This is a genomic window from Acinetobacter haemolyticus (assembly GCF_003323815.1).
In the GTDB taxonomy this organism is placed as follows: domain Bacteria; phylum Pseudomonadota; class Gammaproteobacteria; order Pseudomonadales; family Moraxellaceae; genus Acinetobacter; species Acinetobacter haemolyticus.
The window spans coordinates 173,015-288,357 of record NZ_CP030880.1 but is presented as its reverse complement, the minus strand read 5'-3'; the positions used below and the strand labels follow the sequence as shown (position 1 = coordinate 288,357).

The following is a 115,343-nucleotide window of genomic DNA, read 5'->3' as shown; positions in this document are numbered from 1 at the left end:
TCTAATCCAGTGGTTGCTCTTTGAGCTAAATCACGAACCGAAGTTACACCTAAAATTTCTGATAGATAAGATGAACATAAACACATTGAAAAAAAAGTACAACACCATAAAATTAAATAACTATATTTTAAACGAGTAGGTACTTTTCTTTTTATAAACAACCAAATCAAAAGACATATGGCAAATACCCAAGCAGTTCTGGATTGAGTGAGAGCCACACCAAATAGAAGAAAAAGTGTGGTAAAACTTGCTGATACTTTATTTAAAATTTCTTTTTCAAAAAGGTAAAGAATTGACATTAGCCCCATAATCAACAATGTGGATAACTGATTGGGTTGAGCAATATTTGCAAAAGGGCGACCTTTGGGTGACATATCAACCACCCAAATACTTCCCTCAAATAATAACCATTGACGTAATTGAATCCAGACTGAGATAATACTTGCAATTAATATCGTTATTAAAAATCCGACTATAATGTTTTCTTTTTTTGATCTTTCCAATTGAGCAATATTAAAACCGACAATAAACACCGTAGCTAGAGCTAAAAGATAGAAAAAAAAAGTAATTGCTTCTCCAAAAAAATAAACAATACCTAAATAGTACTGAATTAGAGGAATAAGGCTTAAAAAGATAAAAAAAGTTAAAATATAAGGAATCTGTATACTCTTTTGTTTCAGAAAACTTGATGCAAGCAACAACACTGCGACAAACATACTTAAATCTTGATAAAAAGATAGCCATGGCTGATAATGATTAGGGAGTAACCATGCCAATAAACAAAAAAAAGCTACAAATATATAAATAGTTTTCATTATTATAAACTCTAATAATAAAAAAAGAGGGATATCCCTCTTTTTTTATTAACTAATTATTAACGGCAAGATGCTGGTAGATATTTAGGTTCAATGCCTGTTGTAGAATCGGCATCACATAACCAACCTCTTACAGGCTTAAGACTTGCACGGTTAAAGTCAGCCGCTACAGAAACAGCTGAACCAGCTTGCGCACCTACGTTTGCTGTCGAGTAAGGAGTGAAACGCACAGTTTTTCGGCTACCTAATTGACTGATATTACGAGCAGTTACCGTAATCACACCTGCTGTGCTTGTACCTACTGATTCAACATATTGAGAAAGAGGTGAGTTAGCACTACCACCTTCACCACAACCAAAGCTGTTAACAGCATTCGGAGTTGCAGAGAAACCCGTTTGTGACGCCTCAGAAATTGCTGTACGGCAGGTAGAAGCCGCCAACACAACTTCAGATACTTTTGCACGAGCCGTATAATCTTGATATGCAGGAAGTGCTACCGCAGCCAAAATACCGATGATCGCTACAACGATCATTAATTCAATAAGAGTAAAACCCTTTTGCATTGTGTTCATAACATTCTCCAATGTATAAATTTTTTATAAGCTTTATTCAGCTACTTGTATTCAGCATGTTTTATGCCAGCTCCTAGCTTAGCCAATTTTAACTCAAAAAAACAGTGACTTAAAACATTATTAGCACTGATCACAATTAATGCAATTCAGACATTCTATGAAAAAAAATGACAATTAACGTCATATTTATCTCTTTATCACGACAATAAAATGCAACTGATTTTGATGATTTTCTAATTGTTTTAAAATTAAGCGGAATAGATCACAGAAAAAAAATTGTAACCGTCACGACCATTCATCGTTAAAATTTAATTGTTCGTCTCTCGAATGGATATTCATAAGATCAATTTAAAATAATTGGCTCATTTGGTAATTCATTGGTTTGCTCAGGAATTGGTTGATCATAATATTGTGCCAGCACTTGACCAATTTTTTCAACGCCCACCAACACGCCCTGCTGATATTGTTTGTTTTTTAACTTTTCAATGATCAAAGCACAAATCTGTTGCCAAGTTTCCACATCCGTTGCATTTTTTAAGCCACGATCAATCACAATTTCAACTTTTCGCTCGCATAAATTTAGATACAACAACACCCCACTATTCAGTTCTGTATCCCACACCCCAAGTTCAGCAAAAAGTTGCTGAGCCCGTAAACGCGTATCTTGATAATAGGCCTGAGAACACGGAATATGCCCTTCAATTACGACTTGGATTTCGCCAACGTGTCCCTGCTCGGCTTGTTGTACACCTTTGGCAATCTCAACACGGTCCTGTTGATTAAAATAACGATGTGTCGCAGAGATATACAAAAAGTGTTTAAACCAACGTTTTAAACTGGGTGTGACACGCTCATCCAACTTCGGTTGAGTAATAATCTGTGTTGTGTCTGTTTTCGTTACCATGAGCCTGAAGCACCTCCTCCACCAAAACTACCACCACCGCCACGGTAGCCTCCACCACCAAAACCGCCACCTCTGCCGCCGCCACGTCCGCCACCAGAGAGAAAAGCCTGAAAGATGAGTTGTGCTAAGGAGGTAATCAATAAAAAGAATACACCGATACCCAAAATTAAACTCATCACAACACCAGCGCCATTGACCAACCCTGCAACAGCAGCAGCTACACCAGCAGTCGACGCACTTAGACGCTTTCCAACCACAAATGATCCAATCACGCCAGCAACCAGAATAAACAGTGCCATCGACATGGTGTTCTCTTTGGCTTGTTGTTGCTGTAATGCTCGTTCATGGCGTTCTTTTAGTTCTTGTGCAGACTGTTGTGCAATTTCAGGATCAAGATTCACAATACGGGTAATTTCATCCAATCCAGCAGAGATACCTTGTGCGTACTGCCCTTGTTTAAATGCAGGGGTGATTTGATTGCGAATAATTCGACTCAGTACTACATCAGGTAACACGCCTTCTAAACCATAACCCGTGAGGATTTGAATGTTCCGATCATTAATCGCAATGGCGATGAGCAAGCCGTTGTCTCGTTTCGCTGAACCAAGCTGCCATTTCTCCCCTGCTCTCAATGCAAAATCAAAAATCGCCTCTTGCCCTGTGGTGGGCACAATAATCACACCAATCTGAGCCTTACCTTGTTGGTATAGATTCAGAATCTTTTGATCTAATTGCTGTATTTCAGCAGGGCTCAGAATCTTCGCCTGATCTATCACAGGTTGATTGAGTGTTGGCAGCCCTCGAATCGACTCTCCATCTGCCATATCATTGGCAACTTCGATTGATGTTTGAGTATTTTGATTGTTGGCGGTCGAGGTCGAAGGTTGGGCTCTTTGTTGCTCTTGAATAATTTTGCCTGCAATCAACACATCACTTTGATCAGTGGCGGTTGCTTGCTCTGCCCATACCTTATGCTGAAAACAAATTGCGCTCAAAAGAAGCATACAAACGACGACCAATCGCTGTTTGTATGTTTGCTTCAATGTTTTCAGCATAAAATTACTCCCAAATATTCAAAGTTAATTAAATGAAACCGTAGGAGCTTGTTGAGCAGATTGTTCCGCCTTGAAGTTTTCTTTGGTTTTCATGCCAATCACTTTCGCAGTCATGACTTGTGGGAATTGGCGTGAATAAGCATTGTAATCTTGAACACTGGTAATATATCGATTACGAGCGACTGCAATACGGTTTTCCGTACCTTCAAGTTGCGCTTGTAAATCTCGGAAATTTTCATTGGCTTTAAGATCAGGATAATTCTCTGAAACTGCAATCAGGCGGGATAGTGCGCCAGTCAATTGACTTTGTGCTTGCTGGTAACGCTCAAATAACACAGGATCTTCTAGGACTTCTTTATCCACTTTTAAGCCTGCAACGTTAGAACGTGCCTGTGTGACTTCAGTCAATACTTGCTCTTCATGTTTGGCATAGCCTTTCACAACATTCACCAAGTTAGGTACAAGATCAGCCCGTCGTTGGTACTGGTTTTGCACTTCAGACCATGCAGCCGTCACCGCCTCATCTTTAACTTGCAATGTGTTATAGCCACAACCCGTGAATAGCAATGTACTTGCCAAAATTGTTGCAAGTGCAGTTTGTTTCATCAGTTTCATACCTATTTATCCTCAAGTTTTTCTTTATATTTTTAACAATAATTTATTGTAATGTGATTTTTTACGCGCTGTGTAAAGTTTATTAAATTTGGTTATTCAATATTTAAATAAAAAAGGCATCACTTCCATGTTTGAAGTAATGCCCCACTAAACACAATTTGCGTCGACTTAAATTAACTATAAATTTTGGATGCTGTTTCTTCTTGAAATGAAACCATGCCATATTCATCAGCCATACGTGCTTTCCAATAATTGACTAACTTCGTATAGTCATGCTTGGCAGGGTGAAAATCTGCTTGATAATAAGATAAATATTCAGGAATGAGCTGAATTAACATTTTTACAAGTAAATATGTACCAAATAAATTACCGCCGACTTTGGGCAAACTTTTCCATTTATCTTGCCATATTAAACGCGTCGTTCCATAAAAAACCAAACTCGCAAAACCTGTGGTGACACTGCGCATCAACAAACGACGAATACGATCATCCCCATATACTTCTTGGTAGACATCAAAGGCCACAGACCGATGCTCGATTTCTTCAATCGCGTGCCATACCCAAAGTTTCATTGCGTCATCGTCCAAGGTACTCAGAATCTCTGGATGTCTGAGGATATATCCCCCTAACATCGCAGTAAAATGTTCAAAAGCACAGGTTAAAGCCAATTGTAATTTCGGATGAATATTACGAAGTGCATCATCTCGTTTTGCCAGCCACGCTTGGAAACGATCTAAATTATAGTCATCGCGTCGCCATGCATCATTGAATTCAGTGTGTGCCTTGGAGTGCATCGCTTCTTGACCAATAAAAGCAGCAATCTGTGCTTGTAATTGAGGATCTTTGACTTTATCTCTCACATTGCGAACACTATTGACAAAGTATTGTTCCCCAATCGGAAAAGTAGAAGAAAGTGCCGTTAACAGATGAGACATCAGTGGAGAATTCGCGAAATAATGCCGCTTAATTTTTTGTGGATTAAATTGCAAACGTCGCACCGTAATTCCCAAGGCTTTAGGACGGTTTAAATAACTTTTTTCTTGATTTACATTTGCAAGTGCCATATCGAGTGCCTGCGCAATTTTTATACTGAGTTTGAGTATTACGCTGGGAAAACTCGATGCACAGGGCAAAAAAGCTTATAAAATTTGCCAAAACTACCAAACGGACCAGATGAAATAACAAAGCCTGCATTTCGCAGGCTTTGTTTAGAATAGGTTTCAGCGTTAAGTGTTTAGACACCAAGATAATCTAAAATACCTTCAGCAGCTTGACGACCTTCCCAGATTGCGGTTACGACAAGATCTGAACCACGCACCATATCTCCACCCGCAAAAATCTTTGGATTAGAGGTTTGGAACTTAAATTCTTGTTGCTCAGCAGCAACCACACGACCTGAACCATCAAGGCTGACTTTTGCATTCGCAAACCAGTCCGCTGGACTTGGACGGAAACCAAAAGCCAATAAGACCGCATCAGCTGGTAAGACTTCTTCAGAACCAGGAATTGGTTCAGGGCTACGACGACCACGGCTATCAGGCTCACCCATCTGTGTCGTCACGACTTTTACACCTGTGACTTTGCCATTCTCGCCTACAATTTCAATTGGCTGACGATTGAACAGGAATTTCACACCCTCTTCATAGGCATTCTTCACTTCGCGCGCAGAACCCGGCATGTTACTTTCGTCACGACGGTAAGCACAGGTGACTTCTTGTGCGCCTTGACGCAACGAAGTACGGTTACAGTCCATTGCGGTATCACCACCACCAAGCACAATCACCTTTTTACCATCCACACTGATATATTCGCTTGGATCTTTTTCCCAACCTTGGCAACGATTTACGTTTGCAATCAAGAAATCCAATGCGTCATAAACACCATCAAGATCTTCACCTGGGAAGCCACCTTTCATGTAGGTATAAGTCCCCATACCCATGAACACTGCATCGTATTCAGCAAGTAATTGTTCAATTGTAACGTCCACACCGATTTCAGTATTCAAACGAAATTCGATGCCCATCCCCGTGAAGATTTCACGACGACGCTTCATCACATCTTTTTCCATTTTAAATTCAGGAATACCGAATGTAAGTAGACCACCGATCTCAGGGCGTTTATCAAACACCACTGGCTTGACACCACCGCGCGCAAGAATGTCAGCACAACCTAAACCCGCAGGACCTGCGCCGATAATGGCAACTTTTTTATTGGTCCATTTTACGCCAGACATATCTGGACGCCAGCCTAAAGCAAAGGCAGTGTCATTGATATATTTTTCAGCATTGCCAATCGTCACTGCACCAAAACCATCATTTAAGGTACAAGCACCTTCACACAAACGATCTTGCGGACAAACACGACCACATACTTCTGGCAAGGTATTGGTTTGGTGGCACAGCTCGGCTGCTTGGAAAATTTGACCTTCTGCAATCAACTTTAACCAGTTAGGAATATAGTTATGTACAGGACATTTCCATTCGCAATACGGGTTACCACAACCTAAACAACGATGCGTCTGATTCGCAGCCACTTCAGCAGTAAAAGGTTTATAAATTTCCACAAATTCTGCTTTGCGGACAGTAATATCTTTTTTCTCTGGATCTTGGCGTGGTACGTCCAGAAATTGAAAGTCATTATTGAGGCGTTCTGCCATGTCTCTCTCCGTGGGTAGGCGCAGCGATTTTCTTCACCTCTGCACCTGCCTATGTCTTTGCAGTCGTGGAATTATTGTGGATCAGCTTGAGTTGTTTTCAAAAGCGTTTGCAAATTAGCAGCTTTTGGTTTTACAAGCCAGAACTTACGACTATAGAAGTCGAACTCATTACGGATTTTGTAAGCCCAAGCACTGCCTGTTTCTTGGATATGCTCATCAAGAATACGTAATAGATATTCTTTATGATCTTCCATCGCTTCTGTCGAGATACGGTTGAGGTCAATCAACTCATGGTTGTAGTAATCAACAAAGTCATTGTCGAGGTCAAGCACATAAGCAAAACCACCCGTCATACCTGCACCGAAGTTGTGACCAACCTTACCTAATACAGTCACCACACCACCCGTCATATATTCACAACAGTGGTCTCCTGCACCTTCAATTACCGCAAATGCCCCTGAGTTACGAACGGCAAAACGCTCACCTGCGGTACCCGCTGCAAACAACTTACCGCCTGTTGCACCATATAAACAGGTGTTACCAATGATCGCAGTATTTTGTGTTTGGAATGGTGAACCTTTGGGTGGGAAGATCGATACACGACCACCCGCCATGCCTTTACCAACATAGTCGTTAGCATCACCTTCAAGTTTGATATGCAAGCCACCTGCATTCCACACACCAAGTGATTGACCGGCAGTACCAACCAAATTCATCACAACAGGGCTGTTTTCCATACCCAAGTTGCCATAACGACGTGCAATCTCACCCGAGATACGCGCACCGATTGAACGATCACAGTTACCTACAGTAAAGTTAAATGAGCCGCCTGTTCCCGCTTCAATCGCTGGTAGCATTTCTTCAACCATACGTTCAGCCAAGACACCTTTGTCGAATGGTTCATTGCCTTGAACTTGGCAATATTGTGCCTTGCCTTCTGCTGCAGGATGAGAAGTTAATAATGCACTTAGGTCTAAGTGTGCATGCTTTTCAGTTTCACCCGGTAATACTTCAAGCAAATCAACACGACCAATCAAGTCTTTCAGTGATGAAACACCTAATGCAGCCAACCATTCACGTGTTTCTTCTGCAATAAACTTGAAGAAGTTAATCAACATTTGTGGCTCGCCAATATAATGCTCTTGGCGTAAATGGTCTTGTTGGGTTGCCACACCAGTTGCACAGTTATTTAAATGACAAATACGTAAGTATTTACAACCTAATGCGATCATTGGGGTAGAACCAAAACCGAAACTTTCAGCACCTAAAATAGCGGCTTTAATCACATCCAAACCTGTTTTTAAACCACCATCAGTTTGAACACGAACCTTACCACGCAAGTCGTTTACACGAAGAGCCTGATGCGCTTCACTTAAACCCAACTCCCATGGTGAACCCGCATGGTGAATCGACGAAAGCGGTGAGGCTGCTGTACCACCGTCATAACCTGAAATGGTGATGAAGTCTGCATAAGCTTTTGCAACACCAGCGGCAATTGTCCCTACACCCGGCTCAGATACTAATTTCACTGAAACCATCGCTTGAGGATTGACTTGCTTCAAGTCAAAGATCAATTGCGACAAATCTTCAATCGAATAAATATCGTGGTGTGGAGGTGGAGAAATCAAGGTCACGCCTGGCACCGAGTAACGTAAACGCGCAATCAAGCCATTTACTTTACCACCCGGTAGCTGACCACCCTCACCTGGTTTCGCACCTTGCGCCACTTTGATCTGTAGAACTTCAGCAGAAGTTAAGTACGCTGGTGTTACACCAAAACGACCTGATGCGATCTGTTTAATTTTTGAGTTACGAATCGTGCCATAACGTGCAGGATCTTCACCGCCCTCACCAGAGTTCGAACGACCACCGATAGTATTCATTGCGATCGCAATTGCTTCATGTGCTTCTGGAGACAATGCGCCTAAAGACATACCCGCAGAGTCAAAGCGAGGCAAGATCTCTTCAATGGTTTCAACTTGATCCAATGCAATTGAATTGGTGGTTTTTAACTTAAATAAATCACGAATCGTTGCAACAGGGCGATTATTTACCAACTCTGCATATTCTTTAAAGTCTTGGTATTGACCTGAGCGAACAGCCTTGTGAAGTGAGTTAATCACGTCTGGGTTGAACGCATGGTACTCTTTACCAAAAACAAATTTGAGCAAACCACCTTGATCAATCGGCTTACGGTTCTGCCAAGCAGTGGTCGCCAACTTCTTCTGGTCTTTCTCTAAGTCAGCAAAGGTTGCACCTTGAATACGACTTGGCACACCAAGGAAACATTGGTCCACAACCTCTGAAGATAAACCAACTGCTTCAAATAACTGACCACCACGATAAGAGGCAACCGTCGAGATGCCCATTTTAGAGAGTACTTTTAATAAGCCTTTCTCAATCCCTTTACGGAAATTCGCTTGTGCGTGAATTGGATCACCCAATAACTCACCTTTAGCAACCAAATCATTGATTACGTCATAAGCTAAGTACGGATACACCGCTGTTGCACCAAAGCCAAGCAATACAGCAAATTGATGTGGGTCACGAGCAAAACCCGTTTCAACTAAAATGTTTGCATCAGTACGCAAACCGGTTTTAATCAAATAATGGTGAACTGCACCTGTTGCCAATGCTGAATTTGCGGGTAAGAAACCTTCACGAATATTTTTATCCGTTAAAACGATCAAGGTCTTACCATCACGAATTGCTTGCGCGGCTTCTTCACAAATACGTGTAATTGCAGCTTGCAAACCCTCAGTCTCAGCGTAATTCAAATCAATATCAACTACGCCATAGCCTTCGCGCTCTTTTTCAACATCACGAAGCTGCTGCATTTTCGAATTAGACAATACAGGGCTTGAAATAATGATGCGATCCGCATGTTCTGGACCTTGTTCGAATACGTTTTGCTCACGACCTAAACAAGTTTCCAATGACATTACAATTGATTCACGTAATGGATCAATTGGTGGATTGGTGACTTGCGCAAATTGTTGACGGAAATAATCAGACACATGGCGTACTTGACGAGACAATACTGCCATTGGCGTATCATCACCCATCGAACCTACCGCCTCTTGACCACTTTCAGCAATCGGACGTAACAATTGATCACGCTCTTCAAATGTCACCATAAACATTTTTTGAGCTGCTTTTAATTGATCGCCTACTAAACCTTGATCAATCAATTGCTCTTCTAACTCAGGATTCGCTTTCAGGCGAATGGCATGATCACGCAACCATTCACGATACGGACGCATATTTTTAAGATGATTACTGACATCTTTAGTGTCTAGCACTTTACTGGTTAGGGTATCAACCACCAAGATTTGACCTGGGCCAACGCGACCTTTAGACACCACATCTTCTGGATGATAGTCCCATACGCCAATCTCAGAGGCCAACGTGATGTAATCATTCTTTGTGATCACCCAACGCGCAGGACGCAAACCATTACGGTCCAACATACAGATCGCATGACGACCATCTTGAATAACTAACCCAGCAGGACCATCCCACGCTTCCATATGCTTAGAGTTGAACTCATAGAAGGCACGTAAGTCCGCATCTAATGTTTCAACGTTTTGCCATGCTGGTGGAACAAGCATACGTAATGCACGGAATAGATCCATACCACCGCCTACAAGGATTTCAAGCATATTATCTAAGCTAGAAGAGTCCGAACCAGTACGGTTTACAATTGGATTTAACTCAGTTAAACCTGGCAATAATGGGTTTTCAAATTTTGGAGTACGCGCCAAAGCCCAATTACGGTTTGCAGTAATGGTATTAATCTCACCATTATGCGCAAGATAACGGAATGGCTGAGCCAACGGCCAACGCGGTAATGTGTTGGTTGAGAAACGCTGATGGAATACCACGATATGTGATTTTAAACGCTCGTCCGCCAAGTCAGTATAAAAGTCAGCAATTGCCGCAGGCATCATCAGACCTTTATAGCTGATTACCGTTGTTGCTAAAGTCGTCACATAGAATAAAGGATCATTGTGCAACTGTTGTTCAGCACGACGGCGCGCTAAAAACAACTTACGGTTGAATTCAACCTCAGTTAAGCCCATTGGGCAATTTACAAGAATTTGTTCGAACACAGGCAATGATTGCAATGCAATCTCGCCTAATGCGTCATTATTTGTTGGCACAACACGCCACGTTGCAACTGTTAAACCTTCCGCTGCAATTTCCTTATTCAGAATATTCTTTGCATTTTGAGCAAGTGCTGGATCAATATTTAGAAATACAGTACCCGCAGCAAAAATTTCTGTCAGGTTGACCCCTAATTTTAGTGCTTCATCACGGAAAAATTGTTTAGGCATAGCCAATAACAATCCGCACCCATCTCCTGTCTTACCATCTGCGGCAATACCACCACGGTGCGTCATGCAACTTAAACTGTGAATCGCGGTTTCAACTAAATGATGGCTTGATTCCCCTTTCATGTGGGCGATCAGACCAAAACCACAGTTATCCTTAAACTCATCAGGTTGATATAAACCTTGAGCGGGAGCTACAGTATTAGGCGATGGCATGTGCATAGCGTACCCTTCTTTTCAACATGGCTCTTTCGAGCAACAAACAATCAATTCATTTTCTGCGATATTGCCGATTAACTCATACAAAGTTCAATGCTTCGCGAAAACATTTTTCATGGCGAATTTGCAATATACGTCTTTCTCATCCAAGAATCAGCGTATTTACCATGTAATGTGTTTTCAGTTATTACACCTTAGCAAGGCTTTGTAAAGCAGAAAACTTTACATTTCACCAAATTAATGAGTCATTTAGCACCAAAAAGAACATTGAGCAGACAAATTAGCACCACAAAAAAGCAAAAAACATGCCAACAAGATATTAATTTACTAAATCATTAAAAAAATTAAAATAACTTTAATTTATAGTGATCTGAGACCAAGATTTACTGACCAAAAATGCACCACAAAAAAGCATAGCGCCACAATATTGCACTAATAAAGCACCATTTTAGTGCTCATTAATTAAAGGGGTCACTGATTTCGCGCTTAGAAGAATCTGAATTTTCTTTTATTTTCTCTGCATTTGTCGGTGTGTGGACAGCAGACTGATTTTGCTGGACATTCACGACATTGCCTTGTGCATCACGGCGAGTCACCGTTGTTCTCACGGTTGTCGATGCATCTGCTGAAGAAGTTGCTTTATTGGCTGAAGTCGCACTTCGAGTAGCCCCAATTAATAGCGTTTCATCAACCTTTGGTAAAGCAGCGGGTTTTAATTGAATCGCATAGAGCTGATTGGTGGCCAGCTTCATCTCATCTGCACCCAAATCATTCACTAAATCGACGTAAGTTTCGAGCCGCTGTGCTTTCGGTTGGATTGATTCTGGTAGACTCAACTCTAATTGTGCAAATTGACGATTCGCTTCATCTGGATTGGCAAACAGACCATATACCAAAACATATTGTTCAACTTGATCTTGGCCACTTAAACGAAAATAAGTAAATTTTTTACGATCTGAGCGATTTAATAAAAAGTTTTTAATAATTGCTTCGTTTGAACTACGAAAAATTTCCATCGTCCAACGACGCTGATTGTCTTTGACAAATTTCGTCCCACGAAATTCAGAAAGATGCTCGTTAGCAACCACCACACGCGCTTTTAAATCCAAAGGTCTTACACTATCTGATAAGGCACCCAAATGCGTCGTGGCAGCGACCTTTTCAGGTTGAATTTGCACAGAGGTTTCCGTTTTCGAAGGTTGCTCCACTTCAACCAAAGCATCACGATCCGTCACCGCCCAAAAAACCAATGCAGCAATTAAACAAGCGAGCGCTAAAACTAGCCAGCTATATTGTTGAATATTTTGCCAAATTGATCGTGACACAGCCATGCTTTCCTTCGTGATTTATGATGCAGATTGATTTGTAAGAATAGATTGTTTCATTAGCTCAATATCAAAGTCTTTAGTGATCACAGCTCGCCCTAACTTTTGGAGCAAAACTAAGCGCAATTGACCATTTAAAACTTTTTTATCATGTGCCATATAAGCAAGAAACTCATCTAATGGAATTTTTGGACATGATATCGGTAAATTAGCACGTTGAATGATTTTTTTTGTACGTTCTACATCTTCAACCGAGATCCACCCTAAACGCTGTGATAAATCTGCAGCCATGACCATACCCGTTGCAACAGCCTCTCCATGCAACCATACGCCATAACCCAAATAAGACTCTATCGCATGACCAAAAGTATGACCTAAATTCAATAATGCTCGCTCACCTTGTTCTTTTTCATCATTAGCAACAATACGTGCTTTATGGGCACATGAGCGATAAACCGCTTCTGCTAGTAAATTTGCATCACGAGCAACCAATGCATCCATATGTTGCTCTAACCATAACAAGAAGTCTTGATCACCTAATAGTGCATATTTAATGACTTCAGCCAAACCCGCTGATAGCTCGCGATCAGGCAGGGTATCTAGCTGGGCCATATCCGCAAGCACCACCTGCGGTTGCTGAAAAGCACCTAACATGTTTTTCCCTAAAGGATGATTAATCCCCGTTTTCCCCCCAACGCTCGAATCTACCTGAGATAAAAGCGTGGTCGGTACTTGTACAAAATTCACGCCACGCTGAAAACATGCCGATGCAAATCCAGCCATATCGCCAATTACACCACCACCCAAAGCCAGTACCGTGCAGTCACGATTAAAACCAGACTCTAATAAAGCATCAAAAATCAAGTTGAGATGTTGAATATCTTTGAATTGCTCACCATCAGGCAAGATGCACTGCGCAACCTGCTTATTCAGTTGAATGAGCGCATCTTTGTAGCTTTGCAAATATAAAGGAGCGACAGTGGTATTAGAAACCAACATGACTTGTCGCCCATGTAAATATGACTCAAGCAAAGTTTTAGGATCTAAATGACTCCCAATAAAAATCGGATAACGACGCTCACCTAACTCGACATATAATGTTTGCATAACTTAAACCAACGACAGATTACTTAACTTGTTTAGATAAAATTACTTGCAGAATTCGCTGAGCAAGATCACGTGCAGCACCTTGATTAGTTTCAATAATATGATGTGCGACCTCACGATACAAAGGATCACGTGTCTCCAATAAGTCACGTAACTTCTGTTCTGGGTTTTCGACTTGTAATAATGGGCGATTTTTATCGCGATAGGTTCGCTGTAGTTGTAGCTCTACAGGAGTATACAGATAAACAACAATGCCACGTTGTTTTAAAAGTTCTCGATTGGGTCGTTGGGTCACTGCCCCACCACCTGTAGCCAAAACAAGTGAAGAGCGGGCAGTTAAATCATTCAACACATTTGTTTCACGCAAACGAAATCCCACTTCGCCTTCTTTTTCAAAAATCCATGGAATCGTCGCCCCTGTTTTACGTTCAATTTCATGATCGCTATCCATGAAATCTCGTCCTAACAGTTCAGCTAAGTGTCGACCAACAGTTGTTTTTCCTGCCCCCATCGGCCCTACCAAATAGATATTTGGTAGGGATTCAAACGCTTTGCTTGGCAAAGGCGCCACCTATATTAATTGCAATTATTGAAAATATATTAATGATTTCTGGTCAAAGTGTCATTAACAATTCTCGGTGTCACAAAAATAAGCAGTTCACGTTTATTGTCTGTTTTCAGATCACGACGGAAAAGTCGTCCCACATACGGAAGATCACCTAAAAATGGCACTTTAATTTGTGAGCTGATATTTTCCTGCTCAAAAATACCACCAAGCACTACAGTTTCACCATTATCAACCAAAACATTGGTATCAATTGAGTTTTTGCTAATCGTTAGCTGACCTGTTGGTGTTGGCGCACCAGGCGCATCTTTTGCAATGTTAAGTTTCATCATGACTTTTCCATCGGGCGTGATACTTGGAGTCACATCTAGGCTTAAAGTTGCATCAATGAACTCCGTTTTAGGTACCGCATTTGCGCCCCCACCCGTCGAAGATGCATAAGGAATTTTGGTTCCTGACTCGATCTTTGCAGGTTGCTTATCAGCAGTCATCACTTTAGGCGTTGAAATAACCTCACCAAAACCATCCGCCTGTACTGCAGAAAGTTCTAAATCCAACATAAAATCAGAGAGGCTAATTAAGCCAAAAGCAATACGACTTGCACCTGGAGTAACTGCACCCAAATCTACATTTAAATTATCGGGACGTTCGATTTCATATTTCCACCCACCAGTTTCGCTATCTTTTTTCGGCTCTCTCAAATTCCATAGCGTAGTGTCACTTCCACCAACTAACAGGTCATTATTACGGGTAACACCTTGAGATAGGATTCCCCACTTCACTCCCATCTCTCGGGTAAAGTCGGTACTCGCTCGAACAATACGGGCTTCGATCATAACCTGTTTAACTGAAACATCTAACAGATCCACCATCTTACGGATCTTGTCAATATTTTGGGCCGTATCATTTACGATCAAAGTATTAGTACGCACATCTGCGACAGCACTACCTCGCGGACTCAATAAGCTTTCTAAAGCAAGTGAATCAGAGTTTGCTGTACGATTCACTCCGCCAGCTTTACCATCACGAGAATCTTCGATCAGTTTTAAAATATCTGCTGCTTTTGCATAGCTCAGCTTGATATATTCAGATTGAATTGGTGCAAGCTTTACACTTTGAGCAATGGCTTTTGCCTCTTCTTCCTCAGCCTTAATCAACTCTGAAACTGGCGCGATCCATATCACATTACCATTACGACGCTTATCTAGATTTTTGGTCTTTAAGACGATATCCAAAGCCTGATCCCAAGGTACATCTTTTAGGCGTAAAGTAATATTCCCTTGTACCGTATCAGCAGCCACCATATTGATATTGGTAAAATCAGCAAGTAACTGCAGCACACGACGCACTTCAATATCTTGGAAATCTAAAGAAATCTTATTGCCAGTATAAGTTTGAGATTTTGCTTTTAATGGTGATTTTTCTTCAGGTCGCTTTAAACTAATCGTCAGTTTATTTTCAGCTTGATAAGCCATGTATTCATAACTACCCGCAGACTGAATGGTAATCACACCATTACCTTTATCATTATAGGCATCAATACTTGCTACAGGAGTCGCGAAATCATTGGTATTTAAACGACGTGCTAAATGGGTCGGAATTTTATTCCCCATCGTCCGCACAACGATTTTACTACCTTGCTGCTGTACATCTACTGGCGTATTACTACCCAATAAATCAATCACAACTAGACCTTCACCTTGATTGCCACGTTGGAAACCAATATTTGAAACCCCTTGTTGTACTTGACGGGCAGTGGCAGATACAGGACTCGCAATAGCAGGACGCGCAGAATTAATTTTTAGAATAAAAGTATTACCTTCTACACGTGTGGTAAAAGCGCCTGCATCTTTCAAATTCACAATCACGCGAGAACGCTGGTCATCCGCAGCGACTTCTACTGAACTGGCTTCATTGGTTGCAACAGGTATAGAACTCTGCTTTAAGGTTTGTTTAGCTTTATCAAAATCCAAAATCAAACGAGAGGGTTGTTCAAGTTGATATGCCTGCGGCTGTGGTGGCAGACCATTAAACATGACACGAATTTCAGTCCCCTGATCAGCCAAACTCATTGGCACAATGTTGGTCATGTTCACTTGTGCTGATGCTACCTGCATCACTGCTATTGCGACAGCACCCATTGAAAATTGACGGAATGCACGATTCATGGTCTTCGCTTCCCCAAATAAAGAATCTTTAAACTGTTTTTTCATTGTTATTCCCTTAATCTTACGGCGCAGGTCCAATTAAAACGAGTGTTCTTGGTCTCTCAACATAACCCTCTCGCCCATCAGGAACGATTTCAACCAAATCGATTTGTGTTGGACTAATTTTAATAATCCGCCCCTGATTCATCCCCAGATAGCTTCCCACTTGCACCCGTTCAATCTGCCCATCTGGTGTTTGAATCAGTGCAATGGTTTCATTAGCACGGCCACGCATACTGCCTTTCATATTCAAAGACTCTAAGGCATAGCTTTCTAAAGGCTGAGGCTGGCGATTAAAATTAGGATAAACACGTTTACCTGCCATAATTTTTAATTCAGCCGCCAAAGAACTTGGCATAAATGGACTTTTCAGTTGGTGTGCTGCGTAATTAAATAGAGGAACTGGCGTAAAAATAGGCGCTGGTTCAATCGGTAACGGTGGCTGATTACGAATTTCAGCCATTTTTTGATTCACCGCATCAATGCGAGAGTCACACCCCACCATCCCAAGACCAACGAATAATGTAAGTAATAATTTATAATTATTCATTAGCGTTGCCCCCCTGAAACAGCAGTGCTATCAACCTGATCATCCGCCCCAACATAACGATAAGTTTTTGCTTTAACCGTATAATGGACAACAGGGATATCAGATTTTTTCTGAGTATCTTCTTTCGCTTCGACGATAAAATCATGCAAAGTTACGATTCGAGGCAAAGCGGCAATACCTGTCGCAAAAGCACCGAAGGCATGATAATCGCCTGTAGCTTCCAGACTAATTGGTTGCTCAATGAAGAACTCTTGTCTAACTTCTTTTTCTAAACGAATATTTTTAAATTTCAGACCCGAATTTACCCCAGTTAAGTTCATATCCTCAACCAAACTCGGAATTTCAGTTTCTTTTGGCAACTGCTCAAGCTGTTGATTAAAATTCGCTTCCATTTCTTGCAATTGAGTTTGGTATTGCTGCAAGTTGCGTAATTTAGATTCCTTTTCTCTAAACTCATTTAATAGACTTTGTTCACGCGCTTCAGCATTAGCTATCGTCTGTAGCTGCTTTTGGATCACAACGAAATAACCCAATGCCGCAACAGCGAGTAAAATAAAAATCCAACACGTCACTTTTACCGACCATGGCCAACTGCCATAGTTGTTCATATCTAAGGTATTAAATTGCTGAAAAAATTGCTCAACTGTCATTTTCTTTTTCTTTACAGCTGCGCCTTCTTGATTGAGATCATTTAGTTCATCTTGACTCATTGTGCGCCTCCCACTGTTACTGATGCAGCTGATTCTGAAGCAGGATCAGTTGTCACCGTGGTTCCAATTTCACCCAAGTCTACAGTAACAACGAAACTGCCATAATTTTCTTCGACACGAGGAACTAAAGAGCTAACGGCTTTATCTTTTTTCTCTTCTGATGCCAAAAACGAATTCATAAATGCGTTACGATACCAAGGTGAAGCTTCCAAATTTCGTAACAGCTCGGCAACGGTATTTGGACTCTCTGCTTTTCCTTCGATGGTAAATTTATCACCTGTACGCGTAAACTTAGTGATGTACATTGTTGGAGGGGTTACACGCACCAACTCATCAACCAAACGTACAATGACTGGTCGTTGTCCTTGCAGTCCTTGAATCAACTTCATGCGTTCAATAATCGCATTGCGACGCTCTTGCAATCCCTCTAATGACTTCAGTTGAACATCTAAGTTTTGATTGGTACTCACAATAAACTGGTTTGCTTGTTCTTGATCATTCAGCTTGTGATCAAAATACATCCATGCTGTAAATACAGATGCGATTCCTAAAGCAGCCACCCCAACACAAAATGCAATAAATTGTTTCTTTCTTTGTTCTCTTAGCTCATCACGCCAAGGGAGTAAGTTAATCTTTGCCATTAATCAAAACTCCTCAATGCCAAACCACATGCAACCATCAGTGAGGACGCATCATTTTCAATTTTTTTAATATCGATTTGTGGAGAAAACCCCATTTGTAAAAATGGATTGGCAATCGTTACTCGGTAACCTAATTTTTGTTGTAATAACTTCGCTAGACCGGGAATATTCGCATTTCCGCCTGCCAGCAAGATGTGATCAATTTCATTAAACTGAGATGATGAAAAGAAGAACTGTAGTGAACGTGCTGCTTGTTGTACCACTGCATCCAAGAATGGCTCTAACACTTCAATATCGTAATCATCAGGTAAGGTTCTTTCTTTTTTTGCACGACCGGCTTCTTCAAAAGATAAACCATAACGACTTTGAATATCTTGTGTCAGTTGACGTCCACCAAAAACCTGCTCACGCGTGTAGATAATTTTCCCTTTCTGCATAACAGATAAGGTGGTCATCGTATGGCCAATATCTAATATCCCAACGGTATTGGCACCCATCGGCAAGGTATCAGAAAAGACACAGAATGCACGTTCCATTGCATAGCTTTCAACATCTGCTTTCTTTGCTGTTAAGCCAGCCAGTTCCAACACTTCAACACGGGTATCTACATTTTCAGTACGTGTTGCAACCAGAAGTACATTCACCCGATTTGGATTATTTAATCGATCAGGCAGGACTTCAAAATCAAGACTCACTTCATCTAATGGGAACGGAATGTATTGCTCAGCATCCATACGAATTTGAACTTCACGTTCTTCATCCGTCATGTCAGCATCCATTTCTATAATCTTATTAATGACCATAGATGTCGGAATTGCCATCGCAACATTACTGGTGTGAGGATTCGCAAGGTTCACCACTCTTTCAAGTGCATCACCTACCGCCTCTGGGTTCAGAATGCTTTTTTCCACCACACTATTTTCAGGCAGCGGCATCACAGCATAACTTTCAACCCAATATCTACCGTTCTTTACAGAGAGCTCCAATAATTTAACAGTTGTCGAACTAATATCGACCCCTACTAACCCCTTATTTGGTTTACGATATAACCTGAGCACAGTACTTTCCTATTTATTTTTTTATCCCCAAAAAATACAACATACTAATTTGTTTTGGTCTTTAATTAATACGGATACAATATCTCATCTAACAATCCGCATGTCTAAAGGATATACTGACCACAATTAGTTTGCCATTCGCTCTTATTAAAACTTACTTATTATGAAAAAGCTATCCAGTTCTGGTATTGTTCGCCCATTTTTTTTGATCCTTATTATTATCTTAGTCTCACTTCCAATGGGATTCTATGGCATGTATCTCTATCTGGCACCATCTCTGCCAGATATGAGCTCATTAAAAAAGGCGCCACTTATAAAACCATTGCAGGTCTATACAGCAGATAATCAACTTATTGCTGAATATGGCGGTAACCTTTCCATTCCTGTTGAATACGAGCAAATTCCACCCACCTTTATCCATGCGTTTCTGGCTGCAGAAGATTCTTCCTTTTTTGAGCATAGTGGTATCAGTTTTAAAGGTCTCGGGCGAGCGATAACCGAGTCAATTACTGGATCTGATGTGCAAACGGGCGGCTCAACGATCACCATGCAGGTTGCAAAAAATTATTATTTAAGTCCAGAACGAACACTACGACGCAAACTAACAGAAGTCTTTCTTGCCAGAAAAATTGAACAAAATCTAAGTAAACAAGAAATTCTCAGTTCGTATGTAAACAAAATCTTTTTAGGTAAAAACGCCTACGGAATCGCAGCAGCAGCACGAATTTATTACAACAAAGAGATTGATGATCTAAGTATTGCCGAAATGGCGATGATCGCAGGCTTACCTAAAGCCCCATCTCGCTATAACCCTGTTGCCAATCCACAACGCGCACTGGAGCGCCGCAATTGGATTCTTGGGCGCATGTTACAACTCGGCTATATTAATCAAAATCAATACCAAAAAGCCGTCGCAGAGCCGATTAACTTAAATATGGTTGATCGCTCAGTGAGCAATGTATTTCCGTATGTGGGCGAAATGGTCCGTGCTGAATTAGTCAAACACTTTGGTGAACAAGCAACAGATTCTGGCTATAAAGTTTATACAACCATTGACAGTAAACGCCAACGCTATGCAGAACAAGCTCTCCAAGATGGTTTAGAAGCTTATGATCGACGTCATGGGTGGCGTGGTGCTGAAGCTCACGATCAACCATTGAATCAATTTATGGCTTTTGCCAATACATTTCCGGCTCAAGTGACCAAAGTCAATAACAATTCCTTTGAAGCCTTATTACAAGACGGCTCAACGGTTACTGTAAATTGGTCGGGCATGTCATGGGTTCGCCCATACCGCAATGTGAATAGCGTAGGCGGAGCACCTTCGAATGCCTCACAAATTGTTAAGGTTAAAGATATTGTTCGTTTACGTCCAAATAACGATAAAACAGCTTGGGCATTAACCCAAATTCCGCGGGTTCAAGGCCAATTGATTGCTCTAAATCCGAATGACGGCGCAATAGAAGCTGTTGTAGGGGGCTATAACTTTTATCATTCAAAATTTAACCGTGCCATCCAAGGCTGGCGTCAACCAGGTTCAACCATCAAGCCGTTCGTCTATGCCCTTGCATTAGAACGCGGCATGACGCCATATAGCATGGTCAATGATAGTCCAATTACCATTGGTAGATGGTCACCAAGAAACTCTGACGGCCGCTATCTCGGTATGATCCCGCTACGACGTGCTCTATATCTTTCTCGAAATACAGTTTCAGTACGTTTATTACAAAATGTTGGAATCGAGCGTACACGTCAGTTATTCATGGACTTTGGCTTACAAGAAGATCAAATTCCACGTAACTATACCATTGCCTTAGGAACGCCACAGGTACTGCCTGTACAAATGGCAACAGGGTATGCAACTTTTGCCAATGGTGGCTATCGTGTTCAACCGCATTTTATCCAACGTATCGAAGATGTCACTGGCAAAGTGATCTATACAGCCAAACCTGAATATGCATGTATTCCATGTATCAACAAGAATTCATCAGATGCCCAAGCTATAGCGCCAACAGATGAACAGCAAAGTAATGTTACTGAAATCACCAATCAAAGCCTAGAGCAAGACAATGCCGCTTCTGAAGTAATGGAAAATACAACTCAAACTGAACAAATGGTCAAAACCAACAGTGACTATCGTCAAGCACAACGCATCCTAAAATCCAGCTCTGCCTATGATATGGCTAACATATTACGTGATGTTATTCAGCATGGTACTGGTCGGGCTGCACTTCGAATCGGTCGTGATGATTTAGGGGGTAAAACAGGTACAACGAACGATGCCAAAGATGCATGGTTCGCTGGTTTCAATGGAAATCTTGTCGCGGTTGCTTGGGTTGGATTCGACCAACCACGAACACTGGGCCGCCGAGAATATGGTGGAGTCGCTGCATTGCCAATTTGGACGAACTTTATGGCAAATGCTTTAAAAGACACACCGTCTGCATGGGTAAAATTGGACAAAGATGCCAAAGACCCGATCTCACATGATCAAATGCAAGTTCAGCAAAATCAGGATCGTAAAGAATACCGAGCATCTCCACCTTTGGCTCGTCCACTTTATCGCCCTGCGCCGCCAGCGCCCACCACTTCAGCTCAAAGTGATTTTTCAGATTTATCTGAAACGACATCCAATACTGAACAGACGATCACCCCTGCGCGCAGACAGCCTCCAAACATGGGCTCTACCACCCAGAACCCACCACAACAAAGAGAGCGTGATGGTATCGAGAATTTAATTAATCAAATTCAATAGTTTCAAGTTTTAACAGAACCAACAGTCATCAATTTGGTGGCTGTTGGTTTTTTTCAAATACATAAATCTGAAAAGCAGCAATGACCGAAAATTGCTGTACTTGTTCTAGCTTCATACGTCGCTCAGGATTGGCTTTATAAGCATAAGGCGTCATTGCAATTAAGTTTTTTAATGCATATTGATCAAGCAACATTGGTGCTTCGACGCATTGTGATTGAACCAGCTTGAACTGCGCAGCTAACTGTTCCACAAATTTCTGAGGCTCATGCAAAGTTACTTGCTCGAACAAAGCTTCACGCAACTCATATAAATGTCTTGGTGCAGGTGTCACTACGATCAGATAAGCTTTCTCCCTTAATACGCGAACAATTTCACTTTGAGGAATTGGGCTAAACAAGCTGGTACACACATCAATAGTTCGGTCTTGTACAGGCAAAGTTGCTCCTGTACCGACAACCCAAGTGACGTTCGCATTGAGCTTGGCTGCACGCTGTATCGCTGTTTTGGCAATGTCTACCCCAACACATTGATCTGTGCACCCTTGCATTGCGCTCGTATAATACCCCTCACCACAACCGATATCTAAGACTGATTTAGGTTGTAGTTGCTGTAACAATGCAACCACCGTCTGTTGTAAAGGTTGATAAAATCCTGCCTGTAAAAATTCTCGACGCGCCAATACCGATTCAGGTGTATCTCCAGGTGTCTTACTGTGCTTATGCTGCACCACATGTAAATTGACATAGCCTTGTTTTGCCACATCATAACTATGACCATTCTCACATCGCCATGCATTTTCTGCCAAGTGTAGAGCTTGGCGACACACAGGGCACATCAATAAACTCATTCATTTTCTCCAAACATAAAAAAAGCTGGCATTTTCACCAGCTTCTTTCTTTGAATCGTGGCTTAACGTAATTTTAAGGTCATTAAACCTAAAACGACCAAGAAAATCGTAATAATCCAGAATCGAATGACCACCTGTGTTTCTTTCCATCCCTGCTTTTCATAGTGATGGTGCAAGGGTGCCATTAAGAACACACGCTTATTTCGCATACGCAATGAACCAATCTGCAAGAAAACAGAAATTGCTTCCATGACGAAAACACCACCCATAATCGCAAATACGATTTCCTGACGCACCATCACCGCAATCGTACCTAACATTGCACCCAATGCTAAAGCGCCAACATCACCCATGAAAATCTGCGCAGGGTGGGCATTGTACCAAAGGAAAGCTAAACCAGCACCCACCATTGCTGAACAGATCACCACCAATTCAGAGGTATATTTGATGTAAGGAATATGCAGATAAGTTGCAAAGCGAACATCACCAGACAAATAAGCAAATACACCTAAACCAGCAGCAACCATGACAATCGGCATAATCGCCAAACCATCTAAACCATCAGTTAAATTAACCGCATTCGAAGCACCATTGATCACCAAGTAAGTAAAAGCAATAAATGCTAAACCGAGTGGAATTGCAGAAAGTGGAATCGAAAGATTTTTAAAGAATGGTATCAACAAGTCCAACATGTTTGCCGTATGCACAGGACTATCTTGTTGTTTTGCAATCACATAAAGCGCAACACCCGCCCCAAGTGCAGCAAGTGAAGTCCAAAAGAATTTTTTTCGAGCAGGTAAACCAGCATTGTCTTTATAGCGAATTTTGATCCAGTCATCTGCCCAACCGACTGCACCGAACACCACCATCACCCCTAACACGATCCAAACATAAGGGTTAGATAGATCAGCCCACAACAAGGTACTGATCCCGATGGAGAGTAAGATTAAAATCCCCCCCATCGTAGGTGTCCCCATTTTTTTAGCATGGTTTTCTGGAGCAAAAGAGCTGACCGCTTGACCATATTTTAATGCTTGTAATTTACGAATCATCATCGGCCCAAGGAACAACCCGATCATCAACGCGGTCAATACACTCAATAAAGAACGTAGTGTTAAATAACGAACAACTTGGAACGAGCTGTTATACCCCGCCAATTGTTCAAATAACCATAGCAACATTTAAAGTTTCTCCATCAAATCAGCCATCAACGTTTCCATATGGGTATAACGAGACCCTTTAAAGAGGAAACTCATTGACTGGGGTTGATGTGTTTGGACTAAATTAATTAAAAACGGTAGAGCGTCTGCTTGTGTTGCAAATGCATGTAAATTTTCTGCACATCTAGAACCTTGTTGTGCTGCTTCAGCAAATTCACCAACCACCACCAAATGATCTAAGGGCAACTCAATCAAATCACGACCCAAATCATGATGTTCCTGCCAACTACTATCGCCTAATTCCCCAATATCCCCCATCACCATGACTTTTAAACCCTGCTGTTGTAGCAAGACCTTTGCTGCTGCGCGCATTGAGGTAGGATTCGCATTATAAGTATCATCAATGAACAGATAATTTTGATGTTGAATAAAGTTCAAACGGCCCTTGGCCCCTTGGGCTTGCTCTAAACCTTGAACAATATCATCTAAAGGTATACCTATCGCTAATGCAAAGGCAGTTGCTGCCGTCGCATTCTGCACATTATGTGCACCTGCAAATGGCAGATTGACTGTTCTCGAACCTTCTGGTGTATGGAGGTTAAATTGTGCAGACTGGGGATTCAGCTGAATCTCCGTTGCGTACACATCACCACCCTCACCAAAACTCAGGATTGGATGATTGCCTGCATTTTGACGGATAGTAGTGGTGAAATCATCATCTGAAGGAACAATGGCAGTCCCTTCAGGTAGGATATGTGCATAAATTTCGGACTTAGCACGACAAATTCCATCACGCCCACCAAACTCACCCAAATGAGCAGTTCCAATATTCAAAATCCCTGCAACATGTGGCTGGACTAAATTAGACGTATAATCTATCTCACCTTGGTGATTCGCACCCAATTCCATTACCGCAAATTGGTGCTCTGGGCGAAGCTCAAGCAACATCATCGGCACACCCAGATCATTATTCAGGTTGCCACGTGTGATTAAAGTCGGTGCTAAACGAGATAATATGCTGCCTAACATTTCCTTAGTGGTGGTTTTCCCACTGCTTCCTGTTAAAGCAATAACCTTTAACTGTTGATTTTGCTGACGACGATAAGTCCCTAAATGACCTAAAGCCAATCGAGTATCTTTGACAATCAACTGTGCAATATCTGAATCTATTGGGCGCTCTACAATCGCAATTTGACATCCTTGAGCGGCAACTTGCGAAACAAAATCATGTGCGTCAAAACGCTCGCCCTTTAAAGCCAGAAATGCATCGCCCATTTCCGCATGACGTGAATCCGTTAAAATACGCTTAATTTCACTCTTCGGAAGATTCTGCCGAAACCATTCCCCTTGAGTCGCTTGTTGTAATTGTTCTGCTGTCCACGCTTCTAATGGAACAGTACTGGTTGTTGAGGTATGCATGGTTTTTATTTACCTTTTAACGCTATTGTGCAGAATAAGCAGAATCTAAGGAATGTGGTTGGGCTGCTATCGCAGACTGCACCTCAACCACATCATCAAACCAATGACGCACGCCATCAATCTCCTGATAGTTTTCATGCCCTTTCCCTGCAATCACCACAATATCACCCGCTTGAGCTTGAGCAACGACAAATTTAATTGCTTCTCTACGATCATGAATTTCATGCATGAGATGCTCAGTAAAATTCATCCCTTGTTTCATGTCAGCAAAAATCTGTGCTGGATCCTCAGTTCTAGGATTATCCGAAGTCAAAATAACGGGATTAGCATGATCAAGTGCTGCTTGCGTCATCAACGGACGCTTGCCACGATCACGATCACCACCGCAACCAAATACCACCCACAGTTGACCTGTAACATGTCGCTTCAAAGTTGTTAGCACTTGAATTAAAGCATCTGGCGTATGTGCATAGTCCACCACGAACAGGCGATTTGAATCTTGAATCACTTGCATACGACCCGGCGCGCCTTGAAGTTGTGGCACAAATTCAACTAAATCCGCCAAGTCGAATCCTGCACACTCAGCAGCAATTAAACTTGCCAATAAATTTTCAACATTAAAATGCCCAAGCAATGGACTGTGAACTGCATATGAACCTGTTGGTGCCAACAGCCTAAAATTCGCGCCGCTCAAACGATACTCTAAAGCATCGATATGATAATCAGCCGCTGCTTGGGTTAAGGAGTACGTCAGAATTTTCGGTTGAGATGGATTGGCTTTAGCCGCATCTAACATGAGTTGGGCATATGCATCATCCAGATTAATCACCACTGCTTTTAAGGTCGTAAATTTGAAAAGCCGCGCTTTTGCTTCAGCATACGCTTCTAATGTACCGTGATAATCCAAATGGTCACGACTTAAATTACTGTAAACCGCTATTTCCAAATCGCAGCCATTCAGACGACCTTGCTCCAATCCATGTGAGCTTGCTTCCAATGCCACAAATCTTGCACCTTGTTTTGCATAATCATGCAAAGCATGTTGAAGTTGCAAAGCATCTAAGGTGGTATGGGTAGATGGTGTTAAATTGGGTAAAATACCATTGCCCGTGGTGCCCATCACCGCACAACCTTTACCTTGCGAGCTAATCAACTCAGCAATCAGGCGTGAAATCGTGGTTTTTCCATTAGTACCTGTGACTGCAACACCGCATATAGGCTGTACAGGATCAACTGCCTGTAAATATTGCTTTTGCCACTCTCCCATTTGATAGCGAACATCAGGACAAACCCACTCGTTTGTCACCCCCAATGTCGCTTCACTGATTACGGCGAGTGCTCCAGCATCCAAAGCATTTTGAGCAAACTGGCGTGTTTTTTCAGGTTGGCTATAACTGTTCAGGGCAATAAAAATTTGCCCCTTCTGAACCTTACGACTATCTAAACTAAAGCCTTGAAAAGGTTGTGTATACCAAACCGCATCTATGCTGATCGGATGTATCTGTTGAAAACTAATCGACATAATTTACCTACGGATTGGTTTTTATAGAAGTATCTAATGGTTTATCTAATGGTACATTTAGCAAACGTAATGACTCTTGCATGATCTTGGCAAATACAGGCGCTGCAACTAAACCACCATAATAACGACCTTGTGGATTCTCGACGACAACAATCATTGCCAAACGAGGATCACTTACAGGTGCAACACCTGCAAACAAGGCACGATATTCACTGTTCGAATAACCTTTTCGGTCAGCACGAAGTTTGTGTGCTGTTCCTGTTTTACCGCCGACGCGATAACCCGGAATAACAGCTTGTTTAGCCGTCCCACCAGGTAAGGTCACTTGTTCCAACATCATCAAGACTTGATCTGCAATCTTAGGGTCGAGCACCTGTCGCCCTTCAGGCACCTGATCGAGCTTATGAAGACTCAAAGGCATTTCCACGCCATGGTTTGCCAACATGGCATAACCTTGTGCAAGCTGTAAGATCGTCGCATTCAAACCATAACCATAGGCCATCGTACCTAATTGTGATGAGTTTAATTTATCGGCAGAATAGAGTAAGCCTGCACTTTCACCGGGGAATTTTACATCTGAGCGTTGACCAAACCCAGCTCGACGGAAGAAAGAAGGCAATGCCTCCTTCGGTAAAGATAATGCCAACTTGGCAGATCCAACATTTGATGACTTGACAATGATTCCCGTCAGCGTCAATGCGCCATAGTTATGTGTATCACGAATAGTATGCCAACCTAAACGCATTGTGCCCGGAGCGGTATTCACAATCGAGTTCGGGGTGTATTGACCACTTTCCAATGCCGCAGCAACGGTAAACGGCTTCATGGTTGAGCCTGGTTCAAACATATCAATTGCACCGCGGTTACGCATGGCATCTTTATTGCTCAAACCACCTTTGTCATTTGGGTTGTAAGAAGGCCAACTGGTCATCGCCAAAATCTCACCCGTTTTGACATCCACCGCAATCGCAGTGGCAGAACGTGCATTATTTGCCACGCCCGCCGCAGTCAGCTCCCGATACATGATGTATTGCAAACGCGAATCGATACTAAGGGTAATATTTTCACCAGATTCGACTTCTTTAATCACTTCTGAAACTTTTAAGCGATTGCCCTTTTTATCACGAATAATTTTTTGTTCGCCATCCACACCAGCAAGTCGAGTATTCAACTGCATTTCTAAACCTTCAATCCCCCGACCTTCACTATTGGTCAAGCCAATAATCTGGGCATTCGGTTGCGGTTGAGGGTAATAGCGCTTATAACTTTTCTCCGTATAAACACCCTGAAAATTATGTTGAAGAATCAAATCTGCTTGCTGTGGTGGTACTTCACGCTGTAAGACTAAATAACGAGATCGAGCTCGATCCGTCATGTGTTTTTTCAGCGTTTTACGATCCATACCGACAACGTCAGCCAACTCATCTAAATTCAGATTTTTATTGGGTAATTGGCGTCTTAATCGACGATTATTCGGATCCTTTTTCAGTTCAGCAGTAATCTCATCAAATTGGGTCTTGGCATCCCAATAATCTCTTGGGTCAATCACAATTTTCATGATCGGTGTACTAATCGCCAAAGGAACGCCATGTCGATCACTGATCACACCGCGCATCGCCTCTAAACGTTCAGTACGCAAAATATTGGCATTGGCCTTATTCTGAAGAAAGTCCTTATTAATAACCTGTACATAGAAAGCACGTGCAACAATCACGATAAAACAAAGTAATACCGTTCCCCAAAGCAAATAAAACCGCCACATATCCAAAGCCAGTGTCGGTTTAGCAGAAATGGATTGCTGTTTTTTTCGTGTTGGTTTATTTCGCTTGTCTACCATACAGCGTGCCTTATTTATCTTGCTTTGAAGTCGTTGGTAAAGAAATCACAACCGTTTGGGATGCAGGTGGTGAAAACATACGGAGCTGAGTCACAGCACGAGAGCCGATTTGTGCAGTTGCGCCAAAAGTTTGCTGTTCAATCAGCAAACGTCCCCACTCTGCATTCAAGTCATCTCTTTCTCTCATTTGCGCACTCAAGTCACGATAGTCATGTCGGTATTCAAACACTTGAAATACCACCATCAATGCACTTGTGAACACCAGTGCAACGAGTACAGCATAAACAACGACTTTTTTAAGTCCAGTTTTGCTGCTTGTTATTACCTCGTCATCATTTTTGTTGTCCATTATTTGCCTTTTTTCTCTAAACGTTCTGCCACGCGCAACCATGCACTGCGTGAGCGAGGATTTGCTTTTACTTCTGCTTCACTCGCACGAATACGAGAGACTTTCTTTAAACGGCGGGTATCAATTTGCGCTTGAGGCATTCCCCAACCATGATCTTCAGCCAAAGTTGACTCTTTTTGAATAAATTGTTTGATCAAACGATCTTCCAAAGAATGGAAGCTAATCACTGCCAATTGCCCTGTTGGTTTTAATAATTCTACAGCTTGCGGCAAAAATATCTCAATATCATCTAGTTCTTTGTTAATTGCGATACGAATCGCTTGGAAAGTGCGCGTTGCAGGATGTTTATGCTTCTCCCATTTAGGGTGAGCCACTTTAACAATCTCAGCGAGTTGAGCTGTAGTTGTAATTTCACCGGCCAACTTAATCGCCTTGGCAATACGTCGGCTATAACGCTCTTCACCATATTGGTAAATAATATTGGCTAATTTTTCTTCTTCAATTTCGAGTAACCACTCTGCGGCAGTCAAACCTTGAGAGTTATCCATACGCATATCAAGAGGACCATCTTGCATAAAGCTAAAACCACGCTCTGCTTGGTCAAGCTGAGGGGAAGATACCCCAAGATCCGCCATAATCCCGTCAACTTCAACAATACCAATCTTGGCTAACTCAGCTTGAATGTCAGCAAAACTAGCATGGATGATTTTAAAACGAGAATCTTCTTGTTCTAACTGAGCTGCAACCTCAAGTGCTTGTGGATCTTTATCAAAGGCATAAACACGCGCATTTGGATCAAGCTTGGAAAGCAACAACTTGGTATGACCACCACGACCAAAGGTTGCATCGACATAAACACCCGTGTCGCGACCTGCCAATACGCCATCAACCGTTTCGTGAAGTAAGACAGAAATATGCGACATAAGAGATAAATCAACAGCTAAAAATGTAACTGCACATTATCACCTTGTTTTAAGCCAGCACCAAACGACTTTTTGTAGAGAATTCTTAACTTTTCATAGGCAAAACCGTTTTCTCGACTTTTTCCAATCAATAAAAAAGCAAATCTCGCTAAAGATTTGCTTTTCGAAGGACTAGAATGATGATTCAACGAATCAGTCTATTATTTTTGTGAATAAATTTGGTCAAAAATCGCACCATTCACAAAGTGTGTTTTTTGTGCTTTTTCCCATCCACCAAATACATCATGAATGCTGAATAATTTGACTTTCGGAAATTGTGCTGCATATTTGGCAGCAACCTGAGGATTCCTTGGTCGAAAATAATGTTTTGCCGCAAGTTGCTGCCCTTGAGGAGAGTACAGAAAATTTAAATACCCTCGAGCAAGCTGGCGATTGCCATTTTTATCTACTGTTTTATCGACAATCGCAACTGAGGGTTCAGCTAAAATGGAGATCGAAGGATAGATGATTTCAAATTTATCCTTACCCAAACCCTGAGTTGCTAACAGCGCTTCATTTTCCCATGACAAAAGAACATCACCAATTCCACGCTCTGCAAAGGTGGTTAATGATCCACGTGCGCCTGAATCCAAAACTTTTACATTGTGATATATCTTTTTGACCAGTTCACGAGCTTTAGCGTCATTGCCTGCTGGTTGTTTCAAGGCATACCCCCAAGCAGATAAATAAATCCAACGGGGCGCTCCTCCCGTTTTTGGATTGGGCGTAATAATTTCCACCCCATCTTTGGTTAAGTCATTCCAATCACGAATATTTTTAGGATTGCCTTTACGCACTAAAAAAACTACGGTCGAGGTATAAGGCGCGGAGTTATCTCTAAATTGTTTCTGCCAATCTTTTCGAATTAAGCCTGCATTAGCAATTTCATCAATATCATTTGCCAACGCCAATGTAACAACATCAGCTTGTAAACCATCGATTACGGCTCTTGCTTGCTTGCCAGAGCCCCCATGAGACTGTTTAAAATCAATATCCTGTCCAGTTCTATTTTTCCAATATTGACCAAATGCTTGATTATATTCTTGATAAAACTCACGCGTGGGGTCATAAGAAACATTTAAAAAAGTTGTTGCTGCATGAACCAGACTATTTATACCAAAAGCAACAAATGCTACCGCGATTATTTTTTTCATTCATCTTACTCATTAGTTTGTGTTTTGCTCAATATACACATATATAAAAATTAATATAATCAATACTTTATAAATAAATAATCATTGTTTTTCTTATTTTTTGATATAGAAAAAATGCTTTAGATCCAAATCAATGATATGAAGCTGTTTCATCCCAAATACATATTGACAACTCTCCATGTTTTCTACACATTTGCTTGCTAAATTTAGCTTGTATACAAAGTAGCCAAACTGTTATTAATAGAGGGTATTAATAGCTATAAATTTTATTATTTTTGTAAAAAGTGTGACGTAGTTCTACTTTTTTATTAAGATTTATGTTTGAATCGTATTATTAAAGCAATACTATATTTGCTTAGTTAGTCTTTTAGGCTCAATTAATGAAGGGGATGTTAGCAATGCGAGCATTAGAAATGAAAAAAACATTATGCCTTAGTTTATTTTTAGTATGTTCTGTACAAATTGGACATGCTGCTGCTATTAAAGAAAATAACAACATAAAAACCATGGAAAAAACCACTTCACCGATTGTGAAAGCCCTTGACCAGCAAAAGCGTAATAACGTTATGCTACCGTCTACAGATGATGAGTTAAAAATGTTGAATACGATTCGTACGACGCCGACTCAAACATTTTTTGCCAGCCAACATGAACGCTTTTCACGTTTTGTACAGACGATATTCCAACCACATAGCTCTTAGTTTTTAAATATGTAACCCTTCACATGTTTAAATGAGCCTAGTCATGTTGTGACTAGGCTTTTTCGTTATAATAGCTTCAATTCTAATTTAACGTCCTGATTACCTATGAAAGTTCGTACCCGTATTGCTCCCTCTCCTACAGGTTTCCCACATGTAGGTACTGCTTATATTGCATTATTTAATTTATGTTTTGCGAAACAGCACGGCGGTGAATTTATTTTACGTATCGAAGATACAGATCAACTGCGTTCAACTCCTGAATCTGAAAAAATGATTTTAGACTCATTACGTTGGTTAGGTCTGAACTGGTCTGAAGGTCCTGATGTAGGTGGTCCACATGCACCTTATCGCCAATCAGAGCGGATGGGAATTTATAAACAATATGCGCTTGAATTGGTCGAAAAAGGTCATGCTTTCTATTGTTTCGCAACTGCAGAAGAACTCGATCAAATGCGTGCGGAACAACAAGCTCGTGGCGAAACGCCTAAATATGATGGTCGTGGCCTTAAACTCACACAAGAAGAAGTACAGCAACGTTTAGCCGCAGGTGAACCACACGTTATTCGTATGAAAGTGCCAGAAGACGGTATCTGCAAAATCAATGATATGTTACGTGGTGAAGTTGAGATTCCATGGGCACAAGTAGACATGCAAGTATTGTTAAAGACTGATGGACTACCAACTTATCATCTTGCCAACGTCGTTGATGATCATTTAATGCAAATTACACATGTATTACGTGGTGAAGAATGGTTACCATCAGCCCCTAAGCATCAATTACTGTATCAATACTTTGGTTGGGATATGCCAACGCTTTGTCACATGCCACTGTTGCGCAACCCTGACAAATCAAAACTCTCTAAGCGTAAAAATCCGACTTCTATCAATTACTATCGTGACATTGGTGTCTTACCTGAAGCCCTCCTCAACTATCTCGGTCGTATGGGATGGTCAATGCCAGATGAACGTGAAGTATTTACGCTGCAAGACATGATCGAGAACTTCGATGTACAGCGTGTTTCATTGGGTGGACCAATCTTTGATGTTGAAAAGCTTAACTGGCTCAATGGTCAGTGGATTAAGGGCCTAACACCTGGAAAACTCCTAGATCGTCTATTGTCGTGGAAAAGTGATCGCCAAACCCTTGAAGATATTGCTGCCGCTATTCAGCCTCGTATCAACTTACTTTCTGAAGCTGTGAATTGGGCAGGTTTTTACTTCAATCACATGCCACAAATTAGTAAAGAGCAATTTGAAAGTAAGAAATTAACTGAAGAGCAAGTTCGCCAAAGTTTACAGTTTGCGATTTGGCGTTTAGAAAGTCAGTTTACGTGGAATAACGATACAGTGAGTCAAACCTTAATGGACTTGGCAAATCAAATGGAGATTAAACTGCGTGATTTCATGCCAGCATTCTTTATTGCAATTGCGGGTTCAACCAGCTCTACTCCTGTGATGCAGGCAATGGTTACACTTGGACCAGATTTAACCTTTGCACGCTTACGTCATGCCTTGGAAATTGTAGGCTCTCCAAGCAAGAAAGAATTGAAAGTTTGGGAAAAGTTAAATGAATCGCTAAAATTGCCGAAAAATGATGCAACTAGTGAGAATTAATTCAATTTAATCATTGACGTGTGAGGGTAATCCCCCTAATATTGCCCTCACACAAACTGGGGCCATAGCTCAGTTGGTAGAGCGCTACAATGGCATTGTAGAGGTCAGCGGTTCGATCCCGCTTGGCTCCACCAAATTTTAAGATTAGAAAAGTAAAACTTTTCCTTAAAATTTAAGCAAACAGCTACGCTGTGCACAGGCAAGCTCAGTTTAAATGTGTACAATATTTTATTGAACACAAACCATGCCTCATCTGTCCCTATCGTCTAGAGGCCTAGGACATCGCCCTTTCACGGCGGTAACCGGGGTTCGAATCCCCGTAGGGACGCCATATTCTTTCTCTAATAATTATATTTTTCTCACAATCTTTCCATTAATCGGATTGCACATTTCCGAATTTTACATAAAATAGCCGCTTCTCCATGTTTGGACAAATTGTCGTATGCAATCTTCCAACTCAAATACTCATCAGGATCAAAATGCGCCACAAACATTAAAACGCGCAATGAGTACTCGCCACTTAGTGATGCTATCTCTCGGTGGTGCGATTGGTACAGGGCTATTCTTAGGTTCGGGTGAAGTTATCGCCCAAACAGGACCGATTGGTGCAATTCTCGCTTATATTCTAGGTGGTTTAATCGCCTACATGGTGATGTTATGCCTCGGTGAACTTGCCGTACATATGCCTGTAGCAGGGTCTTTCGGTACATACGCCAAACACTATATTGGTCCAGGCACAGGGTATATGGTCTCTTGGCTATACTGGCTCACTTGGACGGCAACCTTAGGTACAGAATTTACCGCTGCGGCTCTGCTCATGCAGGAATGGTTTCCACATATTTCGATGTGGATTTGGACCATTATTTTTGCAGTGACTATTTTCGGGCTAAATCTGAGTTCTACTCGCATCTTTGCAGAATCTGAGTTTTGGTTAGCTTTGGTTAAGGTTGTGACCGTCATTGCCTTTATTATCCTTGGATTGCTAGCCATTTTTGGTCTAATTCCTTTCGAAGGCAAAGAATCGGCTCCGTTGTTTCATAACTTGACCTCACACGGTTGGTTTCCTCAGGGTCTCATTCCAATTTTTACCACAATGCTGATTGTCAACTTTGCCTTCTCTGGCACAGAGTTGATTGGGGTCGCTGCGGGTGAAACTAAAGATCCAGCTGTAAATGTACCTAAAGCGATTAATGCAGCGATTTGGCGCTTATTAATTTTCTTTGTGGGTACCATTATCGTCATTAGTGCCTTATTGCCTTTTGAAATTGCAGGCTTGGGCGGTGAGGGCGTTAGTAGCAGCCCGTTCGTCACGGTATTTAATTATATTGGTATCCCATATGCAGATGACATCATCCGTTTTGTGATTATTACCGCATTACTTTCTGCAGCGAACTCAGGGCTTTATGCAGCATCACGTATGATGTGGTCTCTATCAGATCAACGCCAACTGCCAAGTGTTTTCTCAAAATTATCTAAGGGCGGCACACCGATTATCGCGCTTGTGGTGACCATGTTTGGTGCGATACCAGGGCTTTTATCAGAACACTATGCGCCTGAAACCATCTTTAAAAATCTCTTAGGTGTTGCTGCGTTTACCATGGTAATCGTATGGATGTGTATTTGTTGGAGTCAATTTAACTTTAGACGCCAATGGTATAAAGCGGGTTATACGGCAAAGGATTTGAAATTTGCTGCGCCACTATATCCAATCGTGCCAATCTTAGGTTTTGTTTTCTGTACAATTACAGGGTTAAGTATGGCCGCAGATCCAGAAATGCATGCTGGTTTTATTGCTTGTTTAATCTTTATCGCAGGATGTTATTTGAGCTATTACATGTTCTACCGTGATCGCACATAATAAGCACCTATAAAAAATGCAGCTTAGTCTGCATTTTTTTATACCACCATAAAATCAGAATGATCATAAATTTAGATATAACTGCTTATTTTTGATTATTTATTCCTCAATATGTTTTATTTTTAGACACTCATTCTATTTTTTTAAATTTTATGCGGAAAAGTGTTTGACACCCCACTTAATTCACCCTAATATACGCCCACCTCTGAAACGTCCCTATCGTCTAGAGGCCTAGGACATCGCCCTTTCACGGCGGTAACCGGGGTTCGAATCCCCGTAGGGACGCCAATTTATAGTTTCAGATGTATGCCTCATATAAGTCCCTATCGTCTAGAGGCCTAGGACATCGCCCTTTCACGGCGGTAACCGGGGTTCGAATCCCCGTAGGGACGCCAAATTCTAGAAAGCCACTGCATGACAGTGGTTTTTTTCTATCTATATGTTGTATTTGCTATTCGATACCAATACCAACTTGCACTTCCAAACGTCCTGATTGAACACGCAACCCACGAATTTCAAATTGATCAACCAACTGCTGTACCAACTCACGGCTTTCTTGCAAAATATTCAAACCAGGTAAAATACTAAAGTCGGTTAAATTTAATAACTTATCAACCATCCATGAACGATTGTTAATAAAGTCAATAAAACCTGCTTCTTCAAGATCGATATACCAAATGCGATGCCCTTCTTTTTGAATACCAGGCACATCACGAATCAAATGATTGATCAGAAAAGGAATAGGTAATGAATTAATCAGATCAAAACTGATATTACCAACTCGCCGTGTTGCCCAGTTGGTGAGTGTACCGCCATGACGAACTTGTAGATCTAGATGTTCGTCAACCTGACGCAATCGCAGATATTTTTCTTGACCGATACGACACTCCAAGACATTAAACTCAAGTGATAAACGGTACAAGAAGCGATGATAATGTCCATCCAATTCAATGTGAAAGCGATCATTTCCACACTCGACTTTAATATCATCGATCTCACTGCGATCAATCCGCTTTCTAATCTGATTATTGAGTAACATTTCGGGAAGATACAAGGTTAGGCTGCTTCGCCCCAACGAAGCACGTGCCATACTCAATGCAACTTGACGTGCTGCTTCACTGGTTTCAGTCACCATACCGCGCACAGAGTTTCGTACCCCCTCTACACCACGTTTAGTATGATGCGTGACGTGATCTAAAGCATCTAATGCTGCATCAGCCACCTCTGCGATATTACGAGATGTATCACTGGCAAACTCTACCGCATCCTGTGCGTGTTGTAGCGTTTTATTAATTAGGCGACGTGACAATGATGGCTTCTCATCAGATGATGCTGTGTCGGCAGGCATAATATCGAACATTGCCTTTTTATCATCTTGTCGATTCAAGATGTTCTCCCTCTTCCCTTTCTTACTCGTTCATTGTTATTCGTGACGATTCACTTTTTGAACAGTTCGAATCTTTCTTTCTAGATTAGCATGCAACAGAAAGCGATTTGCTTATTTTTGTTGCATAACATCAAGTTTTAACCACTCAACATTGAGTTTTATTTTACCTACTGGTCATCATGCTGTTGTACAGGAGATATAGCGACCGTTGGTTGTACCATGACAATCTGTTTTAAACGGATTTGTCTATAGTGTTCTAAACTTCGCTGTAACTGTGCGATCTTTTCTTCTCCCTCATCCAAATGAAAATGTTTCAATTCCCTTAAGCTCACCCACGCAGCCTGTATTTTTTCGAACTCTGTGCCTTTGTCCAATTTCCGTTGTAACCAAACACATAAATCCTGTGCTCGTTGTTGCTTCTCGTATTGATAAGCAAATAATCCACTGGATAAAGTCATGTTATTCAATTGCTCACCCAAATGTTTTTGCATTTCCTGCAATTGTCGAGCTTGTTGGTCAGCGAACGGATAAAGAATAGTTTGTTGAAACCAAATCGCCAACCCAATCATTTCCGCAACCAACTCATCACGCTGCGCATACAATATAGAGCGCTCAGGATGATGCTTATCAAGTCGAGCATCGCCTAGATAAGCCACTAAGCCTTGATCAAGAATAGTTTGAATGTCACCAAGTTCCAATGACGAAGTTGTCTTAAGCTGATGATCATTCAGCAACTCACGTAGTTGATTGCTGCGTAATGATTGAGTGACTAATGAAAGTGCTTGATTGTTTTGACTGAGCAATAGCCATAAATTCCCCAAAAGATGTGTCGAGACCGTTTGCTCAATTGATGATGATCCACATAGGCGCTGCATTGCAACTTGCATGAGATCAGATTGAATTAAACTTTCTACAATATGTGAATCCATTAATAACTGGGGCGCACTTTCGATCACCTGCTGGCTATAAGGAATATCGACATTTTTGCTCCCGAATATCCCACCCATCGATTTGCCTATAGCATTTAAACTGCGTCCAACATCTGCTAACACATGCGTTTCTACAGCGCGGCTTTGGAGAGTCGCAGGTGGTAAAAATGTGGTGACTGCACTTTGAATTGTTTTTCGATAGGCTTTTTGATCAATTGGCTTTTTATAGCGACATAGCAGATCAATCGCATAAGCCACATCACTTACATCAGCTCGATATTGTTGTTGCCGTTGAATCAAACAATTTACATAAGCAAAAAAAGCCACTTCATTGGGTTGGGTCGCATGTTGCATTGCCCATTCATATTGTTCGATTGCCTGAGTATATTGTTCAGCACCAGCATAAGATTTTGCCAAAGCAATTGCATGTTGAGTGCTGGGATAATGCTGCTGAAAATACTTTAACAAATCAATTTTAGGTGCTTGATCTAAGCACTGATCCAGCTGTCGTAGATACGCATTGATTTGCTGCTGTGTGGGATGTAATACCACGAAGTTCAAGAGATACATCAAGCACTGTTCATACCAAGCATATTTCCGTGCATGCATTTCATAAGCAGCGATCAACTCTGTCTCGATCAATTCGATCAATTGCGTTGAGTAAAAGATGTCTTCTGCTGTCTCATGTTTAAATTTCCATTGCTTTGGCAATGACATTTTAAATAAACGTAAAATAAAGTGAGCACTCAGATCTGGGCTTTCCATAGTGACTAACATGAGTTTATCTTGTGTGGAAAGATGTGCTTTTCCTTTGGCAATCCGTGCCAAACGTAATTTGAGAATTTTGGTCGGTAACATGCCTTTCCTTGCGCACTATTCAGCCAATTTAGCTTCAACTTAGCATGAGTTCATGTCGATTAGCGACCATGTTTAGACGAGATGCAGGTGGGTTTAAAATAGTGAAATAAAGACTTGAGCAATTCTCCCACCTTTCGGTCATCTAAATTTGACGATTTAAACATTTCTAGATTTTAGCTTTTGCGGTTTTTTCGCTAAACTACTCAAAACACAATAGGAAAAATCTATGCAATACCGTTGTCCTAAATGTCAAAGCGTAAAAATAATGCCTGCCAGTCAGGGTGCAAATAGTCCACGCCCTAACGTGCCAAAAAGCTTAGTTCTTTTGGTTCCTGCTATTTTTATTTTACTGATCTTGGTACTGATTAGTATTGCCATGTGGATTTTTGGTAATGGTGCAGGTCAAGGACTTCAAATCACAACGATTGTAGTATTTGTGATCTGTGTGATTGCAGGTGGTTTATTTTGGCGTGATCTACCAGATTTTAAAATTTCAATGCAAGCTTTCATGCAAGCACAAAAACATTGGAAATGCCGTGACTGTGGTCATGACTGGCACAACTAAGCACCGTCAAAAATTCACATCAGCTTAATGCTGATGTGAATGATCTGTATCAGATTTGGCATCATGTTGATGTGTGTGTTCACAATTCATTTCTGCATCATCTTCGATTTGTATCGTCATTTCCCTGATTTCATGTTGATGTGCCAGCATCTCCGTGGCCGCTCGATGTAATTGATTACGATCGGCATGAGGTGCAAATAGATGGACCGTCAGATGAATATTTTTAGACGTAATCGCCCACACCTTAAGTTGATGAATGCTTTCAACGCCATCCAATGCCAATAAATCATTCCTTAATTTTTCAATATCGATTTCTTCAGGTACGCCTTCCAATAAGATATTGATACTCTGCTTCAATAAAATCCATGTTCTCGGCAGTACCCAGAATCCAATTGCTACCGCAATAATTGTATCAACCCAATACCAATTGGTGTAATAAATCACGATTGCACCCACAATAACGCCGACTGATCCCAAAGCATCACTGAGTACTTCTAAATATGCACCTTTGATATTTAAACTCTCTGAAGCACTGGACATCAACATTTTCATCGAGATCAGATTCACCACTAAACCCAGTGATGCCACAATCAGCATACCTAAACTATTAATTTCAGGTGGTTGAGTAAAACGCTGATAGGCTTCATACAAAATATACATCGCAACAAAAAACAGCATACAGGCATTAAATAATGCCGCGAGAATTTCAAAACGCTGATAACCAAAAGTGCGTTTATTATCTGCCGGTCGTTTTGCGATTTGGATCGCAGCCAAAGCAATCGCCAGTGCAGCAGCATCTGTAAACATATGTGCAGCATCGGACAACAGCGCTAAACTTTGTGTGATTAAACCTGCAATCACTTCTACAACTAAAAACGTTGATGTCAGAATAAGCGCGATTGTGAGTTTTTTTATATTGCCTTCAGTTACAGCTGCATGGCTGTGATCATGACCTTGATGTCCACTCATGTTGGACTCCTTATAATTGTTTAAATTCAAATATCTTTCTAACTACACTATCTCAAATCATGCATACATATGATTGATGAAGTGCAACAAATTGTCCAAAATTTTCAATACTACATCTCCAACCAAAATTTACGATCGTGGCGGTGGCATGGATGCCACCCGTAGGTCTGCGGCATCAAGGATGTGCCGTCAGACCTACAAAAGATTTTTGCTACTTTTCATCTCTGAAAAGTAGAGTAATGTCTATTCAGACCCCATACGATGAGATATGAACCCACACTCATTTAATTTGTCGCTTTCTCATTCATCCAACGATAGACCACAGGCAAGATCACCAAAGTCAGTAAAGTCGATGAAATAATTCCACCGATCACCACTGTTGCTAGTGGACGCTGAACTTCAGCACCTGTACCCGTTGCGATCGCCATCGGAATAAAACCCAGTGATGCCACAAAAGCAGTCATCAAAACAGGGCGTAACCGTAAAATCGCGCCTTGCCATGTGGCAATATGCAGATCGAATTGATCACGTAGTTCTTTAATAAAGCTCAGCATCACCAATCCGTTCAGTACCGCAACACCTGAAAGCGCAATAAAACCGACACCTGCAGACATCGACAATGGAATATCTCGTAGCCACAATGCAACCAGTCCACCAGACAAGGCAAATGGCACGCCACTAAATACGAGCAAGCTTTCTTTAAAGTTATGGAATACCGCCATCAATAAAGTAAAAATCGCAATCAATGCCAATGGAATCACGATCTGCATACGTGCAGCCGCCGATGCCAAGTTTTCAAACTGCCCACCGTATTCCAGCCAATAGCCCGCGGGTAAAGGTTGCTGTTTTAATGTGGCTTGTAACTCTTGAACAAATGAACCTAAATCACGTCCTTCCACATTTGCAGTGACAATGACTCGACGTTTACCATTTTCACGACCGACTTGACTCATACCAGAAATCGTTTCGACTTTGGCGACGTCTTGCAATTGAACTAAACCACCATTCGGTAACTGGATTGGGAGTTGTGCCAAGCTTTGTGCGGTACGTTGGTTGTCTGGCAAACGAATTTCAAAATCAAAACGACGATCTCCTTGCAAGATTTGCCCAACATTTTGTCCACCTACACTCGCAGCAACAACATCCTGAATACTTCTTACGGATAAACCATACTGCGCAGCCAAAGCGTGATTAATCTCCACATTTAATACAGGTAATCCACTGGTTTGTTCGACTTTTACCGCTGTCGCACCGGATATATTCTGTACTTTTTGCGCAATTGCTTGAGCTTGCGTATTCAATACATCCATATCATCACCAAAAACCTTGATACCAACATCACTACGTATGCCTGAGATCAACTCATTAAAACGCAATTCAATCGGTTGGGAAAACTCACTGTTATTACCAGGAATCGTTGCCAAAAAGGCTTGCATTCTTGTACGTAATTCATCAATGCTCTCTTTGGGATTCTCCCATTCCTTTTTCGGCTTTAATAAAATCACCGCATCTGAAATATTAGGCGGCATCACATCGGTTGCCACCTCAGCCGTTCCTGTTCGTGCAAAAATTGCTTTTACTTCAGGGAAGTTTTTCAGAATCAACTTTTCAGTGGTTTCTTGCATCCGCAAAGACTGCTCTAAACCTGTACTTGGAGAACGCATTTGCTGCACGGCAAAATCCCCCTCACTTAACTGAGGCGCAAACTCACTCCCGATCTTGGTGCTTAAAATTCCCGTCAACAGCAAAATGCTGATCGCTAAAGTCACCACGACCAACCTAAACTGATAAGCCAGATCTAAAAGCTGTTGATATTTTCCTTTTAAAACTTGCATCCAACGCGATTCTTTCTCTTTCACCTCACCCGTGACAAATAACGCAACTGCGGCAGGTACAAAAGTGACCGACAGAATCATTGCGCCTAGCAATGCCATCACGACAGTCATCGCCATGGGGTGGAACATCTTGGCCTCAACACCTGTTAAAGCGAAAATAGGTAAATACACCACCATAATAATGGCTTGCCCAAACAATAAAGGTTTCCGTGCCTGTTTTGCCGCAAGAAAGACTTCTTTAAAACGCTCTTGTCGGGTTAATAACCGCCCTGCATGATGCTGTGCTTCTGCCAATCGCCGAATACAGTTCTCTACAATGACAACTGCGCCATCGACGATAATCCCGAAATCCAATGCACCCAAGCTCATCAAGTTGGCACTGATGTTCTGCTCTGCCATTCCTGTAAGTGTAAATAACATTGAGAGTGGAATAACACAGGCTGTAATTAGTGCTGCTCGGAAATTTCCCAAGAAAATAAATAGAATGACGATGACGAGAATCGCACCTTCTACTAAGTTTTTTTGAACTGTTTTAATGGCTTTATTCACGAGACTGGTACGATCATAGACCGTTTCAATCTCAACACCTTTTGGCAAGGTCATTTGAATTTCTTGGATTTTCGCATCAACGGCTTGGGCAACGGTACGGCTATTTTCACCCATCATCATCATGGCAATGCCAAGAACGGTTTCCTCGCCATTATAGGTTGCCGCGCCCGTACGTAAATCATGTCCAATCGCAACCGATGCAATATCTGCGACGCGGATGGGTAGACCATTTTTAACACTGACCGTAATATTTTGAATATCTTCAACGCTGCTCAACATCCCCGGTACACGCACTGTGAGCTGCTGACCATTTTCTTCAATAAAGCCAGCACCACGGTTCTCATTATTTTCCTGTAACGCCGTTTGGAACTCGGTTAAGGAAATCTGGAGTTGCTGCAACCGCTTTAAATCGGGAGAAACAATATAGGTTTTGTTATAGCCACCAATGCTATTAATTTCGGCTACACCTTTGACTCGCTGTAATTGAGGCCGTACGATCCAGTCTTGGATCTCTCTCAAGTCCATAGCCGTATAGGGTGTTCCGTCCTCTTTTTTGGCATCGGCTTTGGCTTTAATCACCCATTGGTAAATCTCTCCAAGTCCTGTGGAAATCGGCGACATCACAGGATCAACTGCATCAGGCAACTGCCCATCAGCCTCCTGCAAACGCTGATTAATCAACTGTCGTGCCCAGTAAATATCCGTACCATCTTTAAAAATAATGGTCACTTGGGATAGACCATAGCGCGAAATTGAGCGCGTCTGTTCCAGATTCGGAATACCAGCCATCGCTGTTTCGATCGGATAAGTAATCCTTTGCTCAACTTCTAAAGCAGTATAACCATTGGCCTGAGTATTAATTTGTACCTGCGTATTGGTAATATCAGGTACCGCATCAATCGGCAGTTTTTGATAACTCCAGACACCAATGGCAATCCATGTCATCACAAAGAGCATGACCCAAATGGCATTGCGAATCGCAAACTGGATCAAACGATCAAACAGCCCTTCGGGTTTAGGTAACTGAGAAGAATTAGTGGTCATGTTCCGCTTCTCCTTTCTCAAGTTCCGATTTCAGTAAGAAACTGCCTGCTGCGACATAGGATTGTCCAACACTTAAACCTTGCTTAATTTCAACCCACTCACCATCCTGCCTCTCTGAAATGTTTCGCTGCCCAATTTGTACTGGAACTGCTTTAAACTCAAAACCTTTATCCTGATTTTTCTCTGCAACGAATACCACCTGCTTGCCATCAACTTGTTGAATTGCCTCTGCACTCACACGCATCACTGATGCAGTTGAACCAGATTGTAATTCCACATTCACCATGAGATTTGGACGCAATTCAGTCGCATTGGATTGCACTTTGGCACGAACCTGTAAACGACCTGTTTGTGCATCAGCTTCTGTTGTCAGGCTTTGTACTTGAGCATTAAAAATATTGCCTGTTTGTAGTGACTTAAATCGAATCTGTTGGTTTGGTTGCACATTGACATTCGCCATAGTCGGCAACACAAATTCCAACCACAATTGATCTAGCTGATCAATGGTAAATAATTGGTCGGCGAGTTGAACATTTTCTCCAATCACAATATCTTTATTGCTAATTACACCACTAATGGGTGCGGTTAAGGTATATCGACCATTCGACCCTGAACCAGCGCCAAAAGCCGTTAAACGTGAACGTGCAGCTTGAACTTGGATTTGTGCTTGGCGATAGGCATTGTAAGCACGTTGGTATTCTTGCTTAGCTGAAATTCCTTGTGACCATAAGCTTCGTTCACGCTCATAATCTTGCTTTGCAAGTTCCAAATTGGTTTGCGCAATTTGCAAGTTGGCTTGTTGATCAACCAAATCTGGCACGAGAAGATTTGCCAATGCTTGACCACGTTTCACTTGCTGCCCTAATTCGACATAAACCGATTCAACTCGTCCCGCAAAACTTGGCGACACATGAGCTTGTCGATCCGTATTAACAACCAGTTTCGCAGGATAACTTTGAATCTGATTGACCTCACCCATAGCCACTTGAGCAAGCTTCAAGTTATGCTGTTGCATTTGCTCTAAGGTCAAACTCAGACCATCTTCATCATGCTCCTCAGTTGATGCCTCACTTGTATGTTCATCTGCCTCATTTTCCTGATGAGAATGACCTTGTTCACTTTGTGGCTTACTGCCTTTTTCCCAGAGTAAAACTGTTGCGAGAAAACCTGTAACAACAAGGATGACTGCAATCCAAACCCATTGCTTAGGCATTTTTGATTTCATCTTCATTACATTATTCTCCGACTTGGCTTGGGAAAGCACTTGCTTGTTGCCACATACGTTGATTGAGTTGCATCAATGCATCTTTAGCAGTGATCTGATCTGAGGAAAGCCCCATACGTGCCGTTTGCACATCGATATTGAGTTGCCATGCTTGCTTGAGCAGTTGGACTTTACGCAAACGAACGTCTTGTAGCTGGATTGTGGCTTGCTGAACATCAGTCACGGAAAACTTACCCAACCTGAAACCTTGCAAGGTTTTTTGTTGAACTTGTATCGCTAACGGTATTTGCTGATCACTCAATTGTTGATATTGGCTTTGCAAGGCTTTTAACTCAGTCATGCGAAGATCGATATCCAACTGATTTTGCTGACGATAAAAACGCTGCTGTTGTTGAATTAAAGTCTGTTTAGCTTGCGCAATTTGGATTCCATATTTTTGTGAATTAAAAATATTGAGTGGGATCTCTACACCTAATCGAATTTGACTTTCAGTATTTTGGTCTGCCGAACGCGTACGATTTACCCCCAAAGTCATCGTTGGTTGAGGACGCGACTGCGCTTTGAGCTGTTCAATATGCGCCTGTTGACGCTGCGTTTCGAGCTGTAAGCCTTGTTCAAAAAGGTTCTGATTTTGTTCAGACACAGTTTGAATGGTCATTGCCTGCGTCCAAAGCTCATTTACATTGGGCTGAATCGAAAAAGATGGCGTGCTTTCCCCCCATAATCCAGCCAACTGTTTTTGCGCAACTTGGAGCTGTAAATCTGCTTGTTGGCTAAGTCGCTGGTTCTCAAGATGTGCCATACGAACCCGCTCAACATCGACTTGGGCAATACTCCCAGCTTGATAACGTTTTTCAGTTGCCTCTAAGTTCTGCTGACTCACCTGTAATTGCTCAGCGATCGCTGCCTTTTCCAATTGCAATAACGCGACTTGAGACCATACATATTCAACAATTAATTCCAATTCAGCGTTATAACGCTGCTGTGACAAATCTACTTGGTGAGCAGAAAGCTTCGCGACCTTTTGCGCGGCCTTTCGCTGCCCAAATAGATCTAAAGGTTGTGAAATACCAATGGACAGTTCGCGATCCTGATCACTTTGCAAGCCTGTTTGTTCGACCGAAAGACTAGGATTGGCCCACAGAGCACTTTGCTTAAGTTGCACACTCGCCATTTGTTGCTGTGTTTGCCAACTGGATTGTTGATTTTGATAGTTGCGAACGCGCGCTAACACCCCGTCAAAGCTCGCATTTTGCTGTGCGATAGTGATCGATGATTGATTCGCATTTAATAATGATTCCGCCAAAACGGATTGGCTGGAAAGCACCGCAATTAAAGCCAATACCGAATATTTCAAAGCAATGGAATGCGTCGCAGGATTGAGCGTGTGATTTTTCAACGTACCGATACGCTGAGATAGATTAAAAGACATATAAAGCCCCGCAAATAAAAGAAGATGCGGTGGGCTATTTTTCGGCTACCCCACCTATAGCGGGGTTAGTAGCGGCGGCGGATTTAATCCAGATAGATGCGGAGACTGATAAGAATTAGACCAATAATATTTTTGTTTTGTCTCATGATCACTCAAAACAAGATGATCAAGCTGTTGCTGTGCTTCAGTAACCACGACATGAAAACAGGATGGCAAATGATCATGGTGATCTTGCAAACTTAATGGCATCGGCAAATCACTTGAATCTTGATTTATCTTCAAGACAGATATTTCCGTCACATCTATATTTTCTGGTACATGATGACCGAAATGACCAACAGAAACAGTTTGCTGCGTTGTACTTTCATGACCACAATAAGCTGCCGCCACATTCCAAAGGCTTTGGAATATGAAAAGGCTGAGCAAGACGGTTATAAAAATACTTGATCGACGCAAAGTTTTCTCTTTAGTCAAAAATTGCACAACTGAACTATAGCAAGGAAGTTTGATGTAATAAAATTACATCTCTCCATTCAGCACTAAAATCTTTTTAAAAACGCAAGATTCACAAAAACTAATCAATACATTTTGACAGTCGGGGACTGCTCACTTGCCGAGCAGTCCCCTAAAAAATTAACCCGATGATTTACACTTATGCTTGGTGTTGCTGTGCTTAATGTCATGTTCGACATTTGCTTTCATTTCTTGTTGAGACTGAAGATTTCTTTCTAAGAAAATCAAACCTCCATCTGCATTTGCCAAGCTTGCTGAAAGGAATAACACCATAAAACATAGTTTTTTATTAAATTGAATCAACATTATCTTCACCTGATTTAAATGTTTTTGATTCATCTGATTCGAGGATTTGACCTCCAAACAAAATGAATAAAATTGTTCATTTATGATCTACTTCAATCATTTACCTAGCAAAATGGTGAAATGACGTATTGAAATAGAGAGCTTTCTGGTGAGTATTTTGAAACTACCCCACCAATAGCGGGGCAAAGACTGGAGGGGGATTTAAGCTTGTTAGATATGGCGACTGGTAATGATTGGACCAGTTATATTTTTGTTCTAATTCATGTATCCGTAGAATTGGTTGCTTCAATTGCTGTTGTTCTTGAATAACAATTGCATGAAAACATGTTGGCAAATGATCGTGATGATCTTGCACGTTCAACAACCATGAAGCATCGGCCTCTTGAACTGCGACTAAAGAATTCGTTTGCTCTTTAGAATTATCCAACGCATGATGACCAAAATGATTAACCGAAACGGTCTGCTGAGTTGTAACTTCATGACCACAATACGCGGCCGCCACATTCCAAATACTTTGGAACATGAACAAACTTAGCAAGAGTGTCATGAATACAAGTGAACGTCTCATGTTTGATCAACTGTTCAAAATCAGATTAACTATAGCAACGAAAGCTGATGTAATAAAATTACATTAAACAAAAACTAAATAATTTTAAATTTTAGGCTTAAACTATCAATATTTCCCTCTGCTCAAAAATAATAATTTTCTTATGCATATCAACCCCGACCACTATTTAGAAACTGTCTCAGGTAGAGTCTTCACAAGTGAACGAAATCAGATGGCATGGGCAAAATGCTTTCATGACTTGGAAAATGAAATCATTAACAACTCAAGCGTACAAATCGTTTATGTCTTGATTGGTTGCCAAGCTGCTGGTAAAAGTACTTGGGCTGACGAAAAAATAAAGGAAGAGCCTTATAATATTATTTTTGATGCCATCTTAGTCAAAAAAGAGGAAAGAGCACCTATTCTAGAAATCGCACGTTTCCATAATATTGAATGTGTGGCAGTGATGTTCAAAACACCTTTATCGATTTGTCTAGAACGAAATAACAATAGAACCTTAGATACCAAGGTTGATGAACAGGCTCTCAAGAATGTTTTCGCAGCCATAGAATCCCCAACACTAGATGAAGGATTTACAAGTATCATTTTTGTATAAAAGTAAAAAACCAGCCCTCAGGCTGGTTTTTTATCAATCAGGTCTTAGCCCGAAATTTTCTTATATTTAGAGCGTTTCGTTGTTGCAGCATCACCCAAACGTGACTGACGATATGCTTCATATTCTGCATAGTTACCTGTGTAGAATTCAGGCTGCTCATTTTCAAATGACAGAATATGCGTTGCAATACGGTCAAGGAACCAACGGTCATGCGATACCACCATCACAGTACCAGGGAATACAAGAATTGCATCCTCAAGTGCACGTAAAGTTTCGATATCCAAGTCGTTTGATGGTTCATCCAGTAAGATCACATTTGCACCCATCTGTAAGATCTTGGCAAGTTGTAAACGATTACGTTCACCACCCGACAATTCACCTACGCGTTTCTGCTGATCTTGACCTTTAAAGTTAAAGCGACCGATATAAGCACGTGATGCAATTTCGTAATCACCAATTTTCAGGATATCTAAACCGCCAGAAACTTCTTCCCAAACCGTTTTGTTGTTATCCAAGGTGTCACGAATCTGACCGACATAAGCGACTTTAACTGATTCACCTAAAGTCACAGTACCGGTATCAGGTTGCTGTTCACCAGTCATCATACGGAATAAAGTGGTTTTACCCGCACCGTTTGGACCAACGATACCCACAATTGCTGTAGGCGGTACACTGAAGCTTAAGTTTTCATACAATAAGCGACCATCGAATGATTTGCTGATCCCTTCCACTTCCACAACCTTGTTGCCTAAACGTGGACCAGGTGGAATATAGATTTCAGACGTTTCATTACGTTGTTGGAATTCTTTAGAGTTAAGCTCTTCAAAACGTTCCATACGTGCTTTGTTTTTCTTCTGCTGGCCTTTCGCATTTGAACGAACCCATTCAAGTTCTTTTTTCAATGCTTTTGCAAAAGATTCTTCTTGCTTCTGTTCCTGCTCTAAACGCGCATTTTTCTGTTCAAGCCAAGAAGTATAGTTGCCTTGGTATGGAATACCATGCCCACGGTCAAGCTCAAGAATCCACTCAGCAACGTTATCCAAGAAATAACGGTCATGCGTAATCGCAACGATCGTGCCAGGGAAATCTTTCAAGAAGCGTTCTAACCACGATACAGACTCTGCATCCAAGTGGTTCGTCGGTTCGTCAAGAAGCAACATATCTGGCTTCGAAAGCAATAAACGGCACAACGCAACACGACGACGCTCACCACCTGAAAGTAAGGATACATCTGCATCCCATGCAGGTAGGTTCAAAGCACCTGCTGCGATTTCAAGCTGATTATTGAGGTTATGTGCATCCCAAGCATGGATGATAGATTCTAATTTTTCTTGCTCTTTTGCAAGCGCATCAAAATCTGCATCAGGATCCGCATATTCAGCAAAAACTTGGTCAAGACGTTCTAAAGCATCAAGCGCTTCACGCACGCCATCTTCAACGTTACCACGAACATCTTTGGTTGGATCTAATGGCGGCTCTTGCTCTAAGTAACCGATTTTGATTCCAGGTTGCGCGCGTGCTTCACCTGAGAAATCTTTATCTACGCCCGCCATAATACGGAGCAAAGTAGATTTACCCGCACCGTTTAAACCAAGCACACCAATTTTTGCACCTGGGAAAAATGATAAAGAGATATCTTTTAGGATTTCGCGCTTTGGCGGAACCATTTTAGACACTCGGTTCATCGTATAAATATATTGGGCCACGCAGGACTCCTCAATTGAAAAACCAACACATCGCAAAAAGCGAAAAATAATCGCACGTATTATACGCTGAAAACCCAATCAACATGAAGTTAAGTTAGATTTTGTTTGGGACAAATAAAAGGATTTTCTATTTCAAGACATTACGCGATTGCTTTGGACAGATAAGCCAAAACTCATGGGAAGATAAGCTGCTATACATATCATTAAAAACGCAATAAATCGCATAAATTGTGCACCATTTTGGACAGATTTTCAGCTACACTCGATCATTATTTAACTCACATAGATGATGTAAACATGACTTATAAAGACGAAACTTTAGCCATTCATGCGGGATATTCACCAGAAGCAACCACCAAAGCAGTCGCAGTACCCATTTATCAAACCACGTCTTATGCCTTTGATAACACACAACATGGGGCAGATTTATTCGATTTAAAAGTTCAGGGAAATATCTACACTCGGATCATGAATCCAACCACCGCTGTGCTGGAGCAACGTCTCGCAGCGCTTGAAGGTGGTATTGGCGCTTTAGCTTTAGCCTCTGGTATGGCAGCAATCACTTACTCGATTCAAACGATTGCTGAAGCAGGCGACAATATTGCTTCTGTTTCAACTTTATACGGTGGGACCTATAATTTATTTGCCCATACTTTACCGAAACAAGGTATCGAAGTACGCTTCTTTGATTATCAGAATCCAGAAGCATTACGTTCAATTATTGATGAGAAAACCAAATTAGTTTTTGTGGAATCAATTGGTAATCCACTCGGTAATATTATTGACCTTGAAGCGATCTCAAAAATTGCGCATGAATATGGCGTACCCGTGATTGTGGACAATACCGTGGCAACGCCTGCCCTACTCAAACCATTTGAATTTGGTGCCGATATCGTAATTCATTCACTCACTAAATATATCGGCGGTCATGGCAATAGTATTGGCGGCATCATTGTGGATAGTGGGAAGTTTCCTTGGGGTAAATATCCAGAACGTTTCAAGGCATTAAATACCCCTGACCCAAGCTATCACGGCGTCAATTATGTGGAAGCACTTGGAGAAGCTGCTTATATTGCACGCGCGCGCGTCGTTCCATTACGTAATACAGGCGCAGCAATTAGCCCTTTGAGTGTGTTCTTAATTTTACAAGGATTAGAAACTTTAAATCTTCGTATGGAACGTCATACTGAAAATGCAATCAGAATTGCGGAATATTTAAAACAACACCCAAAAGTAAAATGGGTGAACTATGCAGGTTTAGAAGATCATCCACAGCATGATTTGGCACAAAAATATGTGAAAGGGAAACCTTCTGCGATCCTCTCATTCGGTGTCCAAGATGGATTAGAAGGTGGAACTCGTTTTATTGATGCATTACAGTTATTTACCCGCCTTGTAAACATCGGCGATGCAAAAAGTTTAGCGTGTCATCCTGCCACCACAACTCATCGCCAATTAAACGCAGAAGAACTCAAATCGGCAGGTGTCAGTGAGGACCTAGTGCGCTTGTCTATTGGCATTGAGCATATCGATGACCTCATTGCAGATCTTGAACAGGCTCTCGCACAGGTTTAATCGCATTGAAATCAATGAGCCTCCTGATGGGGGCTTATTTTTTGTTCAAATTAAGTAGAATATGATTGCTTTTTCAACTATTACAACATCTTGTTTTAGAGTTTTTACTCTAAAAAAACTATTATTTTTCAAACATTTACACTAGACAAACAAAAAATATCGGTTAATATTAATACAAAATAAAGTGCAATGTTTAATCGCAACAAGGATACATTGCAAACAACAGCTCGATTAATGTAGGACACTTACATGAACGCAAAACTCAAAAAACTTTTTCAGCAAAAAGTCGACGGGAAAACAATCATTGTCACAGGTGCTTCAAGTGGTATTGGTTTAACGGTTTCAAAATACCTTGCTCAAGCAGGCGCACATGTCTTATTGATTGCTCGTACCAAAGAAAAGTTGGATGAGGTAAAAGCTGAGATTGAAGCTGAGGGCGGCAAAGCAACTGTATTTCCATGTGATTTGAATGATATGGAATCTATCGATGCCGTTTCAAAGGACATCTTAGCGGCTGTAGATCATATTGATATTCTGGTAAATAATGCAGGACGCTCAATCCGCCGTGCAGTTCATGAATCGATTGATCGTTTCCATGATTTTGAACGCACCATGCAACTCAATTATTTTGGTGCAGTCCGTTTGGTGTTGAATCTTCTTCCACATATGATGCAACGCAAAAATGGGCAAATCATCAATATTAGTTCAATCGGTGTTCTCGCAAATGCAACGCGTTTTTCTGCTTATGTTGCATCAAAAGCTGCTTTAGATGCTTTTAGCCGTTGTTTGTCTGCTGAAGTGCATTCACATAAAATCGCAATCACGTCGATTTATATGCCTTTAGTACGTACGCCAATGATCGCACCGACAAAGATTTATAAATATGTACCAACGCTTTCTCCAGAAGAAGCTGCGGATCTGATTGCGTATGCAATCGTGAAACGTCCGAAGAAAATCGCAACCAATCTTGGACGCTTAGCTTCAATTACTTATGCTGTTGCGCCAGACATTAATAATATCTTGATGTCGATTGGTTTCAATTTATTCCCAAGCTCAACCGCATCTGTCGGTAAGCAAGAGAAGCTCAATCTTATGCAGCGTGCCTATGCACGTTTGTTCCCAGGTGAACATTGGTAATCTGATTGTGAACAAAGACCTTTCTCTCTGAGGAAGGTCTTTTTTCATTGATCTTCAAAATGTGTATAAGTTTAAACTTATCCACAAGTTTGTTGTTTTAATCGGCAACTAGCTATGTTGATAAATCCATTGACTGGTCTTTGTTAAAGATTTCTCCAAATCAGACTCCTGAATATTCCACTTTTGAATCAAAGTTTTTAGTTCAGAAACATTCAATGGTTCTGTTCGAATAAAATCCAACATTTCTTCAGACATTTCTAATTTCTGCGCCAGCCATTTCCATTTCAAAATCATTCTTAATAAATCTAACGAAACATATCGAGTTGGAGCTTTTTGACCCACTTGTGCAGCCATAATATTAAACATGTCTGCAAGCGTTAAACGTTGTTCATGAGCAACCAATAATTCAGATCGAGCTAAACGAGTTTCAGTCGCTGCATAACCTATTACTTTGACTAAATAATCAATACTAACCAAAGGCAAATAATGTTGTGGTGTTGCTGGAATTGCACTCATTTTCTTTCGCTTTAATAGACTAATCATGTGTGCAATCGGTTGATTAACTGGTATTTCCCCAGTGACTTCATCACTAATCACCGTTGCAGGATGAATAACGGTCCAGTCTAAACCCAAGCTTTGCGCTTGTTTAATCCACGCATAATGCGCTTCGATCTTAGAAGCTTCATATGTACCTAATTGCTGATAAACCCATTGCCAATTGGTTTGTTCAGGTTGATCAATACAGACACCAGCTTGGCGTAAATGATCTTGTAATGTCAGCATATAACCAGACACATGTACCACACGTACTAGATCACAATGTTGATTTACACAGGTTAATAAATTCAAAGCACCTTCTACATTTACCTTTCGTCCTTCACGCATACTCAGATTCCATGCAAACAATGCACTTGCGTTATATAAGATATTGACTGTTGTAAGTTTCTCCCAGTCTTTTGGATTAATTGCCAGATCTTCTTGCGTAATGTCCCCTTGAATGAATCTAAGCTGATCAAATGCGATATTTTTATTTTTTAACCAGTTTTCCATATCTTTTTGCTGCTTTGCTCGATCACGAACAAGTGCGAAGACCTGATGGCCTTGACTAAGTAATTCAGCAATGAGGAAACGTCCAATAAAGCCTGTTGCTCCAGCCACTAAAGCGATCTGAAACTGATTAAATTGGGTTTGCTTATTCTCCACCTTTATAACTCCTATTTTTAAAGATAGGTATAGGCTAAAGGATGGAGTACACTCAAAGGTCAAGTAGTTTTTATCACAGACATATAATAATGGTGACCTCATGTTGATTGGAGAATTGGCAAAACAAGCCCAGTTAAGCAGAGATACGATTCGCTTCTATGAAAAAATAAAATTAATTCAATCTATTACACGAAATAATGGATATAAAGATTATCCCGAGCAAACACTGCAGCAATTACAATTGATTCGTACCGCTAAGCACCTAGGTTTTTCATTAAGTGAAATTCAACAAATTCTACAAATGACTGAACAAAATGAAATTCCAGCCCCTCAAGTTCAAAATATCTTTCAAGAAAAACTAAACATGATTGATGAAAAAATTGCACAGTTAAATCAAATTAAAAATATGCTCAATCGATTTACACAAGGCGAAGCCTGTCCCTTAAGAAGAGATTGTACAGTTCCCCAAATAGATTGATTCATTTCAACCCAATACCTAATCACATCGTTTTCATGCTGATGATCTCTGTCTTGAAAAACTTATAATTTAAAATACGATCACCCTTGTGACTGAATCATTGAGCTAAACCAGTTTTGTTCTCACAAGATCATTTTTGCCTCAATCATGATAAGGATTAAAACGAACCAACTGCTTAAAACCACTTTGAACTACCATCGCTGTACGCGATTTTGATCGAACAAGTGCTTCATGTTGGGTAAATTCAATCATCTGCTGATTAAAGTCCAAGCGCGGATATTGTGCATATAATTGTTGTCTAAATTGCGTAGAAAACTCAAAACCCCGACTTCCAATCACATCACAACTGGCTGCTTGTTGCAGTAAATGTGCTTCGATCCCTTCATGAACCGCAACATAAGGATTCATGTGCATACTGATCACATCAAATAATTGCTCAACACGTGGTGCTTGCCATCCTTGCACTAAAGACCAGTCCTTTGCAGCATAAGCCCCCTGTCCTGCAAAACAACGACAATTTTCATGATGCTGATAATGCGGTTCCGTCATCCCCAAGTCATGTAGTAAACACGAGACTGCCAATAACTCCCCATCATGGCTCAAGCCTTGTAACTTGGAGAATGCCACAGCGTAATACCATGTTCGTAAACAATGATTCTGCAAACTCACTGAACTACAGGATCGCATCTTTTCGATCGCCTGTTTGACATCACCACTATCAGGCAAATGTAAATCCTCTACACTCAAAAACTGCCGAGCGTTCAGCTTAGAATGACCTGCTAACGCATACATCTTGATGCTTTGTTTAAGTACTGGGAATAGGCTATGACGTAATAAAGCCATCCGATCTTTTAAAGACAAATCACCTGAAGTTTGAGCCATCCATGCTTGTCGACCAATCTGCATTTTTATCCACCTATAAAATTAGAGTAATTACTCTAATTTTTAGTTTTACTGTAAATTTTTCTCCATGTCAAAGTGATCTGAGGTATTGTTCTGATAGAAGTTAAAGTAGTTTTTTTAAATGTTGCTCTAACCAGTCAATAAAGTCTTGGAAATATTTTGGGCGATATTGTCGATCCGTCAGCAAAATATTTACAGGCAATTCCAAGCATGGAATATCTGAAAAGAGCCGCTGTAATTGTCCTTGCTCCACATAAGTTTTCGCATCAAATTCAGGGATCTGAATCAAGCCGAGGCCAGCTAAACCTGCTTGAATATAGGCTTCTGTATTTTCAACCAGTAAACGATAAGGCATGTTAATCCGATGATTTTGAAATGCTAACTCACTCCGTTCTCGATAATGTTTTGCCACATGGTAATCCACAGCAAAATGCCGTTCTAACGCATCAAAATACTTCGGCTCACCATATTCCGCCAAATATTGTGGCGATGCCAAAGTCCAGATTTGCGTCTGTTTAATCGGTCGAATCAGTAAATATTCATCCTGAACCTGCCCAACGCGCACCACACAGTCCAGTTGTTGTTCAATCAAATTTGAAAAATCATCGCTGCCATTAATCAACACTTTGACTTTAGGATAGCGTTGATAAAATGCGGATAGATGAGGAATCAACACTTGTGTTGCCAAGCGTTTCGGCATACCAATACTGATCTTGCCCTCTTGACTACGCACCTGTGTTTTAAAACGATTTAGCTCTTTAAGCTGAGCGACCAGACGTATCGCCTCCTCATAAAACAAACTGCCTTCATGCGTTAATGCAACTTTTCGGGTAGTTCGATAAAACAGTAATACTTCATATTCTTTTTCCAAAGCTTGAATCGCATAAGTCACATTTGAACGAGGCAAACCCAATTGCAGCGCGGCTTGAGCAAAAGACTGTTTCTCAGCCACCAGACAAAAAATCTTTAAACGTTCAATTTTATCCATTTTATTGTTCAACTTTCTTGCACAATCAGTTCAATACTAACAACTATTTCAAACAAATAAATTCAATTAGGATGTTTTTTATGCAAAAACAACATGAGGAATAAAGCAATGTCACAACATGATCTGAAAGGAAAAACCGTACTGATTACCGGCGGTGCAAAAAACTTAGGTGGATTAATTTCCCGTAAATTTGCTGAACAAGGAGCAAATTTATTGATTCATTACAACAGTGCCGCAACACAATCAGATGCTGAAGAAACTTTACAAGCAGCACAAGCACTGGGGGTTAAAGCAATCTTGGTACAAGCAGATTTATCTAACATCCAGAACATTGAAGACTTATTTGTAAAAGCCAAAACAGAGTTTGGCGGTATAGATATTGCAATTAATACTGTCGGACGTGTGCTCAAAAAGCCGTATCTAGACACCACTGAACAAGAGTTTGATGGCATGAATGACATCAACAATAAAATTGCCTATTTCTTTATTCAATCGGCTGGCCGCCATCTCAATCCAAATGGGAAAATCTGTACCATTGTCACCAGCTTACTTGCCGCTTATACAGGTCTTTATTCAACCTATGAAGGATTAAAAGCCCCTGTGGAACACTACACACGCGCTGCATCGAAAGAGTTTGGTGAACGCGGTATTTCTGTTACTGCTGTTGCTCCTGGCCCGATGGATACACCATTTTTCTACGGCCAAGAATCACCTGAAGCAGTGGCGTATCATAAGTCAGCATCAGCGTTGGGCGGTTTAACCAAAATCGAAGATATCGAACCACTGGTACGTTTCTTAGTCACTGATGGCTGGTGGATTACTGGACAAACCATTTTCGCCAATGGTGGGTACACCACGCGTTAAGGCATTCGCAATAAAAACTGGGAGCATAATCTATATGCTCCCAAGCTTTTAATTTAACCAAAACACCAATCCATAAAAACATGCCAAACTCAAAATAATCGTCAACAAGGTATGACGGACTTTATACGCAATCAAAATCGTTAAAATCGTCGCCAGAAAATAAGAATTCAATAAAGTTTCACGAAATACGCCATGTTCATCCATAAATACAATCGGTGTTGCAATAGCCGTCAACAAACACGGTGCGGAGTATTGCAAAGATTGTTGAAACCATTTGGGTAAACGCAAAGGCAGATTCGGCTCGAGCAAAATATAGCGATTCATAAACACCACCAATGCCAGAATAATCAGGACAAACCAAGTCATGCTTTACGCTCCCGAAAATTCTGTAAGCAGGTTGCTGTAAACATTCCAATCACCCCTGCCATAATCGCCGCACTTTTAAAGCCTAAACTTAGGAATACCACCGTTAAAGTGACTGAAACGAGTACACCAACCAAAGTATTTAAGTTTTTTATAAATGGAATCACGATTGCGATGAACGTCGCAACGATGGAAAAATCGAGATGATATTGGTCTAAATTGGGAACAGCGGAGGCTAGAAAGACCCCACAAATACTAAATAATACCCAACACAAATAAAAGCAAAGCCCAGCACCAAGCAGATAATGAATATAATGCGGTTGCTTTTTAATACTCACTGCAAACAATTCATCCGTCAGCAAAAAGCCCAACATTAACCGATCTTTTAAAGGTTGCTTAGAAATATCTTCACGTAAATACAGTGCATATAAATAATGCTGCGTGGTAATCAGAAAAACGGAAATGATAATGGTTATTGCAGGTGTTCCTGCCATGACTAAACCTAAGGTCATCAATTGTGCAGCACCAGCAAAGACCAGTGCCGACATCCCAATAGCTTGTAAAGTCGTAAGCCCCGCTTGAATCGCCATTGAACCTGCCAGCAAGCCCCACGGTAATACTGCAAAACACAACGGCAGTATCTTGATTGCGCCATTCAAAAATGCCCGTGATTCGGACATCTGCGTATCATCTATGCTTTCACCTAACATTTACATCACAACAGTTCATTAAAAACCTAGTGACTATGCCAAAAATCAACCGCTGGAGATTGCATAAAATTGCTATTTTTATTTGAGGTAAGCGATATAACCGCCCGGTGTAAGTCCAAAAGTTTGACGGAAATGTCGACTAAAATGACTTTGATCCGAGAAACCACACTGCTGCGATACCTCGGATAAATTCAAACCTTGTCTTAATAATTTTTGTGACTTCTGTAAACGTGCTTGGATCAACCACGCATGCGGAGAGAGTCCGATATGCTTTTTGAATTGACGTAAGAAATGCCACTGACTCAAATTTGCCATTTCCGCCAATTCGATGAGTGAAAACTCTTGCTCAGGCATACTCGCCATTAATTCTTTAATACTTAGAATGCGCTGTTTGGTATTACTCAAATCTGCGGCAAGTGGTTTAGTTTGACTATACTTTGACACCAACCAAGCAATCGTAGATAAGAACAAGGTTTGTTTGAGCAAGGTATTATTCGGTTGTTCAAGTAAATCAAAGAGTAATCGGAGTTGCTGTGCTAAACCTTCATCGTGCAACACTGCTTCTCTAAACCACGGTGCTGTGCCGTGTAAAGTGGTGAGATCGCGGGTTAATTCATGGAAAATTTCAGGCGTCGGATAAATCGCGCGATAACGCCAACCTGTTTCGACGGCTGATGAGCCGGTATGCACCTCATCTGCATTCACTAAAATAATATCGCCTTGTGGTGCGACATGGTTGCCACCTGTGCGATAGAACCGTTGTGCACCCTCTTCAATCACACCAATACAAAATCCTTCATGAACATGCCGAGAGAACTCCTGCTGAAAGTAACTGGCTTTCAACATTTCTAAACCACCGAGTTCTTCGAGGTGTAAGTAATCGACTTGTTCACGAGGTCTACGTGACATCACGACCTCCTTTGGATTTTTGCATCAAATCAGGTTAACGCAATGGGATAAGATTTATAGAATAAAATTGCTGTTTTATCTTCCATTATCAATCTATCACTTAATCCGACCAAACAAAAAACCTTCCCGAAGGAAGGTTTTGTAAGTGGGCTAGATTAGATTATTTAGATCCTTTAATGCCAGCTTGTAATAACAAGGCACCCAAACCACCAATTTTTTGCTCTTGTGGCTTGTCATTTTTTGGCTTGTTATGTTGCGGACGCTTAAAGTCACCGTCTTTACGTGGTGGACGTTGACCTTGTGGCTTACGCTCTGAACGTTCAGGACGATCCTGCTGTGCACGTTGCTGGCGTGGTGCTTTAGCAGGCGCAGAACCTTCTGCACGCATACTCAAGTTGACGCGATTACGCTCCACATCCACCTGCATCACACGGACTTGCACGATTTGACCTGGTTTCACCACTTTATGTGGATCAGAAACAAATTCATTTGCAAGTTCAGAAATATGCACTAAACCATCTTGATGTACACCCACATCCACGAATGCACCGAAGTTGGTCACATTGGTCACTACACCTTCAAGCTGCATGCCTTCAGTGAGTTGAGCAACTTCAGTAATGTCTTCACGGAACTTGGCAGTGCGGAATTCTGGACGAGGATCACGACCTGGTTTTTCCAATTCTGCTAAAACGTCTTGAATGGTTGGTAAACCGAATTTGTCATCAACAAACTCTTCTGCTTTCACTTGACGAATGATTTCAGTATTGCCAATGATGTCTTTTACCGTGGTTGCTTTTGCTGCAACGATTTTTTCGACTAGACCATAACTTTCAGGGTGGACTGCTGACGCATCTAATGGTTCAGAACCATTTTGAACACGTAAGAAGCCTGCTGATTGTTCAAAAGTACGCTCACCTAAACGTGGTACTTTTTTCAACGCTTGACGGTTATCAAAACGACCATGCTCTTTACGGTATTCAACGATTTGCTGTGCAATCGCTTTGTTCAAGCCTGCAATATATGCCAAAATCGCTGGAGATGCGGTATTTACATCAACACCGACCGCGTTCACACAGTCTTCAACCACAGCATCCAATGTTTTTGCTAAACCTGTTTGATTCACATCATGCTGATATTGACCAACACCAATTGATTTAGGGTCAATTTTTACCAGCTCAGCCAATGGATCTTGTAAACGGCGCGCAATTGAAACCGCACCACGGATTGACACATCAAGTTCTGGAAGCTCTTGTGCAGCCAGTTCACTTGCAGAGTAAACTGATGCTCCTGCTTCACTCACAGTGATACGTGTTAATTTCAGATCCGTGTTTGCTGCCATCATTTCTGCAACCACTGCTTCGGTTTCACGACTTGCGGTGCCGTTACCAATCGCAATAAGTTCCACGTGGAACTCTCTGCATAAACGCGCGAGTTCGGTAATAGAACCTTCCTTGTCTTCTTTCGGTGCGAAAGGATAAATGGTGCTGTGTGCCAGAACATCACCCGCATCACTCACCACAGCAAGCTTCACGCCTGTACGAATACCAGGATCCACACCCAATGTCGTGCGGCTACCTGCTGGTGCAGAAAGTAACAAATGGCGTAAGTTTTCTGCAAATACATCCATCGCTTCAGCTTCAGCAGCCAAACGCTTATCCGTGAGTAATGAGTGCTCAATTTGTGGACGTACTTTACCCAGCCAGAATAGTTTTGCAGTTTGCTTCAAATAATCATGACGGCTTTGTGGTTGAATTTGTTCAAGATTATACTCAGTCTCAATACGTGCTAATGGTGCATCATCTTCACCATCCACTTTTAAGCCTAAGACATTTTCTTGACGACCACGTAACATCGCCAATAAACGATGTGAAGGTACTTTGTTTAAGTTCTCTGAAAACTCAAAATAATCACGGAATTTCTTACCGACTTCTTTCTTCTCTTCAGAAGCCACTGCACTTTTCAAGACCGCAGTTTTAGCGAAGGTTTGTTTTAATTCAGTGGTCAACGCAATATTTTGCGCCCAATCGTCAATCAAGATATGTTGAATCGCATCCAGTTGGCTTTCAACATCTGGATAATCTTCATGGCTAAAACCAGCCAATGCTTCGGTTGGGTCAATTTGTTCAGCAATAATTTTTTCTGCGATCGGACCTAAACCCGCTTCTTTTGCTTTAAAAGATTTACTGGTGCGTTTTGGTCGATATGGCGCGTAAATTTCTTCTAATGCATTTTTGGTTTCTGCCGCATTAACACGTGCCAATAAATCATCACTTAATTTATCTTGTTCTGTTAAAGACTGAATCACTTTTTCACGACGTTCGTATAAATCACGCAAATACGTTAAACGTGTATCGAGTTGGCGCAATTGGGTATCGTCTAAGCCTTGTGTGACCTCTTTACGGTAACGTGCGATAAAAGGAACACTGGCGCCTTCATCAATTAAACGAATAGCAGCTTCTACTTGGTTTGGACGTACGGCAAGTTCATTTGCCAACTGCTGAACTATGTCAGTCATCGTGATTGATTCCACAAGGGTTAAGTCTAAAAGCACTGATTATAAAGTCCATGACCATAAAATCCACTATTGTTTTTTTAAAATATTGTGCACAGGCCCCATTCTTTTCTGAAAAAGCCTACAGTTTATGCTAATTCACCAATGTTTCTAAAATACCGTGCTTTTTTTGCCTATCTATTGAAAAATAGATTGATTGTCATAATTTTACCTGTATATATTTGGTATCTTTCTCTTGATTTTATTGGCAATATTTGTTGCTTTATAACATAGTCAAATCTGTGCAATGAATCGTATACTCGTGGGTCTACGGATACTTCATAATTGAATTATCAATACTTCATATAGCATTGCATAAAGACGATGACAATAAACGATAAAGGAGCACAGCATGAGTTTAGTTGTACCTGCCGAATCGACGGAAACTGTTCAGCATGAAACAGACCGCGTCGAACGCATTTTAGTGGTCGATGACGATGTGCGTTTGCGTACGCTTTTACAACGCTTCCTCGAAGACAAAGGTTTCGTCGTTAAAACTGCCCATGACGCAACACAAATGGATCGTTTGCTACAACGCGAATTATTCTCGCTGATTGTTCTTGATTTTATGTTACCTGTTGAAGATGGTCTCAGTATTTGCCGTCGTTTGCGCCAATCCAATATTGATACTCCGATCATCATGCTGACAGCACGTGGCAGCGACTCGGATCGTATTGCAGGCTTAGAAGCGGGTGCTGATGATTATTTACCAAAGCCATTTAACCCAAATGAGTTACTTGCACGTATCCGCGCGGTGTTACGTCGCCAAGTTCGCGAAGTTCCAGGCGCACCGAGCCAACAAGTTGAAGTAGTCAGCTTTGGTCCGTGGGCACTTGATCTATCTACCCGTACCTTAACGCGTGAAGGTCAGGTCGTCACCTTAACCACAGGTGAATTCGCAGTATTAAAAGCATTGGTTCAGCATCCACGCGAACCCTTAACCCGTGATAAGTTAATGAACTTAGCCCGCGGTCGTGAATGGGGTGCCATGGAACGCTCAATTGACGTTCAGGTTTCTCGCTTACGCCGCTTAATTGAAGACAACCCTGCTCGTGCTCGCTACATCCAAACCGTTTGGGGTGTAGGCTATGTATTTGTTCCAGATGGTGCTGAATAAGTTCAGGAAATTTAGACGTTGAAACTTGAACCTATCGACCCACAAGAGTTTACTGATTTCGTGGCCTATTCAGAGCGGCCACGGACCAAATGGGAACGCTTTTTAGATAAAATCAAACCTCGTTCCGCAGCCATGCGTACCACGATCTTGGTACTGCTCATGGTTTTTTTCAGTCTTTTTATGTCGTTATGGTTCTTTTGGCGTACCTTATATTTACCTGAATTACAGCAACATGCACGCTATCTCGCAATTGAACTTGAGCTCGTTAACAATCCTGATATCCGTATTTTGCATCGTGATACCGAAGTCGATGTGGATACATGGCTTAAAAATCGGATCGGCATTGAATACATTACTGATCCTAAAGAGTTTCCAAAAGTTGAAGATAAGTTTCTAGCTGAACTATTCACCAATCAAATCGAGGAAAAACTAGCCAAAGAATTAGGTGTAGATGACGTTACTGTCTATTTTAAATTTAAACCGATTCCAAGGATCTGGATTCAAACCCCAGAAATGAATGGCAACTGGGTACGCGAGCCATTAAAAACCTATGCCAACTACAGCGTTGAACTGATCGCAACGTGGCTATTTGGTGTGCCGATTCTTTCTTCGATTATTATCCTTATTTTGGTTCGTCAGATGAATCGTCCATTACGACGACTACAAAATGCGGCGAATACCTACAGTAAGACGGGCAAAGCCCCTTATTTAGATACCAATCACGGCCCACTGGAGATTCGTCAGGTCAATCAAGCTTTTAATCATATGGTGTATACGCTTGAGCAGACCGAACGTGATCGTCAAATCATGCTTGCAGGTATCTCACATGACTTACGTACACCACTAACACGTATCCGTCTCACCGCGGAAATGTTACCTGATGAGTTTCTGCGTGAAGGTCTGGTATACGATGTCGATGATATGGATGCGATCCTAAATCAATTCATCTCGTATATGCGTGATGGTTCGGATGAGGAACTCAGCGACACCAATATCAATACTTTATTACAAGAACTGGTGGTGCAATTCCAGCCTCTCGACATCCAGTTTGAAATGCAAGAATTGCCGATTATTCCTGCACGCAGCTTGTCATTAAAACGATTGATTGCAAATTTATTGAATAACGCTAAACGCTATGGCTCAGAACCAATTGAACTATCAGCAAGCCATGTCGATGACCATATTCTGATTACTGTTGCGGATCATGGTGAGGGTATTCCACCGGATCAAGTTGAAGAACTGATGCAACCTTTCGTTCGTGGTAATTCGGCACGAACAATCCAAGGTAGTGGGCTCGGATTGGCAATCGTGAAACGAATTGTGGATATTCACCAAGGTCAGATCAATATTCGTAACCGTGAACAAGGTGGTTTAGAAGTCGTGATTTCATTACCGATCCCATCACCTGAATCAGATGAACCACAAAGTAATACTATTGATAAAATTAGACAAACACTAACAGGGCACTTTTAATCAGACAATTTTTGATCAAATATATTGTTATTCACCTTAGACCTTAGCCTAAATTCAATACACTTTTCACATTTTAGGTCTAAAATCCATTGCTGATAAAAAGCAACATTGAGAATGGATGATGTCACTAAGTCGCATTCGCCTTCACAGCCTACATAACAAAGTTATGAGTGCTGATGAGGCTTCCAACTTTATTGAAAATGATATGACAGTTGGCATGAGCGGTTTTACGCGTGCAGGTGAGGCAAAAGCCGTTCCGCAAGCACTAGTCAATCGCGCCAAAAAAAATCCGTTAAAAATCACATTAATTACCGGTGCAAGTTTAGGCAACGATTTAGACAAGCAGTTGACTGAAGCAGGTGTCTTGGCGCGTCGCATGCCCTTCCAAGTGGATAGCACCTTACGTCGTGCCATCAACAATGGCGAAGTTATGTTTGTCGACCAACACTTATCTGAAACTGTTGAACAGATGCGTAATCAACAGCTTAAACGTCCAGATATTGCCATCATCGAAGCGGTTGCGATTACTGAACAGGGACATATCGTTCCGACCACGTCTGTGGGTAATTCGGCAAGTTTTGCGATTTTTGCAGAAAAAGTAATTGTCGAAATCAATACCTCATTAAGTGAGAACTTTGAAGGTTTACATGATATTTATATCCCAACCTATCGTCCAACACGCACACCAGTACCGCTAACCCAAGTCGATGATCGTATTGGCTCTACAGCGATCCCGATTGATCCCGCTAAAATTGCAGGAATTGTTTTCAATGATACGGCGGACTCTCCATCCACAGTGACTGCACCAGATGTAGAAACACAGGCGATTGCAAATCACCTAATTTCATTCTTTGAAAAAGAAGTTGAAGCGGGGCGTTTGGCTAAAAATTTAGGGCCATTACAAGCTGGCATTGGTTCAATTGCCAACGCTGTGCTAACGGGTCTAAAAGACTCTCCATTTGAAGATTTAGTCATGTACTCAGAAGTACTTCAAGACTGTACTTTTGAACTCATTGATGCAGGGAAAATCAAGTTTGCCTCAGGCAGCTCGATTACGCTTTCTACAAAATGCGGCGAACGTGTTTTTGGTTATTTGGAACAATACAAAGACAAGTTGGTATTGCGCCCCCAAGAAATTTCAAACCATCCAGAAATCGTACGACGTTTAGGCATTATTGGGATCAATACTGCGCTTGAGTTTGACATTTATGGAAACGTAAACTCAACGCATGTTTGCGGCACAAAAATGATGAATGGAATTGGAGGTTCAGGTGATTTTGCACGTAATGCACACTTGGCTATTTTTGTGACCAAGTCCATTGCTAAAGGCGGTGATATTTCGTCAATTGTCCCTATGGCAAGCCACGTCGATCATTGTGAACATGATGTAGATATTTTAGTGACCGAGCAAGGATTAGCAGATTTGCGAGGCTTAGCACCACGTGAACGTGCACGCGTGATTATCGATCATTGCGTACATCCACTGTATCAAGCAGCATTGAATGACTATTTTGATCGTGCTTGTGAGCGTGGCGGGCATACGCCCCATATTTTGCGTGAAGCGCTGTCATGGCATGCCAACTTTGAAGAAACAGGCCATATGCTCAACGCTTTTCAAGTCGCTAAAACAGCTTAAAAACAACCTCTACAATAAAGAAGTCCTACATAGCGACTTCTTTTGTATTTAGCGTTATTCGATAGCATTCACCCTCGAAATCATCAACAAAACCAACAAACTTAGAGTTTACTGCATCTATAAACAGATACACGCTTATAAAATCTCAACAATCCGATAACTTGCCTGAGCAATCGGCTTAAGTTGATCATGCATTTGATAAACCTTGACATCATAAGTACCTATTTGCCATCCGGTTGGAGGCGCAGCACTTACCCAGTTCTGGGAAACATCTTGAGTAATCTTTCGTGGCGTAAACATCAACACTTCGCCAGTGTCACGGTTTAACCAACGAATAAATATTTGCTCATCCGCGGGGAACTTACCCAAAGTATCAAAATGCGCAAAAATACTCTGATTTGAATGGATCTGACTCAAATCCTCAGAGATTTGCGGCATCACAGGGGTACGTCCTAACACTAAACGACCAGATAAAGTCTGTTGATCATTATGCGAACTCAATTCTTCTAAAGCCCGTTGAGCAAACAATTTTTTATTTTGGATCGCAGTGAAATCCTGTTTGGGAAAAGCTTTATTTAAATATTCATCGATTTGCTGTTCAGATGCATGTTCAATAATCTTAGACACTTGTTCGCGTTGCTGCTCTGACAAGGTCTTAATTGATGATGCTGCGCTGTTGGTTATCGGTGATGGCACTGAAGCGACGATTGCTTGTAAATCGTTAACGACCATCGATGTACTCTTTGCATGTTTATCGAGTGGCGCAGATGAAGGGATGATTTGCTTAAAATCAGCCACTAAATACCCTAGACCAAAGCCAACGACTAAGAACAAAATATATAAATACTTTTCCATGATGGACCCCAAAATTAAAGGTGAGCGCGTCACCTTTAATTTTCATCAATATATTTAATGAGTAAGTTAGCTACAGCTCACTTTAATGCCATTTAATACGGCGCTACCCTTACTAAATGTTGCGCCTTCAGCAATTACTTTCTGTTTGGTATGACCTATGCCTGTTAGCATTTTCAATGCAGTTCCAGAACAGACATTGGTTTGTTGCGCGTTACCAATGGTTGCGATACATCCATTTTCAGTCGCTTTGACTGTGCCAGCCCCTGTGACACACTGTGCAGTAATCACAGCACCCGGTGTTGAGGTCTCACAGGCGGTACAATCGTTATTATTTTCACACGCATTGGCAGCAGACTGCGATTTACAAACATAGGTCACCCCATTTTTAGTAATGGTTTTAGAGAAAGAAGAGTTAAAATCATCACCATCTCCTCCTCCACATGCCGTTAAAGCACCTAACAATAATGCAGCAGTCGCTAATTTGATTTTGGATAACATATTAAGGCCTTTATCATTTTATCTAATTAAAAGTTTTGTTTGTTTGAGTTGTTGCACTCAAGTTTTTAATTCCGCACGCTTATTATTTTTTGAATTCACATCGTTTCACATAAGCATACTCAGCGAAATACAAGCCGAAGATTAGCTCAAAGATACATGATTAATCAACAAAATAAATTAATCAAAGGGTTAAAAATCATTTTTCTAATATCAGTCAAAGCAATAAAAAAAGCCCCAAACTTTTGTTTGAGGCTTTTTGAATATGGTGGCGTGACCCAGGATCGAACTGGGGACACACGGATTTTCAATCCGTTGCTCTACCGACTGAGCTATCGCGCCAATGGCGTGTATTAAGCCGTATCTAGCCAAAATAGTCAATCAATATCATGAGCTTTTGATTTAAATGCTTATTTTTCAGACAAGCACTAGGCAAAAAAAATCCCTGATGGGATCAGGGATTGAAATTTGAATCTATGGTGGCGTGACCCAGGATCGAACTGGGGACACACGGATTTTCAATCCGTTGCTCTACCGACTGAGCTATCGCGCCAAAGTGGGCGTATTAAACAATGTTTGTCAAAATCCGTCAAGTATATTTATGGATTTTTCGATTGAGCGCTTAATTTTACTGCAACCCATTATCCAAGCGATTTAAATTTTACCAATATGCGATAAGCAACGATGAATTGCACCACACCCTGGTTCAAACAATTTCACCCCTTGTTCTTCCTCTATACGACACACCTCTTCTACAAGGCGTTCTGCCACACCACGACCACGATTTGCAGGATGCACCACCACATATTCCAAAACACGGCTTTCACCTTGTCCTGTCACCCAAATTGCACCTATAATTTTGCTGTTAAATTCAGCGGTATAAACTGTGGTATATTGCTGTAGATTTTGTTCAAGTTGCTCCATTGCATCTTGCCCATCACCAAACTCTGGGCTGGTGTCATAAAGTCGCTCTAGCTGGGTGCGAATTCCTAGATTTTCTAGTGAACTGTAAGCATGTACGCTAATAGGCATTGATTAACCCTCCTGAGCAAACTATGATGCTGTCACTTTTTCGTCACAGCGAAACTATTGGTTTTTAATTCAATCATTTTTGACGTTTTTTGAGGAACGTGTCCATGACGCAACGTATCAGTGAAGTGGTAAGAAATACCAACGAAACAAAAATTCGAGTTCGTCTCAATCTCGATGGTACTGGTCAAGGCACACTCAACACTGGAGTTCCATTTTTAGACCATATGATTGATCAAATCAAGCGCCATGGTCTATTTGATATCGATATTCATTGCGATGGCGACTTAGAAATCGATGATCACCATACTGTTGAAGATTGTGGAATCACCTTGGGACAAGCCTTTGCTCAAGCTTTAGGCGATAAAAAAGGTTTAAAACGCTACGGTCATTTTTATGCACCTTTAGATGAAGCCTTATCTCGTGTTGTGGTTGATCTTTCTGGTCGCCCTGGTTTGTTTATGGATATTCCATTTACTCGCGCACGTATCGGAACATTCGATGTCGACTTATTCTCAGAATTTTTCCAAGGTTTTGTCAATCACGCACTGATGACCTTGCATATTGATAACCTGAAAGGTAAAAACAGCCACCACCAAATTGAGAGCGTGTTTAAAGCATTGGCACGTGCGTTACGTATGGCATGTGAAGTAGATCCTCGTGCGGAAAATACCATTGCATCAACCAAAGGTAGTTTGTAATGACTCGTATTGCTTTACTTGACTATGGCATGGGCAATTTACATTCTGCTGCGAAAGCACTCGAACATGTCGGTGCAACTGTTGATGTCACTAATGATCCTAAGTTAGTTGCGAAAGCAGATAAAATCGTATTTCCAGGTGTAGGCGCAATGCGTGACTGTATGCAAGGCATGCACGAAGCTGGAATTGATGAAGTGGTCCGTCAGGCTGCTTTTAACAAGCCTGTTCTCGCAATTTGTGTAGGCATGCAAGCCTTATTGCAAACATCAGAAGAAAATGGTGGTGTGGATGCACTTGGAATTTTTGATGGTGTGGTGAAGCATTTTCCAGAAATGCCAAATTTAAAAGTCCCTCACATGGGCTGGAATCAAGTACATCAACTTGACCCAAGCCATCCGATGTGGAACAACATCGAACAAGATGCGCGTTTTTATTTTGTCCATAGTTATTATGTTGAACCAAATGACTCGTCAGTGATTGCGGCAACTTGTGATTATGGGGTGAACTTCTGTACTGCGATTCACAAAGATAATTTATTTGCCACTCAATTCCACCCTGAAAAAAGCCATACCGCTGGTTTGCAGTTGTTGAAAAACTTTGTGGAATGGAAGATTTAATTCTTTTCAAAATATTTTTTAAATATTCAAAATCAAGCCACTTTATGTCGGCTTGATTTTTTTATAGGCTTTTGTATTTATTTTCAATTATTTTTTGCTTATTATGCAAACGCTTTGAATAAAAACCAAATAAGTTATCTTTTAAAAATTTAATTTTAAAAAATCAGCGACTACAGGAAAATAAAATGTCATCTCAACTTCAAACAAATGATTCGGGTTTTAGTGCAAGTGGACGTTTTGGCCGACTATCTTATTTAGGCTGGAATATGTTACTCACAGTCTTCGTATTCATTTTAGGTATTATCGCTGCAATATTTATCCCTGCTTTTGATACTTCATCAACAAGTTCAGCTATATATATCTTAGGTGGACTCTTTGTTATTGTTTACATAGCCATGATCTACTTCAGCTTCGTTTTTTCAATTCGCCGTTTACATGACCGCAATCAAACAGGCTGGCTATCACTTTTAATGCTTATCCCATTAATAAACTTCTTATTTTTCATTTATTTAATTTGTGCGAAGGGCAACCCAGATTCTAATACATATGGCGCTCCTCGTATCACGAAAGGGTGGGAAAAAGTATTAGCATGGATATATATTATCCTTTTACCACTTAGTATTGTATTTTTAGCGGCTACTGCAATCCCAGCTTATCAAAGTTATGTTGAGCGAAGCCAACAAATTCAAATGCAATATCAACAGTACGACGCTGAATAACATTCTTTATCACCACTTCACCCAGCCAAGCTATGATGCTTGGCTTTTTTATGAACACAAATTCTAAAGAAAGATGCAGTCGTCTAACATCCAAAGCTTAGCGATTGAACAATACTTTGCTAATATGTAGCCAATTTAAACTCCATGATGGCGCAAGGAGCGAAAGCATGCTAATCATCCCTGCAATTGACCTGAAAGATGGCAAATGTGTTCGTTTAAAACAAGGTCGTATGGAAGACGATACCGTTTTCTCTGATGATCCTGTCGCAACAGCACAGCACTGGGTCAATGAAGGTGCACGTCGATTACACTTAGTTGATTTAAATGGTGCTTTCGCAGGTACACCGATTCATAAACCAGTTGTCGAAGCGATTGCGCGTGCACAACCTGAACTTCCAATTCAGATCGGCGGTGGGATTCGCTCACTCGAAACGATCGAGCACTATTTAGAAGCGGGTGTCTCGTTTGTGATTATTGGAACTAAAGCAGTTCAAGATCCTGCGTTCGTGGACGAAGCATGTAAGCGTTTTGCAGGTCATATCATCGTTGGTATTGATGCAATCAATGGTATGGTCGCAACTGATGGTTGGGCAAATGTCACCGATGTAAAAGCCACTGATTTAGCGAAACGTTTTGCAGATGCCGGTGTATCTAGCATCGTTTACACTGATATTGCACGTGATGGCATGATGCAAGGGGTCAACGTAGAGCAAACCGTGAACCTAGCGCAATATTCTGGCTTACCGGTGATCGCTTCAGGCGGTGTAACCAACCTAGATGACGTGCGTAATTTAAAAGGCCAAAAAGGCATTTTAGGCGCGATCACAGGACGTGCGATTTATGAAGGTACATTAAGCCTTCGTGATGCTCAGTTATTGTTGGATGAAGATCGTTTATAATTGATCAAGAGCTCTAGTGATTTAAATAATGGCTAGAGCTTTTTAAGCTTAAATGTTATCCTTGTACCGATTTTTATCTTACTCTCCAATTTTATAATGACACTTACGCCACCCTAGTTTTTACAGCCCCCTTTTGTAAATAACTCATCACTGTCTAGTGATGTGGTGTAGTCGTGTGTTTGTTATATATCACATCACTAGCCTTTTATATTTTTAATGAAATAGGCTATTTCTATGTTTTCCAATGTACGAGAACAATGGTTCTCTAATATCCGTGGCGATGTGCTGGCGGGTCTTGTGGTCGGCTTGGCCCTGATCCCCGAAGCGATTGCATTTTCCATCATCGCGGGTGTCGATCCCAAAATTGGTTTATACGCTTCTTTTTGTATCGCAGTCGTGATCTCATTTGTCGGCGGAAGACCGGGCATGATCTCCGCTGCCACAGGTGCAATGGCCTTACTTATGGTCACTTTAGTCAAAGAGCATGGTTTAGAATATTTACTTGCTGCCACCATCCTGACTGGAGTGATTCAAATCATTGCGGGTTATTTAAAACTGGCAAAGTTAATGCGATTTGTCTCCAAATCTGTGGTGATTGGCTTTGTGAATGCGCTTGCTATTCTCATTTTTATGGCGCAGCTTCCTGAACTGATTAATGTGACTTGGTATGTGTATGCCTTGGTTGCATTTGGTTTAGCAATCATCTATTTATTTCCTTTACTGCCGAAAATCGGCAAATTAATTCCTTCTCCATTGATGTGTATCATCATCATTACCCTGCTCGCGATTAGCTTCGGTATTGATGTTCGCACCGTTGGGGATATGGGGCAATTACCAGATACCCTTCCAGTATTTTTGTTACCTGATATCCCTTTAAACCTTGAAACATTGACGATCATCTTGCCCTATTCGATTGCACTTGCGGCAGTCGGTTTACTTGAGTCCATGATGACCGCCACGATTGTGGATGAAATGACAGATACGCCGAGTGATAAGTTTCAAGAGTGTAAAGGTCAAGGTATTGCCAATATCGCTTCAGGTTTTATGGGGGGTATGGCAGGTTGTGCCATGATTGGGCAATCCATGATTAACGTCAAATCTGGTGGTTTAACACGGTTATCTACCTTTTCAGCAGGTGTTTTCCTTCTGATTTTGGTGGTATTTATTAGTGATTGGCTGAAAGTTATTCCAATGGCGGCCTTAGTTGCTGTCATGATTATGGTCTCAATCAGTACCTTTGAATGGAAGTCGCTCACCAGTTTTAAAGAAAATCCGCAAAGTAGTAACATTGTGATGATCGCAACCGTGATCGTTGTTGTGGCAACCCATAATCTTGCACTTGGGGTACTTACTGGTGTGCTGCTTTCTGCCTTGTTCCTTGCCAATAAATTGGAAAATGATATTCGTGTAGAACGCCACCTCGAAGGCTCAACCCGTGTTTATGATCTCAAAGGACAGATCTTTTTCAGCTCCGCAGAAAAGTTCATGCAGGGTTTTGACTTTAAAGAAAATATCAATGACGTCATTATTGATTTAACCCATTCTCATATTTGGGATGTCACCTCTGTGGCAATGTTGGATTCTGTGGTCAATAAGTTCCAAAGAAACGGGGTCAATGTCACAGTACGAGGGTTGAATGAAGCCAGTTCAATCATGATTGATAAATATGGAACACATGCAAAAATCTAACTCTTATCTCCCCCAATTGGCACTTATTTTGATTACCGTCATTTGGGGCGGGACATTTCTAGCGGTGCAATATGCACTGAATTTTAGTACGCCAATGTTTTTTGTTGGCTGTCGCTTTGCAGTGGCGGCATTCGCAATCCTCCTGATTTCATTAAAATCAATGACAGGCTTAACCTTAAAAGAAACCTTTGCAGGTACAGCAATTGGAGTCATGATCGCAATTGGCTATGGAACACAAACCATTGGTTTGCAAAGTATACTCAGTAGTGAATCCGCCTTTTTGACGGCATTGTATGTCCCCTTGGTTCCAATTTTAATGTGGATTATTTTTCAGAAGCGCCCTGCTTTGATGACATGGATCGGCACAGCTTTGGCATTTATCGGTTTGGTGTTGCTAACCGGTAATGGTTTTTCGAGTATCACCTTGAGTTATGGACAAGTCCTGACCTTGATCTGTGCATTTGTGATTGCCTTAGAAATTATCTTGATTGGCTTTTTTGCTGGCAAGGTCAATTTAAGACGTGTCACTGTTGTCCAACTCATCGTTGCCTCGGTTTTGTCATTTGCTTGCATGCCGCTTGTTGGTGAACATCAACTTCCTGCATTTTCATGGCCACTGGTCTTTATTGCCGTTGGCTTAGGACTTGCAAGCGCATTGATTCAATTTGTTATGAACTGGGCGCAGAAAATGGTTGATCCAACACGTGCTGCGATCATTTATGCGGGTGAACCCGTTTGGGCAGGGTTATTTGGACGCATTGCTGGTGAACGTTTACCACTGTTGGCTTTGTTTGGTGGATTGCTCGTAGTTCTAGGTGTATTGATCAGTGAATTGAAATTTAAATTCTTTGAAAATAAAAAAGAGAGCTAAAAAGCTCTCTTCACCAATTCTTCAATTAAAAATAAACTACGAATACATTGGTTTATTATCATTGAGTGCGATCAAACCACGAATGGCACGATACACAATCCAAATCCATGCGACGAACACCACAGCAAACGCGAATGTAACCGCAGAAAGTGCAACACCTGCAAATACGTTCGGATTATCACCTGTAAAAAACAGGAAAAGGAACGGAATAAAGGCGATAATATTCCATGCCAGATACCACCAGAAAGTGCGGATCTGCCATGTAAAATGACTCTCAAAAATTGAGCCTTGCACATCACGACGTTTGACATAGTTAATGATCAAAGCCACGATTGCTAACAAACCACCAGTAAAAATCGCAATAATATAAAGAACATAAAGAATTAAGGTCAAGGTGCGATTCGGATCTTGATCAACAGAATAATTCATTTTTTATTTCTCCAGGACGAACCAACTCCCCTTAATTTAGTAAAAAACATTAAGAGGAGAAATTAACCAACATATCAACAATATATGAAAAGCTATGGTACAGAAATATATCTGACGAAACGGTTGTTTTTGTGTTTTATGTCTCAGTTTTTGCTGAGCGTACCAACCAGCGCACCATCCACCCAAAGCATCGACAATATGTAAAGTCTGTTCAGGTACACGACGATTGCCCAACTGCGCTGCTTCTTTATCTTGAGCATATAGCCAATAACTTAGTGCATTCATCAAACTCACAAACAGTAAGCTATACGGCGGCAACCATTTAGCTAAACTGGCAATTACCATAAAGCAAATATAGACCAAGATTCCAATTTTCATCGGTGTCCATGTCTGTTTCTGCTGAGATTTGGTCGGTGCTGCCTTATGCTCAATCACTTGCGATGCTTTCAAATAAGTGACTTGCTGTGCACGATAACGCCCACGTTCATCCAAAATCACAAGGTATTCCAACGCACAACCAACGATAGGACGAGGCCCAGGACGAGCAAAGTCTTTGATATGTAAAAAAACACGATCTTTAAATGCATCATTGGGTTGAATAAAACCGTAACCTTTTTCATCAAACCATTCAACTAATCGACCTTGATCTCGCATGACGTCTCCCTAAGCTGTGATCTGTTGTAAACGGTCTTGCAACATCATGCGCATTTCCATTGGATCTTTTTGCAAAATATCGCCACCTGTACGTCCATGTTCGGCATTTTTTTGGGCAACTTGCAAACGCATACTCCAAAAACGGCATGCAGCCATCGCCAAAAACACATCCAAACACGCTTTCTCATCTTGGGTGAGCATACGAATCGTTTGATAAGCTTGCAAGAATGCGTCGGCTTTAGCTTGATCAAGATGAGCTTGCGGATAGGCAGTACAAAAGTCATTGATACTAATCGCAATATCAAATAGCCATTCATCCTGATTCAACTCATAAAAATCTAAAATCCCCTGCAATTGATCGCCTTCAAACAGCGTATTGTCTCGAAACAAATCTGAATGAATAAAACCTATTGGTCGATCTGGATGCTGCTGAGTAATGTCTGCAAATTGTTGAAAAACCTGCGCCAATAAGTCCTGATCCGCTTGATTCATGTGAGGTTTCAACTGTTCAGCAACTTCAGTCCAATACTGATGATTGCGATTAAAATCACGCACTAAAGGAAAATTTTTTAAAGCCAAATGCATTTTTGCTTGTGCTTGAGCGATCGCTTGAATCTGTTCTATCGTGGCATCTTCGGGATGTACGCCCATCAAACGGGGTGCAATTTGGGCGGGTTTATTTGCAATACTATGAATCGCTTGACCATGGTGCTTGAGTGGCACCGCGACAGCAACACCTGCCTCACCCAAACAGTCCAATACAGGGACCAACTCACCCGCACCTTCCGCATCTAACTCTTCAAACACCGTTAACACATATTGCTTTTGTGTTTGATCCACCAAAAAATAATTGGTGTTTTGGATACCGCCTTGGATCGGAATCAGATCAATCACTGCCAAACCATAAGGCTCAGCAAAGGCTTGAACTTCATCTAAACTCAACGGGGTATAAACCGACATGGAAAACCTGCAAAAAATAGCTGTGAAGTTTGATAGAATACCCTTTCCCACCATGAAGGTGTAGCACCTAAGTCGGTCTCCTTTCTTTATTGGCGATTTTTTGGAAAATTTTATGCTCGCAAAACGTATTATCCCTTGCTTAGATGTTGATAATGGTCGAGTCGTCAAAGGCGTTCAATTCCTTGATATTCGTGATGCAGGTGATCCTGTAGAAGTTGCTCGTCGTTATAACGAACAAGGTGCCGACGAAATTACCTTTTTAGATATTACTGCCACCCATCATGGACGTGATACGACTTATCGTACCGTAGAGCGAATGGCAGAAAGCGTCTTCGTTCCTTTAACTGTAGGCGGTGGTGTCCGTAAAGTTGAGGATATTCGCTTATTGCTCAACGCAGGTGCGGATAAAGTCAGTATTAACTCAGCGGCGGTGTTTACCCCAGAGTTTGTTCAAGAAGCATCACAACGTTTTGGTGCACAATGCATCGTGGTCGCAATCGATGCCAAGCAAACAGGCGAAAATAAGTGGGAAATCTTTACCCATGGCGGCCGCAAGCCAACAGGTATCGATGCCATTGAATGGGCGGTCAAAATGGCAGACTTCGGTGCGGGTGAATTGTTAATTACCAGTATGGATGCTGATGGCACTAAAGCAGGCTATGATATTGCCTTGATGCGCCAGATCAATGATCGTGTCAGCATTCCAACCATTGCTTCAGGTGGCGTTGGCAATTTACAGCACTTAGCTGATGGTATTTTAAAAGGCGGTGCAGATGCAGTATTGGCAGCCTCTATTTTCCACTTTGGTCAACATACCATTCCAGAAGCGAAACAATATCTAGCTGATCAAGGTATTGAAATGCGTTTATAAGCATTAAAGTGATAAACAGCAACCTCCCAGTATGATCGCTTGGGAGGTTTTTTATTCGAGAAATTTTAGTCAAAAAAATACCTTGCTATGCAAGGTATAGAAACTGCGTTTATACAACGCCAGAGGGTAACTTCAACAACAATAACACTGGATTAATCTGAAACATTCACGCTGCTTGCACTAACATAGCGATAATCAAGTGGTAAATATTGACAGTAAAATCCTATATTATTGACAATTCACGACATAAGCACATGGTCATTATCATATTTTATCCAAAATACCCTCTTTGCGTTTTTCATCAAGATGCCACTGATACTGTTTCGGTGTCCTTTACCTGAGCGGTAGTCACTAATTTTGGTTTTTGCTCCACCCATTTAGCAGGAAAAATGGATTCAATGGCTTGCGTTAGTACTTTAGAAATAGGCGCTGGCAATGGCAAGCCAAGTGGATTGGCTTCTTTTAAATCAGCAGAAGATACCACCCGCGTTCCCATGACATAGTCAAACCAAGGACGTGTCACACACCAATTGGCATCTTGATTTGAATTCATATGATGATCATAGTGCCAAGGAATGGTACGTCGTGCCCAATCTGGCTCTAAATGCGCACGACGATGTACATAATAATAATTCCCAGCGCTATAAAGTGCAGCGAGTGACATTCCTTTTGAAAATGGATAAAACGCCACACTTGCCACTCCAGCCACAACGGCCAAGGACATCACTTCGTTACGGGTACGCCAATGTTCGAATCCTTGTACATAGCATTCATCCGAAAATTCCTGTTTACGGACTTCACGATGATGTGCCCAGTGTGACTCCATGCTTTTTGGTACAGGGCTATAACGTGGCTGTCCTGGACGGTGTACCCCATGCAAAATATATTTATGTGCAAACCACTCAAATGCATTGGCAACTGCCAAACCTGCGATGAACCCCTTGAACATGGTTTTCTCCTGATATTTCCTTCTTCTTATTTAAGATATAAATTTTTATAGGCGAAGTATTGACGATACGATATATTAATATTGACAAAACACGACAAGATGGGAACGGACAGGATGTCTCAACTCAAAAACTATACAGGTTCTGTTTTCGGTGGTTTAGGGCATTTATTAAAAGCCTACTGTGAAGCGAAACATATCGCTATTCCAGAACAATTACAGCGTGTTCAAAATCAAGAACGCTTCGATTATGTCATTTGGCGAGATTTGCTGGAAGACCTCAATCGCATACACCCCACCACCGCCTTAGGGCTGGAAATCGCTGAATATGTTCAGCCCAAACATTTAGGCATCATTGCTTATCTGGCACTGTCATGTGAAAACCTTGGCGAAGCGTTGGCTCGTTATCATGATTTTCATCGTCTTATTTATGATGGTAGTCCCTTGATTGTAGAGTTTGATCATCCTTATGCATCTATCCGTTGGGAAGCACCAGAGCCTCACCCCACCCAACTTACAGATGAAATTGCGATTGCCTTAATGGTGCAATTTCTCAAATTATTTATGTCTGGCGAAACAATTCATTTACACGAAGTTCATTTCGTCAATATTGCACCCAAGAACATACATATTTACGAGCAATATTTCCGTTGTAAAGTCCGCTTTGAACAACCGAAAACACAGCTTCTTTTACCCGTGACCGAAGCATTTAAACCGCTAAAAACAGGTGATCACACACTACAGCAATTGTTATTGCAACAAGCCCAAGCCTTATTGGAAAAGCTCCCGAACTCCACACAACTCGACCAACGTTTACAGCATGCGATTCTGACCGGTCTGCAAAAGGACCAATATCAAATTGACTTTATTGCTGAAAAGCTAGGACTTTCAGTTCGACAGCTTCAACGACACTTGCAGCAACAAGACACTACGTTTCAGGCACGTGTTCAGCAAGTTCGCTTTATGTTGGCAACAGAATATTTAAAAGACCCCCACCTTAGTCTGCAAGAAATCGCCTTGTTACTGTGTTATTCGGAACAAAGTGCTTTTCAACGTGCTTTTAAGCTTTGGACAGGGAAAACACCGCAACAGTGGCGGAACAACAACACAATTTACAATTCGTAATAAAACTCAATTCAAACTTACGGTTTCACAACTGTTCATTGTTTTTACAGCATTTATACAAGAGCGTAGAACCTGTGTGAATTAATTCACATTTTTTTCACAGGTCATCAGAAAATCCATAATAAATTTTTTTGGATGTTTTTTTATTTTTTATACATGGTTTGGTGATAACAATGAACAAATATTTAGCAGAATTTCTAGGCACCTTTTGGCTTGTTTTTGGTGGTTGTGGTAGTGCTGTTTTAGCAGCAGCTTATCCAGAACTTGGTATTGGCTTTGCGGGCGTAGCACTTGCATTCGGTCTTACTGTATTAACAGGTGCATATGCATTTGGGCATATTTCTGGAGGACATTTTAACCCTGCTGTCAGCGTTGGCTTGTGGGTGGGTGGTCGTTTTGAAGCCAAAGAACTCGCACCATATATTATTTCACAAGTGATTGGTGCAACAGTTGCAGCCTTGGTGCTTTACATCATTGTCCAAGGTCAAGCTGGCTTTGCAGGTACAGGTGGTTTCGCGAGTAATGGTTTTGGTGATTTATCCCCAAATAATTTCTCACTCGGCTCAGCCTTTATTATCGAGGTGGTATTAACTGCATTCTTCTTAATCATCATTATGGGAGCAACTGATCGTCGTGCACCTGCTGGCTTTGCACCTATCGCGATTGGTTTGGCATTAACCTTAATTCACTTAATCAGTATTCCAGTGACCAATACATCTGTAAACCCTGCACGTAGTACAGGGGTTGCTTTCTTTGCCGAAACAGCGGCTTTAGGTCAACTTTGGTTATTCTGGGTTGCCCCAATTATCGGTGCTGTGATTGGTGCTGTGATCTATAAATTGGTTGGACGTGAAAATAACTAAATCATGATGAAGTTCCAACGATTTATGATTAAAAAATGCCTCCTTTAAAAGGAGGCATTTTTATTGTGCTTATAAAAATGGATTATCTATTTCCTTTTCAGGCAAACGCTCAATCTTTTCGGGTAAGTCGTCTTTCTCTAATGCGATGACCACATCATTGATGAACTGCTGTAGTGCTTTTGCTGTTTGCAATCCCACCTGATCTTTGGTGATCTGCAAATTCCCATACAAACTGACGCAATCCACCTGATTTTCCAAAGTCAGATCATCAATCGCCGAAGATTCATTGCCATTTTCAAACGGTTTAAACATTTCAGCCTCACATTGTTATTTTATTTGAGATAGCCTGCGCTGTGCATTCTTGCTTTGCAAGTGATCCTACATTATCTCAACACTTGTAAAAAATACTGCACCAGCATATCCACCAACTGTCGAATAACTTCTTGCTTTGCTTCCTCATCTATTGACGACACTGGGCGTTCAGCCGTTAGCGTTGAGTTATTCGTAAACTGACGTTGTTGTGCCTGAATACTGTCTGCGCTGGCATCTTCTGCGCATTGGCTTTGACCATCCCAATGCAAATACTTCAACTCGCTCTGTGCTTTGACCTGCTGTGCTGAGGTGGGTAATTGATAGACATTACGCTTCTGTTGTTCTGTTAATTGGGGAAATAGGTTAATGCCTAATTTCTCTTCCAAATAACACACACTGACTACTTTTACCTGTAGCGAATTATTATTCGGAGCATAATACGCCCCAATAATCCCCTGCTTCGGCAAATACACCGCTTTATAAACTGCGGTTGGAACAATGACACCATTGCCAATGGTTTTTAGTCTTTGTCCTTCAAATACTGGACCTGTAATCACATAAGCATCTTTATGCTGCTTACTCACCACTGCACGTACCGCTTCCTCAACTTTACGCCAAACTTCCTGATTATTTTTAGGCGCTTGCGGCACCATATTTGCCAAGGAAAAACTATCGTACTGCGCGGCCTTATTATTCATATCGCCGTTTGGTGCCATATGTCCACGGTCATAACCTGAACCACGATAGTCTGATAGCAAAGCACGATGACGTTCCGCTACACGCGTTTCTTCATGGAAATTGTCTTCACGTTTGATTTTGATACTCAAACGTTCTGGGGTCAGATAGGCTGCTGACCAAAGTGGTGTTTTGGACACCCCTGAATACATCACATTAAAATCATTAAAACACAGTGCATAACTGTCTTTTTGCAAACTGGCTTTGCTGAGTAAGGGCGGAACATCACGATAAAATTGCTTTAAACAAGTGGGATTACCACTGCTTTGCAAGGGAATAAATTTGGCAATTTTTTCATTGCCAAAAGCTATCGCAAAACTACTTGTTGCAAGCAGCGCTAATACGATCTTTCCAAAATTTTGGCTCAAAAAAGCGAATTTCGCTTTACTCTTCCTGCTCGTTCTTCTTGCCATAACCATATCAAAATCAACATGAACGCGCAGCTTATCAAGTCAAACCCTTGCTGTACATTGAACAGCAGCTTAGAACGACACTTTATGTCGTAAATCTGAACACTCAATCACCAAACATAAAAAATGGCACCCGAGGGTGCCATTTTTATCGATCCAAGTTTAGATTTCGATCTGACTTCCTAACTCAACCACACGGTTGGTTGGAATCTGATAAAAGTCGCTGACTGGACTGGTATTACGTTGCATCGAAATAAACAGCTTTTCGCGCCAAGGAGACATTCCGTCACCCACCGTATGTACAATACGATCTCGTGAAATAAAGAAACTCATTTGCATCATATCAAACTCAAAACCAAGCTCTTGATATGCTTGTTCCAACGCATTTGGAATATTTGGTTGATCTTTAAAACCATAATACATATAGATACGATAGAAATGATCATCGAGTTTCTCGACTTTGATTCGATCTTCTCGTGCCACATATGGAATATCTTGGGTATATACCGTAACGATTACATTGCGTTCATGCAGTACTTTATTGTGCTTAATATTATGCAACATCGCATGAGGCACAATATTTGGCGTTCCTGTCAAAAAGATCGCTTCACCCGGAACAAATTGTGTTTCCCTGCTCATTCCAATACTTTTGATGAACAATTCAATCGATAAAGCATTTGTCTCCATGCGCTTGAAAACAATCTCACGACCACGCTTCCATGTCATCAAGATGGTATAGACCACCGCACCAATTAAAATTGGCACCCAACCTCCTGCCAAGATTTTTAATGAAGTTGATGCAACAAAAACTAAGTCCAATAGTAAAAATGGGATGGCCAGCAATGCCACTTTCCACCATGACCAACGCCAAACACCATATGCCAAAGTCGAGATCAGAATGGTGCCACACAACATGGTCATGGTCACCGCGACACCATAAGCACTAGCTAATTCGGTACTACTTTCAAAAAGTAAAATCAAAATGAAGACCGAAATAAACAACACCCAATTGATAAATGGCAAATAAATCTGACCTTGCTCCACATCAGAGGTGTGATGCACGGTTAATCTCGGTAAATAACGGAGTTGCATCGCCTGATTGGCAACTGAAAATACCCCCGTGATCACCGCTTGAGATGCAATAACCGCGGCAGCCGTTGCCAATCCAATCATCGGGAATAACGCCCAATCTGGAACCAAAAGGTAGAATGGATTTTCAATTGCTGCTGGATTACGCAGTAGTAATGCACCTTGACCAGCATAGTTGAAGAGCAAGCATGGCAGTACGATACAGAACCAAGCTAATTTGATCGGCATACGACCAAAGTGTCCCATATCCGCATATAGTGCTTCACCACCCGTCATGGTCAAGATCACTGCTCCCATGGTGATAAATGCAATGGTCGGCTGTTCATAAACAAAGTTAAATGCCCAGTAAGGATTGATCATCATCAAGACATAAGGGGTTTGAATAATACTCCACAATCCCACTAGACCGATCGAGATAAACCATAACAGGGTAACAGGACCAAAAAGTTTTCCCATCGTTGCAGTACCATGGCGCTGCACCATGAACAACCCTGTAAGAATCCCTAATGCAATCGGAACTAACCATTGGTTAAACGCAGGGGTGACAATACTTAGCCCTTCAATTGCAGATAGGACTGAAATCGCGGGGGTAATAATGCCATCACCGAAGAAAAGCGATGCACCGATGAAGCCGAGTGCAATTAGATAGATTTTATTTTTATCTGAAAATACTTTTGAGCGAAGGTTTAACGCCAGTAAAGAAATAATCCCACCTTCACCATTGTTATCTGCACGCATGATCACGGAAACATATTTAAAGCTAATGGTTAAGTTCATGCACCAAAAGATTAGCGATAATATCCCAAGTACCGATGCTTCACTGATCGCCATATGTCCTGTGTTAAAACATTCTCGTATGGCATATAACGGACTTGTTCCAATGTCTCCAAAGACCACCCCTAAGGCTGCCAATGTCATCACTGGCAATGCGGCTTTTTTTGCAGAACTTTGCATATATTTCAATCAAATCAACTTTGAGATCGTGCCATCTTACCACTAGCTCAAAACTTTTTCTGCAAATCTGTTTAGTGATAACTTGGCAGCTGGCTTTTTTTTGGTTACTATCGCACACCTTGGTGAGGTGTCCGAGTGGCTGAAGGAGCACGCCTGGAAAGTGTGTATACGTTTGCGCGTATCGAGGGTTCGAATCCCTCTCTCACCGCCAAGATTTATATTCATATGTTTGCATGAAATGAGAAAGCTTAAATCGAAGGGTTTAGGCTTTTTTATTGCTTGTATTTTTTCAATTGATTTGATAGGAATATTTAAAATTTCAATAATTTTAATTAAAATACCGTCATTTAGAATTAAACCATCTAAATAGGTTAAATCTAGTTATCATCAACTTTCCGGACTTTCTCAATCGTAATGTACTCATTCGGAATAACGATCTGTTTCTCCATCTTTTTAACTTTGTAAGCAATCAGGGTGTTTTTACCAATACCCTGAAATAAAACTTTTACATCCTTAAAAATAAAGGTTTGATGTTCGCTTAACTCAGGAGTCGTTGTTTTAGGTAAATCAATTAAGCTGGCATAAGGGGCTTTAATATACAGTGTCGCTTTTTCTATACTGACACCTGTTTTTTGCATTGTGAAATCTAAGAATACTTTGCCAATATCTCCAATAAAAAACATAGGTACAAGGGGAATTAGGATAAGAAAGAACGATATTTGTATACTGTCTTTAATATGTGTTTCTAATCTCTTTAATTTAGTTCTTGCAAATGCTTTAAGATTTTCACTGGCATCAGGATCATCAATAATCTCCTTTAAGTTTTCAAACTTATTGCCAAACTCTTTGATCTTCTGCCTATTAATGTAAAAAGCATAATAAAAAAGTGAAATAAAGGCCGAAGTAAGTGCTACATAAAGACTGATTTTCCAATGCAATAACAATAAACTTCGAATGGTATATAAAAGATAAAGAGAGCCAGCTAGTGTCAGGATACTTATCTTTGGAAAGGGAAGTTTTCTACCTATTTGTAGGTGCTGCGGTAAATACTTATCTATGGCACTTAAAATTAGATAGGCCATAGGCATCAATGAAATCCCAAAGAAAAACAGCACTATGCTTAATCCAGTATAGACAATAGAACAGGCAACAAAAATCAATAGAAAAATAAGTGTATCGCCAAAGCTAATTTCTGAAGGGATATAACCAATTGTGAGAAGATAGGCAACTAAGCACAATATTCCAATCGAAATAATTACTTTTATAGTTGTTAGACCTACCTCATGCCACTGACTAAAATTATTTAAAAATCTTGTTGTTAAATCATTCATTATTCATTAAACCAATTTTTATAACGCCCTTTAAATGAGCTTCCCCAAAACATGTAAACCTATTATGAAATACTTATTAATTCCTAATTTAGATTTTTTAGGTGCTTTGCCTCAAACAATTTAGATAAAGTCAAAAATAATCTATATCACTGATCCCATAAAAGATATCCATTCTCTTTAGCTTGCCGATACGCCCAACTCGCAACACTATGGGATCTTTCAATATTCGTCAGAAATCCAAGCTTTGATAACTCCTCTGTAATGAGGCTATCAAAATTTTGGTTTCGTTCTTGCCACTGCAACAAAAAATCTTCCGACGCCAAGAAATCACTTTTAGCTGAATTGCATTTTTCATCTGCAAGCACAAAATTATGACCTGTATCTGCTGGGTACATCGCCCAAGGTATAAAATGATCCACAGCCCACTTATTTTGCTTAATTGGCTTTCGGCAGTAAAAACACTTACATACCTGTAGGTCAAATAGGAACTCCCCTACTTGACGAAGTTGACTTCGGCTTGGTTCAAACATGAATGTTGCCAAATCAGGTAAACCATCTAAAACCAGTAAATTACCTTTATTTAACCTTACAAAATCAACCCACTTTTTCTGGCATAACTCTTCAATAATTTCACTGAATTGGCGTAAGCAATACATGACATTTGGCAAAAGTATAAGTTGTTTTCGAGAATCTTCTAAACGATATAAAAACTCAACATTTTGACCTTTCAAATTTTGTAGGTAGGTCACAGGCATCTTCTTTACAATCTCTGCAACTTTCTTTTTCAATTGCAGCCAGTAAACATGATCTCGTCTAGCTAAGGCAAGGGATTTATAACTTTGCTGGGCAGTGTGAATTAAGCTGATAATTCCTGCTTGCTTGCCATTATTCTGTTGTAATCGGAACGGTTCATTTTCATTAAAATGAAATGGGAGAGTCTGCTTCCAGTATAAATCTATAAATTTTTCTGCAATATCCAGATAGTCTAAAGTTAAGCCTTCTCCAGTATCGCGCCCCTGTTCAATCGCCAAACGAGAAAGGCTCATCAATAAAGCAAATTTATAAGTGGAAGAAAAACTTCCTGAATGTAAAATTTGCTGAATCTGTTTCAGAAACTTAAGCTGTTGCTGTGGTGTAGGTATAGATACTGACATTATTTATTCAATTTTGTTTTTGAAATACGATATTAAGCCAATCTTCATTATGATCGGGACGCTTATCAATGGTAATCCATTGTTGTAACAGTAAAATATTATCAAATTTTTTTAATAAGCTCTGTGCTTGTGATTCATCCATATCAGTAAATTGTCTTCCATCATTGTAACGGTCTCCCGCACCATATTTAAATGACATATAGCAAATGCCATTACCTTTTAATGCTTTTAGTATTTTTTCCAGCACATCAGGCAAGCGTTCTCTTTCACAATGTAATAGTGAAGCACATGCCCAAACACCATCATACTGATTCTGTTCAGACAACTCATAGAAACTTTCAAAACGTACATTGATTCCAGTCAATTGACTTGCCTTATCAACCAATTCTTTTGAATAATCTGTTGCTGCAACTTGATAACCTTTATTCTTAAAAGCCAAAGTATCTCTACCTGAACCACAACCTAAATCAAGTATAAAGGCTTGGTCAGATAGGTAGCGTAAAAATGGTAGATATAAGCTCTCCATATCTACTTTAAATGTAGACTCGAAGAACCCTAATGCATTGATATCGTAATAATCTAAAGTGTGTTTCATTTATATCACGAATAGTTTTTTTCAATTCTATCAAAAAAATAAGGGAGCAAAAGCTCCGCCTATCATTCTTCTCGACTTTTCAATTTAGCTTTAATCCACTCACTGATGAATTTCCCAAGCTATCTCCTAAACACCACAACTAAATTCAACCTAATCCAGCCAATTGCTCATTTTTTCGCTTGTCTTTTTAGCTAGATTAGGTAAAATGCTCGCCACGTTGCCGGCATAGCTCAGTTGGTAGAGCAACTGACTTGTAATCAGTAGGTCCACAGTTCGAATCCGTGTGCCGGCACCATCAAATTCAAAAAAGGCTTAACCTTTCAGGTTTAAGCCTTTTTTATTGCCTAGCTTTTTACTGCACTGATCTGAACATAACGTACCAAACCATCTCGGTAGAGTTTTCGGCACAGCTTGGCAGTCATATTGATTTTCAATTGAGCAAAGTCCAATGCTTTTTTGTCGATTTGCTGCATTTCAATATATCGCGCAAAACCATCCAATACTGTTTCTGAAAAGTCCTGAATCTTGACCTGACTCAAACCATGTCGCTCCAAAGTTTGCGCAAGCTGCGGTTCACTCATTAAATGCTGCCAATCAACATCCGCCCCTTTTAACAACAAACGATATTGTTGCTTTTGCATATAGGAACACTGTTGCCAAGCGTCAGACCACATTAAATAATGAAAAACAACACGACCTTTTGAATTTAAAACGGGAATGACTGAATTCAGAAATGAATTCAAATGACTGTGATACGCCGCATCAATGCAGATCACGGCATCAAATGAATTTAAAAAATGAAGTGTTTTTAAATTCAAAAAAGATTGGCAACAACTTTCAACCTGCGGCAAATTTTTTTGAATTCGTTCAATGCAGGCGGGTTGTAATTCAACTGCACAGAGCTGTTCGACGTGATAACGATTGAGCCAATGCAACACACTCGCACCTTGCCCACAGCCGAGGTCTAAAACACGATCCTGCTGTTGCAGTTGGATCGAATCTGCGGCTTGATCAGCGAGACTTTGGCATGCGAGTGGATAATCATCATATTGGGCTTGCCAATATCCTAAATTACTCCAAGCAAGCGTGGCATCATCACCGAGCCGTTTGGCATCAATGGCATACTTATGCCCAATGAATTTTTCAATCCATGCCTGCTTGAAGCGGGTCATCTTAGTAACCGAGTTCAGGTGCAACGGTAACCTTCGGTTTAAGCCCAACAAAAGGTAACGGCGCACCTAAGATTTCAGAGATATGCATCGCCGAAGTCACCGCTGATTCCAAGATTGGCAGACCATCACATGACCAAGAACCACAGTAGAAAACTTTACGATTTTGGTCTAAATGACGTTGCTGAATTTGCTTATTCAACGCCACCGTTTCTGAGTCCACCACCGCACGAGTAAGTTTTACTTTAGAAATAATTTTCTTCGGATCAATATCAATCACAGGGCACCACGTTTGGAACACGGCATTTTTACCCACCAAAGTCGGTTCAATCGCGTTGATCCACACCGTAAACTGCTGACGAGTAAATTTACGATCCATCATATAACTCAACACAGCCCAGTCTTTTCGGCGTGGTGGCATGACCACAGGATCGGTATGAATCACCAAATCCCCTTGTTCAAATCTAAATTTCTTTAACAAGGCAATATCTTCAGCAAATTGTGGCTGTTTCAAGAAATTTTCAATCGCAGGAGTAGGTGTTGCGATGACCACACGATCAAACAACTGGCTTTGACCGAGTGCATTTTCTACCAAAATCTTGTCGCCTTGCTCTTCGACTTTCTCAACCGCAGCGCCACTATGGATCTCAATCCCCTCAATCAGACGACTGACCAAAGCAGGTGTTCCGCCTTTCATTCGCAGTAACGCTTCACCTTCGGTCAACTGACGAATAAATTCTAATAAAGGTTTTGCTGGCCATTCTCCAATGGTTTTTGGATGGCAGGTACAAATGGTATAGAGAACTGGCATGACCGTTCCATGCCAAAACACTTCTTCAATATGGTACTGATTCATAAACTCAGCAAGCGTGATGTCTTGATTCTCAGATTTAAAGAACTGATTCACGGCTGTTTTGAGCTGCAACATTCCTTTGACCAAGCGCCAACCGTATTGCTGAATACCTTTGCGGTTATTAATAATCGGAAAATTGCCGATACGACTACGAGAGGTTGTCAACCATGTGTCTGTTCTGTCTTCAAATAACCAACTGCATGCCATAAAGGTACGGACAGGAAAAGTTTCTATGCCTAGATAACTGGCTAAACTTAACGTGTTCTTCCAAAGCTTTGGATTCATCACACGCAATGGAGCATCAATGATACCGCCATCAAAATCTATACTATGGCTATCCATACCCCGACCTGCGAGTGCTTCGAAGATCGTTACTTTATGTCCTGCATCATGTAGGATTCTGGCTGCAGCAAGCCCTGCCATTCCACTGCCGATAATTGCAATATCCAAAATTATGTCCCATCAGTTGATGATTTTTATTGATTATGACCGATCATTAACCTAAACACCTTATTAAAAAATACCAGATTCAGCATTTAAGTCCGACTTTTCTCTAAATATTTTAGCCTACTATGGTTACATTTTATCACAATTCATTTTATTAAGATAAGCAACTGAAATTACTTGATAAATTTCATAAAAAAGCCAAAAATATACAGATCCTTCTATATTTTTCCATATTTTAGCTTCGAAAGGCTTTGCAAAGTGCAAAATTCAGGCTATTCTGTTTGTACAACAATGAGAACTGAGTCACATAATAAGCTGTATAATTATAAGTGACCTAACATTAAAAAAATCAATAGAGAACGTTATAGCCGAAGCCCATAACTCTAGCGGAGTTATGGGCTTTCTTATATAAACAATTGATACCTAAAACAATATAGATTACATCACGCCAAATTTACCACTATTGAAATCATGTATCGCTTCGGCAATCTCAGTTTTACTGTTCATGACGAATGGTCCATAACCTTCAATCGGTTCATTGAGTGGCTGACCCGTTAAAATCAAGAATTTACTGTCCTGTTCAGCTTTGATTGAAAAATCAATTTCTTCTCGGCTAAGCACCACTAAACTTGGCGATTGTATCTGTTGTACTTCATTTAAAGTCACCTCACCTGCAAGTAACACCAACAACGTTGTATGGCCTTCAGTCACATAAAAATGATGTTGCTGACCTTCAACAATTGTCCCATCCCAAACATTGACTGGACTGAATGTCGTTGCATCGCCTTGGGTGTCTTGATATTGCCCAGCAATCACACGTAACTCACTACCCACATCATCAAGTGCAATACGTTGAATCTGTGCAGCATCAATTGCTTGATACTTGGCAGGGGTCATTTTGGAATGAGCAGGTAAATTTACCCAAAGCTGTACCATTTCAAATAGACCGCCTTGCTCAGCAAAGGCTGGTGAATGAAATTCTTGATGCAAAATCCCACCACCTGCGGTCATCCATTGCACATCACCTGCTTTGATGGTACCACCACCGCCAGCAGAATCTTTATGCGTCACCTCACCTTGATAAGCAATCGTTACCGTTTCGAAGCCACGATGTGGATGAGTACCCACGCCATGCGGAGCTGTGGTTGGTTCAAAGCGATACGGTGCAGCATAATCTAATAGCAAAAATGGGCTAATGCTTTGTCCTAAACGATCATAGGAAAATAGGTTATAGACAGGAAAACCGTCACCTACCCAGTGCATATGTTTATTTTGATAAATACCAACAATCTTTTTCATCTATATACTCCTATAGTGTAGAAGTTCTGATCTTGGTCTTTATTTTACGCCCCTCTATCCAAGGCTTATAGCATCAGTTTGACAACACATTATTCTATATACGGGACAATTCAAGTAATTATCACCAATAAAACTGATACAAATCTTAATCATCCCATTTTTGATATTGTTTATCCTATTTTTTAGACTTCATTCAATTCAATAATTTCACTAGCATGATTCAAAGCAATACAAACAGAGCAAATTAGGCTCATTTTTATTTTACAACAACATGAGGAAACAACGATGGCTCAAGACTATATTCGCCTAGACAAAGATAATGCAGCAGTGCTTTTAGTGGACCACCAAACTGGTTTACTTTCATTGGTTCGTGATATTGATCCAGATAAATTTAAAAACAATGTATTGGCACTTGCAGATGCCGCAAAATACTTCAATTTACCGACAATTTTAACCACAAGCTTTGAAAATGGTCCAAATGGTCCACTGGTTCCTGAACTCAAAGAAATGTTCCCCGATGCACCTTATATTGCTCGTCCTGGTCAAATCAATGCATGGGACAATGAAGACTTTGTAAAGGCGGTTAAAGCAACTGGCAAAAAACAACTGATTATTGCAGGTGTTGTGACTGAAGTTTGTGTGGCATTCCCAACACTTTCAGCACTTGCAGAAGAGTTTGAAGTCTTTGTGATTACCGATGCTTCGGGTACCTTTAACGAATTGACGCGTGATGCAGCTTGGGATCGTATGTCTAAAGCGGGCGCTCAGTTGATGACATGGTTTGGTATGGCATGTGAGTTACATCGTGACTGGCGCAATGATATCGAAGGTTTAGGTGCATTATTCTCCAATCATATCCCTGATTATCGCAACCTGATCAATAGCTATAATCAAAATACATCACAAAAATAAAATACACACTGAAGATTAGAGTCCTGCATGCGACTCTAATCTTCTCTCGATATAGGACTACATCGACCTTGATTAATTCATTTGATGATTTCCATTATTTCTATCTCGTGGTGAAACACGGTGGCTTTAGTGCTGCCAGTGAGGCAGAACACATTAGTAAGTCTAAGCTCAGTCGTCGAATTATTGAGTTGGAAAACAAATTTAATGTCAGCCTCATCCAACGAACCACACGGCATTTTAAGGTGACTGAACTCGGTCAAGAGTTTTATGAAGAGTGCTGCAAAGTGATTGCACAAGTTGAATGTGCTGAAAATGTGTTACTCAAACAAAAAAGTGAACCTCAAGGTTTGGTCAAAATCAGTTGCCCACCACTGATGATGCATTTCCAAATCCGCAAGTTATTAAATGAATTTCTAAAAGCCTATCCCAAAGTCGAAATTGCCTTAGAACTGACCAGCCGTCGTGTCGATCTGATGCATGATGATATTGATATCGCCATACGAACCAGCTTTGAACCTAACGAAGACTCAAGTCTCATTGTCCGTGATGTGATTCAGACTGAACATTGTTTGGTTGCAGCACCAGAGCTTTTGCAGGGGCAACACATCCACCATTATTCAGAGTTATCACACTACCCAAGCGTGGCTTTAGGGATCCAAAAAAACCAATACTTCTGGCATCTGTGTCATGTGAAAGACGATAAAAGCGTGGATGTTCCCTATACGCCTCGCGTTAGAAGCAATGATCTTGCGGGAGTATATTATGCTGTCAGTGATGGTCTAGGCATCGCAGATTTGCCCTATTTAACCGTACAAGCTGATATCGAAAAAGGCAAATTGATTCATATCCTACCCGAATGGAAGTCTAATCGAGGTACGGTGCAACTGGTTTATGCATCACGCAAAGGACAACGTTTAGTGGTTGAAAAACTAATTGATACTTTAATCGAAAATTTAAGACGTCTGCCTGAAAGCCAACACCAACATGGCTATCTTTCGACTTAAAAAACGGTCATGAATGGGCATGACCGCTCTTTAACAAGATTGGATCTTCAAATATCCAAGATCTACTCAGATAGATCCACACAGAGATATTTCATCTCGAGATATTCTTCAATACCAAATTTTGAACCTTCGCGGCCTAGACCTGATTGTTTGACTCCACCGAATGGTGCAACTTCATTTGAAATCGCGCCCGTGTTGATTCCAACCATGCCATATTCAAGCGCTTCGCCAACACGCCATTGACGAGCTGTGCTTTGAGTAAACACATAGGCCGCCAAACCAAATTCCGTATCATTTGCCATGGCTACGGCTTGATCTTCAGTGTTGAAACGGAACAGAGGTGCCAGTGGACCAAAGGTTTCTTCTTTCGACACTTTCATGTCTTGAGTGACGTTGGTGAGTACCGTCGGCTCAAAGAAAGTGCCACCGAGTGCTGAACGCTGACCACCGATACGCACTGTCGCACCTTTTGCAGTGGCATCAGCAATATGTGACTGGACTTTGGCAATCGCATCTTCATCGATCAATGGGCCTTGGGTGGAAGCTTCCTCACGACCATCGCCGACTTGTAGCTTGGATACGGCTTCGACTAAACGGTCTGCCAAGGCATCGTAAATACCATCTTGCACATAAATTCGATTCGCACAGACGCAGGTCTGACCACTATTGCGATATTTGCTCGCCATAATGCCCTGAACGGCTTGATCGAGATTGGCGTCATCAAACACCAACACAGGTGCATTACCACCCAATTCGAGCGATAGCTTCTTAATGGTTGGCGCACATTGCTGTATTAAAATGCGACCCACTTGGGTTGAACCTGTGAAGCTCAGCTTGCGCACAATATCGCTCTCGCACAGCGTTTTGCCGACTTCAATCGCATCACCGCTGATATTTAACAAGATATCAGCAGGCAAACCTGCTTTTAGAGCCAGCACTTCCAGTGCATATGCAGTTAAAGGCGTTTGTTCAGCGGGTTTGACCAACATCGAACAACCCGCAGCAATTGCTGGAGCAGCTTTGCGTGTGATCATCGCCGCAGGGAAATTCCACGGCGTGATCGCAGCCGTTACCCCAATCGCTTGTTTAATCACAAGCAAACGTTGATTTGGCAATGTCGGTGTTAAAACCTCACCATCGATACGACGAGCTTGCTCTGCAAACCAACGGATAAATGAAGCCGCGTAACCAATTTCACCTCGTGCTTCAGCCAACGGTTTGCCTTGCTCAGCAGTTAAAATCTGAGCAAGATTTTCTTTATGCTCAAGCATCAACTGATACCACGCCAAAAGCACATCAGCGCGAACTAAAGCGGTTTGCTTTTTCCATACGGCTTGGGCTTGGGCTGAACGCTGAATCGCGGCTTCAACACCTGCACGGTCATAGCTTTTCACCCATGCCAGTGTTTCGCCGGTCGCAGCATCTTTCACTTCGATATCATTATGAGCTGCTGGCGCAGCGAATGAAATATCGGGGTGCTGTAATAAATACTGCAAATTGTTTTGAATCATGCAGATTGCTCCACTGTTTGTGCACTGTCTGCTGTTAATGCTGCAAAACCTTGTTTTAAAATATCGAGACCTTGACGGAATTGCTCAGCAGGAATGGTTAACGGATATAGGAAACGAATGACATTACCGTATTTACCACAAGTAAGAATCAATAAACCATGTTCCATTGCATAAGTTTGTACTGCTTTTGCTTGCTCCGCTGTTTCTAGCTCGGCAGCAACCATTGAACCCAAAGCACGAATTTGAGTGACCACATCGCCTGAAGCGTGTTGAATGTCTTTTAAAACAGTAACCAACGCTGTACCCAGCTGATTGGCACGATCACATAAGTTTTCTTCTTCGATTGCATCAATCACCGCATGCGCAGCAGCAACCGCGATTGGGCTACCAGCATACGTGCCCCCTAAACCGCCTGGGTTTGGCGCATCCATCACTTCAGCACGCCCCACTACACCTGAGATAGGGAAACCGCCCCCCAAACTTTTCGCCATCGTGATCAAATCGGCTTTGGTTTCATAATGATTCATGGCAAATAATTTGCCTGTACGGGCAAAACCAGATTGCACTTCATCTGCAACCAATAAAATACCGTGTTTATCACATAGCGCACGTAAGCGCTTTAAGAATTCAGCAGGTACTACATTAAAACCGCCTTCACCTTGTACAGGTTCAAGCACAATTGCCGCGACATCATGTGGGGCAATATCTTCGCTAAAAATATCTTCAACACTTTCAATCGCTGCTGCAACCGAGATGCCTTTTTCTGGTACTGGATAACGCGCATGAAATACACCTGCTGGCATCACACCAAAGTCACGCTTATACGGTGCTGTTTTACCAGTCATTGCCATCGTCATAAATGAACGACCATGGAAACCATTGCCAAACGTAATGATGCCATGACGACCGGTATATGAACGTGCAATCTTCACCGCATTTTCAACAGCTTCTGCACCTGTGGTGAAAAATGCCGTTTTCGCTGCACCTGCGATCGGCGCACGCTGATTAATGCGTTCAGCCAAAGCCACATAACTTTCATAAGGTGTCACTTGATAAGCGGTATGGGTAAATTTAGTCAGTTGCTCTGTGACAGCAGCGATCACTTTTGGATGGCGATGACCTGTATTGAGTACTGCAATACCGCCTGCAAAATCGATATATGGTTTACCTTCCTTGTCCCAAATCGTTGCATTTTCAGCTTTTTCTGCATACCACTGACACATCACACCGACACCACGTGGCGTTGCTTGCTGTTTACGTATATTCAGTGCAGAATGTTGAGCGTCCATTTGATTCCCTCATATTTCATCATCAGTTACAGCTTTGGTCTTACATCCTAGGAGTCGATTTTTGGGATGCGATACAATGGCTGCCTATAGCTGTAATTTCGCTCGTCTGATGGCAAGTGACGAGAGCCATTTTTAAACTGTAGGAGAGAGCCAATTGCGTAGCTTACTTGGAGATCATTTACTGCAAAGACTCCAACAAGACACTGAAGGGAAACTACATCAACGTCTTTTCCGTTGTCTGCGTGCTGCAATTATGGATGGTGTGATCCAACCGATGACGCGTCTACCTGCGTCACGTGATTTAGCTAGCGAAATTCATGTCTCTCGAAATACCGTATTGAGTGCTTATGAACAGTTGCAAGCGGAAGGTTATTTAGAAGCACGCACGGGACATGGCACTTGGGTCGCTGAAAAACTGCCTGAAACTTTTTTAAACAGCAGAAATAAAAATAAGAAGGCTGAAATAGCTCATGTTGAAAGCTCTTATGCTTTATCACAGCGTGGCTCAAACTTATTGGGTTATGCGGCAGCTTCACCCCATCAATGGGGAGCATTTGTGCCGGGCGCACCCGATGTGACTGAGTTTCCCCACCATATCTTTAGTCGCATTCAAGCACGTTTGAGTCGTGAACCTGATGTCAATCGACTGATTTATAGCAATGCAGGGGGATGTATTGAGCTCAGGAGCGCATTGGCAGATTATTTAAAAGTCGCACGCTCTGTGCAATGCGATGCGGATCAGATCATAATCACTGAGGGTATTCACCAAGCCATTGATTTAGTATCTCGCGCGCTCAGCGATATCGGGGATCGTGTTTGGATCGAAGATCCTGCCTATTGGGGCATGCGCAACACGCTCAGGATCAACGGTCTGGATATTCAACCGATGCCCGTCGATGCAGAAGGCATTATTCCTGAAAATAACCCACCCCAACCGCCAAAACTGATCTTTGTTACACCCTCACACCAATATCCATTGGGTTCCCATCTCAGTTTGGATCGACGTCGACAGTTGATTCAGATTGCACGCCAGCACAACAGTTGGATCGTGGAAGATGATTATGACAGTGAATTTCGATTTTCTGGGCAACCTTATCCAGCCCTGCAAGGCTTAGAACATAATGCCCCCGTGTTATATATGGGCACCTTTAGTAAAACCATTTATCCCTCATTGCGGATCGGTTATCTGGTAGTGCCTAAACCACTATTTTCACCCTTACGTATCGTTGCCGCAGAACTCTATCGTGGCGGACATTTACTGGAACAAAAAGCTTTAGCCGAATTTATTCGTGAAGGTCATTATGAAGCGCATATTCGACGTATGCGCCTATTGTATGGCAAACGTCGGGACTATTTGGTGAGCTTGATTCAACGTTATCTAGGTGCTGCGTTTTTACATGAATACGATGAGGCTGCGGGCTTACATCTGGTTTTAAAACTCCCCGATTATTGTGATGATGTCGCGATTGCAGCAACTGCGCTGGAACGTGGAGTCAAAGTCCGCCCCCTGTCCCAATACTACATGCAATCACATGCCCACGCCCAACGAGGTCTGTTGATGGGCTTTGCCTGTGTCAATGAAAAAGACATGGTGATGGCGTTTGGAGTCTTACTGCAATGTCTACGTGAAGCAAAAGTACCGACGCTTTCCGCATAAATTCAATAAAAAAGAACCTCAACATGAGGTTCTGCAATCTACTTCAAAGCATATGACTAAAGCGATGGTTTTTCTTGAATCATTTCACTCTGTGCGTTCTTTCCCCAGTTGAATTTCTGAACCAGAAAACCTACTGCCACAATGAATAAGGCCAATAATGAAGTATAGGTCACTTCTTTAAAATATGTGCCTTCAATCAACATGGTAATGATCGAACCAATGATCGCAAAAATCACCAAATAGGTCAGCCAAGGGAATAGCCACATTTTAAAATCAATTTTAGCCCCTTCAGCTTCAAGTTTTTTACGCATCCGTAGCTGTGAAAAGGCAATGGTCAAATACACATACAACGCTGCCGTACCCGTTGCCAGCATGAAAATGTCATAGACATTCATACTCTCTGTGGCGGTCAAAAAAGTTGCGAACAAGGCAAATAAACATGATGCAATTACACCAATGCCTGGACTGCCTTTTTTATTTAAATAACCAAAACTTTTGGGTGCATCGCCCCGTTTAGATAATGAAAATAGCATCCGTGAACAGGTATACAAGGCGGAGTTAAAGCAACTACACACTGAGGTCAGTACCACGAAGCTCACAATATGACGTGCTTCAGGAACGCCCAAGGCACTCAAAGTTACACTATAGGTTCCCCATGTCGGGTCTTTTAATAATGGGTTGTTATAGGGAATCAAACACACGGTAATCAACATAGACCCCACATAGAACAGCATAATTCGCCATACAATCGAGTTGGATGCTTTGCGGATTTCCTTAGATGGATTTTTCGACTCTGCAGCGGCAACGGTGACGATTTCAGCTCCGATATAGGCAAACATCACCCCAAGTAAAGCGGTAATCACAGAGGAAAAACCATTGGGCATAAAACCTTGTGCAGTGAGATTGCCCACACCTGCGGCAGATCCCTCTCCCCAAGGCCAGAGGTGCATAATGGCTAAACTACCGATCACTAAAAAGATCACAATCGCAATGACTTTAATCAATGCAAACCAAAATTCAAACTCACCATAATTCTTAACGTTTTGTAAGTTGATCCAAACCAGTGACCCAATCACCAACAGCATATAGCCCCAAATGGGAATAAAGGGAAACCAGTTGTTCAAGATTTTGCCTGCAACATAGGCCTCCCATCCCATGAGTAATGCCCATGAACACCAATATAACCAACCAATGGTAAATCCCGCCCAGCGACCAATGGCTCGGTCAGCATAAGTTGAAAAGGAGCCACTGTCAGGGTTTTGAACCGCCATTTCCCCTAACATACGCATAATAAATAAAACCAGTAACCCACCTAGGGCATAAGCCAAAACAGCCGCAGGTCCAGCGGAGTAAATCACATTGCCCGAACCGATAAATAATGATCCACCAATCACGCCTGCAATAGAGATCATGGTCAAATGTCGTGATTGCAATCCATGTTTTAAATTTTGGGAGAGATTGGCTTCAGAACCGTGTTGATGTGCTGCCATATCATTTTCCTTAACCTATTGGGGATATTTGCAACCTGAGAATTGTTCATCTCAATGCCCCATATATCCCTAAAAATGGTGTTGTTCAAACCTGCTCTCCTCAAATAAAAGAAAGGACGAATGAACAACGCTTCCGTATGCATACTTGCTATGGCTTTAATTTGTCGTTTTGACTCTGAAGAAACGAGAGCCATTTTTAGAATAAAAGAGAGAGCCAATTGTAAAAATTATGCACAATTTTGGCGAGTTTTATGATCAACTTGGTCTGAGTCGTGATCAGAGAATGATCTTTTAGGAGAGTTTATATAAGGAATAAAGCCGTTGTCGTGGCATAACAAAAGCCCCTTTTCAATCGCTGAAAAGGGGCTTTTTGAGAAACTTGTTCAGTGAATCTTACAAGTTAGAACGGCAAATCATCATCTAAATCAGCAGGTGCTGTCGCAGCAGGTTGTGGTGCAGACTTTGGTGTATTAAAACCATTACCCGCTTGTGGATTGCCTGCATAATTGCCTTGATTACCACCATTAAAACCACCACCTTGACCATAACCATTTTGATTGTTGCTATGACCTGTGTTTTGGTAACCACCGCCTTGATTATTGTTAAAACGTGGTTGATTGAAATCACCACCGCTTTGTTCACTTTGCTGACGTGAATCAAGCATTTGCATTTGATCACCGCGAATTTCAGTGCTGTAGCGCTCTTGACCATTTTGGTCAGTCCATTGACGGGTACGTAGTGAACCTTCGATATAGACTTTAGAACCTTTGCGAAGATATTGCTGTGCAATTTCACCTAAACGGTTATGCAATACAATACGATGCCACTCTGTTTGCTCTTTACGTTCGCCTGTATTTTTATCTGTCCACGATTCACTTGTTGCAATCGAGAACTGTGTTAGCGAGCCACCATTCGGAAAAGTCTTTGTTTCTGGATCTTTACCCAAAGTACCGACTAAAATAACTTTATTCACACCACGCATTAGCTGTCTTCATCCTATCTATTTCTATGTTTTACTTTATAAGAGTTATGCTTAAATGGCTACCTCTTTGCCAATCAAGTGCGTTAAATCTTGTCGCCCAGCATCATCTAAACACTGTTTATCGACCTTAATATAAGCAACTTGTTGTTCGGGCATCACCACCACTTCTTCAATACCACGAATTGCCAAAAGTTTTGAAGTCCACTCGTCCGTTTCTTGCATTTCAGGCAGTGCAAGCACTACTGAAGTTAAATAACGCGGCTGAGCAAGACGAAAACTAATCAGCAACCATAGTATAGCAATGACCGTGAGCACACTCCAACCCAGTGCAGTATTCTGTAACATGATCAATTGACCACCTAAAATCCCGCCACAGAATGCCCCTAAAAATTGTGCACTGGCATTGATCCCCATGGCAGTGGCTTTAGATTGTAAGGGTGCAGATTTAGACAGCCATGAAGGCAATAAAGCCTCCATCACATTAAACGCAATAAAGAAAATCCCCAAACCTGCAAGTAATACATATTTTGATTCATAACCAAAAATCAAAATAAATAAACCAACAATAATCCCTGCAATAGCGGAGAGAAAAATGCCACGCATTTTACGATACTTCTCTGCCACGATAATGCTTGGAAATGCAAAGAACAGACTGATCAACAATAATGGTAAATAAACCCAACCATGTTGTGATAATGGAATTTGAGCATACTCAATCAACTGCGAAGGCACATAGATAAACATGGCCGTTAACAGCAAATGTAAGGCAAATACAGAAATGTGCAGTCGATTCAGGTCGGCCATCTGAATCACTTGTTTAAGCTGTGGCAAATAACCTTGCTGGAAGTTGCGATGATGACGTGTGACTTTGGGAACCAGTAAGAGCATGACAATTGCAATCAAGCCCATTAACGTGGTCACCCAAAATAAGCCTGAAATCCCAACCAAACTGGTTAACCAAGGCCCTAAACTAAAGGCAACCACAAAGGATAAACCAATACTCATTCCCATAATCGCCATGGCTTTGGTTCGCTGTTCTTCACGTGTGACATCTGCCAACAGTGCCATCACCACAGCTGAAACAGCCCCAGCCCCTGCGATCGCACGGCCAATAATCACGCCATAAATCGTTTCAGACATCGCCGCAATCGCACCACCCAAGGCAAAGAGTAATAAGCCAAGTACCACCAATGGCTTACGGCTAAAGCGATCGGCAAGCAAGCTGAATGGAATCTGTAACAGTGCCTGAGTCAGCCCATATACCCCGACAGCCAAACCAATCAATGCAGGCGTTGCATATTGATAAGACTGCCCTGCAACTGCAAATACAGGGATAATCATGAACAAGCCCAACATGCGTAAGGCAAAAATGCTACTTAAGGCAAAGGTTGAACGGCGTTCTAAAGCATTCATCATTTTAAGACACTAAAACTGGCTGAACGGATTATAAGCCATCCGCTCGCAAAGCGTTGAAAAAAAACATAACCAAAAAACAAAAAGGGACGTTACCGTCCCTCATCATCTTAGTCGTTTGAACTGAATCCAAACTTAAGAGAGTTGCTGCTGTCGCTTACTATACTGTATCGAGGCAATCACCGCCCAAACAATAAAGGCAACACCAATCAGACCTGTCACAACTTCTGGTACATGTAAACCCGTACCACTTGCAATCATAATAAATGCTAAAGCACCAATGGCATAATGCGCTCCATGCTCCAAGAAGATATAAGCATCCAACGTGCCTTTTTCGACTAAATAAATGGTCATCGAACGGACAAACATTGCACCAATTGCAAGACCTAGCATAATGATGACCACATCACTGGTGATCGCAAATGCACCAATCACACCATCAAAGCTGAACGATGCATCGAGGACTTCCAAGTACAAGAAACCACCAATACCCGCTTTTACCACACCCTTTGCTGCACCATCTGCGCCCTGTGTCACTGCATTGCCATCCTCATCCACCTCAGGCTCTCCACCCAATAAGTGACTGAGAACTTTCACACCGATGTATACCACGATGCCCCAGATACCCGCCATGGTCACCACCAGACGCTTTGCTTCGTCCACATGTGCAGCCATTACTAACATTGCCACCAACGCAATGAAAACCGACATGGCAGGCACACTGGCTAAATGCGCCAGTTTGGATTCAATCCAACGGAACCAATGGGTCTCTTTCTCATCATCAAAAAAGAAGTTTAAAAACACCATGAGTAAGAATGTTCCACCAAAGGCTGCGATCTCAGGATGGTGCTCCATCAGACGTTCAGAATAGGACTTCGGATCATTGAGCGCCAATTTCACCACTTCCATCATGCCCATATCAGCAGTGACAGCAACGATCAAAATCGGGAAAATTAAACGCATGCCGAATACAGCAACGAGAATACCAACGGTGAGGAACAACATCTTCCAGAAGTGATCCCAATTGCGGAGAACAGATGCATTGACCACGGCATTATCAAAAGACAAAGAAACTTCCATAATCGCCAAAATGACGGTAATGGTGAGTGCCTTTAACATGGTTGAAATGCCAGCTTCTGGGCCATGGGTATAACCCCAATATGCAGACAGTGCTAAACACACAATGGTGAAGAATATGGAAAAACGGAAATGCTTCATGAGCTGCCTTTTAGACAAAATTATTGGGTCATAAAAATGGCTCTATTGTAGGCGAGTTTTAACCGAAAGATAGAAAAGATTGTTGGACTTATTTGCAGATTCAAGCAGCATAAAACGGACTTCTGTTATAGTTTGGACAAAATTCATTTTTATCATTCTGCAGGTTCATTTCATGGCATTTTCACAAGCGCTTTGGCAGCAAAACCACGATTTATACCAAAAAATATTAGCTCTTCCCTTCAATCAAGAACTAGCAGCAGGCACATTAGATCCAAAAGCATTTTGCCACTATGTGATTCAGGACGCGCATTATTTATTGGCGTATGGTCGTGCACTCGCGATCGCTGCAGCCAAAGCCTATGATGCCGATGATGTGATTCAATTTTCTGAAGCGGCAAAGATTGCCATCATTGTTGAACGTAGTTTGCACAATGATTTTATGCAAGAATTCCACATTAGCAAAACTGAGTTTGAAAACACACCTTTAACTTTGGCTTGCCATCACTACACCTCTTTCTTGACCGCCACAGCATGGTCAGAAAGTTATCCCGTGGTTTTGGCAGCATTACTGCCTTGTTTCTGGATCTATGCCGAAGTCGGTAAGGATATTGTCAATCAATCTGTCGCAAACAATCGCTACCAAGCATGGATTGATACCTATGCAGGTGAAGAGTTTAATACTGCCGTAGCAAATGTGATTGCGACTGTAGATAAAGTTGCCGCGCGTTGCGACCCAGATACTTTAGCGAAAATGCATGCAGCCTATACCATGGGCGCAAAACTCGAATGGTTGTTTTGGGACAGCGCCTATCAGCAACGTCAATGGTTAGGTCTCGACCAAGCCTAAGCCGTTCAGTTATTTTTTAGTTTTTAATCGACATAAAAAAGCCCCAATTAAGGGGCTTAGTCGTATATCGTATCGTCCGATATACTGTATGAGGCTCATCTCAAACTGAGGGCATTAAAACACAAAGCTCAAACGCTGCATAGCACCCGCATTAAAATAAATTGACGACAATTAAAGCGACCAAGGCAGGCAGTGCTTGGATATAGATAATCTTCTTACTGGCAGTCAACCCACCAAAAATTCCGGCCACCAACACACAACCTAAAAAGAAATTCGCCAAAGGCAGTGCATAGTTTTCAGGTGCACACAATGACCAAAATAAACCTGCGGCAAGGAAACCATTATAAAGTCCCTGATTTTGTGCCAATACCTTAGTGAGTTGTGCTTTTTCAGGCGAATTTCCAAATGCTTTCAAACCTGCTGGTTTATCCCACAAGAACATTTCCAACACTAAGATATAAACATGTAATAGACCAATCAATGCAATTAAAATATTTGCTAGCATGTTTTTCGATTCCTTATTCTGCTCATCCTATGATTGAAATGAATGTAGCACTGATCTAGCGATTTTGCTCGATCGGCAATTGGATTTGTGCGACTTTCCAGCTCAAGCCCGTTCTTTGCAAGATAATTTTGGTCGGCAAATGATTGTGTGGATGCTGAATTTCCACAGCGAATTGATTGAAAGACTGGTAACGACCTTTGTAGCTCACTTTTTCAGCACCAGATAAAGATACGGATTCGGATAAATGTGTGGTTTGAAAATCTGACTGCGTTTGCATAGGCAAACTGTCCTTGAGTTGTTTGCCTTGCATCAGCATCGTGATTCCCTGCGGTGACACCATAATATCCACCACCTTATCCAGCATCGATGACGCCAAAATTGCCCCAAGTGCAGCGAGTCCGCGCTCTGACGAAGGCGCTTGAGGCATGTCTTGCAACATTTGTGCGTTCACCTGATCTTTTAAACTCTGGCGTACACTTGGAAAATCAATATGACTGGCCAATGCTGCACTATCGTCTTGTTCAATTGCTTGACGGATTTGATAAATCGTTAAATAGGGTGAAGCAAATAAATAGCCGAAGACCAATAACACCAGCACAATGCTGGTCATCTTTAATTTTTGTGGCATCTTATCCTCAGCAATGAACAATTTTTTTACTAAATGGTCTGTGAAACTCACAGATAAACACTTGGGCAATATAAAAATTTCATGTTAAAACATGAGCCACACCATTTATCCGACACAAACTGACGCTTAAAATCGTTTTGTTACAGCTTGAACAATTTTAAATCGCTATTATATAGAGGGTTTGAGGAAACTTCACAATTCCTTGTAGGGAAACAGATTACACTCCCTATTTCAATTTTCACATTACTGAGATGTATTTATGAGTCAAAGTCATATCCGTATTCGAGGCGCACGTACCCATAATTTAAAAAATGTGTCACTCGATATTCCACGTGACAAGTTTGTGGTGATTACGGGACTTTCAGGCTCAGGAAAGTCATCCTTAGCATTTGATACCTTATATGCTGAAGGTCAGCGTCGCTATGTTGAATCACTTTCGGCCTATGCACGCCAATTCCTTTCGCAAATGGAAAAGCCTGAAGTTGATTCAATCGAAGGTTTATCGCCTGCAATTGCGATTGAGCAGAAGTCGACGAGCCATAATCCGCGTTCAACTGTCGGAACAATTACCGAAATTTATGACTATTTGCGCTTACTCTATGCGCGTGTGGGTACACCCTACTGTCCAGAACATGACTTACCGATGGTCGCACAAACCGTTTCGGAAATGGTCGATGCAGTAAAATCGCTTGAAGAAGGTACGGCACTGATGTTGCTCGCACCTGTGGTTCGAGAACGCAAAGGCGAATACAGTAACTTATTTGAACAATTACAAAGCCAAGGCTTTGTGCGTGCGCGTGTCGATGGCGAAATTATTGATATTGATACCCCACCTGAATTAGACAAAAAGAAAAAACATACCATCGAGGTCGTCGTCGACCGTTTCAAAGTACGCGATGATCTTGGTAATCGAATTGCTGAATCCTTTGAAACTGCCTTACGTTTAGGTGGCGATATTGCAATTTTATCGTGGATGAATGGTGAACATCCTGAACGTGTCTTTTCAGCGAAACACTCTTGTCCTGAATGTGACCGTGCGGTTGCTGAACTCGAGCCTCGTTTGTTCTCGTTTAACAATCCTTTTGGTGCTTGTCCTGTCTGTGATGGTTTAGGGACGCGTAGTCATTTCAGTGCCGACAAACTGATTCCAAATCCAGAAGTATCGATCAGCCAAGGTGCAATTCGTGGTTGGGACAGACAGCGACCGTATTACTATACGATGCTTCAAAAAGTCGCAGATCATTTTGATATTCCACTCGATACCCCGTGGAATCAACTGGATAAAGAGACACAAAAGAAATTCTTACAAGGTACAGGCAAAGAAAAAATCGACCTCAGTTATATTGATGAACGTGGTCGTAAACATAACCGTGTGCAGCCTTTTGAAGGAATTTTGCCACATTTGGAACGTCGCTATCGTGAAACGGAATCGAATTATGTCCGTGATGACTTAGCCCAATACTTATCTAATGCCGCTTGTGATGCCTGTGGTGGTTCTCGTCTCAATGAAATCTCGCGTCATGTTCGCGTCAAAGACAAAACCATTGCTGAAATTACCAAGATGTCGATTGGAGATGCCGAAAGTTATTATCAAGATCTCAATCTTGAGGGGGCTAAAGGCGAAATCGCCGATAAAATCTTTAAAGAAATTCGTGAGCGTTTACACTTTTTGGTGAGTGTGGGACTCAATTATTTAAGCTTAGCACGTTCGGCTGAAACCCTTTCAGGGGGTGAGGCGCAGCGTATTCGCCTCGCTTCGCAAATCGGTGCAGGTTTGATGGGCGTGATGTATGTTCTTGATGAACCATCAATTGGTCTGCATCAACGTGATAATGATCGCTTATTACAAACCTTAATTCGCTTACGTGATCTCGGCAATACCGTACTGGTCGTTGAGCATGACGAAGATGCAATTCGTGCTGCGGACCATATTATTGATATCGGACCTGGTGCAGGGATTCACGGTGGTGCGATCATCGCCGAAGGAACCTATGATGAATTGGCGAGCCATGCCGATTCGCTTACAGGCCAATATCTTTCAGGCAAATTAAAAATTGCAGTACCGAAACAACGTACTCAATCACCACGTCCGGATGAAGTGATTAAACTTTCAGGCGCAAGCGGACATAATCTTAGAAATGTCGATTTGACCATTCCTTTAGGCATTATGACCTGCGTCACCGGCGTTTCAGGTTCAGGAAAGTCAACCTTAATTAACCGTACTTTATTACCTTTAGCAGCCACTCAACTTAATGGTGCAACCACTCTTACCGCTGAAAAATTTGATTCGATTGATGGATTGCAACACTTGGATAAAGTGGTCGATATTGACCAAAGTCCAATTGGTCGTACACCACGTTCGAATCCTGCAACTTATACAGGGTTATTTACCCCAATTCGCGAGTTATTTGCGCAAACCCCTGAAGCCAAAGCACGTGGTTATAGCGCAGGTCGTTTCTCGTTTAATGTAAAAGGCGGGCGCTGTGAGGCATGTGAAGGCGATGGCATGATCAAGGTCGCGATGCATTTCCTGCCTGATATGTATGTGCCTTGTGATGCCTGTCATGGCAAGCGTTATAACCGTGAAACGCTGGAAGTGGGCTATAAAGGTAAGAATATCTCTGATGTGTTAGAAATGACCGTAGAAGATGCAGCCGAATTCTTTAGTGCAATTCCTGTGATTCATCGTCGTCTAGAAACCCTGACTCAAGTGGGTCTTGGTTATATTCGTTTGGGTCAAGCCGCAACAACCCTCTCAGGTGGTGAAGCGCAACGCGTGAAATTAGCGCGTGAGTTAGCAAAACGTGATACGGGTAAAACCTTATATATCCTAGATGAGCCAACCACAGGTTTGCATTTCCATGATATTGCCAAGTTACTCGATATATTGCATGAGCTACGTAATAAGGGTAATACCATTGTGGTAATTGAGCATAATTTAGATGTGATCAAAACTGCCGATTGGGTGATTGATCTTGGGCCAGAAGGTGGTTCTGGTGGTGGTCAGATTATTGCAGAAGGTACACCTGAGCAAGTGGCTAAGGTTGAGATTTCACATACAGGACGTTTCTTAAAACCGATGCTTAAATAAAGGTTAATTTAATTAGGCTAGAAGGTTAAATGACCTCTAGCCTTGTTGTTATTCACCCAATTCTTCTTCTAAACTTTCTAAACGGCCATAATTAAATTTATGGGCGGGAATAAAAATATAATCCAATTCTGAAGTATTTATAAAAATTGACCTGTGATATCCCTCTGTAGGTAGATAGATAATTTCTTCTACATTTTCTGGATCAAGTTCAAGACAGGAAAAAGCCTCATACAGCTTGCGATCGTCAAACATCGGCTCTCTTCTTATTTTTCCATTAGAAAATTGCCATTGAATCTCCGTTGCTCTGGCATACAATTTTTTTAATTGTTTAGAGGCATCTCTTTGAACCTTTTCCCTATCTTCCTTCTTTATATGATCTTGTTCAATTAATACATCTAACTCCTCTTCGGTTAAAAGTATTTTCTTTAGATAGTTTTTTACTTTTTCTTCACTTATTAAATCTGTTACATGCTCTAAACACTCAATATTCTCTATAACCAGCCATTCCTCATCTTCGACTCTATCCAATCCTAACCAATCATTATATTTTTCAGGACCAAAAGTATCAAATGCTTCACTTGAGAAATAAACATCTTGTATGGAAGCTCGACGAATAAAAGCGATTCTATTATCTAGAGATTCAACAGCTATAAAATCATCTTTATCATTTAATCGATAATATAGTCTCGATCTTTCAGCCTCAGTAATTGGAAATAAAAGTCCTTTACCTGTTTTGAAATGAAATGCTATTTCTCCAAAATACGTATCTTCATCAGTGATCTCATTATAAATTCCTAAATGATCAAAACGTCGAGGATTACCGAGTAGTTCATCTATAGTTGAATTTAGAATTTTCGCTAATTTTGCTTGCTTACTCTTAGGAATAGAAGCTGCTCCAGATTCCCAACGTTGATAATTAGGCTGACTAACTCCCATAGCTTCTGCGACCGCTGTTTGAGTCATCATGTTTGCTAGCCGAGCTTTTTTTAGAGCTGTTAATTTCATGACTTAATATTTATACGTATAAAATATACATAGAAGTATATTTTATTTATAAGCAATGTCAAATTGCTGAGAACAATATCAAGTCTCAACAATATTCTTCCCTTTTACCTTCGCTTTTAATAAAGACTGATCGGCTTTCTCTAACAATTCCAACCAACTTTCAGCCCCTGTTGCAACGCCAATACTGACTGAAACAAAGAGTTGTTCTCCCGAACGAGAAATCTCAATAGCCTGCTTAGAAATTTCCAAACGAATACTTTCCGCAATTTGTTTTGCGGCATCTAACTGAATATTTTCAATGACCACCAAAAATTCATCACCACCATAACGGACGATTAAATCTGAGGCACGCACATTGTGCTTTAACTGTTCCGCGATCATTATAATCACCTGATCACCGACAATATGCCCATATTGATCATTCACAAATTTAAAATTATCAATATCAATCACGATCACACCCAAATGCCCAAGAAGCTCAGGTTTAGATTGAAGTAGATCAAGATACTCATCTAGTGCAAGGCGGTTGGATACCCCTGTCAACGGATCCGAGTTGGCAATCTGCTTTAATTGCAACTCCATCGTATCCCGTTGACCTAACATGATTTTGAGTTTGTCTATCGCTTCAAATAAAGAATAGAACTCATTTTGAGATTTGCGTGGATTCACAGGCTCATCGCTGACATCAGACAATCCAAGAATCATATTTCGGGCCTTAATCAATGGACTAAACACTTTTTGCTTAGCATAAATCATCGTAAAAAGCGCAATCATCAAAGAGAGACTAGAAATACCAAGGGTAAAAAGAAACTGTTGTCGAGCATTCTGATTTTGGGTAGTCGCAAATTCAATGCTGTAATCCAAAATATAATTTTGCAGATCAATCACCGTTGTAAACTTGTCTACGATTTGCTCTGTTAGCTCCGTCCCAGAAATAAAATAATCTTCATTATTTTTACTCTGTAATAATAATCGAGTTACGATCGGAAGTCCTTGATCCAAAAACTCAGTTTTGACTCGTTGATGCAACCGACTATATTCAAGTGTTTTGGATTGTTCTAAATGAATGGTGTCCACCAACGCCCATAAATAGCGTGTTTGATGTTGTGTTTGCAAAGATCGAGCAAGATTTTCATCTGAGATTTTTTCATCAAACGTAACGGGAGCCATAATATTAGAAGCAACACGTCCCGCCTGATCACGCATATCCGTTAAGATCAGAATAGAAGTAAAGTAATTTGAAATTTTACTATCTTTGCTCTCTGATAAAATCATCCATTTATTTAAAAGTTCACGTGCTTTATCCCATGCAGTAAACATCGACAAAATCGCTTGATCGAACTGCAAAGATGTTCGTCGATGAGGTGGAATAAGTGCATAAGCATCCACTGTAATTCGCGCTTGCGCCAATTCTGCTTTTAAATCAGTCTGCAAAGATTGAGCTATTGATGGAAAACCACCTTGCTCCAAGATTGTGACTGTTTGATCAATTTCAGCATCTACAATATCTCTAAAAGCGTGTAACTCTGCTTGGTTTGCAGCCAGCTCATCGGGTGTGCTGGACATCACCTTATTTGCCGGCGCACGTTCCCTAGAGATTTTATTCACAGTCTTAACCAGTGCTCGTAAACTGGTCGTATCTGTCAGCACTTGTTTGGTTTCGGTATATTCTTGACAACTCCGGATAATCAGCGGAATAGAAATATATAAGATCGATAAAATGATCACAGCCATACATGAAAACAAACGGAGGCTGATCTGCTCAGAACGTAGTTTTGAGTTTTTTAAATCACGTCCCATGAACATACCTTGCTTTTCTCACCCATTGTTTTGGTTAATTAATAACCAAATAAACATTTTAGCGATGTTCTAACAATCACAAAACCTTTATACGACCAACATCATATACGCCCACCCACTTCATTGCCGAAACAGATTGTAAAAATGAAAATTATCAATTTTACAAATCAGCCATCAAGCCACATACTTTGATCAATGAATATATGACTTACTACTCACTCGTTACCCTCTAGGATGTTTTCTCCCCCCAAATGTAAACATCCTATTTCTCAGCCCAACTCATGCTAAGAGATTGGGCTTTTTTTTGCTTAAAATCAGTGAATTACGCATTACAATAATTTCAATTGCGTAAGTGCCTGATAAACAATTTCTTTACGTGCAGCTGCATGCGCAGGTTGATTCATTTCCATATTGAGAGAAAAAGCGATCACTTTTCCGTTCGGATCTTCAATCCATCCAGTCCACCATCCTACTTGCGGAGTAATATCCATTCCCCAACCACTTTTGGCGTAAACTTTAGTTCCCCGTATTTCATCCACCAGCAGCATATCAATCACTTGCTGTTGTGTTTTTGGGGTAAATGGTAACTCCTGTTTCGCAAGCCTGTAAGCAAATTGAGCTTCTTCGATTGGCGTGATCTTTAAAGGTCCAATGAGCCAGAAGTTATCAACTTGTGTTCCGATGCGTGTATTACCGAAGCCGACTCTTTTGACTTCCTTTGCCATCAAATCCAATCCGATTCTCTGGGCAAGCGCTTGATAAACAGGTACAGCAGAAGCTTGCATGGCTTCAGCTAAAGTCAGATCTTTTTCCCAACTTTCAAAAGCACGCTTCTGACCATCCCACTTAAATACTTCATTTGGTGAAGTTTTATCATGTTCAATGCCAATCAAAGCATTTAATATTTTGAAAGTAGATGCTGGGATATAAGCAGTTTTGGCACGATTCAGATCATTACCGTATGCTTTATACGCCTGTCCATCAAAGGTAATTAGAACACCTGTTGTTTGAACATTCTCAAACAAGGAAGCGATCTGCTTTGTTTGATCGTTTTCAATTTGATTGAACGAGACTGGAGTATGGATATGCTGGCAGGCGACACCGCTTAATCCAAATCCTATGAGCACAGTGAGGGTGTATAATTTTGATAGCTTCATTTTCTGTATTTAAAATTATCGGAGTTTAGTTGTCACTATAGACCTTTTTATACAAATTACTTTGTGATATTTATTGATCTAGATCTTCTACTATAAGTAAATAAAAAAAAGCTCGACCTTGGGGAAAGCCGAGCTAGAAAACTTAAAAAATACACAAGGAAAATGTTAGGAGATCGTAAAATGCAAATTACATATCTCTTGATTCGTATTATGTGAACTATGCCTCAAAAAGTAAAGTAAATTAAATAAATTATTTTCTGTTTTTTAATCGGTTTATTAAATACTGATGATTATTTAAGCTTGTCCACAACCAATTTGGCTGATTTTATCAACAAGATTACTGCTATTTTTTTGCTAATTTGATCGCATATTTGTGAAATAAACGCATTAGAAACACATTTTTCATGGCAATTTTATGACAAATCACCACAGCAAATAAACGTAAAAACCGATTGTGACAATCGAATTAACCAATCAAAATCCTTTCATTCCCTACATGCATAAAGCATTTCTTTTTATAACAAAATGATCATATCTAACTGTTAGTTATATATTTTCTTTCAGGTTGACAAGAAATGATGCTTTTGTTTGATTTTTAATCAACCTATTGTACTGATTTTACCCTTGGTCGAGTAATTCGATTTATGACATTGACAACATACTTTGTTACAATACAATGACTCCAACTTAACTCAATCACTGTTAAAGCTGGAAATTATTATGAAAAAACTCGGTTTAGCCACTGCTTTATTATTAGCCATGACCGGTGCCAACGCTTACCAAGTAGAAGTTCAAGGTCAATCTGAATTTTTAGATACTACGAAAAATGACAAAGACTTTACTGGTGCTGGCCAAGTAAGTTACTTCTTCAAAGATGTAGACACTTCTAAAGGTCCTTTAGCTGAAGCTGCGTTCTTAAACCATGCATCTAACGTTTCTGTTGCGTATAGCTTTGCAAAACAAAGCGGTGATGAAATCGCAACTACAAAGAACGAGTCTCTTGGTGCTAAAGGTGAAGCTTTCATTCCAACACCATACCTACCAGTTTATACAAGTGCTGCATATAGCCACTCTCAAACTAAAACTGATGGAAAGAAAGACAATGGTGACCGTTTTGCATTAGAAGTGGGTACTATGCTTGCACCTAACTTCTTAGTTGCAGTTGGTTATACCAACATTGCTGACCAAGTCGCTTTAGATGCAAACAGCGTACTTTCACGTGGTATTGTAAAAACTGTAGCTGAATCACAAACTATTGGTCAAGACCAAGATGCGATTACTGCACGTACTAAATACGTTGGTAACATCGACGGTACAAACATGGCTGTAGGTTTCGAAGCTGGTCTTGTTTATGGCGATGACACTGCTTTCGAATTAAAAACTGATCTTTACCTAACACCTAAGTTAAGTGTTGGTGCTTCTTACGCAGAATCTAGCTTTAATAGTACTCGTGATTCAGCTTGGGGCACAAACGTAAATTACTTCATCACTCCAGCTGTTGCTGTTGGTGCAAGCTACGTAAATGCAAATGCTGTAAATGCTAACTTAGATACACAAACTGTTGGCGTAAACGCGAAGTTCCGTTTCTAATTTTGGATTTTGGTTCTTCCTATAGAACACATGATTCATAATAAAAAAACCAGTTCTTTTGAACTGGTTTTTTATGCAACGATTTGCAGAATAAATCGATAATAACTGAAAAATAAAATCAGGAAATTTTCTTCTCATCAATATTTAACGCACTAATTGCTAAAACAGCTTGAGTACGATTCTGCACGCCTAGTTTACGGAAAATCGCCGTCACATGTGCTTTAATTGTTGCCTCAGAGACATCAAGCTCATAAGCAATTTGTTTATTTAACAAGCCTTCAGCGACCATCATAAGTACGCGAAATTGCTGCGGTGTTAAGGACTGCAAGCGTTCTGCCAAAGCAGTTTCATCTGCTGCTCTTGGATCAAAGCTCGCATGCGTCGGTAAATTTGGAGGGAGCCAGATTTCGCCTTCTAAAACATGCTTAATCGCTTCACCAATATGACTTGGATGAGATGATTTTGGGATATATCCCATTGCCCCATGTGCAATGGCACGTTGAATAATCGAAACTTCTTCATGCGCTGAGACCACAATAATTGGAATCGCAGGATATTGCGCTCGCACATAAACCAGAGCAGAAAAACCCGATGCACCAGGCAAGTTTAAATCAAGCAAAACTAAATCAGGTTCAGCACCATGCTCTAAACGCTTATAAAACTCATCTACATCAGCCGTTTCTTGAATCTGCGCTTGTGGCAAACTGTAACGCACCGCTTGAATTAAAGCGTGTCTAAAGAGAGGGTGATCATCTACAATTAAAATATTCATAAGCGCTATAAGCAATCTGCTGTTTTAGTACGTCACTGTACGGTGTTTATTAAAATTAACCTATCTAAGCCTATTTTTAAATAAACCATTGGTCAAGCACTCTGACATTTTTTCTTTCTTTTTCCAGTAAAATAAATCATATATTTGTATAAATCATCACGATGATGGTTCGATCTTAAAAATTTTGAATAGAAACATAAAATTAAATCATCGTAAATTTACGATTTTGTATGCTTATGCGATATATCTTTAAATCAGATAAGCTTGCAGCATTTCCTTATTTTACAGCACGACATCAGACGTAGATAAATAAAAGCCATTCGTAATGAACTTTTATTTAGGCAATGTCTATGTCCAATCGTAATACTGTTTCTACTCCGCTCAACATCGTTGCCGTTTCAGGTGGCCTGAATAGTCCATCAAAAACAGAAAGTCTCGTTCAAGCAATTCTTGATGAGCTTGCAGAAGCAACGCAGATCAAAGTCCATTTTGTAAAACTCAGTGAAATCGGACCTTTATTAGGTGGTGCAATCTATCGCAACCAATTACCACAACGTGTACAAGATGATTTGGCTGCGGTAGAGGCTGCAGATGCATTAATTGTTGGAACACCTGTTTATCGTGCTTCGTTTACAGGGCTATTTAAACACTTTTTTGATTTCGTTGAACAAACTGCCTTAGTTGATGTTCCTGTACTATTGGCTGCTTCCGGTGGTAGTGACCGCCATGCTTTGGTACTCGAGCATCAATTGCGTCCTTTATTTAGCTTTTTCCAAGCGCAAACCTTACCGATCGGTGTATACGCGACAGATCGTGATTTCACGCCAGCGTACACAGTCAATAGTGAGCAATTGTCTGATCGCATCACCTTAGCCGTTGCCCGTGCCCTACCTATTCTGGAATGGGCGCCTGCCAAGGGACAACGCGCAGCAGTCATCAAAGCCAAAACTGAGCAGGCCAATCAGAACTTGGGGATCAACAAGCAAATTGAACAAGCAGAGGTTTTACCATCAGCGGCTGTTCCAGACCTCGATGCCGCTGAATCTCGCTTACACCCCAAACCTACAAAAAATTTAACCCACGTCGCTTAGAAGACTATTTAGAGGGTAAAAAAATGACTATTTCTTCATCTGCAATTAAATTTGCGTATTGGGTTCCCAATGTCAGTGGCGGACTTGTGGTCAGTAACATCGAACAACGCACTGATTGGAGCTATGACTACAATATCCGTTTAGCACAAACCGCAGAAAAAAATGGGTTTGAATACGCGCTCACCCAAATCCGTTTTACCGCGGGCTATGGTGCAGAAAATCAACATGAATCGGTGAGCTTTAGTCATGCTTTGTTGGCAAAAACAGAGAAACTCAAAGTCATCGCAGCAATTCTGCCGGGTCCATGGAAACCTGCACTTGCAGCGAAGCAACTCGCGACCATTGACTATTTAACCCAAGGTCGCATCGCAATCAATGTTGTGAGTGGTTGGTTTCGTGGAGAGTTTGATGCAATCGGTGAGCCTTGGCCTGAGCATGATCAACGTTATGTTCGCTCTGAAGAGTTTATTCGGACACTCAAAGGTATTTGGACTACAGACAATTATAGCTTTGAAGGTAAATACTACCAGTTTCAAAACTACACGCTAAAACCAAAACCTTTGCAAAAACCTTATATTGAGGTCTTTCAAGGCGGCAGCTCCCGCGCAGCTCGTGATATGGCAGCTCGTGTCTCAGATTGGTATTTTACCAATGGCAATAGCGTCGCAGAGATCAAAAAGCAAATCGATGATGTACGTGCCAAAGCAAAACTGGAAAATCGCCAAGTGAAAATCGGAGTGAATGCTTTTATTATCGCCCGTGATACAGAGCAAGAAGCCCATGCTGTGCTAAATGAAATCATCGCAAAGGCAAATGTAGAGGCAGTCAATGCCTTTGGTGATGCAACACGTGAAGCAGGCGCTTCAGCGCCAGAACAAGAAGGAAATTGGGCTAAATCAAGCTTTGATGATCTTGTGCAATACAATGATGGCTTTAAAACCAATTTGATTGGTACACCACAGCAAATTGCGGAACGAATTGTAGCTTTAAAACAGGTCGGTGTAGATCTGATCCTGTCAGGTTTTCTACATTTTATTGAGGAGGTGGAATATTTTGGTGAAAAAGTATTACCGCTGGTACGGCAATTAGAACAACAACAATTGCCTCATGTTACTGCAAAATCAGCTTGAGTTTCCGTCATTTTTGAATAAGAAGAAAAATAAAGATAAAGGCGCAAAATTACCCCCAAGACTCGGCTTGGGGGCTTTTTAAATTTAACCTTCTGCACTACTCACTTCTGGGTAAACCGTTGCGATTAACGCATCTACCACTGATGGCTCAGCAAGCGTTGAAGTATCACCTAAGCTGTCCAGTTCATTTGCTGCAATCTTTCTCAAGATACGGCGCATGATTTTACCTGAGCGTGTTTTTGGTAAAGCAGGCGCCCAATGCAAGGCATCTGGTGTTGCCA

The 115,343-nt window shown here is 41.2% G+C and carries 100 protein-coding genes and 8 tRNA genes (2 of these 108 running past the window's edge); 36 read left to right on the top strand and 72 right to left on the bottom strand.

Features of this window, described 5'->3' with window-relative positions:
- From DS737_RS01345 to DS737_RS01270, 16 genes are all read right to left on the bottom strand, one after another.
- Positions 1–815: the 5' end (the start) of a PglL family O-oligosaccharyltransferase gene (locus DS737_RS01345; protein WP_113996592.1), read on the bottom strand. It extends 826 nt beyond the left edge of the window; the window shows 815 of its 1,641 coding nt (coding positions 1–815); it begins with the start codon at positions 813–815; its stop codon lies off the left edge, out of view.
- Positions 816–874: 59 nt separating this feature from the next.
- A complete protein-coding gene (locus DS737_RS01340; protein WP_407641405.1) occupies positions 875–1,378 on the bottom strand; it encodes a pilin in 504 nt (167 codons plus the stop codon).
- 352 nt (positions 1,379–1,730) lie between these two features.
- Positions 1,731–2,291, bottom strand: coding sequence for a TPM domain-containing protein (locus DS737_RS01335; RefSeq protein ID WP_005087011.1), 561 nt, complete (start codon positions 2,289–2,291; stop codon positions 1,731–1,733).
- The gene (locus DS737_RS01330; protein ID WP_113996590.1) at positions 2,285–3,346 is read right to left on the bottom strand and encodes a TPM domain-containing protein; all 1,062 of its coding nucleotides are present in this window, start codon (positions 3,344–3,346) and stop codon (positions 2,285–2,287) included. The genes DS737_RS01335 and DS737_RS01330 overlap by 7 nt, the downstream gene beginning before the upstream one ends.
- Positions 3,347–3,370: 24 nt before the next feature.
- Complete coding sequence (locus DS737_RS01325) at positions 3,371–3,961, bottom strand: LemA family protein (RefSeq protein ID WP_004641306.1); 591 nt, start codon at positions 3,959–3,961, stop codon at positions 3,371–3,373.
- A gap of 173 nt (positions 3,962–4,134) precedes the next feature.
- Positions 4,135–5,025 (bottom strand): metal-dependent hydrolase, encoded by an 891-nt coding sequence (locus tag DS737_RS01320; protein ID WP_113996589.1) that lies wholly within the window; start codon positions 5,023–5,025, stop codon positions 4,135–4,137.
- Positions 5,026–5,195: 170 nt separating this feature from the next.
- Positions 5,196–6,617, bottom strand: coding sequence for an FAD-dependent oxidoreductase (locus DS737_RS01315; RefSeq protein WP_005087020.1), 1,422 nt, complete (start codon positions 6,615–6,617; stop codon positions 5,196–5,198).
- A gap of 71 nt (positions 6,618–6,688) precedes the next feature.
- Positions 6,689–11,167 carry a glutamate synthase large subunit gene (gene gltB / locus DS737_RS01310; RefSeq protein ID WP_017396548.1) on the bottom strand — a complete coding sequence of 1,493 codons (4,479 nt, stop codon included), beginning with the start codon at positions 11,165–11,167 and terminating at the stop codon, positions 6,689–6,691.
- Between the two features lie 461 nt (positions 11,168–11,628).
- On the bottom strand, positions 11,629–12,501 hold the full coding sequence (locus DS737_RS01305) for a hypothetical protein (protein WP_113996588.1): 873 nt from the start codon (positions 12,499–12,501) through the stop codon (positions 11,629–11,631).
- A gap of 15 nt (positions 12,502–12,516) precedes the next feature.
- Positions 12,517–13,602: a 3-dehydroquinate synthase gene (gene aroB / locus DS737_RS01300; protein ID WP_113996587.1), complete on the bottom strand. Its 1,086-nt coding sequence runs from the start codon at positions 13,600–13,602 to the stop codon at positions 12,517–12,519.
- Between the two features lie 19 nt (positions 13,603–13,621).
- Complete coding sequence (gene aroK, locus DS737_RS01295; RefSeq protein ID WP_005087029.1) at positions 13,622–14,164, bottom strand: shikimate kinase AroK; 543 nt, start codon at positions 14,162–14,164, stop codon at positions 13,622–13,624.
- Between the two features lie 38 nt (positions 14,165–14,202).
- Positions 14,203–16,335, bottom strand: a complete 2,133-nt coding sequence (pilQ, locus tag DS737_RS01290) for a type IV pilus secretin PilQ family protein (protein ID WP_171287598.1) — start codon at positions 16,333–16,335, stop codon at positions 14,203–14,205.
- Positions 16,336–16,396: 61 nt separating this feature from the next.
- Complete coding sequence (locus DS737_RS01285; RefSeq protein WP_004641321.1) at positions 16,397–16,924, bottom strand: pilus assembly protein PilP; 528 nt, start codon at positions 16,922–16,924, stop codon at positions 16,397–16,399.
- Entirely contained in the window at positions 16,924–17,634 is a 711-nt protein-coding gene (locus DS737_RS01280) for a type IV pilus inner membrane component PilO (protein WP_005088515.1), read from the bottom strand. The genes DS737_RS01285 and DS737_RS01280 overlap by 1 nt, the downstream gene beginning before the upstream one ends.
- Positions 17,631–18,275, bottom strand: a complete 645-nt coding sequence (locus DS737_RS01275) for a PilN domain-containing protein (protein WP_004641325.1) — start codon at positions 18,273–18,275, stop codon at positions 17,631–17,633. Before DS737_RS01275 ends, DS737_RS01280 begins: the two co-directional genes overlap by 4 nt.
- Positions 18,275–19,333, bottom strand: a complete 1,059-nt coding sequence (locus DS737_RS01270; RefSeq protein WP_004641327.1) for a pilus assembly protein PilM — start codon at positions 19,331–19,333, stop codon at positions 18,275–18,277. Before DS737_RS01270 ends, DS737_RS01275 begins: the two co-directional genes overlap by 1 nt.
- A gap of 163 nt (positions 19,334–19,496) precedes the next feature.
- Between DS737_RS01270 and ponA the strand changes: the two genes are divergently transcribed.
- Positions 19,497–22,088, top strand: a complete 2,592-nt coding sequence (gene ponA / locus DS737_RS01265; RefSeq protein WP_113996585.1) for a penicillin-binding protein PBP1a — start codon at positions 19,497–19,499, stop codon at positions 22,086–22,088.
- 28 nt (positions 22,089–22,116) lie between these two features.
- Here the strand turns inward: ponA and DS737_RS01260 are convergent, their stop codons facing one another.
- From DS737_RS01260 to DS737_RS01225, 8 genes are all read right to left on the bottom strand, one after another.
- Complete coding sequence (locus DS737_RS01260; RefSeq protein WP_113996584.1) at positions 22,117–22,935, bottom strand: putative RNA methyltransferase; 819 nt, start codon at positions 22,933–22,935, stop codon at positions 22,117–22,119.
- Positions 22,936–22,997: 62 nt separating this feature from the next.
- Positions 22,998–24,116 carry a phospho-N-acetylmuramoyl-pentapeptide-transferase gene (gene mraY / locus DS737_RS01255; RefSeq protein ID WP_005087040.1) on the bottom strand — a complete coding sequence of 373 codons (1,119 nt, stop codon included), beginning with the start codon at positions 24,114–24,116 and terminating at the stop codon, positions 22,998–23,000.
- Positions 24,117–25,514, bottom strand: coding sequence for a UDP-N-acetylmuramoyl-tripeptide--D-alanyl-D-alanine ligase (locus DS737_RS01250; RefSeq protein ID WP_113996583.1), 1,398 nt, complete (start codon positions 25,512–25,514; stop codon positions 24,117–24,119).
- Positions 25,515–25,536: 22 nt separating this feature from the next.
- Positions 25,537–27,036, bottom strand: a complete 1,500-nt coding sequence (locus DS737_RS01245; RefSeq protein ID WP_113996582.1) for a UDP-N-acetylmuramoyl-L-alanyl-D-glutamate--2,6-diaminopimelate ligase — start codon at positions 27,034–27,036, stop codon at positions 25,537–25,539.
- 7 nt (positions 27,037–27,043) lie between these two features.
- Positions 27,044–28,873 (bottom strand): penicillin-binding protein PBP3, encoded by a 1,830-nt coding sequence (gene ftsI, locus DS737_RS01240; RefSeq protein ID WP_004641338.1) that lies wholly within the window; start codon positions 28,871–28,873, stop codon positions 27,044–27,046.
- A gap of 10 nt (positions 28,874–28,883) precedes the next feature.
- Positions 28,884–29,222 carry a cell division protein FtsL gene (gene ftsL / locus DS737_RS01235; protein WP_004641340.1) on the bottom strand — a complete coding sequence of 113 codons (339 nt, stop codon included), beginning with the start codon at positions 29,220–29,222 and terminating at the stop codon, positions 28,884–28,886.
- A complete protein-coding gene (rsmH, locus tag DS737_RS01230; RefSeq protein WP_005087045.1) occupies positions 29,222–30,145 on the bottom strand; it encodes a 16S rRNA (cytosine(1402)-N(4))-methyltransferase RsmH in 924 nt (307 codons plus the stop codon). The genes ftsL and rsmH overlap by 1 nt, the downstream gene beginning before the upstream one ends.
- 200 nt (positions 30,146–30,345) lie before the next feature.
- Positions 30,346–31,338, bottom strand: a complete 993-nt coding sequence (locus tag DS737_RS01225) for a sulfate ABC transporter substrate-binding protein (RefSeq protein ID WP_005087046.1) — start codon at positions 31,336–31,338, stop codon at positions 30,346–30,348.
- A 398-nt stretch (positions 31,339–31,736) separates the two neighbouring features.
- Between DS737_RS01225 and DS737_RS01220 the strand changes: the two genes are divergently transcribed.
- From DS737_RS01220 to DS737_RS01190, 7 genes are all read left to right on the top strand, one after another.
- Positions 31,737–32,039 (top strand): hypothetical protein, encoded by a 303-nt coding sequence (locus DS737_RS01220; RefSeq protein WP_017395591.1) that lies wholly within the window; start codon positions 31,737–31,739, stop codon positions 32,037–32,039.
- Positions 32,040–32,144: 105 nt separating this feature from the next.
- Positions 32,145–33,653, top strand: a complete 1,509-nt coding sequence (gltX, locus tag DS737_RS01215) for a glutamate--tRNA ligase (protein WP_113996581.1) — start codon at positions 32,145–32,147, stop codon at positions 33,651–33,653.
- Positions 33,654–33,711: 58 nt separating this feature from the next.
- Positions 33,712–33,787, top strand: a tRNA-Ala gene (locus DS737_RS01210).
- Between the two features lie 121 nt (positions 33,788–33,908).
- A tRNA-Glu gene (locus DS737_RS01205) sits at positions 33,909–33,984 on the top strand.
- Between the two features lie 111 nt (positions 33,985–34,095).
- Positions 34,096–35,511: an amino acid permease gene (locus DS737_RS01200; RefSeq protein WP_004641352.1), complete on the top strand. Its 1,416-nt coding sequence runs from the start codon at positions 34,096–34,098 to the stop codon at positions 35,509–35,511.
- A 212-nt stretch (positions 35,512–35,723) separates the two neighbouring features.
- Positions 35,724–35,799: transfer RNA gene (locus DS737_RS01195), tRNA-Glu, on the top strand.
- A 31-nt stretch (positions 35,800–35,830) separates the two neighbouring features.
- Positions 35,831–35,906 (top strand) — tRNA-Glu (locus DS737_RS01190).
- Positions 35,907–35,962: 56 nt separating this feature from the next.
- On the opposite strand, the gene DS737_RS01185 is transcribed toward DS737_RS01190, so the two are convergent.
- Positions 35,963–36,898: a hypothetical protein gene (locus tag DS737_RS01185; RefSeq protein WP_004641354.1), complete on the bottom strand. Its 936-nt coding sequence runs from the start codon at positions 36,896–36,898 to the stop codon at positions 35,963–35,965.
- Positions 36,899–37,065: 167 nt separating this feature from the next.
- Positions 37,066–38,685: a hypothetical protein gene (locus DS737_RS01180; RefSeq protein ID WP_113996580.1), complete on the bottom strand. Its 1,620-nt coding sequence runs from the start codon at positions 38,683–38,685 to the stop codon at positions 37,066–37,068.
- Between the two features lie 226 nt (positions 38,686–38,911).
- Between DS737_RS01180 and DS737_RS01175 the strand changes: the two genes are divergently transcribed.
- Entirely contained in the window at positions 38,912–39,250 is a 339-nt protein-coding gene (locus tag DS737_RS01175) for a hypothetical protein (protein ID WP_004641358.1), read from the top strand.
- A gap of 24 nt (positions 39,251–39,274) precedes the next feature.
- On the opposite strand, the gene DS737_RS01170 is transcribed toward DS737_RS01175, so the two are convergent.
- The 7 genes from DS737_RS01170 to DS737_RS01140 all read right to left on the bottom strand — a co-directional run bounded on the left by DS737_RS01170 (position 39,275) and on the right by DS737_RS01140 (position 47,691).
- Positions 39,275–40,219 carry a cation diffusion facilitator family transporter gene (locus DS737_RS01170; protein ID WP_005087053.1) on the bottom strand — a complete coding sequence of 315 codons (945 nt, stop codon included), beginning with the start codon at positions 40,217–40,219 and terminating at the stop codon, positions 39,275–39,277.
- 284 nt (positions 40,220–40,503) lie between these two features.
- Complete coding sequence (locus tag DS737_RS01165; protein ID WP_113996579.1) at positions 40,504–43,647, bottom strand: efflux RND transporter permease subunit; 3,144 nt, start codon at positions 43,645–43,647, stop codon at positions 40,504–40,506.
- Positions 43,637–44,878, bottom strand: a complete 1,242-nt coding sequence (locus DS737_RS01160) for an efflux RND transporter periplasmic adaptor subunit (protein WP_113996578.1) — start codon at positions 44,876–44,878, stop codon at positions 43,637–43,639. The genes DS737_RS01165 and DS737_RS01160 overlap by 11 nt, the downstream gene beginning before the upstream one ends.
- Before the next feature lie 4 nt (positions 44,879–44,882).
- Positions 44,883–46,304 carry a TolC family protein gene (locus DS737_RS01155; protein ID WP_008941128.1) on the bottom strand — a complete coding sequence of 474 codons (1,422 nt, stop codon included), beginning with the start codon at positions 46,302–46,304 and terminating at the stop codon, positions 44,883–44,885.
- 54 nt (positions 46,305–46,358) lie between these two features.
- On the bottom strand, positions 46,359–46,787 hold the full coding sequence (locus DS737_RS01150) for a cation efflux protein, CzcI-like (RefSeq protein WP_008941127.1): 429 nt from the start codon (positions 46,785–46,787) through the stop codon (positions 46,359–46,361).
- A gap of 150 nt (positions 46,788–46,937) precedes the next feature.
- Positions 46,938–47,123, bottom strand: coding sequence for a hypothetical protein (locus tag DS737_RS01145; RefSeq protein WP_005087061.1), 186 nt, complete (start codon positions 47,121–47,123; stop codon positions 46,938–46,940).
- 163 nt (positions 47,124–47,286) lie between these two features.
- Positions 47,287–47,691, bottom strand: a complete 405-nt coding sequence (locus tag DS737_RS01140) for a cation efflux protein, CzcI-like (RefSeq protein WP_346772086.1) — start codon at positions 47,689–47,691, stop codon at positions 47,287–47,289.
- 211 nt (positions 47,692–47,902) lie between these two features.
- On the opposite strand from DS737_RS01140, the gene DS737_RS01135 reads away from it, so the two are divergent.
- Complete coding sequence (locus DS737_RS01135; protein ID WP_228206835.1) at positions 47,903–48,286, top strand: AAA family ATPase; 384 nt, start codon at positions 47,903–47,905, stop codon at positions 48,284–48,286.
- Positions 48,287–48,330: 44 nt separating this feature from the next.
- Here DS737_RS01135 and ettA read toward each other — a convergent pair whose 3' ends face one another.
- A complete protein-coding gene (gene ettA, locus DS737_RS01130; protein ID WP_004641376.1) occupies positions 48,331–49,992 on the bottom strand; it encodes an energy-dependent translational throttle protein EttA in 1,662 nt (553 codons plus the stop codon).
- A gap of 297 nt (positions 49,993–50,289) precedes the next feature.
- Between ettA and DS737_RS01125 the strand changes: the two genes are divergently transcribed.
- Together DS737_RS01125 and DS737_RS01120 are read left to right on the top strand one after the other, a co-directional pair.
- The gene (locus DS737_RS01125; RefSeq protein ID WP_004641379.1) at positions 50,290–51,567 is read left to right on the top strand and encodes an O-acetylhomoserine aminocarboxypropyltransferase/cysteine synthase family protein; all 1,278 of its coding nucleotides are present in this window, start codon (positions 50,290–50,292) and stop codon (positions 51,565–51,567) included.
- 249 nt (positions 51,568–51,816) lie between these two features.
- Positions 51,817–52,704, top strand: coding sequence for an SDR family NAD(P)-dependent oxidoreductase (locus tag DS737_RS01120; RefSeq protein ID WP_004641380.1), 888 nt, complete (start codon positions 51,817–51,819; stop codon positions 52,702–52,704).
- A 108-nt stretch (positions 52,705–52,812) separates the two neighbouring features.
- On the opposite strand, the gene DS737_RS01115 is transcribed toward DS737_RS01120, so the two are convergent.
- The gene (locus tag DS737_RS01115; RefSeq protein WP_113996576.1) at positions 52,813–53,907 is read right to left on the bottom strand and encodes an SDR family oxidoreductase; all 1,095 of its coding nucleotides are present in this window, start codon (positions 53,905–53,907) and stop codon (positions 52,813–52,815) included.
- 100 nt (positions 53,908–54,007) lie between these two features.
- On the opposite strand from DS737_RS01115, the gene DS737_RS01110 reads away from it, so the two are divergent.
- Positions 54,008–54,385: a MerR family DNA-binding protein gene (locus DS737_RS01110; RefSeq protein WP_005088550.1), complete on the top strand. Its 378-nt coding sequence runs from the start codon at positions 54,008–54,010 to the stop codon at positions 54,383–54,385.
- 141 nt (positions 54,386–54,526) lie between these two features.
- Here the strand turns inward: DS737_RS01110 and DS737_RS01105 are convergent, their stop codons facing one another.
- A complete protein-coding gene (locus tag DS737_RS01105) occupies positions 54,527–55,291 on the bottom strand; it encodes an HD domain-containing protein (RefSeq protein ID WP_113996575.1) in 765 nt (254 codons plus the stop codon).
- 100 nt (positions 55,292–55,391) lie between these two features.
- The gene (locus tag DS737_RS01100) at positions 55,392–56,276 is read right to left on the bottom strand and encodes a LysR family transcriptional regulator (protein ID WP_113996574.1); all 885 of its coding nucleotides are present in this window, start codon (positions 56,274–56,276) and stop codon (positions 55,392–55,394) included.
- Between the two features lie 108 nt (positions 56,277–56,384).
- Here DS737_RS01100 and DS737_RS01095 point away from each other — a divergent pair, with 108 nt between their 5' ends.
- Positions 56,385–57,140 (top strand): SDR family oxidoreductase, encoded by a 756-nt coding sequence (locus DS737_RS01095; RefSeq protein WP_113996573.1) that lies wholly within the window; start codon positions 56,385–56,387, stop codon positions 57,138–57,140.
- A gap of 48 nt (positions 57,141–57,188) precedes the next feature.
- On the opposite strand, the gene DS737_RS01090 is transcribed toward DS737_RS01095, so the two are convergent.
- The 4 genes from DS737_RS01090 to DS737_RS01075 all read right to left on the bottom strand — a co-directional run bounded on the left by DS737_RS01090 (position 57,189) and on the right by DS737_RS01075 (position 61,637).
- On the bottom strand, positions 57,189–57,506 hold the full coding sequence (locus DS737_RS01090; protein ID WP_113996572.1) for an AzlD domain-containing protein: 318 nt from the start codon (positions 57,504–57,506) through the stop codon (positions 57,189–57,191).
- Positions 57,503–58,213 (bottom strand): AzlC family ABC transporter permease, encoded by a 711-nt coding sequence (locus tag DS737_RS01085; protein ID WP_075314511.1) that lies wholly within the window; start codon positions 58,211–58,213, stop codon positions 57,503–57,505. The genes DS737_RS01090 and DS737_RS01085 overlap by 4 nt, the downstream gene beginning before the upstream one ends.
- Before the next feature lie 78 nt (positions 58,214–58,291).
- Positions 58,292–59,122, bottom strand: a complete 831-nt coding sequence (locus tag DS737_RS01080) for an AraC family transcriptional regulator (RefSeq protein WP_113996571.1) — start codon at positions 59,120–59,122, stop codon at positions 58,292–58,294.
- A gap of 160 nt (positions 59,123–59,282) precedes the next feature.
- Complete coding sequence (locus DS737_RS01075; protein WP_113996570.1) at positions 59,283–61,637, bottom strand: Tex family protein; 2,355 nt, start codon at positions 61,635–61,637, stop codon at positions 59,283–59,285.
- Positions 61,638–62,025: 388 nt separating this feature from the next.
- On the opposite strand from DS737_RS01075, the gene ompR reads away from it, so the two are divergent.
- From ompR to DS737_RS01060, 3 genes are all read left to right on the top strand, one after another.
- Positions 62,026–62,790 carry an osmolarity response regulator transcription factor OmpR gene (ompR, locus tag DS737_RS01070; RefSeq protein ID WP_004641409.1) on the top strand — a complete coding sequence of 255 codons (765 nt, stop codon included), beginning with the start codon at positions 62,026–62,028 and terminating at the stop codon, positions 62,788–62,790.
- Between the two features lie 18 nt (positions 62,791–62,808).
- Entirely contained in the window at positions 62,809–64,263 is a 1,455-nt protein-coding gene (locus tag DS737_RS01065) for an ATP-binding protein (RefSeq protein WP_004641411.1), read from the top strand.
- Between the two features lie 121 nt (positions 64,264–64,384).
- Complete coding sequence (locus DS737_RS01060) at positions 64,385–65,899, top strand: acetyl-CoA hydrolase/transferase family protein (RefSeq protein ID WP_113996569.1); 1,515 nt, start codon at positions 64,385–64,387, stop codon at positions 65,897–65,899.
- Positions 65,900–66,034: 135 nt separating this feature from the next.
- Here the strand turns inward: DS737_RS01060 and DS737_RS01055 are convergent, their stop codons facing one another.
- The 5 genes from DS737_RS01055 to DS737_RS01035 all read right to left on the bottom strand — a co-directional run bounded on the left by DS737_RS01055 (position 66,035) and on the right by DS737_RS01035 (position 68,281).
- Positions 66,035–66,754 (bottom strand): hypothetical protein, encoded by a 720-nt coding sequence (locus DS737_RS01055; protein ID WP_004641416.1) that lies wholly within the window; start codon positions 66,752–66,754, stop codon positions 66,035–66,037.
- A gap of 66 nt (positions 66,755–66,820) precedes the next feature.
- Positions 66,821–67,252, bottom strand: coding sequence for a hypothetical protein (locus DS737_RS01050; RefSeq protein ID WP_004641419.1), 432 nt, complete (start codon positions 67,250–67,252; stop codon positions 66,821–66,823).
- Positions 67,253–67,515: 263 nt separating this feature from the next.
- Positions 67,516–67,591 (bottom strand) — tRNA-Phe (locus tag DS737_RS01045).
- A gap of 135 nt (positions 67,592–67,726) precedes the next feature.
- A tRNA-Phe gene (locus DS737_RS01040) sits at positions 67,727–67,802 on the bottom strand.
- A 101-nt stretch (positions 67,803–67,903) separates the two neighbouring features.
- Entirely contained in the window at positions 67,904–68,281 is a 378-nt protein-coding gene (locus DS737_RS01035; protein WP_004641423.1) for a GNAT family N-acetyltransferase, read from the bottom strand.
- Between the two features lie 104 nt (positions 68,282–68,385).
- Here DS737_RS01035 and hisB point away from each other — a divergent pair, with 104 nt between their 5' ends.
- From hisB to DS737_RS01005, 6 genes are all read left to right on the top strand, one after another.
- Positions 68,386–68,979, top strand: coding sequence for an imidazoleglycerol-phosphate dehydratase HisB (gene hisB, locus DS737_RS01030; protein WP_002116767.1), 594 nt, complete (start codon positions 68,386–68,388; stop codon positions 68,977–68,979).
- Entirely contained in the window at positions 68,979–69,596 is a 618-nt protein-coding gene (gene hisH / locus DS737_RS01025) for an imidazole glycerol phosphate synthase subunit HisH (protein ID WP_004641424.1), read from the top strand. Before hisB ends, hisH begins: the two co-directional genes overlap by 1 nt.
- A 185-nt stretch (positions 69,597–69,781) precedes the next feature.
- On the top strand, positions 69,782–70,315 hold the full coding sequence (locus tag DS737_RS01020; protein WP_113996568.1) for a DUF805 domain-containing protein: 534 nt from the start codon (positions 69,782–69,784) through the stop codon (positions 70,313–70,315).
- Positions 70,316–70,482: 167 nt separating this feature from the next.
- Positions 70,483–71,214: a 1-(5-phosphoribosyl)-5-[(5-phosphoribosylamino)methylideneamino]imidazole-4-carboxamide isomerase gene (hisA, locus tag DS737_RS01015; RefSeq protein ID WP_113996567.1), complete on the top strand. Its 732-nt coding sequence runs from the start codon at positions 70,483–70,485 to the stop codon at positions 71,212–71,214.
- Positions 71,215–71,448: 234 nt separating this feature from the next.
- Positions 71,449–72,903: a SulP family inorganic anion transporter gene (locus tag DS737_RS01010; protein ID WP_113996566.1), complete on the top strand. Its 1,455-nt coding sequence runs from the start codon at positions 71,449–71,451 to the stop codon at positions 72,901–72,903.
- Complete coding sequence (locus tag DS737_RS01005) at positions 72,890–73,774, top strand: DMT family transporter (RefSeq protein ID WP_113996565.1); 885 nt, start codon at positions 72,890–72,892, stop codon at positions 73,772–73,774. The genes DS737_RS01010 and DS737_RS01005 overlap by 14 nt, the downstream gene beginning before the upstream one ends.
- A gap of 36 nt (positions 73,775–73,810) precedes the next feature.
- Here DS737_RS01005 and DS737_RS01000 read toward each other — a convergent pair whose 3' ends face one another.
- The 3 genes from DS737_RS01000 to DS737_RS00990 are packed head-to-tail and all read right to left on the bottom strand — an operon-like array spanning position 73,811 to position 75,817.
- A complete protein-coding gene (locus tag DS737_RS01000) occupies positions 73,811–74,203 on the bottom strand; it encodes a DUF4870 family protein (RefSeq protein WP_017395074.1) in 393 nt (130 codons plus the stop codon).
- Between the two features lie 36 nt (positions 74,204–74,239).
- The gene (locus tag DS737_RS00995) at positions 74,240–74,857 is read right to left on the bottom strand and encodes a DUF1294 domain-containing protein (protein ID WP_113996564.1); all 618 of its coding nucleotides are present in this window, start codon (positions 74,855–74,857) and stop codon (positions 74,240–74,242) included.
- Positions 74,858–74,866: 9 nt separating this feature from the next.
- Positions 74,867–75,817 carry a homoserine kinase gene (locus DS737_RS00990; RefSeq protein ID WP_113996563.1) on the bottom strand — a complete coding sequence of 317 codons (951 nt, stop codon included), beginning with the start codon at positions 75,815–75,817 and terminating at the stop codon, positions 74,867–74,869.
- Positions 75,818–75,929: 112 nt separating this feature from the next.
- Between DS737_RS00990 and hisF the strand changes: the two genes are divergently transcribed.
- Positions 75,930–76,688 carry an imidazole glycerol phosphate synthase subunit HisF gene (hisF, locus tag DS737_RS00985; protein WP_004641438.1) on the top strand — a complete coding sequence of 253 codons (759 nt, stop codon included), beginning with the start codon at positions 75,930–75,932 and terminating at the stop codon, positions 76,686–76,688.
- Positions 76,689–76,989: 301 nt separating this feature from the next.
- On the opposite strand, the gene DS737_RS00980 is transcribed toward hisF, so the two are convergent.
- On the bottom strand, positions 76,990–77,637 hold the full coding sequence (locus DS737_RS00980; RefSeq protein WP_005087092.1) for a sterol desaturase family protein: 648 nt from the start codon (positions 77,635–77,637) through the stop codon (positions 76,990–76,992).
- 114 nt (positions 77,638–77,751) lie between these two features.
- Between DS737_RS00980 and DS737_RS00975 the strand changes: the two genes are divergently transcribed.
- Positions 77,752–78,759, top strand: a complete 1,008-nt coding sequence (locus DS737_RS00975) for an AraC family transcriptional regulator (protein WP_042874522.1) — start codon at positions 77,752–77,754, stop codon at positions 78,757–78,759.
- A gap of 173 nt (positions 78,760–78,932) precedes the next feature.
- Positions 78,933–79,622 (top strand): aquaporin Z, encoded by a 690-nt coding sequence (aqpZ, locus tag DS737_RS00970; protein ID WP_004641445.1) that lies wholly within the window; start codon positions 78,933–78,935, stop codon positions 79,620–79,622.
- 69 nt (positions 79,623–79,691) lie between these two features.
- Here the strand turns inward: aqpZ and DS737_RS00965 are convergent, their stop codons facing one another.
- From DS737_RS00965 to DS737_RS00955, 3 genes are all read right to left on the bottom strand, one after another.
- Entirely contained in the window at positions 79,692–79,934 is a 243-nt protein-coding gene (locus DS737_RS00965) for a hypothetical protein (protein ID WP_005087095.1), read from the bottom strand.
- 71 nt (positions 79,935–80,005) lie between these two features.
- On the bottom strand, positions 80,006–81,082 hold the full coding sequence (locus DS737_RS00960) for a DNA/RNA non-specific endonuclease (protein WP_017396594.1): 1,077 nt from the start codon (positions 81,080–81,082) through the stop codon (positions 80,006–80,008).
- Between the two features lie 159 nt (positions 81,083–81,241).
- Positions 81,242–83,122: a potassium transporter Kup gene (locus DS737_RS00955; protein ID WP_113996562.1), complete on the bottom strand. Its 1,881-nt coding sequence runs from the start codon at positions 83,120–83,122 to the stop codon at positions 81,242–81,244.
- A gap of 121 nt (positions 83,123–83,243) precedes the next feature.
- Between DS737_RS00955 and DS737_RS00950 the strand changes: the two genes are divergently transcribed.
- A tRNA-Ser gene (locus DS737_RS00950) sits at positions 83,244–83,333 on the top strand.
- A gap of 166 nt (positions 83,334–83,499) precedes the next feature.
- Here the strand turns inward: DS737_RS00950 and DS737_RS00945 are convergent.
- The 3 genes from DS737_RS00945 to DS737_RS00935 all read right to left on the bottom strand — a co-directional run bounded on the left by DS737_RS00945 (position 83,500) and on the right by DS737_RS00935 (position 86,202).
- Positions 83,500–84,453: a hypothetical protein gene (locus DS737_RS00945; RefSeq protein ID WP_113996561.1), complete on the bottom strand. Its 954-nt coding sequence runs from the start codon at positions 84,451–84,453 to the stop codon at positions 83,500–83,502.
- Positions 84,454–84,599: 146 nt separating this feature from the next.
- Positions 84,600–85,607, bottom strand: coding sequence for an HNH endonuclease (locus DS737_RS00940; RefSeq protein ID WP_113996560.1), 1,008 nt, complete (start codon positions 85,605–85,607; stop codon positions 84,600–84,602).
- A 7-nt stretch (positions 85,608–85,614) separates the two neighbouring features.
- Positions 85,615–86,202 (bottom strand): class I SAM-dependent methyltransferase, encoded by a 588-nt coding sequence (locus tag DS737_RS00935; protein WP_113996559.1) that lies wholly within the window; start codon positions 86,200–86,202, stop codon positions 85,615–85,617.
- Between the two features lie 219 nt (positions 86,203–86,421).
- Between DS737_RS00935 and DS737_RS00930 the strand changes: the two genes are divergently transcribed.
- Positions 86,422–86,497: transfer RNA gene (locus DS737_RS00930), tRNA-Thr, on the top strand.
- Positions 86,498–86,546: 49 nt separating this feature from the next.
- Here DS737_RS00930 and DS737_RS00925 read toward each other — a convergent pair.
- The 3 genes from DS737_RS00925 to DS737_RS00915 form a co-directional block, all read right to left on the bottom strand.
- Positions 86,547–87,374, bottom strand: a complete 828-nt coding sequence (locus tag DS737_RS00925) for a class I SAM-dependent methyltransferase (protein ID WP_113996558.1) — start codon at positions 87,372–87,374, stop codon at positions 86,547–86,549.
- 1 nt (position 87,375) lies between these two features.
- Positions 87,376–88,674, bottom strand: a complete 1,299-nt coding sequence (locus tag DS737_RS00920) for an FAD-dependent oxidoreductase (protein WP_005088626.1) — start codon at positions 88,672–88,674, stop codon at positions 87,376–87,378.
- 435 nt (positions 88,675–89,109) lie between these two features.
- The gene (locus DS737_RS00915) at positions 89,110–89,970 is read right to left on the bottom strand and encodes a pirin family protein (protein ID WP_113996557.1); all 861 of its coding nucleotides are present in this window, start codon (positions 89,968–89,970) and stop codon (positions 89,110–89,112) included.
- 285 nt (positions 89,971–90,255) lie between these two features.
- On the opposite strand from DS737_RS00915, the gene ycaC reads away from it, so the two are divergent.
- Positions 90,256–90,882: an isochorismate family cysteine hydrolase YcaC gene (ycaC, locus tag DS737_RS00910; protein WP_004641467.1), complete on the top strand. Its 627-nt coding sequence runs from the start codon at positions 90,256–90,258 to the stop codon at positions 90,880–90,882.
- Between the two features lie 23 nt (positions 90,883–90,905).
- Entirely contained in the window at positions 90,906–91,886 is a 981-nt protein-coding gene (locus tag DS737_RS00905) for a LysR substrate-binding domain-containing protein (RefSeq protein ID WP_171057917.1), read from the top strand.
- 62 nt (positions 91,887–91,948) lie between these two features.
- On the opposite strand, the gene DS737_RS00900 is transcribed toward DS737_RS00905, so the two are convergent.
- The gene (locus tag DS737_RS00900) at positions 91,949–93,397 is read right to left on the bottom strand and encodes an NAD-dependent succinate-semialdehyde dehydrogenase (protein ID WP_113996556.1); all 1,449 of its coding nucleotides are present in this window, start codon (positions 93,395–93,397) and stop codon (positions 91,949–91,951) included.
- Positions 93,394–94,686 carry a 4-aminobutyrate--2-oxoglutarate transaminase gene (gene gabT, locus DS737_RS00895; protein WP_113996555.1) on the bottom strand — a complete coding sequence of 431 codons (1,293 nt, stop codon included), beginning with the start codon at positions 94,684–94,686 and terminating at the stop codon, positions 93,394–93,396. The genes DS737_RS00900 and gabT overlap by 4 nt, the downstream gene beginning before the upstream one ends.
- A gap of 154 nt (positions 94,687–94,840) precedes the next feature.
- Here gabT and pdxR point away from each other — a divergent pair, with 154 nt between their 5' ends.
- A complete protein-coding gene (gene pdxR, locus DS737_RS00890) occupies positions 94,841–96,343 on the top strand; it encodes a MocR-like pyridoxine biosynthesis transcription factor PdxR (RefSeq protein WP_113996554.1) in 1,503 nt (500 codons plus the stop codon).
- A gap of 56 nt (positions 96,344–96,399) precedes the next feature.
- Here the strand turns inward: pdxR and DS737_RS00885 are convergent, their stop codons facing one another.
- The 4 genes from DS737_RS00885 to DS737_RS00865 all read right to left on the bottom strand — a co-directional run bounded on the left by DS737_RS00885 (position 96,400) and on the right by DS737_RS00865 (position 101,446).
- Positions 96,400–97,833, bottom strand: coding sequence for an amino acid permease (locus DS737_RS00885; protein ID WP_005087114.1), 1,434 nt, complete (start codon positions 97,831–97,833; stop codon positions 96,400–96,402).
- A 400-nt stretch (positions 97,834–98,233) separates the two neighbouring features.
- On the bottom strand, positions 98,234–98,815 hold the full coding sequence (gene ssb / locus DS737_RS00875) for a single-stranded DNA-binding protein (protein ID WP_113996553.1): 582 nt from the start codon (positions 98,813–98,815) through the stop codon (positions 98,234–98,236).
- Between the two features lie 51 nt (positions 98,816–98,866).
- Positions 98,867–100,231 (bottom strand): MFS transporter, encoded by a 1,365-nt coding sequence (locus tag DS737_RS00870; RefSeq protein ID WP_004641478.1) that lies wholly within the window; start codon positions 100,229–100,231, stop codon positions 98,867–98,869.
- A 132-nt stretch (positions 100,232–100,363) separates the two neighbouring features.
- On the bottom strand, positions 100,364–101,446 hold the full coding sequence (locus DS737_RS00865) for a DUF475 domain-containing protein (RefSeq protein ID WP_113996552.1): 1,083 nt from the start codon (positions 101,444–101,446) through the stop codon (positions 100,364–100,366).
- A 172-nt stretch (positions 101,447–101,618) separates the two neighbouring features.
- Here DS737_RS00865 and tenA point away from each other — a divergent pair, with 172 nt between their 5' ends.
- A complete protein-coding gene (gene tenA, locus DS737_RS00860; RefSeq protein ID WP_113996551.1) occupies positions 101,619–102,293 on the top strand; it encodes a thiaminase II in 675 nt (224 codons plus the stop codon).
- Between the two features lie 151 nt (positions 102,294–102,444).
- Here tenA and DS737_RS00855 read toward each other — a convergent pair whose 3' ends face one another.
- Both DS737_RS00855 and DS737_RS00850 read right to left on the bottom strand, forming a co-directional pair.
- Positions 102,445–102,798 (bottom strand): DUF1304 domain-containing protein, encoded by a 354-nt coding sequence (locus tag DS737_RS00855; protein ID WP_004641483.1) that lies wholly within the window; start codon positions 102,796–102,798, stop codon positions 102,445–102,447.
- 55 nt (positions 102,799–102,853) lie between these two features.
- The gene (locus tag DS737_RS00850; RefSeq protein WP_113996550.1) at positions 102,854–103,426 is read right to left on the bottom strand and encodes a DUF2939 domain-containing protein; all 573 of its coding nucleotides are present in this window, start codon (positions 103,424–103,426) and stop codon (positions 102,854–102,856) included.
- Between the two features lie 259 nt (positions 103,427–103,685).
- Between DS737_RS00850 and uvrA the strand changes: the two genes are divergently transcribed.
- Positions 103,686–106,517 (top strand): excinuclease ABC subunit UvrA, encoded by a 2,832-nt coding sequence (gene uvrA / locus DS737_RS00845; protein ID WP_005087149.1) that lies wholly within the window; start codon positions 103,686–103,688, stop codon positions 106,515–106,517.
- Between the two features lie 48 nt (positions 106,518–106,565).
- On the opposite strand, the gene DS737_RS00840 is transcribed toward uvrA, so the two are convergent.
- The 3 genes from DS737_RS00840 to DS737_RS00830 all read right to left on the bottom strand — a co-directional run bounded on the left by DS737_RS00840 (position 106,566) and on the right by DS737_RS00830 (position 110,479).
- Positions 106,566–107,522 (bottom strand): helix-turn-helix domain-containing protein, encoded by a 957-nt coding sequence (locus DS737_RS00840; RefSeq protein ID WP_113996549.1) that lies wholly within the window; start codon positions 107,520–107,522, stop codon positions 106,566–106,568.
- 78 nt (positions 107,523–107,600) lie between these two features.
- On the bottom strand, positions 107,601–109,322 hold the full coding sequence (locus DS737_RS00835; RefSeq protein ID WP_113996548.1) for a GGDEF domain-containing protein: 1,722 nt from the start codon (positions 109,320–109,322) through the stop codon (positions 107,601–107,603).
- Between the two features lie 329 nt (positions 109,323–109,651).
- Positions 109,652–110,479 carry a carbapenem-hydrolyzing class D beta-lactamase OXA-214 gene (locus tag DS737_RS00830; protein WP_008942158.1) on the bottom strand — a complete coding sequence of 276 codons (828 nt, stop codon included), beginning with the start codon at positions 110,477–110,479 and terminating at the stop codon, positions 109,652–109,654.
- Between the two features lie 720 nt (positions 110,480–111,199).
- On the opposite strand from DS737_RS00830, the gene omp33-36 reads away from it, so the two are divergent.
- Complete coding sequence (gene omp33-36 / locus DS737_RS00825) at positions 111,200–112,069, top strand: porin Omp33-36 (protein WP_113996547.1); 870 nt, start codon at positions 111,200–111,202, stop codon at positions 112,067–112,069.
- Between the two features lie 118 nt (positions 112,070–112,187).
- Here omp33-36 and DS737_RS00820 read toward each other — a convergent pair whose 3' ends face one another.
- Positions 112,188–112,841 carry a response regulator gene (locus tag DS737_RS00820; RefSeq protein WP_004641497.1) on the bottom strand — a complete coding sequence of 218 codons (654 nt, stop codon included), beginning with the start codon at positions 112,839–112,841 and terminating at the stop codon, positions 112,188–112,190.
- A gap of 350 nt (positions 112,842–113,191) precedes the next feature.
- On the opposite strand from DS737_RS00820, the gene msuE reads away from it, so the two are divergent.
- Together msuE and sfnG are read left to right on the top strand one after the other, a co-directional pair.
- Positions 113,192–113,932 carry an FMN reductase gene (gene msuE, locus DS737_RS00815; protein ID WP_004641499.1) on the top strand — a complete coding sequence of 247 codons (741 nt, stop codon included), beginning with the start codon at positions 113,192–113,194 and terminating at the stop codon, positions 113,930–113,932.
- A 23-nt stretch (positions 113,933–113,955) separates the two neighbouring features.
- Entirely contained in the window at positions 113,956–115,062 is a 1,107-nt protein-coding gene (sfnG, locus tag DS737_RS00810) for a dimethylsulfone monooxygenase SfnG (RefSeq protein ID WP_113996546.1), read from the top strand.
- 84 nt (positions 115,063–115,146) lie between these two features.
- On the opposite strand, the gene acs is transcribed toward sfnG, so the two are convergent.
- Positions 115,147–115,343: the final stretch of an acetate--CoA ligase gene (gene acs, locus DS737_RS00805; RefSeq protein WP_113996545.1), read on the bottom strand. Its footprint extends 1,762 nt past the window's final position; only the last 197 of its 1,959 coding nucleotides appear in the window; the start codon falls outside the window, past its right edge — the gene reads right to left on this strand; it ends in the stop codon at positions 115,147–115,149.

Coding starts and splice junctions, on each gene's coding strand:
- DS737_RS01125 (WP_004641379.1), top strand. CDS start 50,290: ATGACTTATAAAGACGAAACTTTAGCCATTCATGCGGGATATTCACCA.
- DS737_RS01090 (WP_113996572.1), bottom strand. CDS start 57,506: ATGACTTGGTTTGTCCTGATTATTCTGGCATTGGTGGTGTTTATGAAT.
- gltB (WP_017396548.1), bottom strand. CDS start 11,167: ATGCCATCGCCTAATACTGTAGCTCCCGCTCAAGGTTTATATCAACCT.
- DS737_RS01135 (WP_228206835.1), top strand. CDS start 47,903: ATGGCATGGGCAAAATGCTTTCATGACTTGGAAAATGAAATCATTAAC.
- tenA (WP_113996551.1), top strand. CDS start 101,619: ATGGCATTTTCACAAGCGCTTTGGCAGCAAAACCACGATTTATACCAA.
- DS737_RS00865 (WP_113996552.1), bottom strand. CDS start 101,446: ATGAAGCATTTCCGTTTTTCCATATTCTTCACCATTGTGTGTTTAGCA.
- DS737_RS00850 (WP_113996550.1), bottom strand. CDS start 103,426: ATGCCACAAAAATTAAAGATGACCAGCATTGTGCTGGTGTTATTGGTC.
- hisA (WP_113996567.1), top strand. CDS start 70,483: ATGCTAATCATCCCTGCAATTGACCTGAAAGATGGCAAATGTGTTCGT.
- DS737_RS00820 (WP_004641497.1), bottom strand. CDS start 112,841: ATGAATATTTTAATTGTAGATGATCACCCTCTCTTTAGACACGCTTTA.
- DS737_RS01120 (WP_004641380.1), top strand. CDS start 51,817: ATGAACGCAAAACTCAAAAAACTTTTTCAGCAAAAAGTCGACGGGAAA.
- aroB (WP_113996587.1), bottom strand. CDS start 13,602: ATGCAAACATTATATGTCGAGTTAGGTGAGCGTCGTTATCCGATTTTT.
- uvrA (WP_005087149.1), top strand. CDS start 103,686: ATGAGTCAAAGTCATATCCGTATTCGAGGCGCACGTACCCATAATTTA.
- DS737_RS01100 (WP_113996574.1), bottom strand. CDS start 56,276: ATGGATAAAATTGAACGTTTAAAGATTTTTTGTCTGGTGGCTGAGAAA.
- DS737_RS01000 (WP_017395074.1), bottom strand. CDS start 74,203: ATGAATTATTCTGTTGATCAAGATCCGAATCGCACCTTGACCTTAATT.
- rsmH (WP_005087045.1), bottom strand. CDS start 30,145: ATGTCGCATATTTCTGTCTTACTTCACGAAACGGTTGATGGCGTATTG.
- DS737_RS01110 (WP_005088550.1), top strand. CDS start 54,008: ATGTTGATTGGAGAATTGGCAAAACAAGCCCAGTTAAGCAGAGATACG.
- DS737_RS01340 (WP_407641405.1), bottom strand. CDS start 1,378: ATGCAAAAGGGTTTTACTCTTATTGAATTAATGATCGTTGTAGCGATC.
- DS737_RS01035 (WP_004641423.1), bottom strand. CDS start 68,281: ATGCCTATTAGCGTACATGCTTACAGTTCACTAGAAAATCTAGGAATT.
- DS737_RS00900 (WP_113996556.1), bottom strand. CDS start 93,397: ATGATTCAAAACAATTTGCAGTATTTATTACAGCACCCCGATATTTCA.
- DS737_RS00835 (WP_113996548.1), bottom strand. CDS start 109,322: ATGGGACGTGATTTAAAAAACTCAAAACTACGTTCTGAGCAGATCAGC.
- omp33-36 (WP_113996547.1), top strand. CDS start 111,200: ATGAAAAAACTCGGTTTAGCCACTGCTTTATTATTAGCCATGACCGGT.
- pilQ (WP_171287598.1), bottom strand. CDS start 16,335: ATGAATCGTGCATTCCGTCAATTTTCAATGGGTGCTGTCGCAATAGCA.
- DS737_RS00980 (WP_005087092.1), bottom strand. CDS start 77,637: ATGTTCAAGGGGTTCATCGCAGGTTTGGCAGTTGCCAATGCATTTGAG.
- DS737_RS01005 (WP_113996565.1), top strand. CDS start 72,890: ATGCAAAAATCTAACTCTTATCTCCCCCAATTGGCACTTATTTTGATT.
- DS737_RS00940 (WP_113996560.1), bottom strand. CDS start 85,607: ATGTCAGTATCTATACCTACACCACAGCAACAGCTTAAGTTTCTGAAA.
- DS737_RS01105 (WP_113996575.1), bottom strand. CDS start 55,291: ATGCAGATTGGTCGACAAGCATGGATGGCTCAAACTTCAGGTGATTTG.
- DS737_RS01160 (WP_113996578.1), bottom strand. CDS start 44,878: ATGAAGATGAAATCAAAAATGCCTAAGCAATGGGTTTGGATTGCAGTC.
- DS737_RS01335 (WP_005087011.1), bottom strand. CDS start 2,291: ATGGTAACGAAAACAGACACAACACAGATTATTACTCAACCGAAGTTG.
- sfnG (WP_113996546.1), top strand. CDS start 113,956: ATGACTATTTCTTCATCTGCAATTAAATTTGCGTATTGGGTTCCCAAT.
- DS737_RS01165 (WP_113996579.1), bottom strand. CDS start 43,647: ATGACCACTAATTCTTCTCAGTTACCTAAACCCGAAGGGCTGTTTGAT.
- DS737_RS00870 (WP_004641478.1), bottom strand. CDS start 100,231: ATGATGAATGCTTTAGAACGCCGTTCAACCTTTGCCTTAAGTAGCATT.
- ompR (WP_004641409.1), top strand. CDS start 62,026: ATGAGTTTAGTTGTACCTGCCGAATCGACGGAAACTGTTCAGCATGAA.
- DS737_RS00995 (WP_113996564.1), bottom strand. CDS start 74,857: ATGCGAGATCAAGGTCGATTAGTTGAATGGTTTGATGAAAAAGGTTAC.
- DS737_RS01225 (WP_005087046.1), bottom strand. CDS start 31,338: ATGAAAAAAATAATCGCGGTAGCATTTGTTGCTTTTGGTATAAATAGT.
- DS737_RS01145 (WP_005087061.1), bottom strand. CDS start 47,123: ATGTTGATTCAATTTAATAAAAAACTATGTTTTATGGTGTTATTCCTT.
- DS737_RS01010 (WP_113996566.1), top strand. CDS start 71,449: ATGTTTTCCAATGTACGAGAACAATGGTTCTCTAATATCCGTGGCGAT.
- DS737_RS00840 (WP_113996549.1), bottom strand. CDS start 107,522: ATGAAATTAACAGCTCTAAAAAAAGCTCGGCTAGCAAACATGATGACT.
- DS737_RS01320 (WP_113996589.1), bottom strand. CDS start 5,025: ATGGCACTTGCAAATGTAAATCAAGAAAAAAGTTATTTAAACCGTCCT.
- ftsI (WP_004641338.1), bottom strand. CDS start 28,873: ATGGTAGACAAGCGAAATAAACCAACACGAAAAAAACAGCAATCCATT.
- DS737_RS01140 (WP_346772086.1), bottom strand. CDS start 47,691: ATGAGACGTTCACTTGTATTCATGACACTCTTGCTAAGTTTGTTCATG.
- DS737_RS01085 (WP_075314511.1), bottom strand. CDS start 58,213: ATGTTAGGTGAAAGCATAGATGATACGCAGATGTCCGAATCACGGGCA.
- DS737_RS01245 (WP_113996582.1), bottom strand. CDS start 27,036: ATGTCGATTAGTTTTCAACAGATACATCCGATCAGCATAGATGCGGTT.
- DS737_RS00955 (WP_113996562.1), bottom strand. CDS start 83,122: ATGCAAAGTTCTGCAAAAAAAGCCGCATTGCCAGTGATGACATTGGCA.
- DS737_RS01175 (WP_004641358.1), top strand. CDS start 38,912: ATGCAATACCGTTGTCCTAAATGTCAAAGCGTAAAAATAATGCCTGCC.
- DS737_RS00915 (WP_113996557.1), bottom strand. CDS start 89,970: ATGAAAAAGATTGTTGGTATTTATCAAAATAAACATATGCACTGGGTA.
- DS737_RS01080 (WP_113996571.1), bottom strand. CDS start 59,122: ATGTCACGTAGACCTCGTGAACAAGTCGATTACTTACACCTCGAAGAA.
- DS737_RS00975 (WP_042874522.1), top strand. CDS start 77,752: ATGTCTCAACTCAAAAACTATACAGGTTCTGTTTTCGGTGGTTTAGGG.
- hisF (WP_004641438.1), top strand. CDS start 75,930: ATGCTCGCAAAACGTATTATCCCTTGCTTAGATGTTGATAATGGTCGA.
- gabT (WP_113996555.1), bottom strand. CDS start 94,686: ATGGACGCTCAACATTCTGCACTGAATATACGTAAACAGCAAGCAACG.
- DS737_RS01075 (WP_113996570.1), bottom strand. CDS start 61,637: ATGACTGACATAGTTCAGCAGTTGGCAAATGAACTTGCCGTACGTCCA.
- ssb (WP_113996553.1), bottom strand. CDS start 98,815: ATGCGTGGTGTGAATAAAGTTATTTTAGTCGGTACTTTGGGTAAAGAT.
- ponA (WP_113996585.1), top strand. CDS start 19,497: ATGAAAAAGCTATCCAGTTCTGGTATTGTTCGCCCATTTTTTTTGATC.
- DS737_RS01315 (WP_005087020.1), bottom strand. CDS start 6,617: ATGGCAGAACGCCTCAATAATGACTTTCAATTTCTGGACGTACCACGC.
- DS737_RS01260 (WP_113996584.1), bottom strand. CDS start 22,935: ATGAGTTTATTGATGTGCCCTGTGTGTCGCCAAGCTCTACACTTGGCA.
- DS737_RS00935 (WP_113996559.1), bottom strand. CDS start 86,202: ATGAAACACACTTTAGATTATTACGATATCAATGCATTAGGGTTCTTC.
- DS737_RS01305 (WP_113996588.1), bottom strand. CDS start 12,501: ATGGCTGTGTCACGATCAATTTGGCAAAATATTCAACAATATAGCTGG.
- DS737_RS00925 (WP_113996558.1), bottom strand. CDS start 87,374: ATGACCCGCTTCAAGCAGGCATGGATTGAAAAATTCATTGGGCATAAG.
- DS737_RS00855 (WP_004641483.1), bottom strand. CDS start 102,798: ATGCTAGCAAATATTTTAATTGCATTGATTGGTCTATTACATGTTTAT.
- DS737_RS01220 (WP_017395591.1), top strand. CDS start 31,737: ATGCGAGCATTAGAAATGAAAAAAACATTATGCCTTAGTTTATTTTTA.
- DS737_RS00830 (WP_008942158.1), bottom strand. CDS start 110,479: ATGAAGCTATCAAAATTATACACCCTCACTGTGCTCATAGGATTTGGA.
- DS737_RS01330 (WP_113996590.1), bottom strand. CDS start 3,346: ATGCTGAAAACATTGAAGCAAACATACAAACAGCGATTGGTCGTCGTT.
- hisH (WP_004641424.1), top strand. CDS start 68,979: ATGACTCGTATTGCTTTACTTGACTATGGCATGGGCAATTTACATTCT.
- msuE (WP_004641499.1), top strand. CDS start 113,192: ATGTCCAATCGTAATACTGTTTCTACTCCGCTCAACATCGTTGCCGTT.
- DS737_RS00965 (WP_005087095.1), bottom strand. CDS start 79,934: ATGTTTAAACCGTTTGAAAATGGCAATGAATCTTCGGCGATTGATGAT.
- DS737_RS00960 (WP_017396594.1), bottom strand. CDS start 81,082: ATGGCAAGAAGAACGAGCAGGAAGAGTAAAGCGAAATTCGCTTTTTTG.
- DS737_RS00945 (WP_113996561.1), bottom strand. CDS start 84,453: ATGAATGATTTAACAACAAGATTTTTAAATAATTTTAGTCAGTGGCAT.
- DS737_RS01250 (WP_113996583.1), bottom strand. CDS start 25,514: ATGCATACCTCAACAACCAGTACTGTTCCATTAGAAGCGTGGACAGCA.
- DS737_RS01285 (WP_004641321.1), bottom strand. CDS start 16,924: ATGAATAATTATAAATTATTACTTACATTATTCGTTGGTCTTGGGATG.
- DS737_RS01155 (WP_008941128.1), bottom strand. CDS start 46,304: ATGTCTTTTAATCTATCTCAGCGTATCGGTACGTTGAAAAATCACACG.
- gltX (WP_113996581.1), top strand. CDS start 32,145: ATGAAAGTTCGTACCCGTATTGCTCCCTCTCCTACAGGTTTCCCACAT.
- DS737_RS01095 (WP_113996573.1), top strand. CDS start 56,385: ATGTCACAACATGATCTGAAAGGAAAAACCGTACTGATTACCGGCGGT.
- hisB (WP_002116767.1), top strand. CDS start 68,386: ATGACGCAACGTATCAGTGAAGTGGTAAGAAATACCAACGAAACAAAA.
- DS737_RS01325 (WP_004641306.1), bottom strand. CDS start 3,961: ATGAAACTGATGAAACAAACTGCACTTGCAACAATTTTGGCAAGTACA.
- DS737_RS00885 (WP_005087114.1), bottom strand. CDS start 97,833: ATGGCAGCACATCAACACGGTTCTGAAGCCAATCTCTCCCAAAATTTA.
- DS737_RS01020 (WP_113996568.1), top strand. CDS start 69,782: ATGTCATCTCAACTTCAAACAAATGATTCGGGTTTTAGTGCAAGTGGA.
- mraY (WP_005087040.1), bottom strand. CDS start 24,116: ATGTTGCTATGGTTATTTGAACAATTGGCGGGGTATAACAGCTCGTTC.
- DS737_RS01280 (WP_005088515.1), bottom strand. CDS start 17,634: ATGAGTCAAGATGAACTAAATGATCTCAATCAAGAAGGCGCAGCTGTA.
- DS737_RS01180 (WP_113996580.1), bottom strand. CDS start 38,685: ATGTTACCGACCAAAATTCTCAAATTACGTTTGGCACGGATTGCCAAA.
- DS737_RS01050 (WP_004641419.1), bottom strand. CDS start 67,252: ATGTTATCCAAAATCAAATTAGCGACTGCTGCATTATTGTTAGGTGCT.
- ftsL (WP_004641340.1), bottom strand. CDS start 29,222: ATGGACAACAAAAATGATGACGAGGTAATAACAAGCAGCAAAACTGGA.
- DS737_RS01275 (WP_004641325.1), bottom strand. CDS start 18,275: ATGGCAAAGATTAACTTACTCCCTTGGCGTGATGAGCTAAGAGAACAA.
- aqpZ (WP_004641445.1), top strand. CDS start 78,933: ATGAACAAATATTTAGCAGAATTTCTAGGCACCTTTTGGCTTGTTTTT.
- DS737_RS01060 (WP_113996569.1), top strand. CDS start 64,385: ATGTCACTAAGTCGCATTCGCCTTCACAGCCTACATAACAAAGTTATG.
- DS737_RS01055 (WP_004641416.1), bottom strand. CDS start 66,754: ATGGAAAAGTATTTATATATTTTGTTCTTAGTCGTTGGCTTTGGTCTA.
- DS737_RS00990 (WP_113996563.1), bottom strand. CDS start 75,817: ATGTCGGTTTATACCCCGTTGAGTTTAGATGAAGTTCAAGCCTTTGCT.
- DS737_RS01200 (WP_004641352.1), top strand. CDS start 34,096: ATGCAATCTTCCAACTCAAATACTCATCAGGATCAAAATGCGCCACAA.
- DS737_RS01170 (WP_005087053.1), bottom strand. CDS start 40,219: ATGAGTGGACATCAAGGTCATGATCACAGCCATGCAGCTGTAACTGAA.
- ycaC (WP_004641467.1), top strand. CDS start 90,256: ATGGCTCAAGACTATATTCGCCTAGACAAAGATAATGCAGCAGTGCTT.